A 115343-nucleotide genomic window follows, 5' to 3' on the forward strand; every position below is an offset into this window, starting at 1 on the left:
AGCCGAGCAGACGCGGCCCATGGCGTCCAGGTCGTTCGTACAGTGGCGCGCTCCACCTGGACGCCATGAACCACGCCCGCTCCACGGTGTGTGGGCCGACGGCAGACGGGATGGGAGCTGGGGGGTGGTTGAGGAAGAACCGCAGGTGCGGGCGCAATCAGATGCCCGGTATCGCTTGACAATGCCATTTGAGATCCTCAAAACCTGTGAGGACCTGCTAGGACCTGCTAGGACCTGCGGGCTATAGTCTGGGTTATAGACCCGTGAGGTGTACTTTTCACTTCGACTTCGACAGTAGAAACGTCGAAGGGCGGGTCGCGAGCAGGCTCTACGCACAGGAGCCCGGCCCTGGGGCCTAGACCAGGACCGGGCTTGTGCATGGAGTTGTTGGAGCGGGTCCGGCCGAGTAAGCGACGGTCGGACCCGCTGCTTGTGCAGCCTGTCTGCCCATCGTCCGGCACACCACTTCAACTCACGGCGCTAGCGCGCCAGCTGCTCCACGCAGCCTGCGACAGCCGCAACAGCCGTCAGAACGGCGATCAAAATCCTCGCCCATCGCGGGTCGGGACCATGACCGGGATGCTCCTTCTGCTGTTCAGGCTCCCGCTTCTCCATCCCTACTCCTTACCTGAGTGGTTCCCCCCGGCGAGCCGGGTACCTCGACCGCACGTTCGGTGAGGCGCTGGATCGGTAAAGAGCAAGGCGGCCACAGCATACCCGCCGCGTCTGGCATTTGACGGTGTGCCAGTTGCAGCAATGGTGGGCGAGCCCACTGGCAATTCATTATTTCGTTCCGAGGTTTCCCTTCGTCGGAGCTCTAACATCCGAATCGGATGCCGTTTTTTGGTATCCGATTCGGACATCGTGTGGTCAGAGTACACTACGATCAGCCGTGGAACCGTGCCGAGGAGGAGAGCGAAACGTGACGGAGGTGGGCTCCGGGGCCCCTCAGGTCTTTGAGTGGGACCTTCAGCCTGGTCAGGTCATCGAGCGCAAGCTGCTTCACGCCAAGTACGGAGGGCGGACTCAGGGCGGCATCGGGCCATCGGCCAGGACGCCGAACGTGATGATCTTCACGGACCCGATCGCCGGGGAGAAGCACGGCTACTACGACGGTTGGATGCCTGACGGCCTTTTCCACTACAGCGGGGAGGGCCAGTACGGCGACCAACGGATGTTGTCGGGGAACGCCAGCATCCTTAACCACAAGGCCGAAGGGCGAGCGCTGCGGGTGTTTCAGGGCGCCCGCGGCAAGGTCACCTACCTCGGCGAGTTCGAGGCGGACGGCTGGTACGAAGCTGACGCCCCCGAGACAGGCGATGGTCCGCTGCGGAAAGTCATCGTCTTCAAGCTTCGTCCCGTTGATGCGCCGGCCCAGGAGCCAGGCACCAGGTTGGGGAGACTCCTGGCAAGCCAGGTTGGAACGGTCACGCAGGTTGACATTGAGCAGCACGAGACCGAGAAGTCGTTCGTGGATCCGAACCGCGAGCCGTATGAAGCGGAGCGGCGTGAGGGGAAGCTGGTCCTGCAGTTCAGCGACTTTCTACGGGCCAGGGGCTACCAGGTGAGTCGGCATCGCATCTTGCCCCCCGGTGAGAGCCGTCCCCTTCTAACTGACCTCTATGTCCCAGGACTGGGTCTCCTCATCGAGGCCAAAGGCAGTGTCACCAGGGAGAACGTGCGAATGGCCATCGGGCAGCTTGCTGACTACAGCCGCTTCTTGAACGTGGAGCACCGAGCGATCTTGGTGCCGAGCGAACCGAGGAAGGACCTAGTTGAGCTTGTCACCAGCCTAGGAGAGGCCTTCATCTGGCCGCAGGGTAAGAGCTTCCACTGCACCGAGCCGGAGCTGCTGCCATGATGCCGGCAATGGATCCGGCTGATCCCGTCCTGCTCTTTGACGAGGACGGCCGCATGTTCGTCGTGTACGACCCCGCCCTGGCCAACGATCTGATCGGATCAGTGGACGAGTTTTTCGAAGGCTACGACGGCCACGGTCGGCCGGTTCGGGCCTACGGCGAGCCCGGGCGAGTGGTGCTTGCTCTGGCCGACTCGGAGGCTAGGGAGCGTGATGTTCGTCGACGTGTCCAGCGCTACTACACGGTGTTCGCGGCACGGCACCCTACGCGCATTCCTCCCCAGGAGGCCGACCTCGTTGAGTTCATCCGTGCCGTGGCCGACGACTTGATCGAAGAGTAAGAGCGAGCTCATGCGTCCCCGCCGGCTGTCGAGGCTGACATCCACAGCTGACATCAACGTCGGCGGACAGGGGCAGACAGTGACGGCCCCCTGCGACTATGGTCACTGGCCGGTGAGCCTGGTCACCTGCGCAACCTTCACTGTTATGAGAATGGGATGATGTCGTTTATGAAGGGACGAGTCCTTGTCGTCGACGACGACACCGCACTGGCCGAGATGCTCGGCATTGTGTTGCGTGGTGAAGGTTTTGAGCCGTCTTTCGTAGCCGACGGCGACAAGGCGCTGGCCGCTTTCCGGGAGAGCAAGCCCGATCTGGTGCTGCTGGATCTGATGCTGCCCGGCCGGGACGGCATCGAGGTGTGCCGCCTGATCAGGGCGGAGTCCGGGGTGCCGATCGTGATGCTCACGGCGAAGAGCGACACCGTCGATGTGGTCGTGGGCCTGGAGTCGGGCGCGGACGACTACATCGTGAAGCCGTTCAAGCCGAAGGAGCTGGTCGCCCGGATCCGGGCCCGGCTGCGCAGGTCGGAGGAGCCGGCGCCGGAGCAGCTCGCCATAGGTGACCTGGTCATCGACGTGGCCGGGCACTCGGTGAAGCGGGACGGGCAGTCGATCGCGCTGACCCCGCTGGAGTTCGACCTGCTGGTCGCGCTCGCCCGTAAGCCGTGGCAGGTGTTCACGCGTGAGGTGCTCCTGGAGCAGGTCTGGGGCTACCGGCACGCGGCGGACACCCGTCTCGTCAACGTTCACGTCCAGCGGCTGCGCTCCAAGGTCGAGAAGGACCCGGAGCGGCCGGAGATCGTGGTGACCGTCCGTGGTGTCGGATACAAGGCCGGGCCGAGCTGACATGTCCGGGGACAGTGCCGCTTCGGCCCCCGGCCGGTCCGGGGACCGTCCGGGGCGGTCTGTCGGCGGCAAGAGGCCCGGTTCGCGCTGGGCGCAGCTCTTCGAGGGCGGGCTGCTGCAGGGCGGGGTCCAGGGCAGCCCGGTGCTGCGGCTGTTCATGCGCTGGGTGCGCAGGCCGCTGCTGCCGGTCATGCGGCTGTGGCGGCGCAACATCCAGCTCAAGGTCGTCGCCACGACCCTGCTGATGTCGCTGGGCGTCGTTCTGCTGCTCGGATTCGTCGTCATCGGGCAGGTGCGCAACGGCTTGCTCGACGCCAAGGTGAAGGCCTCGCAGAGCCAGGCCACCGGCGGTTTCGCGGTGGCCAAGCAGAAGGCCGACGAGGCCGCGACCGGCACCGGTGACACCGCCGCGTCGGCGGGCGGACGGCAGTCGCAGAACGTCATCCAGTGGATGAGCGACCTCGTCGAGTCCCTCTCCAGCGGCGGCCAGGGAGCCTTCGATGTGGTGACGCTGCCTGCGGGCGACAACAGCGGCGGCGGGCGCAGCCCGCGCGGCTCCGGCCATGTGGACCCGACGGCGAGCGTGCCGGAGGAGCTGCGCACGCGGATCAACGGCGGCGCGGTGGCCGCTCAGAGCTACACCCGCATCATCTACTGGGACAGCGACAAGCAGTCGCAGCCCGCCCTGGTCATCGGCAAGCAGGTCAACGACCCGAACGGCGACCCGTACCAGCTGTACTTCCTCTTCCCGCTCACCCAGGAAGAGAAGTCCCTCAGCCTGGTCAAGGGCACGCTGGCGACCGCAGGGCTCTTCGTGGTCGTACTCCTCGGAGCCATCGCCTGGCTCGTCGTGCGGCAGGTCGTCACGCCGGTGCGGATGGCGGCCGGGATCGCCGAGCGGTTGTCGGCGGGACGGCTGCAGGAGCGGATGAAGGTCACCGGCGAGGACGACATCGCGCGTCTTGGCGAGGCCTTCAACAAGATGGCGCAGAACCTCCAGCTGAAGATCCAGCAGCTGGAGGACCTGTCGCGGATGCAGCGCCGGTTCGTGTCCGATGTCTCGCACGAACTGCGGACGCCGCTGACGACCGTACGGATGGCCGCGGACGTCATCCACGAGGCCCGTGAGGACTTCGATCCGGTGACCGCACGGTCGGCGGAACTGCTTGCCGACCAGCTGGACCGGTTCGAGTCGCTGCTCGCCGACCTGCTGGAGATCAGCCGCTTCGACGCGGGCGCCGCTGCGCTGGAGGCCGAGCCGATAGACCTCAGGCAGGTCGTACGGCGGGTGGTCAGCGGGGCCGAGCCGCTCGCGGAGCGCAAGGGGACGCACATACGTGTGGTCGGCGACCAGCAGCCCGTGGTGGCCGAGGCGGACGCCCGGCGCGTGGAGCGGGTGCTGCGCAACCTCGTCGTCAACGCCGTGGAGCACGGTGAGGGCAAGGACGTCGTCGTGAAGCTGGCCGCGGCCGGCGGTGCGGTCGCGGTCGCGGTGCGCGACTACGGCGTCGGGCTCAAGCCCGGTGAGGCGACCCGGGTCTTCAGCCGCTTCTGGCGGGCGGACCCGGCACGCGCGCGTACCACCGGTGGTACGGGTCTGGGGCTGTCGATCGCCCTGGAGGACGCGCGGCTGCACGGCGGATGGCTGCAGGCGTGGGGCGAGCCGGGCGGCGGCTCGCAGTTCCGGCTGACGTTGCCGAGGACCGCCGACGAGCCACTGCGAGGCTCGCCGATACCGCTGGAGCCCAAGGATTCCCGGCGCAACCGGGGTCTCAGTGACGCCGCTCTGCCGCGCGGCGATGCGGACAAGCGGGCGACCGTCCCGGTGCAGCACGGCGGCGGTCAGACGTCGCCGCTCGCTCCGATAGCGCAGCGGCCGGCCACCGTGACCGCCACCGCCGACCCGACCGCGCTGCCCGGCAACGGCGCGCGCGTGGTGCCCCGGCCGACCGGCGGCGCACGGCACCTGGAGGGCACGCCCGAGACCGGCTTGGCGGGCGACGGGAGCGCCGCCACACCGGACGAGTCGAACAAGTCAGGGGAGGCATTTCGTGGGCGCTGACCGCGAGCGGAGCGCCCGGCGCACGTCGGTGCGCGCGGTGGTGTACGCCATCTGCGGAGCTGTAGTGCTGGGGGGCTGCGCCTCCATGCCGGACAGCGGCGACCTGCGGGATGTCGAGTCCACGCCGCGGCAGGACACACAGGTGCGGGTCTTCGCCATGCCGCCGCAGCAGGACGCCTCGGCCACCGCGATAGTCCAGGGCTTCCTGGAGGCTCTGACCAGCGACGATCCGCACTACGACACGGCCCGGAAGTACCTGACCACGGGCGCGGCGAAGACCTGGCAGCCGGACGCGCAGGCCATGGTGCTGGCGAACGGGCCGAGCATCCAGACCGACTCGCGGTCGGCCGGCCGGGAGGACCCGGACAGCATCACGTACATGCTCGGGGGCGGCGAGGTCGCCACCGTCGACGCGGAGCAGTCGTACACGCCCGCCGAGGGGCCGTACAGCCAGAAGGTGCATCTGACGAAGGACGCGAAGACCGGTCAGTGGCGGATCGACTCACTGCCGCAGGGTGTCGTGATAGGTAAGTCCGACTTCCAGCGCCGCTACACGTCCGTCGACAAGTACTACTTCGCGTCGGACACCTCGGACGAGACGAGCGGGCAGCCGGTGGCGGTCGCCGACCCCGTCTACGTACGCAGCCAGGTGGATGCCGTGACCCAGGTCGTGCGTTCGCTGCTCAACGGGCCCACCACCTGGCTCAGTCCGGTGGTCCGGTCGAGTTTCCCGACCGGTACGAAACTGAGGAAGGGCGTGTCCGGGCTGACGCCCGACGACCGGAACCGGCTCACCGTGCCGCTGAACATCAAGGCGTCCAAGGTCGGCTCGGGCAGGTGCACCGAGATGGCGACGCAGTTGATGTTCACGCTGCGGAATCTGACGACCACCGTGGACTCGGTAGCACTGGAGGGTGCCGGCGGCTCCCCGATGTGCGAGGTCAACGAGCAGCAGGCAGATACGACCGCTTGGCGCGCAACCACCAAGCGGCCCGGCTACCTGTACTACCTCGACGCCAAGCACCGGCTGGTGCGGATGCCGACCGGCAGCACCGGCACCACGGTCGTCGCGGTGTCCGGTGCGTTCGGTACGGGCACCAAGCCGCTTCGGTCGGTGGCGGTCGCCCGCGACGAGAGCACCGCGGCCGGCGTGAGCAGCGACGGCAAGGCGCTGTACGTCACCTCGATCGTGTCGGACAGTGAGCTCGGCGCCCCGGTGGTGTCCAGCCAGGGGGCGACCGCGGACGACCGGCTGACGAAGCCGAGCTGGGATGCCCGGGGCGACCTGTGGGTGGCCGACCGGAACCCCGACCGTCCGCAGCTGTATGTGCTGACGCATGGCTCGGGCCGGCCGCTGGCCGTGCAGATTCCCGAGCTGGACGGCCGTATCAAGGACGTGCGGGTCGCCGCCGACGGGGTGCGGATCGCGCTCGTCGTGGAGAAGGGCGGCAAGCAATCCCTGTTCATCGGGCGGATCGAGCGCACCAGGTCCGACGATCAGCAGGAGGTCTCGGTCCACGAACTGCGCGACGCCACCCCCGGCTCCGAGGAGGTCACCGCCATCTCCTGGGCGGGGGCCAGCCAGCTTGTGGTGGTCGGGCGTCAGAAGGGCGGAGTGCAGCAGACGCGGTACGTCCAGGTCGACGGCTCCACGCTGGACGAACAGGCGCCGGCGGCCCTCACGGGCGTTCTGGCGATCGCCGCGTCCGAGAACGACCGGGCGCCGCTGGTGGCCGACTCGCAGGACGACGGGATCATCCGGCTGCCGTCCGGGGCGGAGTGGCAGAAGGTGGTCAAGGACGGGTCGGCGCCGGTCTATCCGGGGTAGCGCTGGGGAGGCAATGCCGAAGCGGCCCGCCGGACGAACCGACGGACCGCTTCGGCACCGAGCCCGCTGTGGGGACCGGTTACTTCGCCCACCCGTAGGCTTCCCAGGAGGTGCACCCCTCGTAGCCGATGTCGTTGCTGAAGTCGCGTGTGCAGACCTTGATGAAGAAGTAGGCGCCACCGAGGTAGACGTGACACCCCACGTAGCCGTTGTTGGCGCCGTTGGAGTCCACGCAGTCGTCCTTGTCGAGGACGGTGCCGCTACTGGTCCGTGCCTGCCAGCGCGTCACCGCGCTCTGGCCGTCGGCCTTGATGTCACGGACGCCGGCGTTCATGGTGTCCTTGTCGATCGTGCCCTGAGCGGCATCGGTCGGGTTGGTGACCCACACCGGGGAGGCCTGGGCCTGAGTGGGCATGAGCATGACAATCGCACCGGCTGTGCCTGCGAGTGTCGCGGCGATGCGTCCCTTCATCGGGATTCCCCCTGATCTGCCTGTCGGCATCGTGTCTGTTGGCGTCATGTATTGGTCGTGTACATGTTCAAGCTTTCTGTAAATTACCGACGCGGTCGGTCCTGTCGCAAGCGATTTTGTCGATCTTCCCCCGAGGGTGCGCCGCGGCGGCGGGAACGCATCGGCGCCGGTTATCCACAGGGGTGGCCGACCGGCTGAGCCGTTGGCACAGTGGTGGTCATGCGGGGGTGGTGGCAGGAACTGACCGACCTGGTGCTACCGGCCGAGTGCGGAGGCTGTGGAATGCCTCGCACGGTCCTCTGTGCCGAGTGCCGTGCCGCCCTGACCGGGGCCGTGCCGCGCCGGGTGCGACCGGTGCCGGAGCCGCCCGGGCTGCCGGCGGTGCATGCGGCGGCGCCCTACGCGGACGAGGTGCGGGCGGCTCTCCTCGCCCACAAGGAACGGGGCGCACTGGCGCTCGCCGGGGCCCTGGGCGCGGCTCTGGCGGGAGCGGTGCGGATCGGGCTCCGGGAGGACCCGACCGCGCGGATCGTCGCCCCGCGGGGCGATACGCCGGGTGGTGCCCGTGCGACCGGGCCGGTGCTTCTGGTCCCGGTGCCCTCCGCGCCGTGGGCCGTGCGGGCGCGCGGACACGATCCGGTGCGCCGGATCGCTCTCGCGGCGGCCACGGAGCTGCGGCGCACCGGGGCTCCGGCCCGGGTGGCCCCGGTACTGCGGCAGCGGCGGGTCGTGGCCGACCAGTCGGGGCTCAACTCGCGGCAGCGGCTGGCGAACATCGACGGTGCGCTGGCGGTGACGGCGGGCGGTGCCCGGCTGCTCGCGGGCGGCCCCGTCGTCCTCGTCGACGACCTCGTCACGACCGGCGCCACCCTCGCGGAGGCGGCGCGTGCGGTACGGGAGGCGACGGCGCCCACGGGGGCAGGAGAGGAGACAACGGCCGTGTATCGGCGCGCGGCTTGGGAAGGTAGGGAGGAACGGATCGCCGGACCGAGGGAAGAGCGGGCGAAGTGGACACGGGACGCACCGGGAATGGCCGAGGGGAACGCCCCCACGTGGCCGATCCGCGCGGCTGTGGTCGCGGCCGCACCGGATTCTTTCGAAATGAACCGGAACTGACTGTGAGCGCTCATCGTTGCAGGTAGTGACCGGGCCAATTCACCTGAATGGAGGTACGCATCAGTAGAGGGTGACGACATCCGTCCGGGCGAGATATGTTCGGTTGTGAGGGAGAAAGCCGCAGGCCATGCCTCCCGTATCCGAATGCCGTGCCGCGGGTTTTCCGTAATCATCGCGGTGCTGGGGTGCACATCTTGCCCATGGGGGAGGAGGAGGTGAAGTCGCCGAGTCCGAGGCTCCGGGGTTCACCGGAGTCGGGTGCAAAAAGGGAGATGCTCCGCCAGTGGAGCGGAGCGCTCCGGGAACGGAGTTCTGCGTGGACATCGTCGTCAAGGGCCGCAAGACCGAGGTGCCCGAGCGGTTCCGCAAGCACGTGGCCGAGAAGCTGAAGCTGGAGAAGATCCAGAAGCTCGACGGCAAGGTGATCAGCCTCGACGTCGAGGTGTCCAAGGAGCCCAACCCCCGACAGGCCGACCGTTGCGACCGAGTGGAGATCACGCTCCGCTCCCGCGGTCCGGTGATCCGGGCGGAGGCAGCGGCCAGCGACCCGTACGCGGCACTCGACCTGGCGGCGGAGAAGCTGGACGCGCGGCTGCGCAAGCAGCACGACAAGCGGTTCTCGCGCCGCGGCGCACAGCGGATCTCGGCCGCCGAGGTCCCCGACCACGTCCCGGACGCGGCGACGCTCAACGGGAACGGCAGCCCCGTCCATGAGGAAGAGCCCGACGGTGTGCCCACCAAGAAGATGGGCTCCCTGGAGGTGAAGGGCGAAGGCCCCCTCGTCGTCCGCGAGAAGACCCACGTCGCCTCCCCGATGAGCCTCGACCAGGCCCTCTACGAGATGGAACTGGTCGGACACGACTTCTACCTGTTCGTCGACTCCGAGACCAAGGAGCCGAGCGTCGTCTACCGGCGGCACGCGTACGACTACGGCGTCATCCACCTCAGCACGGACCCGATGGTGGCCCAGGCGCAACCCCCGGCGGCGGGAGGCACACTGGGCGGCTGAGCCGCCCGCCCGGCAGCAGGACCTGTGCCCCTGGAAGCGTGTGTGCGCCCCCGGGGGCACCGGTGCGCGACCACTTCGCGCCCCGCTCCGGCACCGCGTTGTCACCCGGGCATGGAATCATGGCCGCAACGGCCCAACCGATGGGCCGCTGCCTTGGGTTGGCGATGGCACAGCACCACAGGCCACAGCCTTCAGGGGGAGGAACGATGGCGGACAGCTTCGGACCGATGCAGGACGACGCCGACGGCGGCGTCGTCGGCCTGGGCCCGGACGTGGGAGACACCTCGCGCAAGGAACCGATCAGAGTCCTTGTCGTGGACGACCACGCCCTTTTCCGCCGCGGCCTGGAGATCGTGCTCGCCGCCGAGGAGGACATCCAGGTCGTAGGGGAGGCGGGCGACGGCGCCGAGGCCGTCGACAAGGCCGCCGACCTGCTGCCGGACATCGTGCTGATGGATGTCCGGATGCCCAAACGCGGCGGTATCGAGGCCTGCACCTCCATCAAGGAGGTCGCACCCAGCGCGAAGATCATCATGCTGACGATCAGCGACGAAGAGGCCGATCTCTACGACGCGATCAAGGCGGGCGCGACCGGATATCTCCTCAAGGAGATCTCGACCGACGAGGTGGCCACCGCCATTCGCGCGGTGGCCGACGGGCAGTCGCAGATCAGCCCGTCCATGGCGTCGAAACTCCTCACCGAGTTCAAGTCGATGATCCAGCGCACCGACGAGCGCCGGCTGGTGCCGGCGCCACGGCTCACCGACCGTGAACTCGAAGTGCTCAAACTCGTCGCCACGGGCATGAACAACCGCGATATCGCGAAAGAGTTGTTCATCTCCGAGAACACCGTGAAGAACCATGTGCGCAACATCCTGGAGAAGCTGCAGCTGCACTCCAGGATGGAGGCGGTGGTCTACGCGATGCGGGAGAAGATCCTGGAGATCCGCTGAGGCCGCAGACGCCGGTCAGCGCAGCGCGGTCGCCAGCGCGCGGGTGACTTCCCGGACGAGCGGCTCGCGCAGTTCCGGGGCGTCCACCCGCTCCACCCGTACCGTCGTGCAGTTCACCCAGCTCGCCGCCTCGACGAGCGCCTCCGCCACCGCCGGAACCGCCTTCGGGCCGTCCAGCGAGACCTGGCGGGCCACCAGGACGTCGCCCCGCTCACGCGCCGGGTCCACCCGGCCCACCAGGCGGCCGCCGGCCAGCACCGGCATCGCGTAGTAGCCGTACACCCGCTTCGGCTTCGGGACGTACGCCTCCAGGCGGTGGGTGAAGCCGAAGATCCGCTCGGTGCGCGCCCGGTCCCAGATCAGGGAGTCGAAGGGGGAGAGCAGGGTCGTACGGTGCCGGCCGCGCGGAGGTGTGGCCAGGGCCGCCGGGTCCGCCCAGGCGGGCTTGGACCAGCCCTCCACCTCCACCGGGACCAGGCCCGAGTCGGCGATCACCGCGTCGACCTGTTCGCCCTTGAGCCGGTGGTAGTCGGCGATGTCCGCGCGCGTGCCGACGCCCAGCGACTGACCGGCCAGCCGGACCAGGCGGCGCAGGCACTCGGTGTCGTCCAGATCGTCGTGCAGCAGCGTGTCCGGGACCGCGCGCTCGGCGAGGTCGTACACCCGCTTCCAGCCGCGCCGCTGGACGCACACCACCTCGCCGTACATCAGCGCGCGCTCCACGGCGACCTTGGTGCCGGACCAGTCCCACCACTCGCTGGTCTTCTTCGCGCCGCCCAACTCCGTGGCGGTCAGCGGACCTTCGGTGCGCAGCTGCTTGATGACCTGGTCGTAGGCGCCGTCGGGGAGTTCGTGGCTCCAGTGCGGGCGGTCGCGGTAGGCGCGGCGGCGGAAGGCGAAGTGCGGCCACTCCTCGATGGGCAGGATGCAGGCCGCGTGCGACCAGTACTCGAACGCGTGCGTGTCCGTCCAGTAGGCGGTCTCGACCGTCTTGCGGCCGACGGCGCCCAGGCGGGCGTACGGGATGAGTTCGTGGGAGCGGGCGAGGACCGAGATGGTGTCGAGCTGGACCGCGCCGAGGTGGCGGAGCACGCCCCGGACGCCCGAGCGGCGGTCGGGGGCGCCGAGGAAACCCTGTGCCCTCAGGGCGATACGACGGGCTTCGTCCGCCGAGAGGGCGGCGGTGGGGCGCGGGAAGGTCGTCATGGCCCGGACGATAGAGGGTGGCACTGACAGTCGGTTGCGACCTGGGCATTCACCCCTGCGACGGGGTCGGCAGATAGGGCGCGGCCGAGGGCAGGCCCAGGTCCGACGGGAGCAGGGAGCCCACCCAGCAGTCGCGTCGCACGCCCTTGTTGTTGAGCGCGGAGCGGAGGGTGCCCTCGACGGTGAAACCGGCGCGTTCCGCGACCGCGCGGGAGCCCTGGTTGCCGACCTCGGCACGCCACTCGACCCGGTCGATCGCCAGCCGCGTGAACCCCCAGCGGGCGGCCGTGAGGGTGGCCTCGGTGGTGTAGCCGCGGCCGCGGTGCTCCTTGGCGGTCCAGAAACCCACCTCGGCCACGCCGAGGGAGCGCATGGTCAGGGCGAGCATCCCGGCCAGCTCCCCCGTGGGCACGAAGACGCCGAAGGTGAACATCGAACCCTCGGACCAGCCGTCGGGGACCATCTGCTCCGTGAAGCTCCGGGCGTGTTCCGGGAGGTAGGGCGAGGGAATCGTCGTCCAGCGCTGGATGTCGGGGTCCTGGACGGCCGTGTACACCGCTTCGGTGTCCTGCGGGCCGACCGTGCGCAGGAGCAGACGGGGCGTGGTGAGCGTGACGGGTTCCATCGGCCGATTCTGCGCGGCCCGGCGCCCGGGACGCCATCCCTTTCGCGTTCCGTGACCGGGTGATCACGTTTCGCGCAATTCCTCGCCGGGACGCGGCACTATCCGCGTGCCCGGGCCGTTGTCCTTTATGAAACGGCAAAACCTGGCGACACCACCCGGCACAACCGAATACCCACCCGGAAGAGTCACACGAAGGGGGCTCGCGGAGCCCTCGGGAAAGCGGCGGACGGCCGTCGGGCCGCCAGGCCTCCCGGCGCGGCCGGGTCCTCGCATACGATGGCCGTTGCTCAGTACGTCCAATGGAAACCGACCGTCCCAGGCCCGACCGGCAAGGAGACAAACCCCCGTGTCCGTCCTCTCGAAGATCATGCGTGCAGGCGAAGGCAAGATCCTGCGCAAGCTGCACCGCATCGCGGACCAGGTCAACTCCATCGAAGAGGACTTCGTCGACCTCTCCGACGCCGAGCTGCGTGCCCTCACCGATGAGTACAAGCAGCGCTACGCCGACGGAGAGAGCCTCGACGACCTGCTCCCCGAGGCGTTCGCCACCGTCCGCGAGGCCGCCAAGCGCGCCCTCGGCCAGCGTCACTACGACGTGCAGATCATGGGTGGCGCGGCCCTGCACCTCGGCTATGTGGCCGAGATGAAGACCGGTGAGGGCAAGACCCTCGTCGGCACCCTGCCCGCGTACCTCAACGCACTGTCGGGCAAGGGCGTCCACCTCATCACGGTCAACGACTACCTGGCCGAGCGCGACTCCGAGATGATGGGCCGCGTCCACAAGTTCCTGGGCCTGAGCGTCGGCTGCATCCTCGCCAACATGTCGCCGGCCCAGCGCCGCGAGCAGTACGCGGCGGACATCACGTACGGCACGAACAACGAGTTCGGCTTCGACTACCTGCGCGACAACATGGCGTGGGCGCAGGACGAGCTGGTCCAGCGCGGCCACAACTTCGCGATCGTCGACGAGGTCGACTCCATCCTGGTCGACGAGGCCCGTACGCCGCTGATCATCTCCGGCCCGGCCGACCAGGCCACCAAGTGGTACGGCGACTTCGCCAAGCTGGTCCTGCGCCTGAAGAGGGGCGAGGCCGGCAACCCGCTCAAGGGCGTCGAGGAGACCGGCGACTACGAGGTCGACGAGAAGAAGCGCACGGTCGCGATCCACGAGTCCGGTGTCTCCAAGGTCGAGGACTGGCTGGGCATCGACAACCTCTACGAGTCGGTGAACACGCCTCTGGTGGGCTACCTGAACAACGCCATCAAGGCGAAGGAGCTCTTCAAGAAGGACAAGGACTACGTCGTCATGGACGGCGAGGTCATGATCGTCGACGAGCACACCGGCCGTATCCTCGCCGGCCGCCGCTACAACGAGGGCATGCACCAGGCGATCGAGGCGAAGGAAGGGGTGGACATCAAGGACGAGAACCAGACCCTCGCCACGATCACCCTGCAGAACTTCTTCCGCCTCTACAAGCGCCACGACCACAGCGACAAGGAACAGCCCGGCCTGTCCGGCATGACCGGTACGGCCATGACCGAGGCCGCCGAGTTCCACCAGATCTACAAGCTCGGCGTGGTCCCGATCCCGACGAACCGGCCGATGGTCCGCAAGGACCAGTCCGACCTGATCTACCGCACCGAGGTCGCCAAGTTCGAGGCGGTCGTCGACGACATCGCGGAGAAGCACGAGAAGGGCCAGCCGATCCTCGTCGGCACGACCTCCGTCGAGAAGTCGGAGTACCTCTCGCAGCAGCTCTCCAAGCGCGGCATCCAGCACGAGGTGCTCAACGCCAAGCACCACGAGCGGGAGGCGTCGATCGTCGCGCAGGCCGGCCGCAAGGGTGCCGTGACGGTGGCCACCAACATGGCCGGCCGTGGTACGGACATCAAGCTCGGCGGCAACCCGGACGACCTCGCCGAGGCGGAGCTGCGCCAGCGCGGCCTCGACCCCGAGGAGCACATCGAGGAGTGGGCGCAGGCCCTGCCCTCCGCCCTGGAGAAGGCCGAGCGGGCGGTGAAGGCCGAGTTCGAAGAGGTCAAGGATCTCGGCGGCCTCTACGTCCTCGGCACCGAGCGGCACGAGTCGCGCCGGATCGACAACCAGCTGCGCGGTCGTTCCGGCCGTCAGGGCGACCCGGGTGAGTCCCGCTTCTACCTCTCCCTCGGCGACGACCTGATGCGCCTGTTCAAGGCCCAGATGGTCGAGCGCGTGATGTCGATGGCCAACGTGCCGGACGACGTGCCGATCGAGAACAAGATGGTCACCCGCGCGATCGCGTCCGCGCAGTCGCAGGTCGAGCAGCAGAACTTCGAAACGCGTAAGAACGTTCTGAAGTACGACGAGGTGCTCAACCGCCAGCGTGAGGTCATCTACGGCGAGCGCCGGCGCGTCCTGGAGGGCGAGGACCTGCAGGAGCAGATCCAGCACTTCATGGACGACACGATCGACGCGTACATCGGCGCCGAGACCGCCGAGGGCTTCCCCGAGGACTGGGACCTCGACCGCCTGTGGGGCGCCTTCAAGCAGCTCTACCCGGTCAAGGTGACCATCGACGAGCTGGAGGAGGCGGCCGGCGACCGGGCCGGTCTGACCGCCGAGTACATCTCCGAGTCCATCAAGGACGACATCCACGAGCAGTACGCGTCGCGGGAGACGCAGCTCGGCTCCGAGATCATGCGTGAGCTGGAGCGCCGGGTCGTGCTCTCGGTCCTCGACCGCAAGTGGCGCGAGCACCTCTACGAGATGGACTACCTCCAGGAGGGCATCGGCCTGCGCGCGATGGCCCAGAAGGACCCGCTGGTCGAGTACCAGCGCGAGGGCTTCGACATGTTCACCGCGATGATGGACGGCATCAAGGAGGAGTCCGTCGGCTACCTGTTCAACCTGGAGGTCCAGGTCGAGCAGCAGGTCGAGGAGGTCCCGGTCGAGGACGCCGAGGCGGTCGCGGAGGGCGTCCAGGACTCGGTGCCGGCCCAGGCGGGCTCGCGTCCCGAGATCCGGGCGAAGGGCCTGGAGGCGCCGCAGCGGCGGGGCATGCACTTCTCGGCGGCCACCGTGGACGGCGAGGGCGGCATCGTCGAGGGCGAGTTCGACTACGACGACGAGGAGCCGGCCCGCTCCGAGGCGGACGGCCTCACCCGCGCGGAGCGCCGCAAGCAGGCGAAGGGCAGCCGCCGCCGCCGGAAGTAACGGCACCGACAGCGCCCACCAGGGCCGGCCACCCCGAGAGGGGGGCCGGCCCTTCGGTTTGTGGCCGGGGTTCGGTGGGCCTTGGGTTTGTGACCGGGGTTCGGTGGGTCTTCTGCTTGAGGCCGGGGTGTGGGCCTGCGGCTCGTAGCCGGGGGCGGTGGGCTTCGCCGTGACCGGGGTTTGGCGGGCCTTCGGCTTGGGGGGGGCGAGGTTCGGTGGCTTTCGGTTGATGCCCGGGTGTTCGGCGGCCTTTGGCTCGTGGCGGGGGTGCGGTGAGCTTTCGGTTTGTGCCTGGGGGCCTGAGGCGTTGGCTGCCCCTGCGTGGGCCCGGTCTCACGCCCTGGGACGCTGGCTGCCCCTGTCGTGGGCTCAGCCCTACCGCCTGGGGTGTTCGCCCCCGTCGTGGCCCAGCCCTCGGGGAAGGGGCCTCGCAGCCCCGGCTTGCCCGCCAGTACGTCGGTTCTCCGGGGCGCGGTTCTCGGGTTAGTCGCCGTGCGGTGTGCGGGGGCCGCCCAGTTCCACTGCTGTGCAGCGCCAGCGCAGGTCGGGGCCCTGTTCCAGGCGGAAGGCCATGGCGCGCAGCCGGTCGCCCGCGGCGATGCGGGCGAAGACCTCCAGGGCGCCGGTGCGGGGGACGTAGTAGCCGATGTCGCGGACGACGGGATCGGTGCCGCGGGTGCGCAGGGGGCCGCGTTCGGCGAGGCGGGCCAGGTCGTCGTAGGCGGGTCCCGCCGTGTGCCGGAGCATCCAGTGGACGGGGCGGCGGCCGCTGAGGACGGCCAGCAGACGCTCCGCGAAGAGATCGGTGGGGCGCGGGCTCGGCGGGGCCGCCGGAGGCGTCAGCGGCCTGCGGGAGGAGGGCACGCCGGGACGGCGGGAGTCGCGGCGGCCGGGCGGGCGGGTGCCCGGGCGGAGCTGGGCGGTCCTGGTCATGACCTTGTTCATGGGGATCCCCGTTCGGCGGGCCCGGCGGGTACCGGGCGGTAACTTGCGGTTGGGGATCTTGTACGGGGGCCGGGACGGCGGCAGCAAGGCGGTGGCGGCCCGTGTCGGGAGCCCGGGAGGGTTCACCTATCCGAGTGATCGGGGGTGCGGGAAACCCTCTGGGCGGGCGGCGGCACCGGGTGAATCACCGGGCGCCGGGTGGACGCCCCCGGCGTCACCGCCCGGGACTCGAAAGGGGACGCCCGCACGTATCCTGAAGGCCCTCCGGGAGGCGCTACGGCCTTCGGGAGACGCAGAGTCGAAGAGTCCGGAAGAGAGCGGCCACCCATGCGCGTCTACGTCCCCCTGACCCTCCCCGGGCTCGCCGAGGCGCACAAGACGGGCGAGCTGGGGACCGGTCCGTTCGCCGCCTACGCCGTCACGCCCGCGCTGCGCGAGTGGTACCTCTCCGACGACATCGAGGAACTGGAGTACGCCGCGCTGAACCGGGCCGCGCTCGCCTCGCTGCGGCTGCTGGCCGCCGACCCGGGCGCGATGCGTCGCCGGGTCGTGGTCGCCGTGGACGTCCCCGACGGCACGGCGGCGGCCGACCCGGACCGCGGGCTCGACCCGGCGGCGCTGGGCGAGGTGCGGGTGGCCGGGACGGTGGCGCTGGCCAAGGCGGCCGCGGTGCACGTCGACTCCGACGACGCGGAGGCGGACGTGGCCGCGGCGGCCGGAGCGCTTGTGGCGGCGGACGGCGGGGACGACGACGCGCAGTTCGTCGTGGACGGGGCCGAGGACCACGAGCTGCTCTGGTACGCGACGCAGGAGATCCCGAACCTGGTGGGACTGGGCGGCTGAGCGGGGTCCACGGGGCCCAGCCGGACGCCTGTGACCTGCGGTGATGTGTCAGCGGTCTTGATTGTCAGTGGCGGCGGGTAGCGTTTTTGGCATGGGGAAGCACGAAAGCGCACACATCGTCTGGGACTGGAACGGGACGCTGTTCCACGACAACGACGCGATCATCGGGGCGACGAACGCGGCCTCGGCCGAGCTGGGCCTGGAGCCGATCACGCTGGAGCAGTACCGGGCGCTGTACTGCGTGCCGGTGCCGAAGTTCTACGAGCGGCTGATGGGGCGGCTGCCGACCGACGCCGAGTGGGAGGTCATGGACGTGATCTTCCACAGGTACTACGCCGAGCACCGGGGGCTGTGCGGGCTGACCGACGGAGCCGCCGAACTGCTGACGGAGTGGATCGCGGCGGGGCGCAGCCAGTCGCTGCTGAGCATGTACACGCATGACGAACTCGTACCGCTGGTGCGGGGATTCGGCATCGAGCCGCACTTCATACGGGTCGAGGGGCGGGTCGGGCCGTCCGGGGGCAGCAAGGCCGAGCACATGGTGCGGCATCTGCGGTCACTCGAGGACGTGCGGCCCGGGCGGACCGTGGTGATCGGGGACGCGGCGGACGACGCGGTGGCTGCGCAGGCTGTGGGGGCGAAGGCGGTGCTGTACACCGGGGGGTCGCACGGCAGGGCGAGCCTGGAAGAGGTCGGAGTGCCGGTCGTGGACTCACTGGCGGAGGCGGTCGAGGAGGCGGAGCGGCTGGTGGCGTGAGTGGTGGAGGGGCGGGGGGTGGCGGGCGAGCGCCGCGTCGCTGTGCAGAACGTCAAAGTTCCACCCCCTGTTTTGTACACATACGGCTCATGACGGCTCCCGGGTGAGGAGCGATAGCCTTGGTGGCGTGATCAGCGCGATAGTTCGCGGGGGCCTCGGTGCCCCTGCCCTGCGCCCGGTGAGCACGGAACACCTCCGTGACCGGGCGGCGGTCGCTGGTCTTCGCGGGCGGAGGGCACCCAGGACTGCCCTGGTAGCGGCGTCGCCGAGAGCGACGTCACACCCTCGGGGCATGTCGAGAATGGCCGAATACCCCCCGCTCGTCTCACCCTGCGGCATAGCGTCGGAGAAGACCGGAGACCCCGGCCGTGGCGTCGAGCCGCAGGGGGAAGAGCCCGTACTTCCTTCTACGTCACGCAATGGCGCGCGACAGGAGCCAGAGGACAATGCAGACCAAGCTGGACGAAGCCAAGGCCGAGCTGCTCGAACGGGCCGCCCGGGTAGCTGAGAACAGCCCGGCAGGGGGGCACCTACCGACTGGGACGACGGGGACGGCGGACCAGGAGTCCGTGTTCACGTTCCTTCAGCGCTACTACCTGCACACCGCGCCAGAGGACCTCGCCGACCGCGATCCGGTCGACGTCTTCGGCGCAGCCGTCTCGCACTTCCGTCTCGCCGAGACCCGCCCGCAGGGCACCGCGAACGTCCGCGTTCACACCCCGACGGTCGAGGAGAACGGGTGGACCTGCAGCCACACCGTGGTCGAGGTCGTCACCGACGACATGCCCTTCCTCGTCGACTCGGTCACCAATGAGCTGACCCGGCAGGGACGCGGCATCCACGTCGTCATCCACCCCCAGTTCGTCGTCCGCCGCGACCTCACCGGCAAGCTCATCGAGATGCTGCCCGCCCCTGCGGCCGGCGAGGAACTGCCGCACGACGCGCACATCGAGTCCTGGATCCACGTCGAGACCGACCGCGAGACCGACCGCGCCGACCTCAAGCAGATCACCGTCGACCTGCTGCGGGTGCTGTCCGACGTCCGCGAGGCCGTCGAGGACTGGGAGAAGATGCGGGAGGCGGCGGTCCGTATCGCCGAGGACCTCGGCGTCGAGCCGGTCCCCGGCGACCTGCCCCGCCCCGAGGTCGAGGAGGCCCGGGAGCTGCTGCGCTGGCTGGCCGCCGACCACTTCACCTTCCTCGGCTTCCGCGAGTACCAGCTGCGCGAGGACGACTCGCTGGGCGCCGTGCCCGGCACCGGCCTCGGCATCCTGCGTTCCGACCCGCCGCACGCAGGCGAGGAGGGCCACCCGGTCAGCCCCTCCTTCGAGCGGCTCCCGGCCGACGCGCGCGCCAAGGCCCGTGAGCACAAGCTCCTCGTCCTGACCAAGGCGAACAGCCGGGCGACCGTGCACCGGCCGTCGTACCTGGACTACATCGGGGTCAAGAAGTTCGACGCGGACGGCAACGTCGTCGGTGAGCGCCGCTTCCTGGGCCTGTTCTCGTCCGCCGCGTACACCGAGTCGGTGCGCCGGGTGCCCGTCATCCGCCGCAAGGTCGACGCGGTGCTCGACCGGGCCGGCTTCTCGCCCAACAGCCACGACGGCCGCGACCTGCTCCAGATCATGGAGACCTTCCCGCGCGACGAGCTGTTCCAGACCCCGGTCCCGGAGCTGGAGTCGATCGTCACGAGCGTCCTCTACCTCCAGGAACGCCGACGGCTCCGCCTCTACCTGCGCCAGGACGAGTACGGCCGCTACTACTCGGCCCTCGTCTACCTCCCCCGCGACCGCTACACCACCGGTGTCCGGCTGCGGATCATCGACATCCTGAAGGAGGAACTCGGCGGCACCAACGTCGACTTCACGGCCTGGAACACCGAGTCGATCCTCTCCCGGCTGCACTTCGTCGTCCGGGTCCCGCAGGGCACCGAGCTGCCCGAGCTGTCCGACGCCGACAAGGACCGCATCGAGGCCCGCCTGGTCGAGGCGGCCCGCTCCTGGGCCGACAGCTTCGTCGAGGCGCTCAACGCCGAGTGCGGTGAGGAGCGCGCGGCCGAGCTGCAGCGCCGCTACACCAACTCCTTCCCCGAGGGCTACAAGGCCGACCACACCCCGCGTGCGGCGGTCGCCGACCTGGTCCACCTGGAGCGGCTCACCGAGGAGCCGGGCAACGACTTCGCGCTCAGCCTCTACGAGCCGGTGGGCGCCGCCCCCGACGAGCGCCGCTTCAAGATCTACCGCAAGGGCGCGGCGATCTCCCTGTCGGCGGTGCTGCCGGTCCTCAACCGGCTGGGCGTCGAGGTGATCGACGAGCGGCCGTACGAGCTGCGCTGCTCGGACCGGACGACCGCGTGGATCTACGACTTCGGTATGCGGATGCCGAAGACGGCGGGCGGCGGCAACGGCGACTACCTGGGCGACGACGGCCGTGAGCGGTTCCAGGACGCCTTCGCCGCGACCTGGACCGGCCTCGCGGAGAACGACGGCTTCAACGCGCTGGTGCTGAGCGCCGGGCTGAGCTGGCGGCAGGCGATGGTGCTGCGGGCGTACGCCAAGTACCTGCGGCAGGCCGGCTCCACGTTCAGCCAGGACTACATGGAGACCACTCTCCGCCACAACGTCCACACCACCCGGCTGCTCGTCTCCCTCTTCGAGGCGCGGATGTCGCCGGACCGGCAGAAGGCCGGCCTGGAGATCACCGACGCCCTCCACGAGGAGCTGGACGCGGCGCTCGACCAGGTGGCGAGTCTCGACGAGGACCGCATCCTGCGCTCCTTCCTGACCGTCATCAAGGCGACGCTGCGGACCAACTTCTTCCAGGAGACGGTCGAGGGCACCCCGCACACGTACGTCTCCATGAAGTTCGACCCGCAGGCCATCCCGGACCTCCCGGCGCCCCGTCCGGCGTTCGAGATCTGGGTGTACTCGCCGCGGGTCGAGGGTGTGCACCTGCGCTTCGGCAAGGTCGCGCGCGGCGGTCTGCGCTGGTCCGACCGGCGTGAGGACTTCCGGACCGAGATCCTCGGCCTGGTCAAGGCGCAGATGGTCAAGAACACCGTCATCGTGCCGGTCGGCGCCAAGGGCGGGTTCGTCGCCAAGCAGCTGCCGGACCCGTCGAAGGACCGGGACGCGTGGCTGGCCGAGGGCATCGCCAGCTACAAGACGTTCATCTCGGCGCTGCTCGACATCACCGACAACATGGTGGCCGGCGAGGTCGTGCCCCCGCAGGACGTGGTCCGGCACGACGAGGACGACACCTACCTGGTGGTCGCGGCCGACAAGGGCACGGCGACGTTCTCCGACATCGCCAACGGGGTCGCGGAGTCGTACAACTTCTGGCTCGGCGACGCCTTCGCCTCCGGCGGCTCCGCGGGCTACGACCACAAGGGCATGGGCATCACCGCGCGCGGCGCCTGGGAGTCCGTGAAGCGGCACTTCCGGGAGCTGGGCACCGACACCCAGACCGAGGACTTCACGGTCGTCGGCATCGGTGACATGTCCGGTGACGTGTTCGGCAACGGCATGCTGCTCAGCGAGCACATCCGCCTGGTCGCCGCCTTCGATCACCGGCACATCTTCATCGACCCCACCCCGGACGCGGCCACCGGCTACGCCGAGCGCCGCCGCCTGTTCGACCTGCCCCGCTCCAGCTGGGGCGACTACAACACCGACCTGCTCTCGGCGGGCGGCGGGATCTTCCCGCGCAGCGCCAAGGCCATCCCGGTCAACGGACACATCCGCGAGGCCCTCGGCATCGAGGAGAAGGTCGCCAAGCTGACGCCGGCCGAGCTGATGAAGGCGATCCTCAAGGCGCAGGTCGACCTGTTGTGGAACGGCGGCATCGGCACCTACGTCAAGGCGTCGACCGAGTCGAACGCGGACGTCGGCGACAAGGCCAACGACGCCATCCGCGTCGACGGCGCCGACCTGCGCGTCAAGGTCGTCGGCGAGGGCGGCAACCTGGGCCTGACCCAGCTCGGCCGGATCGAGTTCGCCCGCCAGGGCGGCAAGATCAACACCGATGCCATCGACAACAGCGCCGGCGTGGACACCTCCGACCACGAGGTGAACATCAAGATCCTGCTCAACGGCGTGGTCGCGGACGGCGACATGACCGTCAAGCAGCGCAACAAGCTGCTCGCCGAGATGACCGACGAGGTCGGCTCGCTGGTGCTGCGCAACAACTACGCGCAGAACGTGGCGATCGCCAACGCGCTGGCCCAGTCCAAGGACATGCTCCACGCCCAGCAGCGGTTCATCCGCCACCTGGTCAGGGAGGGCCACCTCGACCGGGCGCTGGAGTTCCTGCCCACCGACCGGCAGATCCGCGAGCGCCTCGGCTCCGGCCAGGGCCTGACCGGGCCGGAGACGGCCGTCTTGATGGCGTACACGAAGATCACGGTCGCCGACGAGCTGCTGGCGACCTCGCTGCCGGACGACCCGTATCTGAGCAGCCTGCTGCACGCCTACTTCCCGACGGCCCTGCGCGAGCGGTTCGCCGCCGCGCTCGCCACCCACCCGCTGCGCCGCGAGATCACCACCACGGTTTTGGTCAACGACACGGTCAACACCGGTGGCACGACGTATCTGCACCGGCTGCGCGAGGAGACCGGGGCCTCCCTGGAGGAGATCGTCCGGGCGCAGACCGCGGCGCGTGCGATCTTCCGCTCCGCCCCGGTGTGGGACGCGGTCGAGGAGCTGGACAACAAGGTCGACGCGGCCGTCCAGACCCGGATCCGGCTGCACTCCCGCCGTCTGGTGGAGCGCGGCACCCGCTGGCTGCTCAACAACCGGCCGCAGCCGCTGGAGCTGCTCGACACCGTCGACTTCTTCTCCGAGCGGGTCGAACAGGTCTGGCAGCAGCTGCCCAAGCTGCTGCGCGGCGCGGACCTGGAGTGGTACCAGCACGTGTACGACGAGCTGTCCGCGGCCGGTGTCCCGGACGAGGCGGCGGCCCGGGTGGCCGGCTTCTCCTCGGCGTTCCCGGCGCTGGACATCGTCTCGGTGGCCGACCGCACGGGCAAGGAGCCGCTGGATGTCGCCGAGGTCTACTACGACCTGGCCGACCGCCTCGGCGTGACCCAGCTGATGGACCGCATCATCGAACTCCCGCGCGCCGACCGCTGGCAGTCGATGGCCCGCGCCTCCATCCGCGAGGACCTGTACGCGGCCCACGCGATGCTCACCGCGGACGTGCTCGCCGCGGGCAACGGCACCTCGACGCCGGAGCAGCGCTACCAGGCCTGGGAGCAGAAGAACGCCGCCATCCTGGGCCGGGCCCGGTCCACGCTGGAGGAGATCCGCAGCTCGGACTCCTTCGACCTGGCCAACCTGTCGGTGGCCATGCGGACGATGCGGACGCTGCTGCGCACGCACTCGTAGCCGTCGTTGTAGTCGTAGTCGTAGTCGTACGACACGAAAGGCGCCCCGGGCCGGTGACGGCTCGGGGCGCCTTTCGTTCTCGGCTTCGTTCTCGGCGGTGATGGTCCGCGCCGACGTGGGTGTGCCGGACGGACACGAGCCGCGCCGTGTGGGGACGGCGCGGCTCGGGGTCGGGCATGCTTCAGGAGGGCTGGGCGACCTTCGAGGCATCGGAGGCATCCGCCTGCTTCGGCGGCGCGGCCTTCGGCTTGGGCTTGGGCTTCGGTTTGGGCTTCGCCTTGTCGCCGGTGAAGGCCTCGTACTCCTGGAGGACCTCCTCGGTCGGCCCGTCCATGCGCAGCTCGCCGCGCTCCAGCCACAGCACCCGCTCGCAGGTGTCGCGGATGGACTTGTTGCTGTGGCTGACCAGGAACACCGTGCCCGCGTGCTGGCGCAGCTCGCGGATGCGCTCCTCGGACCGGATCCGGAACTTCGCGTCACCGGTGGCCAGCGCCTCGTCGATGAGCAGGACGTCGTGGTCCTTGGCGGCGGCGATGGAGAACCGCAACCGGGCGCCCATGCCGGAGGAGTAGGTGCGCATCGGGAGGGTGATGAAGTCGCCCTTCTCGTTGATGCCGGAGAAGTCGACGATGTCCTGGTAGCGCTCCTTGATCTCCTCGCGGGACATGCCCATGGCGAGCCCGCCGAGGTAGACGTTCTTCTCGCCGGTCAGGTCGCCCATGAGGGCCGCGTTGACGCCGAGGAGGGAGGGCTGGCCGTCGGTGTAGATGGCGCCGCTCTCCACGGGCAGCAGACCGGCGACCGCCTTGAGGAGGGTGGACTTGCCGGAGCCGTTGGTGCCGATGAGACCGATCGCCTCGCCCTTGTAGGCGACGAAGGAGACGCTCTTGACGGCGTGCACCTTGCGGACGCCGGCCGCCTTCTCGACCTTCTTGCCGCGCAGCATGCGGTTGAGGGCGGCGGTGGCGGAGCCGCGGCCGGCGCCGGTGCCGTTGACCCGGTAGACGATGTCGACGCGGTCGGCGACGACGGTGGGGATGCGGGTGTCGCTCACGAGGGGGGTGTCGCTCCCGATGTGGGTGTCGCTCACGTTCTCAGCCACGGCCGTACGTCTCCTCAGCCTTCCAGAAGTAGATGAAGCCGCCGACGCCGACGACCAGGGCCCAGCCGGTCGCGATGATCCACACATGCGCCGGCAGCTGGCTGGCGTGGAAGCTGTCGATCAGGGAGAAGCGCATCAGGTCGATGTAGACGGCGGACGGGTTGGCCTTGAGCACCGGGGCCACCCAGCTGGGCAGGTCCTTGTGCTGGCCGGTCAGCTTGTCGATGCTCCACATGACGCCGGAGATGTACATCCAGGTGCGCAGCACGAACGGCATCAGCTGGGCGATGTCGGGGGTCTTGGCGCCCCAGCGGGCCATGATCAGCGACATGCCGGTGTTGAAGGTGAACTGCAGGATCAGCGCCGGGATGGCCAGCAGCCAGGACGCGGCCACCGGAACGCCGAAGCAGAGCAGGATCACGACCAGGGCGGCCATCGAGAACAGCAGCTGCTGGAGCTGCTGGAGGCAGAAGGAGATCGGGAGTGCGGCGCGCGGGAAGTGCAGGGCGCGGACGAGACCGAGGTTGCCGGCGATCGCGCGGGTGCCGGTCATGATCGAGCTGGACGTGAACGTCCAGATGAACACGCCCGTGACCAGGAACGGGATGTAGTCCGGCACGTTCCGCTTGGTGTCGAGCAGGACACCGAAGATGAAGTAGTACACCGTGGCGTTCAGCAGCGGGGTCATCACCTGCCAGACCTGGCCGAGCTTCGCCTGCGCGTACTGCGCGGTGAGCTTGGCGGTGGCGAACGCGGTGATGAAGTGCCGCCGCGCCCACAGCTGCCGGACGTACGCCGGCAGGGAGGGACGGGCGCCGCTGACCGAGAGTCCGTGCCGGGCGGCGAGCGCCGCGAGGTCGTCCTCGGCCGTGACCGGGGTCGGGGGCGGTGTGTGGAGAACCTGGGTCACATCCGCTGCTTTCACTCGGGGGGTGGGGGTGCGGCGTCCGGCTGGGCACCGGTCCCGACATCCGATGTTTCCTTACGCTTCTCTTCGCGTTTTCTTACGTCGGGACGGGACCGTATCGTCGCAACGGGAGCGTAGGCCGAGTTGGCGTCGGAACGCAACCGTTTCGTCGTCACGGACTGGTGTGCGCCGTAACACTTCCGAGGTCGGGGTGCGACCGATTCGTTGTGGAGGACGAGTCGGGCTCGTGTTCGGTACGGCGGTGAGCTGGGAGTCGTTCAGTGTGGCTCTGTTGCGACGATCGGGTGGTGGGCCTCGTCGGGACGCAACCGTTTCGTCGTTACGCCCCTATGCTGGGAGGCATGACGACGAACGCCGAGGAGTCCCAGACGCGTCCGCGCCGACGAGCCCCCGCCGGGGCGGCCGTCCTCCGCGAGGACGTGACCGAGGCCATCCGGGCCGCCGTCTTCGAGGAACTCGCGGCGGTCGGGTACGCCCGTATGTCCATCGAGGGCATCGCGCGCCGCGCGGGCGTCGGCAAGACCGCCGTCTACCGCCGCTGGCGCTCCAAGCTGCACCTCGTCCTCGACGTCGTCTCGGCCCTCGCGGTGCTGGGCCTGCCGGTGCCCGACACCGGCTCCCTGGAGGGCGACCTGCGGCTCCTGTACGAGGTCACGTCCCGTGCGCTGCGCCACCCGGTCGCCTCGCAGATCATCCCGGACCTCCAGGCCGAGGCGGCCCGCAACCCGGAGATCGCCGAGGCCATGCAGAAGACCCTGCGCGAGGGTCAGGACGGCGTCGCCAGCAAGATCATCGAGGCGGCCCAGCGGCGCGGTGAACTCGCCGCGAACCTCGACGACGACCTGGCCATGGACCTGATCTCCGGCCCGCTCTACTGGCGTTCGGTGGTGATCCGCACCCCGAAGCTGCCGAAGGGGTACCTGGCGGCCCTGGCCCGCGGCACCACGGAGGCGCTCAAGGCGCTGTGAACCACTCCGCCGGGGATGTCACAGGCAGGGCCGCCGTCTCGTCGTAGAGGGCGCAGGCATCCTCGACCAAGGAGTGGACGATGAACCTCGCCCTGTGGATCGCCGCCGGACTGCTCGCCGCGGTGGCCCTGACCGGTGGGATCAGCAAGACGTTCGTACCCCGGGAGAAGCTGGCCGCGGCCCACGGCGGGGGCTGGACCGGAGACGCGGGCGACGGCTTCGTCAAGACGCTCGGCGTGCTGGAGCTCCTGGCCGCGGCGGGCCTGGTCCTGCCCGCGGTCGTCGGTGTCGCACCGGTACTGGTGCCCGTGACGGCCGCCGCCTGGGTCCTGCTGATGACCGGTGCGATGATCACCCACGGCCGGCGCGGCGAGAGCGCGTTCGTGGCGCTGAACCTCGTCTACCTCCTGCTCGCGCTGGTCGTCGCGGCGGGCCGGTTCGGCCCCGCGTCCTTCTGACCGGCCGGTTCGTGCATGCCGAAGGGCAACAAGGGAGAGAAGGGGGACAAGGGGGAGTGGACGTGAACAGGACCGAGGAGTTCCAGGAGCTGCGGCCGCTGCTGTTCTCGATCGCGTACCGGATCCTGGGCAGCGTCAGCGAGGCGGAGGACGCGGTCCAGGAGAGCTGGCTGCGGTTCGAGGGCTCGCCGACGGAGGTCAGGTCGCCGAAGGCGTTCCTGTCGGCCACGGTCACCCGGATCTCGATCGACGTACTGCGCTCGGCCCGCGTCCGGCGCGAGGAGTACGTCGGCCCGTGGTTCCCCGAGCCGCTGCTCGCCGACCCCTACGAGGACCCGGCGCGGTCGGCGGAGTTGGCCGACTCGGTGTCGATGGCGGCCCTGCTGCTCCTGGAGCGGCTCAGCCCGCTGGAGCGGGCCGTCTTCGTGCTGCGCGAGGTGTTCGACTTCGGCTTCCTGGAGGTCGCGTCGGCGGTGGGCCGCTCGGAGTCCGCGTGCCGCCAGCTCGCGGTACGGGCCCGGCGCCACATGACCGAGGGCCGCCCCCGCTTCGAGGCGGACCGGAGGGAACGCGACGAACTGGCGTCACGCTTCTTCGAGGCCCTCCACGAGGGCGACCTGGCCGGCCTCCAGGACCTGCTCGCCGCCGACGTGTCCCTGGTCGGCGACGGCGGTGGCAAGACACCGCAGCTGGCCCGGACGGTCGCCGGCGCCCAGAACGTGGCCCGCCTCCTCGCGGCCGTCTTCCCGGTGCTGGACCGGCTCGAGGTGAGCTGCGAGCAGCACGAGGTCAACGGCCAGCCGGGCGCGATCTTCCGCGACCGCGACGGCAAGGTCCTCCAGACCTTCTCCCTGGACGTCCTCGACGGCCGGATCCAGGCGATCCGCCTGGTCCTCAACCCCGACAAACTCGCCCACGTGGGCCCGGTGGCGGACGCCTGGGCCATCTCGGAGGAGCTCAGACGAGCCCGCCGGCCCGTGGACTGACCACCCCTCGCCCGCACCGCCCGGACCGCGGAGCCGGGGTACGGCCGCACGGCGCCGTTGAACCCGGCCGCGGGGCCGGGGCGCCCGGCCGGGGGTGCGTCCACCTCTGGGCGGGGGCGGCCGGGTCGTGGGTCAGGTCCGGGTCGCCTCCGGGTGCAGGCGTACCCAGCCCTCCCAGGCCGAGCTGATCATGTCCTGGACGTCGTGTTTGGCCTTCCAGCCCAGCTCCGTGGCGATGCGGTCGGCGGAGGCGACCACGCGGGCCGGGTCGCCGGGGCGGCGCGGGGTGACGGCCGGGGGGCGGGCGTAGCCGGTGACCGCGTTGATGCGGTCGATCATCTCGCGGACGGAGACGCCCTCCCCGCGCCCGATGTTGAGGGTCAGTTCGCGGCCCGGCTCGGCCTGGAGGGCGCGGGCCGCCGCCACATGGGCCTCGGCCAGGTCCACCACGTGGATGTAGTCACGGACACAGGTGCCGTCGGGCGTCGGGTAGTCGTCGCCGAAGACGCGTGGCGGCGCGTCCTCCGTGAGCTTCTCGAAGACCATGGGGACGAGGTTGAAGACGCCCACGTCGGCGAGGTCGGGGCGGGCCGCGCCGGCCACGTTGAAGTAGCGCAGACAGGCCGTGGAGAGACCGGTCGCCCGGCCCGTCGCCCGGACCAGCCACTCACCCGCCAGCTTCGTCTCGCCGTATGGCGACATCGGCACGCACGGCGTCTCCTCCGTCACCAGTTCGACGTCCGGCATGCCGTAGACCGCCGCGGAGGAGGAGAACACGAAGGACGCCACCCCCGCCTCCGTCACCGCCTGGAGCAGGACGCGCAGGCCTTCCACGTTCTCCCGGTAGTAGTGCAGGGGGCGGTCCACCGACTCGCCCACCTGCTTCTTCGCCGCCAGGTGGACGACCCCGGTCACCTCGTGCTCGGCCAGGGCGCGCGCGACCTTCTCGCCGTCCAGCGTGGAGCCCACCACCAGCGGGACCTCCTCCGGCACGCGCTCGGCGACGCCGGTGGACAGGTCGTCGTACACCACTGTCCGCTCGCCCGCCTCGGTCATCGCGCGTACGACATGCGCCCCGATGTAACCGGCGCCGCCGGTGATGAGCCAGGTCATGTGTGCCCGTCCCCTCCGTCAGTTGGCCCGTGGTGTTCGTCAGCCGCGGTCGACCTTCAGTGAAGCAGGTGCCGCCGACATCAGCGGACGGCCGAGGTGACTTCTCGCACCCGAGGAGGCGCGGACGGTGTCCGCCGGGCGGCGCGTGGCGCGCCACAGGCGGGTCAGGGAGAGGACGGCGGCGGTGGCCAGCAGGCCGTTGCGGGCGAGCATCAGCAGACAGCCGGTCCAGGTGCCGTGCACGACCTCGGCGTAGAACGTGGGGTAGGCGACGGCGCTGAGCGCGGTCGCCGTCACGATCAGCGCGGCGACCGGGCGCTGGGTGGTGTGCCGCGAGGTCAGGCAGACGGCGGCCAGGCCGAGCAGCCAGATCATGTACTGAGGGCTGATCACCCGGCTGGTGACGGTGAACAGGAGCACCGCGCTCAGCGCCGCGTCGTACGGGGTGGCCTCGGTCCAGTGCCGGGCCCGTACCCGCCACAGCAGCAGGAGCGCGAAGGCGACGACGGTGAGCGCGAGGGAGACCGTCGCGACCGCGTGCACATGCGGGCCGACCAGCTCCATCGCGCCGTACTGGTAGCGGGCCGTGCCCTGCCAGCCGGCGTGCCGGGCGAGGCTGAGCGCGGTGCCGCCGAGGGACTCGACCTGCACACCGCGGCCGCCCTGCTGACGGAGGAAGGCGAGCGGGTTGCGGAAGGAGAGCAGGAACGCGGCGAGGGTCGCGGCTCCGGTCACGGCCGCCCAGGTCCACGCCGTGCGCGTCGGACGGCCGCGCTCGACGCCCAGCAGCACCAGCGCCGGCCACACCTTCACCAGCGCGCCGAGCGCCGCGAGCGCCCCGCACGCGCGCGTGGCGCGCCCCAGCGCCAGCAGGGAGAGCACGGCGAAGGCGGTGACCTCCACGTCGTAGCGGGCGAGCGGGAGGTGCAGCAGGAGGGGGAGGGCGCCGGTCCACAGAGCCGCGCCCAGCAGCGTGCGCCCGGGGCGCGTGCCCGCGCGCATGAGCGCCGCCGTGATCAGCGCGTCGGTCGCCAGGGTGAGCGCCACGAACGCCTGGAAGTAGCTCGGCCCGGGCACCAGCCCCGGCGCGAGCAACACCGCGCCGGCGCCCGGCGGGTACTGCCACAACGTGTCGTGCGCCGGGAACGCGCCCTGCGACAGGACGCCGTACCAGTGGAAGTAGAGCCGCCACACTTCGCGCGCGACCGCTCCGTGCCCCAGGAGTCGCTCGTTGTTGTGGGCGAGGAGCCACAGCATCGACGCGCGTGTGGCGAGCCAGACACCGGCGAGGCAGAGGGGGCGCATGAGGCGCGGCGAGCGCGGGGGGCGTGCGGTGCGCGCGGGGCGCCGCAGGCGCGGGAGTCGAACAGGTGGGGCGAACGGGGCGCGTGGGAGCGGGAAGTACGAGCGGCGATTCATCAACCGCGAGCGTAAGCCGCGCGGATGGTGTATCCATGCCGATACGCCGTCAATACCCGGCAAAGGTTGGCTAATCGCAAAAGATCGGGCCGTGGTGAGTATCGGGCCTCTCGTAAAAGCGCATCCGCGGACGACGCGAACGACGACAACCGGCCGGCCGACTCCGTCGAGTCGGCCGAAGCTGTTGCGGGGACCGTCCGCCGGGCCGCCGGGCCGCGCGCGGCGTGCCGTCGTCGTGGCCGTCCCGGCCGCGGTGATGCTCGCGGTCGGCCTCTGGGGGCTGCACCGCGGCGGGATGTGGCGCGACGAGGCCGTCACCTACCAGGTCGCCCGGCGCACGGTGCCGCAGATCTGGCGGCTGCTGCACGGCGTGGACGCGGTGCACGGCCTGTACTACCTGCTGATGCACGTCGTCCTCGGCGTCGCGCCGGGCCGGCCGGGCGAGGTCGACCTCCGGCTGCCCTCGGTGTGCGCGGCGGCCGCCACCGCGGGCCTGGTGGCCGCCCTCGGCACCCGCCTGGCCCGGCCGCGCGTCGGCCTGTGGGCCGGACTGATGTACGCGGTCACCCCGCTGGTCGGCCACTACGCGCAGGAGGGCCGCTCCTACGCCCTGGTCGCCGCCGGCGCGACCGGCGCGACCCTGCTGTTCGTACGGGCGGCGGACGAAAGGGAGACCGAAGGCGAGACCGGCGGGGAGGCCGGGGACGGGACCGGGGACGAGACCGGAGGCGGGACCGGAGGGGGGTGGCGGGCCTGGTGGTGGTACGGCGCCGTCCTCGGAGTCACCTGCTGGCTGCACGAGTTCGCGGTCCTGCTGCTGCTCGCGCACGTGGGAACTCTGGCGCTGGCCCGGTCGTCGGGAAGGGTGTGGCGGGGGTGGGGCTGCGCGGCCGGGGGCGTGGTGCTGACACTGCTGCCGATGGTCGTCGTCTCGCACGCGCAGTCGGCCCAGCTGGCGTGGCTGCGGGAGCCGGACCTGGAGACCGCGCAGGAGTTGCTGCGCCAGTACCTCGGACCGACCGACGGGGTGTACTGGGTATGCCTGGCGCTCGGTCTGCTGGGGCTGACCCGGCTGGTGGGCCGGCGCGGCGAGGTGACCCTCGCGGCGGTCGCGCTGCCGCTCGCGGTGCTGCCACCGGTGGCGTTGATGCTGGCCTCGCAGCTCACACCGCTGTACGTCGACCGGTATGTGCTGTACGCGCTCACCGGGGCGCCCCTGCTGGTGGCGCTCGGCGCGGACCGGGCCGCCGGGGTGCTCGGCCGGCTCTGGTCGCACAGTACGGCGCCCGCGCCCAGGTCGCCCGCGCTCACCCTGGCCGGGGTCCTGGCGCTCGTCCTCGCCTTCACCCACCAGGTGCCGCTGCTGCGGCAGGACCGAGTGCCGGCCACCCGGCCCGACGACCTCGGCGCGGTCGCGGAGGCGGCGGCGCGGACGTTGCGGCCCGGTGACCCCGTGCTGTACCTGCCGGCCCATGCGCGGGGGACGGAGCTGGCCTATCCCGCCGATTTCAAGGGCACGCGGGACGTCGCACTGGCCGAACCGGCCTCGGTGTCCGGGACGTTGTACGGGAGCGAGGTCGGGGCGGGGACGCTGCGGCGGCGGCTCGCGGGGGTGGACGAGGTGTGGGCGGTGATGGAGAAGTACGCGCTGGTGAGCGGGTACCGGCCGCGGCTCGCCACGGAGCGCGCCAAACTCGCCGTGCTGAACCAGCAGTTCGTGCTGCGGCAGGAGATGGTGATCGACCGGATCGCGCTGCGGTTGTACGTGCGGCCGATCCGGGGTGGGCTGGACTGAGTGGGGCTGGACTGAGTGGAGGGGGCGCTCAGCGTGCCCCTTCCCCTGACGGGGGGGCTCAGCGCGCCCCTTCCCCTGACGGGGGGCTCAGCGCGCCCCGTCCTCCGAAGCCGCCGTGTCCAACGCCCCCGTCAGCTGGTCCAGGCGTGTCTTCAGGTCCCGTATCTCGTCCACGTCGAAGCCGGTCGCGGACATGATCCTGCGCGGTACCTCGAACGCCCGCTCCCGCAGTTCGGCGCCCTGTTCCGTCAGCCGTACCTCCACCGACCGTTCGTCGCGGGCGCTGCGCTCCCGGTGGACCAGGCCCGCCGCCTCCAGGCGCTTGAGCAGGGGTGACAGCGTGCCGGAGTCCAGGCGCAGGTGTTCGCCGAGCTTCTTGACCGGCAGGTCGCCCTGTTCCCACAGCACCAGCATCACCAGGTACTGCGGGTAGGTGAGCCCGAGGTCCTTGAGGATCACGCGGTAGACGCTGTTGAAGGCGCGGGACGCGGCGTGCAGGGAGAAGCAGATCTGGCGGTCCAGGCGCAGCCACTCTGCCTCGGGGGCGGGGGTAGGGGTCGTCGCGGTCATGGCTCGATCGTACCTCTTGCGAGTCATTTAGTTGTGCGCAATTGAATTGTGTGCTCTACTTGTCGTCGTGAGGGCGACCGGAACGGAGCCGCCTGAACACCGAACTTCGAGAGGGATGGTCTTCCATGGACGCGCTCTACACCGCAGCCGCCACCGCCACCGGCCGGGAGGGACGGGCGGTCAGCTCGGACGGGCAGCTGGACCTCGCGCTGGCGTTCCCGCCGGCTCTCGGCGGCAACGGCCAGGGCACCAACCCCGAGCAGCTCTTCGCCGCCGGTTACGCCGCCTGTTTCGCCAGTGCCCTCGGCGCCATCGGCCGCCAGGCCAAGGTGGACACCGGCGAGATCTCCGTCACCGCCGAGGTCGGCATCGGCAAGGACGAGTCCGACGGCGGCTTCGCGCTCAAGGTCACCCTGCGCGTCGAACTGCCCGAGGAGCTCTCCAACGAGACCGGCGAGAAGCTCGTCCACCAGGCCCACGAGTACTGCCCCTACTCCAAGGCCACCCGGGGCAACATCCCGGTCGAGCTCATCGTCGAGTAGTCAGCCGGGATGTCGGCCGGGCGGCCACCGGTACGTCCCTCGTCCCGGTGAGCCGCGCGAGCACCTCCCCGGTCCGCCGGCTCCAGTCCACGACCACCGCATCTCCGGGCAGTCGCTCGCGCCGCGTCAGCAGCAGCCAGCGCACCCGGGGGCGGTGGTCGTGTGCGTCGGCCAGTTCGATGCCGTATCCGGGGAGCAGACGTACGGCGTAGTAGGCGTCGGTGACCACCGGTTCCCCGGGGCCGATGTGCCGGGCCGCCCAGTCGTACGACGGCCAGCGCGGCGGCTGGACGAAGCCGACCGGGTCCAGTGAGCGCGGTACGACCGCCCCGGCCTGCACGGTCAGGAAGCCCAGGCAGGCCCCGCCGGCCGCGGCCCAGCCCAGTGTCCGCCGCGGGCCCGGCCAGGGCCGCTCCGCCGCCAGCTCCACCGCGAGCGCGCACTGCGGCGCCAGAAGGGCAGGGCCGAGCAGTTCGCCGAAGCCGTGGCGGACGCCGTACCCCGCCAGCAGGACCTCCAGGACGAACAGCAGTACGAGCGGATCACGCCAAGCCGCGGCCCGTCCCGCGGTCTGCCCCGGGGCGCGTCCCACGGCCCACCCCGTGACCAGCCACCCCTGCCGATCCGCCTGCCGGTCCGCCTGCCGGTCCGCCTGTCGATCCGTCAGCCGGTCCGCCTGCCCGGCCGTCCGTCGAGGCACCCGCCCGGCCGCGCGCCGCGCCCGCATCCACAGCGCCGGCACCCCGAGCAGCGCCAGCCAGCACTGCCCGACCACCTCGCCGAAGCCCCCGAAGCTCCCGAAGCTCCCCAAGGCCTCGTACGCCCCGTACCCCTGTGGCAGCACGCGCGCATGCGTCCCGAAGGCGATCACCCCGGCCGCCACCGCGCCCGTCAGCCCCCACCGGCCCCACACCGCGCCCCGCCATCCCCGCTGCCAGCCCGCCACGAACGCCACCGCCCCGGCCGCCGCCGCCACGCCGAGCACCGGGTCGACCAGGGCCACCACCCCGTACAGCACCCCGAGCGCCGCGTATCCGGAGAGGCTGCGCAGGCCGCTCGGGCCGACATAGCGCACCCGGCGCAGGTCGCGGGCCCGGGCGCCGGTCAGGGCCCAGGCCCAGAGGGTGAGGCCGAGGACGAACGCGGACGGGTAGCCGAGGCTGCCGGTCAGCGGCAGCAGGGCCAGCGAGCCGCCGCCCCACCCCGGCCGGGTGCCCCACAGCACGGACATGAAGGCCAGCGCCAGCACCGGCGCCCAGGGCCGCGGGGAGAGCACCCGGACCAGCCGGCCGAGGCCGGTCAGCAGCACCAGCAGGTTCAGCGGGCCGCACACCCGCAGCAGCTGCCAGCCGCTGAGCCCGGTCAGCCGTGCCAGCGCGTTCTGGGCCAGCACGTACGGGGACGCGGCGGCGTCCGCCAGGCCCGCCCGCAGCAGCCGCTCCACCGCCGCCGCGTGCTGTCCGGCCTCGCAGCAGGGCGGCACCCTCCAGTACGCCAGGGTCATCACCAGCCAGAACAGCAGGCCGGACAGCTGGTACGGGGTGAGTCTCCGGGCGCGGCCGCCGCGCAGAGCGGTGGAGCCGCGCGCGGCGCGCCGGACCAGGGCGCCGGTGCTCACCGGAGAGAACGGACAGGGCGGACCATTTGCCGAGTGTTCCCGCGGGTCCCGGTGCCGTCCCGGCGGCTTCGCCGTCCGTCACCTCATCGAGTGAGCCTCCGGCAGGCCCTCGCTGCTCACCTCATCGAGTGAGCCTCCGACAGGCCCCCGCCGCTCACCTCATCGAGTGACCCCTGCGTGGGAACCGGAATCACCCGGTCCATCAGCGGCTCGAGGAGCAGCGGCACCCCCACCACCGGCAGCAGCCAGGCCAGCACGATCAGCCGGTCGCCCCAGATGGTGATGTCCGGATGCCCGGCCTGGGTCAGGAACCCGGTGCCCGCGGCCGCCAGCAGGAAGGCCCCGAAGGCCGGCCGCCGCCGCGCTCCCCATGCCCCGGCCGCCAGCGCCGCCGGGAACAGCGGCGCCAGCAGCTGCCGGCGCAGCCACTCCACCCAGAAGTCCCACTCCAGATGGAGGAACTCCGGCCAGGGCCGGACCCGGTCCGGGTGGGTGTAGTGGACGGTCAGCAGGTCCTGCATGCTCTCCGCCTCGGAGGGATAGCGCAGCAGCCGGGCCAGCAGCAGGGTGCCGGCGGCCGCCACGCAGCCCGCCGCGGCGATCGCCACCACCCCGCGCCCGGCCGCCCGGCCCCGCCGTCGCCGCCCGAGGGCGACCGCCGCTCCCGCCCCGGCCAGGCACACCCCGAGGAACAGCGCCTGTGCGTGCTTCACGGTGAACAGGGCGAGCAGCGCCCCCGCCACCAGCGTCGTTCCCGCCCGCGCCCGCCCGGTGAGGGCCAGCGCGCAGCCCCACACCGCCGTCAGGCTCAGCGCCAGCATCAGGCCCTCGGTCATCGGCCGCATCGCGGTCGTACCCACCGGCAGGACGTAGTACAGGGCCTGCCCGGTCAGCGCGAGCGGCACCGGTACCGACAGCGTCCGCAGGACCAGGAAGGCCAGCGCCCCGCCCGCGACCGTGACCAGCACACTCGCCAGCCACACCCCCCAGGTCACCCCGAACACGGTGACGAACGGCAGCAGGAACACCGGATAGCCGGGCCGCACCTCGAAGATCGCCCGCAGTCGGGGACCCACGAAGGGCGCGATGTGCCCGTCCGTCTGCCCGGCCGCCAACCGGCGCTCCACGAGCCGTAGTCGACCCTCCCGGCACTCCGTGAAGACCCGCCCGGCCGGGCTCGGCGCATGGAAGTGCAGCACGTTCACGCTCTGCGCGCGGGCCGCCCTCGACGCCTGGCCGGCGCACGCCCAGTCGGCCGTCCGGGCCGCCGCCTCCCGCTGGTCCGCCCCGCCCAGGGTCAGCGCGTAGGACACGTAGTTCTCGGAGTCGGGGGTGTCCCGGCCGGTGAGGTTGGCGAGTTGCAGCACCGCGAACACGGCGGCCAGGACCAGCACCCAGGTGCGCGGTCTCACGTCGACGCCAGCAGATCGTGACCCGGGGCCGGTTCCGGCACCCGGGCACCGGCGGCCGGCATCGACTCGCCGAGCAGCAGCGTCCGTACGACCCGCTCGGCGGCCCTTCCGTCGTCGAACTCGCAGAAACGGGACCGGAAGTCGGCCCGCAGCCGTGCCGATTCCTCGTCCCGCCAGCCACCCGAGGCGAACAGCCACGCCAGCTCCCGGTAGGAGTGCGACACATGGCCCGGTGCCTCGGCGGTGATGTCGAGATAGGCGCCCCGGCTCGCGGTGCAGGCGGCCCAGTCGTCGGCGTGCACGACGATCGGCCGGTCCAGGTTGGCGTAGTCGAACATGACGGAGGAGTAGTCGGTGACCAGGGCGTCCGCCGCCAGCAGCACCTGCTCCCCGTGCGGTTCACCGGTCGCGTCGACCACGATCCCGCGCCGGTGCAGCTCGGCCAGGCCCATCCCGCGCGCCGGACCGGTCGCCAGCGACGGATGCAGCCGGACCACCAGGGTGTGGCCCTCGCCGAGGTCGGCGGCGAACCGGGCCACGTCGATCCGCTCGGCATGACCGCCCCGGACGTGGTCCCGGCGGGTCGGGGCGTAGAGCACGACCGTGTGGTCGGCCGGAATGCCGTACCGGGCACGGAAGTCCGAGGGACCGCCCTCGACCAGCACGTCGTTGCGCGGGCTGCCCGTGCGGGCCGAGGCGAAGTGGCAGGGGTAGGCCCGCTCCCACACCAGCTCGGAGTGGCGGTTGGCGACCAGGCTGTGGTCCCAGCGGTCGGCCCGGCGCAGCATCTGCGGCACGTCGAGACCGAGCCGGGCGCCGGGCTTGCCCAGCAGATCGGCGCCCAGGTACTTGAGCGGGGTGCCCCGGTGGGTGTGGATGTGCACGCTGCCTGGCCGCTTGACCAGGGCGCCGGGCCAGTTGACGTCGTTCACGAAGAACTTCGCGCGGGCGGCGAGCCGCCGGTACTCCGGGGAGTCCAGCAGGACGTGCTCCACGTCGGCGGGCAGCCCCGCCGCCACCTCCGCGTCCTTCACCACCCAGACGCCCCGCAGCCCCGGCGCGATCTCCCGGGCCGTGCGGTAGACGGCCGCCGGGTCGCCCAGCAGGCCCCGGTGCGAGGACGCCGAGTACAGGACCAGCCGCTCGTCCAGCGCGCGGTGACCGCTCAGCCCGGTCAGCGCGTGCCGGGCCCGGGCTCCTGCCGCCCGCCGCACCCGCAGTGCCTGCCGTGCGCTCTCCCGGCCGATCCGCCCGGCCTGCTCGCGGAGCCGGTACGACGCGTACGAGCCGCCCAGTACCCCGAGTTCGGCGCCCTCCGGCCGGTACGCCCGGTACAGCTCCGCGGTACGCCGGAAGAACTCGCCCTTGGCCGCGGGCGGCAGCCGGTCCGGTTTGGCGAGGATGTCCAGGCAGTGCTCGCCCATCTTCCGGTGCAGATACGGCCGCCAACCCGCCAGCTCCGGGCGCGAGTCGACGTACTCGAACACCCTGCGGTACTGGTCGTGGACGTCGAAGTGCTTGCGGCTGGTGGTGGAGAGGATGTTGCCCTGGCGGCGCTGGCGGTAGTTCAGGCAGATCCGGTCGAGGGTGGCGATCCGGCCGGCGCCGAGCAGGACCGGGAAGGTCCAGGGGGTGTCCTCGTAGTAGCCCGGCGGGAACCGGAAGCCGTTCTCCTCGACGAAGTCACGCCGGTAGACCTTGTTCCACACGACCATCAACAGGTCGAGGATCTCCGGGTGTTCGGCCGCGGTGAAGACGCCGTCGGTCGAACTCAGCACAGTTGCGAGGGCGTTGCGCCGGGTGCCGCCCCACCAGTAGGTGCGGGCGTAGTCGAAGACCAGCACGTCCGGGTCGGCGGTCTCCGTGAGCCGGTCGGCGATCGCGCGCAGCGCGCCCGGGGTGAGGGTGTCGTCGCTGTCCAGGAAGAGCAGGAAGTCACCGGTGGCGTGCGGGAGTCCGGCGTTGCGGGCGGGGCCGAGGCCGACGTTCTCGGGCAGGTGCAGGACCCGCACGCGCGGGTCGCGGGCCGCGTACTCGTCGAGGATCGCGCCGCTGCCGTCCGGGGAGCGGTCGTCGACGGCGATCACCTCGATGTCGTGGAAGGACTGCTCCAGGACCGAGTCGAGGCACTCGCGCAGAAAGCCCTGCACCTTGAAACAGGGCACGATCAGACTGAATCGGGGCACGGTCAGCTCCTCGCGAAGGCGGTGGCGGCCGGGGCGGGCAGGCGTTCCGCGAGCGGGATCAGCGGCGGGAGCGACTCCGGCGGCTGGCCGAGGAACACCCGGCGTACGACGCGTTCGGCGGCCAGACCGTCGTCGAACTGGCAGAAACGGGCCCGGAACCGGGCCCGCAGCCGTTTCGACTCCGGGCCCCGGTAGGTCCCCTCGCGGAAGATCCGGGCCAGTTCCTCCGGGGTGTGGGCGACCGGGCCCGGCGGCTCGGCCATCAGGTCGAAGCAGACGCCCCGGGTCTGCCGGTAGACCTCCCAGTCGTCGGCGTAGACGACGATCGGCCGGTCCAGGTTGGCGTAGTCGAACATGATGGAGGAGTAGTCGGTGATCAGCGCGTCCGCCGCGAGACACACGTCCTCGGCGGAGCGGTGCGCGGTGACGTCGATGACCCGGCCGGTGCCCGCGAAGGCTCCCCGGTCGTAGAAGTAGTGCGCGCGCAGGAGGACGACGACGTTCTCGCCGGCCGCCTCGCAGAACGCCTCCAGGTCGAGGCCGGGCTCGAAGCCGGTGTGGTGGTCGCGGTGGGTGGGGGCGTACAGCACGGCCGTCCTGCCGTCCGGGACGCCGAGACTGCGGCGGACCCGGACCACGTCGTGGGCGGACGCCGTGTAGTAGACGTCGTTGCGCGGATAGCCGTACTCCAGCGCCTCGTACGAGCCGGGGAAGGCGCGCTCCCAGGTCTGGGTGGAGTGCCGGTTCGCGGAGAGGTTGAAGTCCCAGCGGTCCACGCGGCCGAGCAGCTTGGTGAAGCTGCCGGTCTGCGCGGCGACCACCGGGTACGTCGACTGGTCGACGCCCATCTTCTTCAGCGGGGTGCCGTGCTGCGTCTGCAGATGCACGCTGCCGGGCCGCTTGACGACGCCCTCGGCGAAGTTGGCGTTGTTGACCAGGTACTTGGCGCGGGCCAGCACCTGCCAGTAGCGGCGGCTGCCGATCACCGCGTACTCGACGTCCTCGGGCACGGTGTGTTCCTGGCCGGCCTCGACCAGGAACACCGAGCGCAGCCGCGGGACGAGCTGGCGGGCCGTGGCGTGGATCGCGGCCGGGTTGCAGGCGTAACCGCGTCCCCAGTAGGCGCAGTACACGGCGAGGCTCTCGTCGAGCGGGCGGCGCAGGTCGAGGGCGTAACGCAGCCGGGTGAGCGGCAGCCGCGGCCGGGGCAGCCGCCCGGCCGCCAGGACCGCCGCCCGGTTGGCCCCGCGCAGCGCCCGGAACGCGGTGTACGCGCCGGCCGCGAGGAGCCGGTGCTGCACCCCGAGACTCCCGCCCGGCATCCGGAACCCGGCCGGCCGGTACGTGCGGTGCAGCCATCCCGCCCGCCGGAAGAACGCCCGGTGCCCGGACGGCAGCCGCTGCGGGCGGGCGGCCGTCCTCAGCACGGCCTCGAAGAGCTGCTCGAACAGCGGCCGCGCCCGCTCGCCCGGGAGTCCCGCCGCGAACGCCCGCGCCAGCACCAGCTCCACCTGGTCGAGGAGTTGGTGCTGATGCGCACCCGGCAGGTTCAGCCGGCTGCCCTGCCGGCGCAGCCGGTGCCGTACGACCACCGCACGCAGCACCGCGACACGGTCGGCGGCGATACCGGTCAGGCCGCCCCAGCCGACGTCCGTGAAGTGGCCGTCGGGGAAGCGCAGCCGACGGTCCGTGAGAAAGGCGCGGCGCCAGGCCGCGCTCCACGCCGGCAGTGTCACGCCGGTCAGCGCGGGTGCCTCGGCCGGGGCGAAGGTGTCCCGCGGGGTGCCCGCCAGCAGCGGCGCCGCCGGGTTGGCCGGCTCGCCCTCCCACCAGGGCGCCCGCTCGTGCTCGAAGTACAGCCCGTCCACGTCACCGGTCTCGGCCAGCCGTGCCGCCAACCGCGCCAGCGCGCCCGGGACCAGGACGTCGTCGCCGTCGAGGAACAGCAGATACGTGCCCTGCGCCGCCCGCATCCCGGTGTTGCGGGCCCCGCTCAGCCCCGCGGACGGCGGTGAGTGCACCGGGGCCACCCGGGAGTCCCGCTCGGCGTATCCGGCGGCGACCGCGGCGGCCGGGGCGTCCGGCGCGTCGCAGACCGGGATCAGCTCCAGGTCGCCGAAGGACTGGGCGAGGACCGAGTCCAGCGCCTGGGACAGCCGGCCGGCGACCCCGTGGGACGGGACGATGATGCTGAAGCGGGGCATGCTGCTCTTTCTCAGGTGTCCATGCGGCCCGGCCTCCCCGTGGGTCGCCAGGTGGACGGCCGCGACGGAGCGGGCCGCGAGGTGTTCGGGGGCATGAAGGAACTCCCTGGAAGGCAAACGGCGGTCAGCGGCTCTCGGTGACGGGCAGGTGACCAGAAGGTTGCGGAACAGTGGCGAGCGGGGAGTGGGCGAGCCCCGAGGCCGCCGACGGCACGGGGTGCCGCTCATCCAGCGGGATGAACTCCGGCAGCCCGGCCGGCTCGCCGAGCACCACATGCCGTACGACCCGCTCGGCGGCGCGTCCGTCGTCGTACCGGCAGAACCGCTCGCGGAACGCGGCGCGCAGCTGCGCGGAGCGGGAGCCGCGCCAGTGGCCGCTGGCGAAGATGTCGATCAGCTCGTCCTCGGTGCGGGCGACCGCGCCGGGCGGGCTGGAGCGCAGGTCGAAGTAGGTGCCGCGGGCCGCGTGGTAGGCGTCCCAGTCCTCGGTGTGCACGACGATCGGGCGGTCCAGGTTGGCGTAGTCGAACATGATCGACGAGTAGTCGGTGACCAGCGCGTCCGAGGCCAGGCAGAGGGACTCCACGCTCGGGTGGTCGCTGACGTCGATCACCCGTCCCCCGGCCGCGAGCGGGCCGCCGTGCCAGTAGTGGGCGCGGGCCAGGATCACGAAGCGCGGGCCGAGCCGGCGCACGATCCGGTCCAGGTCGAGCGCGGGGCGCTGGGTGCGCCGGTAGTCGCGGTGGGTGGGCGCGTACAGCAGCGCGACCGTGCCCTCGGGGACGCCGAGCGACTCGCGGATCCGGGTCACCTCGGCGGAGGTGGCCTGCTGGAAGACGTCGTTGCGGGGATAGCCGTACTCGAGGGTGGTGTAGCCGCCGGGGTAGACGCGCTCCCAGGTCAGGGTGGTGTGGCGGTTGGCGGACAGGAGGTAGTCCCACTTGTCGACGCCCCGCAGGAGCTCCTCGAAGTCCATGTCGGCGGCGGCCGCCGGATGTTCCTGGAGGTCGAGGCCCATGTGCTTGAGCGGGGTGCCGTGCTGGGTCTGCACGAACACCTGGCCGGGGCGCTTCTTCAGCCGCCGGTCGAAGTTGACGTTGTTGACCAGGTACTTGGAGCGGGCCAGCGCGGTCCAGTAGCCGAAGGTGCCCGGACGCAGCCGGCGCGGGCCCGGCGGGACGGTGTGCTGGTGCTCGGGGCGGGCGATCCAGGAGGTGCGGATGTGCGGGGCGTGACTGCGGAACGCCGCCTCCAGCGCGCCCGGGTTGCAGCTGTGGCCGCGGTTCCAGTAGGCGGCGAAGACCGCGCGGTCGGCGCGCAGCGGCAGGCGCAGCTGGACGCGGTAGTGCAGCTGGAGGAGGGCCGAGCGCAGGCCCCGGACGGACTTGACGCCGGCCTTGACCGTGCGGCGGCCCCCGGACCGCGCCAGCTGGAGGGTGCGGTAGGTGCGGTGCAGGCCGTAGTGGACGAGGCCGTGGCGGAGCCGGGTGCGGAGCGGGACCGGGGTGCCCTCGGCCCGGTAACGGCGGTAGTGGGCGCGGGCCCTGCGCAGGAACTCGGCGCGGGTGCCGCGGGGCAGCCGCTCCCGCCGGGTGAACACCGTCGAGAAGTGGTCGATCATCCGCCGGAACAGCACCGGCCGCCAGCGGGCCAGTTCGGGCCGCTCCTCGATGAACGCGAAGACCCGGTCGTACTGTTCGAAGATGTCGAAGTGGCTGCGGCTCGCGGTGCCGAGAATGCTGCCCTGCCGCCGTTGCCGGTAGTGCATGCAGACCCGGTCCAGCGTCGCGATCGTCCCGGCGGTCATCAGGACCGGGTAGGTCCAGGGGGTGTCCTCGTAGTAGCCGGGCGGGAAGACGAAGTCGTGCTCCTCCACGAACTCCCGCCGGTACGCCTTGTTCCAGGCGACCATCAGGACGCGGAGAAGGCCCGGCCGGTCCTCCAGACGGAAGGGTGCCGGGCCCTGTTCGGTCAGCTGGAACGCGACCTTGTTGCGCTCCGCCCGGCCCGTCCAGAAGGTCCGCGCGTAGTCGTACACCAGCACGTCCGGCTCGCCGGTCTCCTTGATCCGGTCGGCGATCGCCCGCAGCGCGTCGGGGGTGAGGGTGTCGTCGCCGTCCAGGAAGAGCAGGTAGTCGCCGCGTGCCTGCTCCATCCCGGCGTTGCGGGCACCGCCCAGGCCCTGGTTCTCCGGCAGGTGGACGGGCCGTACGCGCGCGTCGCGGGCCGCGTACTCGTCGATGATCGTGCCGCAGGCGTCCGGCGAACGGTCGTCGACGGCGATCAGTTCGAGATCGGGATACGACTGCGAGAGCACCGAGTCCAGGCACTCGGGCAGATACGCCTGGACCTTGTACGCGGGGACAATGACACTGAACCTGGGCAAGGGACATCCATGGGTCGGTCGGCGCGGGCGTTCTGCCCGGGAACGGCCAATGGAGTGATGTGGTTACGGTTCGTTAGGTCATGTGGGTTACGTTCCGTGAACGGCGAAGGACGAGCCGGTGACCGACTCGCCCTTCTTTTATATGTCTCGTGCGGTTATTTGACCGCGCCGGCCATCACCCCGGACACGAACTGCCGCTGGAACGCGAAGAACACCGCCAGCGGGATCACCATCGAGATGAAGGCGCCGGGGGCCAGGACGTCGACGTTGTTGCCGAACTGACGGACCTGGGTCTGGAGCGCCACCGTGATCGGCTGGGTGCCCGACTTGGTGAACACCAGCGCGACCAGCATGTCGTTCCACACCCACAGGAACTGGAAGATGCCCAGACTCGCGATCGCCGGCCCGCCGAGCGGCATCACCACCCGGGTGAACAGGCGCAGTTCACCGGCGCCGTCGAGGCGGGCCGCCTCCAGCAGTTCCCGGGGGATCTCCGCGAAGAAGTTCCGCAGCAGGAACACCGCGAACGGCAGACCGAAGCCGACATGGAAGAGGACCACCCCGAGGATCGTCCCGAACAGGCCTATCTTGCCGAAGAGTTCGGCGATCGGGATCAGCGCGACCTGGACGGGGACCACCAGCAGGCTGACCACGATCAGGAACCACCAGTCCCGGCCGGGGAACTCCATCCACGCGAACGCGTAACCGGCCAGCGCCCCGATGATCACGACCAGGACCGTCGCCGGGACGGTGATCAGGACGGTGTTCCACAGCGAGCTGGTGATGTCGCTGTTCTCCAGAAGGTTCTGGTAGCTGTCGAAGGTGAGCTGGGACGGCTTGGCGAACACGTTCCACCAGCCGCTCGCGCTCATGTCCTCCGGGGAACGCAGGGAGGAGGCGAGCAGCCCGATCGTCGGCACCAGCCAGAACAGGCCGACGACGATCAGGAAGACACGGACCAGACCGCCGTTGATCTTCTCCAGCAGCCAGCTCATCGCCGTTCCTCCCGTCGCAGCCTGCGCACGTTGAACCACATCACCGGGATGACGAGGAGCAGCAGGAACACCGCGATCGCGCTCGCGATGCCCGGCTGGTCCTCCGCGAAGCCCTTGCGGTACAGCTCCAGGGCGAGCACGTTCGCGTCGTCCTGCGAGGAGCCCGGCGCGATGATGTACACGAGGTCGAAGACCTTCAGCACGTTGATCATCAGGGTGACGGTGACCACCGCCAGGACCGGCGCGAGCAGCGGCACGGTGACTTTGCGGAGCACCTGCCACTCGGTCGCCCCGTCGACGCGGGCCGCCTCAAGGAGCTCCCGGGGGACACCTGCCAGTCCGGCCGCGATCAGCACCATCGCGAAGCCCGCCCACATCCAGATGTACGACCCGATGATGGCCGGCGTGACCAGGGACGGGCCGAGCCAGTCGATGCCGTTGTAGGGCTGCTTGAAGTTGCTCGCCGGGAGCCTGAGCTGCGCTCCGTCGGCAGTGGCGGGGAGGGTGAAGGTGCCGTCGGCGGCGGCTTTGGCCGAGGCCACCACCTTGCCGTCCTTCACCGCCTCGATGCGCATCCCGTCGTAGCCGACCTCGGACGGGTCGGGGGCGCCGAGCTTGCCGACGCCCTTGCCGCGGGTGAAGTCCTGCCAGGCGGTGCCGGTGATCTTCCCGGGGTCGGGCCGCGCCGCCACGGCCTTCTTCGCGCCGTCGGGCATCTGGTCCGGGGCGACGCCGACCAGGGGGAGGGCGACGGTCTGGCCGGTGCGGACGGTGGCCGTGGTGACGAAGCCGCCCTGGTCCGGCTTCAGGGGCGACTCCCGGCCCGGGTGCGCGTTCGGGAACGCGGAGGACTGGGCGAAGGTGTCGTGGATGCCGACCCAGACCGCGTTGGCGACGCCCTTGTCCGGGTCCTGGTCGTAGACGAGACGGAAGATGATCCCGGCGGCCAGCATCGAGATCGCCATCGGCATGAAGACGACCAGCTTGAACGCCGTTCCCCAGCGGATCCGTTCGGTCAGCACCGCGAAGATCAGACCGAGGGCGGTGGAGACCGTCGGTGCGAACACCACCCAGATGATGTTGTTCTTCAGGGCGGTGCGGATGCCGTCGTCCGTGAAGATCGCCTTGTAGTTGTCGAAGCCGGCGAAACCGTCGCCGTTCGCGTTGTAGAAGCTGCGGATCAGCGAGTACCCGATCGGGTAGACCACGAGCGCGCCGAGCAGCACCAGGGCGGGGAGGAGAAAGAGGAACGCCACCGTCCTGCGGGTGCCGGTCACGCTCTTGCGGCGGCCCGGTGGAGCGGGGGCCGTCGTCGCGGGTGCGGCCATCGCCGGGTCAGCTTCCGCTGCCGTAGGCGGCCGCCGCGTCCTTCTCCAGCTTCGCCTGGGTGCCCGCGACGTCCTTCGGGTTCTTCAGGAAGTCCTGGAGGTCCTTCCACTCGCCCTTGCCCGGGGTGCCGCCGAACGCCTGCGGGGCCTGGTCGGACATGTCGAAGCGGAAGTCGTCACCGGACGCGATCAGGGAGTTGGCGATGGTGCGCTGCACCTCGTTCGGATACGCCGAGTTCGGCACGCTCTTGTTCGGCGAGAGATAGCCGCCGAGCTTCGCCTGGATCGTCGCCGCGTCCGGGGAGGCCAGGAAGGTCGCGAGGGCCTGCGCCCCCTTGGAGTCCTTGAAGATGACGGCCGCGTCACCGCCGGAGACCACGGGCGCGGCGGAGCCGACCGCCGGGAACGGGAACACCTTGGCGTCCGTGCCCACCTTCGCCTTGGTCTGACCGATGTTGACCTGCACGAAGTCGCCCTCGTAGACCATCGCCGACTTCGGCTGGTCGCCGCCCGTGAAGGTCTGGGTGACCGAGGTGGTGAACTCCGTCTGCAGCGCGCCGTTCTGGCCGCCCGCCAGATAGTTCTTGTCGCCCCAGATCTCGGCGAGCGTGGTCAGCGCCTGCTTCACCGACGGATCGGTCCACTTGATCTTGTGCTGGGCCAGCTGGTCGTACTTCTCCGGGCCCGCCTGGGAGAGATACACGTTCTCGAACCAGTCGGTCAGCGGCCAGCCGTCCGCGCCGGCCACCGAGAACGGGGTGACGCCCGAGTCGTACACCGCCTGCGAGGTGGTCAGCAGGTCCTTCCAGGTCTTCGGCTCACTGGCCCCCGCGTTCGCGAAGACCTTCGCGTTGTACCAGATCAGCGACTTGTTGGCGGCCTTGTAGTAGACGCCGTACTGCTTGCCGCCGACCTTGCCGATGTCCTGCCAGCCCTGCGAGTAGTTCTTCTGCACTTCCTTCACCGCGTCGGCGCCGAGCGGCTTCGCCCAGCCCTTCTGCACGGCCTGCTTGATCGCGCCGGGCTGCGGCAGCAGCGCGATGTCCGGCGGCTGACCGCCCGCGATCTTCGAGCCGAGGAAGTTGATGATCGGATCCTGGGCGGGCACGAAGGTGACCTTCGCACCGGTGCGCTTCTCGAACTCCGCGAGCACCTGCTTGAAGTTCTTCTGCTCCTGCCCGGTCCAGACGGCGGCCACCTCGAGTGTGGTGCCGTCCAGCTTCGGGAGGGTGAGGGTGGAACCGGACGTACTGGCGCTGCTCTCCGAGCCGTTGTCGTCCTTCTTGTCGTCGCTGCCTCCGCACGCGGTGAGCGCGAGGGCTCCCGCGAGCAGTGCGGCGAGCGTGGTGACGGCCCTGCCTGTCCGGATGGTGTTGCTCATGGCGCGCATCACTTCCCCGTTCGTCGTTCCTCGTTGAACGTCAGAACTCTGTCCCGTGCGCTCCGGTGTACGCGGGGGCCGCTTGTGCGGCAAGGGTGCGTACAGGTGAGGACCGGGGATCGTGATCGCCTCGTGATCAGTGACCCGGGGTCGCCCTCGCTCACAGAAGCGAAGGAACCTCCGCCGCCGAGACCTCCTTGGCCGCTCTCTCCACCGCGCTCGCCAGCAGGGCCAGGTCCGTCGGGCCGTTGCCCAGCTCCCGCACCGGGCGGCGGGTCGGGGGGTCGCCCATGCGCGGCCAGTCGAGGGGCACGACCGTGGGGCGCTGGGTCGCCGTGCGGGGGATACGGCCGGTGACGCGGCCCGCCTGGAACGCCGTGACGTGGCCGTCCGGTGTGGTCAGGCGGCCGCGGCCCGGGGCCGGTTCGTCGGGTCCTGCGGCCGGTGGGTCCAGGGTGACGCGCAGGGTGGCCCGCCGGGCCGGTTCCGTCTCCGCCGTACGGCCGCCCGCACCGGCCGCCGCGATCAGGTGGACGCCGAGCCGGTCGCCCTCCTTGGCCACCGCCTCCAGCGCCCGCATCACGGAACCGGCGGCCGGCCGGCCCGGCGAACCGAGGGCGGGCGAGACCAGGGCGTCCAGATCGTCGACCACGACGACCAGGCGCGGCAACGGCGGTGGTGTCTCGGTGCGTTGACGGGCGGCGGCCCCGGCCGACGGGCGCAGCCGGATCGTGGAGCTCGGCGGCGCCTCCATGTCGGCGGCGCCCGCGGCGGCGGGACGGCCGCGCTGGGCGACGATCCGGCCCGAGATCTCCCGCTGGGCGTGCCAGTCGCTGAAGTCCGAGCGGCCCAGCAGTTCGGCCCGCCTTTTCAGCTCAGCGCTCAGCGACTGCGCCAGCTCCCGCATCCGGACCGGGTCGTTGACGGAGAGGTGGGTCGTCACATGCGGTATGTCGGTGCACACCCGCAGGCCCTCGCCGAGTCCCGCGCCGGCACCGGTGCCGACGCCGTCGCGGCCGTCGATCAGGACGATCCCGAGCCGGTCGGGGCGCTCGGCGGCGGCCAGCGAGGCGACCATCGCCCGCAGCAGCTCCGTACGCCCGCTGCCGGGCGGGCCCTCGATCAGCAGGTGCGGTCCCTCGGTCACCAGGTCGGCGCCGAGCGGGCCGCGCGGACCGGCACCGAGCACCGCCCGGGCCCGGCCGCCCAGCGACTCGGTGTCGTCGGCCGCGTCCGCCCAACGGGCCATCAGCGACGCCGGGGTGGCCCGCGCCAGCCCCAACTCGTCCAGCAGGCGGGCGGACTGGGGGAGCGGGGTGGTCACGCGCGCGTGCCGGTCGCCGGCCGGGCCGTCGGGGCGCAGCGGGGCCAGCGCCCTCGCGAACCGCTCGGCCCAGGCGGGGGAGACCGCGTCCACCGCGGCCAGGGTGCCGGGGCCGAGGGGACCCGCCGTGTCGGTGCGGGCCACCCGCAGCAGATGCAGTGCCGTCGCCACGTCCCCGCTGAGCAGGGCCACGGCCCCGCACTCCCGGAACGTCGGCGTCACCGCGCACGCCGCCTCGTAGGTCTGGGTGACCGGCGAGGTGGGCGAGGTGGGCGCCGTCTCCGCCAGGCAGATCACATGCACTCCGGCCCGCGGCCCGGCGACGGTCAGCCGTGCCACCGCGTCCCGCAGCGCCGAGCCGCCGGGATCGCCGTCCACGACGACGACCGTGTACGGCCCCGGGAAACCGCCGTCGCCGTCGTCGGCGCCGAGGTCGTCGCGGGCCCAGGAGGGGCGGTGGGCGGTCTCGGCGGGCGGGGCGTCCGCGGTCGTACCCGCCAGGTTCGGGCGGTCGGAGGCGGTGGCCGGCCGGCGGGGCGCGGACAGGTCCTCCACCCTGCGCAGCAGTTCCTCCACGCGGGCCGCGGCCTGTTCGCGGTCGTAGGCCAGCAGGAGCCGGCAGTCCTGGCCGTGCCCGGGGCGGACGTGCGGAAGCCAGCCGAGCCAGGACCACTCGGCCGTGCGCTCCTCCAGGGGGCGGGCCCGGTCCGCGCTGATCAGCACGATCTCCAGCAGGTCGGGGGAGTGCAGCGCGGCGAGCTGGGCCAGTACGGCGCGGGCGAGGCCGGCGAGGCGGGTGCGCGGGCCTGCGAGGCCGAGGGCGCCGGCCTCGCGCAGGTCGGCGGTGACCGGCACGGCGGGGAGCAGCCCCTGGCCCTCGGGCGCCGGGCGGTCCGCGGTGCCGAGCCGGACCGTGAGCGTCTCCGGGTGGCCGGGGCCGCGCTCCCAGAGACGGGGGCCGGGGCCGAGCGCGGTCAGCAGCAGGGCGGCGGGATCCGGCCAGGTCTCGGGCTGGGCGGGGACACCGGCCGATGCCGTGCCGTCGTCCTCGGCCGCGGGTTCGCCGTCGGCGGCCGACAGCACCTCAGCACGTCCGCCGGCCAGCCGCCGCGCCCAGGCTCCGAGCCCGCCACGCCTGCGGGCGCCGGGCAGGGCGGGGGCGTCGGTGCCGCGGAGGGGGGTGCCTTTGCGCTTCGCGGAGGGGGCGGGGCCGTCGGAGGGGTCGTCGGCAGGTGAGGCGCCGTCCGGGGAGGGGCGGTGGTGCGCTGCCGCCGGACGATCGGAGGCCGCGGGCCCGGCGGTGCCGCCGCTTCGGGCGCCGGGGCCGGACGCGGGCCCGTGGGAGCCGCTTGGGCCGCCGAGCACTCCGGAGCGCCCGGCGTGGGTGTCGCCGGAGCGTTGCGTGGGGGCGGACCGGCCCGTGGCGGTGCGGCGGTCCGTGGTGGTGGGGCGGCCCGTGACGGCGGAGTTCTCCGCGGCGGCGGGGCGTTGCGCGGGGGCGGAGCCACCGCGTGGGCCGGGCAGTCCGCCGCGGCCTCCGGCCGCCGCGGGGTCGTAGCCGCGTCCGCTCGGCGAGGACTCGTACCCGCGCCCGGCGGACAAGGGCGGCTCGTGCCCGGGTGCGGTCGCCGGTGCTCCGTCCCAGCGTCCGGACGGGGACGGTTCGTGCCCGGATCCGGTCGGCTGCGGTCCGTCTTTGCGTCCGGCCGACGGGGGCTCGTGCCTGGGCCCGGCCGCCGGTGATCCGTCTCCGCGCGCGGCCGTCTGCGGTGCCTCCCCGCGCCCGGCGCCCGCAGGGAGCCCGCCGCCCTGGCCGGCCCCGGCCGGGAGCCCGCTTCCCCACTCGGCCTGCGGCGACCCGCCGCCCTGTCCGGCCGTCGGCAGCCCGCCCCGGCTCTCGATCCTCGGTGCTTCCCCCTGCGCGGGTACGACCGGTGACTCCACCGGCCCGTGCTCCTGGCCCCCCGCCGCGCCGCCCGAGGCTCCCCAGGCCGCCGTGCCGTAGGCGTGATGGGTGCGGCCCGCGGGGCCGGTCGAGCCGTCGGCCGCGGCCGTCCCGCGCGCGGGGCTCGCGAAACCGCCGGCCCCCGAGCCGTCGCCGCCGCCCCGGTCGGCCGCGTCGCCCTCCTCCGCGCCCTCACCGCCGAGCAGCACCCGTACGCATCCGTCCCCGTCCGGTGCCGTGCCCACCCGGGCTCCCGGTCCCCCGGACGGCGTAAGCCGCAGGGCCGATTCCCCGATGCGCAGGAGCGCTCCCGGGGCGAGGCGGACCGGGCGGTCGGTGACACGGGTGCCGTCCAGGGCCGTGCCGTTCGTGGAGTGCAGGTCGGCCACCGAGACGCGGCCGTCGGCGGCGACCGTGACCGCGCAGTGCAGCCGGGAGACGTCCGGGTCGTCGAGCGGGACGTCGGCGTCGGCGGAGCGGCCGATGGTGATCTGGCCGCCGTGCAGGAGGTGGACCCCGCCCGCGTCCGGGCCGGCGATCACATGCAGCTGCGCCGGGGCGTCGTCCAGCTCGGGATGCGGTTCGGGGGCGGCGGGCGCGCCCAGGGACAGCACGGCGCCGTCGACCAGCGGGGGCTCGCCCAGGATGCGGTGGCGGGCGTCCAGCCGCTCCGCCCCGGCGTACAGCACGACGGGGGCGCCGCTCGTCTCCCGGCCGCCCGGCCCGCCGTCACCGGTGACCGCCGAGGCCAGCGCGGAGGCCACCGCGGCCAGATCCGTACCCGCGGGCGCCGTCACCAGCACGTCCCGGCTCACGGCCCGGCCCCGCTGCGCGGCAGGGCCCAGCGGGTCTACGACGGTCAGCCGGATCTGCATCGCCGTCAGCGGTCCCTTCTGCGCGGGCGCGGAATTCCCCCCACCGCCACGAGCACGTCGGCCAGTTCTGCTGTCGCACGCATCCTCGCACCTGCCACTGACAACGCGCCCACGACCCGATGGTAAGTGATCTTGATTGGTCAGCTCTGCCCCCAAAAGTGCCTGACCAATACCGCGCGGGCGATCACTTGAGATCGGTCACGTCCGGACCCGGCAACCACCGGACCGAAGCGAGCGTCTTTCCATCGAACAACTGCGGGAACGCCTACGTATGGGGATACGTCCGGAACACTTGTCGGCCGCCTGCGGTGCGGGGGAAAGCACAGCCGGACGACAGCCCGGTGCCAGGGACCACGGCACTACAGTGGGTCGGACACAAGAACCGGACACACCAGCAAGCGACAGGGAGCGGATGACGTGCGGCCGGTAGGCAGCAAGTACCTCCTGGAGGAGCCGCTCGGACGCGGCGCCACCGGTACCGTCTGGCGTGCCCGCCAGCGGGAGACCGCGGGCGCCGAGGCGGCCGTGGCCGGCCAGCCCGGGGAGACCGTCGCGATCAAGGTCCTCAAGGAAGAGCTCGCGAACGACCCCGACATCGTGATGCGGTTCCTGCGGGAGCGCTCCGTGCTGCTCCGGCTGACCCACCCGAACATCGTCCGGGTCCGGGACCTCGTTGTGGAGGGCGATCTCCTTGCCCTGGTCATGGACCTCGTCGAGGGCCCCGACCTGCACCGCTACCTGCGGGAGAACGGCCCCTTCTCGCCGGTCGCCGCCGCGCTGCTGACCGCCCAGATCGCCGACGCGCTCGCCGCCAGCCACGCCGACGGCGTCGTGCACCGCGACCTGAAGCCCGCCAACGTGCTGCTCCAGCAGTACAACGGCCAGATGCACCCGCTGCTGACCGACTTCGGCATCGCCCGCCTCGCCGACTCCCCGGGCCTGACCCGCACCCACGAGTTCGTCGGCACGCCCGCGTACATAGCGCCGGAGTCCGCGGAGGGCCGCCCGCAGACCTCCGCCGTCGACATCTACGGCGCCGGCATCCTGCTGTACGAGCTGGTCACCGGCCACCCGCCGTTCTCCGGCGGCAGCGCCCTCGAAGTCCTCCACCAGCACCTCAGCGCCGAGCCGCGCCGCCCGTCCACCGTCCCCGACCCGCTGTGGACGGTCATAGAGCGCTGCCTGCGCAAGAACCCCGACGACCGGCCCAGCGCCGAGAACCTCGCCCGCGGCCTGCGGGTCGTCGCCGAGGGCGTCGGCGTGCACGCGAACTCCGCGCAGATCGCCGCCGCCGAGGGGGTGGGCGCGCTGCTGGCCCCCGACCCGGCGCCGGCGGCCGTACCGGGGTCGGCCGATCCCACGCAGGTGCTGCCGAACACCGGCGCGCCCGCCGGATCGTACGACCCGAACGCGGTGACCAGCTTCCTCCCGCACACCGGCGGCCCGACCGGCGCCGCCGACCCGACCGCCGTGCTGCCGAACACCGGCGCCGCCGACCCGACGGCCGTCATGCCGCCGATGCCCCAGGGGCAGCCGGGCCAGCAGCAGCCGGAGCAGCCGCATCCCTGGCAGACCCAGCTCCGCGCGGCCCGCGACCGCAACGAGCAGACGCAGGTCCAGTACCTCGACCCGAACGAGGACCCGCTGCGCCGCCGCCCCCAGCGCCAGGTGGCCCGGCCACAGCAGCAGCCGCCGCGCCAGGCCCCGCAGCAGCAGCCGGTACGCCGGCCGCAGCCGCGCGGACAGCAGGGCGGGCCGCAGGGCGGCGGATACGGGCAGCAGGGCGGATACGGCCAGCAGCAGCCCGCCGGGTACGGCCAGCAGCCGCAGCAGTACGCCCCGCCGCCGCAGCAGCCCCAGCGGCCGCAGCAGCGCTACGCGCCCCCGGCCGCCCCCGCCGAGCCGCAGCGGGCCCCGCGCGAGCCTCGGCAGCGCAGCGCCAACCCGATGAAGATCCCCGGGCTCGGCTGCCTCAAGGGCTGCCTCTTCATGGTCGTCATCCTGTTCGTCGCGGGCTGGCTGATCTGGGACCTGACCCCGCTGCACACCTGGGTGGGGGAGGGCAGGGGTTACTGGAGCCAGCTGAAGGACTGGACGAAGTCGGTCGGTGACTTCTTCGACAGCGTGGGCGGCGGCAGCGGCTCCGGCAACGACAACTGACCGCGAGTCTGGGGATTTGTCGACACCTGGCGGGTGATTTCCGCCTCCGTGGTGAAGGTTGGCTCGTCGGACGCGTACTTTTGTCGGCAACACGCGTCTGTAGGAGCAGCCTTGGCACGGAAGATCGGCAGCCGGTACACCGCCAACCAGGTCCTGGGGCGGGGCAGCGCCGGCACGGTGTGGCTGGGCGAGGGGCCGGAAGGGCCCGTCGCCATCAAGCTGCTGCGCGAGGATCTCGCGTCCGACGAGGAGCTGGTGGGCCGCTTCGTACAGGAGCGCACGGCCCTGCTGGGCCTTGAGCACCCCAACGTGGTGTCCGTCCGCGACCTCGTCGTCGACGGCAACGACCTCGCCCTCGTCATGGACCTGGTCCGCGGTACCGATCTGCGCACCCGCCTGGAGCGGGAGCGGCGCCTCGCGCCCGAGGCGGCCGTCGCGATCGTCGCGGACGTCGCGGACGGGCTGGCGGCGGCGCACGCGGCGGGCGTGGTCCACCGGGACGTGAAGCCGGAGAACGTCCTGCTCGACATGCAGGGCCCCCTCGGCCCCGGCGGCGCCCACCCCGCCCTGCTGACCGACTTCGGCGTGGCGAAGCTGATCGACTCCCCGAAGCGGACCCGCGCCACGAAGATCATCGGTACGCCGGACTACCTGGCCCCGGAGATCGTGGAGGGCCTGCCGCCCCGGGCGTCGGTGGACATCTACGCCCTGGCGACCGTTCTGTACGAGCTCCTCGCGGGCTTCACCCCGTTCGGCGGCGGCCACCCCGGGGCGGTCCTGCGCCGGCACGTCACGGAGACCGTCGTCCCCCTGCCGGGCATCCCCGAGGAGCTGTGGCAGCTGCTCGTGCAGTGCCTGGCGAAGGCGCCGGCCTCCCGGCTGCGGGCGTCCGAGCTGGCCGCGCGGCTGCGGGAGCAGCTGCCGATGCTGGCGGGGATGCCGCCGCTGGACGTCGACGAGCCGGAGACGGAGGCGTCGCAGGAGGCGGCCGAGGAGACGGCCGCCGCTCCGGCCGCGGAGGAGCAGCGGGTACGGCGCCGGGGGGCCGTCTCCCTGGTGCCGGGCGCGAAGCCGGACTCCAACCGGGACACGCACACGTCGATGAGGGTGCCGGGTCCCGACGAGCTGGCGGGCGGTGCGCGGGGCACGGCCAGGGCGCCGAGGGCGTCCGGGGCGCCCCGACCGGGCTCGGCCCGGCACAAGGCGGCGGCGCGGCGGCGCAGGGTGACGCTGGGCGTGGCCGGGGTCGTGCTGGCGGCCGCGGTGGGCGTCGGCGCCTGGCTGGCCACCTCCGGCGACGACTCCCCGCCCCAGGACACCCACAGCACGTCGACCCCGTGACCCCGCACCCGCCCGCCTGACCCGGCGACCGCGGTCCCCGGACACCCCGCCCCACCTGGCGGGCGGCCCGGGCGTCGGTGGCCGGGCGCTGTGCGGTTGGCGGAGCCGTTACGCTGGGAGGCGTGGCAGTCGTCGATGTATCCGAAGAGCTCAAGTCCCTCTCCTCGACCATGGAGTCGATCGAGGCCGTTCTGGACCTCGACAAGCTGAGGGCAGACATCGCCGTGCTCGAGGAGCAGGCGGCCGCGCCGTCCCTGTGGGACAACCCGGACGAGGCGCAGAAGATCACCAGCAAGCTCTCCCACCTCCAGGCCGAGGTCAGGAAGGCGGAGACGCTGCGCGGGCGGATCGACGATCTTGTCGTGCTGTTCGAGATGGCCGAGGAGGAGGACGACCCGGACACCCGCGCCGAGGCCGACTCCGAGCTCGCCGTCGTCAAGAAGGCGCTGGACGAGATGGAAGTGCGGACGCTGCTCAGCGGGGAGTACGACTCCCGCGAGGCGCTCGTGAACATCCGCGCCGAGGCCGGTGGCGTCGACGCCGCCGACTTCGCCGAGAAGCTGCAGCGGATGTACCTGCGCTGGGCGGAGCAGAAGGGCTACAAGACCGAGGTCTACGAGACGTCGTACGCGGAAGAGGCCGGCATCAAGTCGACCACCTTCGCCGTGCAGGTGCCGTACGCCTACGGGACGCTCTCGGTCGAGCAGGGCACCCACCGGCTGGTGCGGATCTCGCCGTACGACAACCAGGGGCGGCGCCAGACCTCCTTCGCGGGTGTCGAGATCCTCCCCGTGGTCGAGCAGACCGACCACATCGAGATCGACGAGTCCGAGTTGCGGGTGGACGTCTACCGGTCCTCCGGCCCCGGCGGCCAGGGCGTGAACACGACCGACTCCGCGGTGCGCCTCACCCACCTCCCCACCGGCATCGTCGTCTCCTGCCAGAACGAGCGGTCGCAGATCCAGAACAAGGCATCCGCGATGAACGTTCTCCAGGCGAAGCTGCTCGACCGGCGCCGGCAGGAGGAGCAGGCCAAGATGGACGCCCTCAAGGGCGACGGCGGCAACTCCTGGGGCAACCAGATGCGTTCGTACGTCCTGCACCCGTACCAGATGGTCAAGGACCTGCGCACGGACTACGAGGTCGGCAACCCCGAGGCCGTCTTCAACGGCGAGATCGACGGCTTCCTGGAGGCCGGAATTCGCTGGCGCAAGCAGCAGGAGAAGTAACTTTGTCGACTTGCCCATGGCGAGTCGGCCGATCCGGAACTGCCGCCCCCGTGGCGGCAGTTCTCGTATTTCCGGGCCTCGCCAGGGTTATGTCTGGGTTTTACGTCACACTCACAGGCTTCAACTCCCCGCATTCGGCGCGCAACTGGACATCGCGCCCGCAACGGCCTTGACGTTGCTTTGAAAAATGGGAAGGGTGAAGCGTGGCGTGCGTATCTTTGGGGCGCATGAGAACCGGGGGGCTTGCGCATCCGTAGCTATCTCCGTAGAGCACAGCCCCAGCGCCGCCAACCTGACATTCAGCTACTGGGGGTAGCAACCAGATGACCAAGAAGACACGGATCCGGGTCGCGCGGATAGCCGCCTGCGCCGTGATCGCCGCCGGTGCCTCGCTGACCGCCGCCGGCGCGGCCTCCGCCCTCTCCATCGGCGTCGAAGCCAACGAGGACGGCCTGACCGCCACCGTCAGCACCGACGACGATCCGACCTCTATCCCGACCGGCCCGGCCACCAGCGAGCCGCCGAGCAGCGAGCCGACGGACGTGCCCACCGAGCCCACGGGTGAGCCGACCGACGTGCCCACCGAGCCCACGGACGAGCCCACCGAGCCGACCGATGAGCCCACCGAGCCGACGGACGAGCCCACCGAGCCGACGGACGAGCCGACCAGCGACAACCCGACCGACGGCAGCGGCACGGGCAGTGACGGCGGCAACAACACCGGCACCGACGGCAACTCGGGCACCTCCGCGCAGGAGGAGGGCTCCTCCGCCCTCACCGACACCGGGTCGGACTCCTCGAACACCCAGGCCCAGGGTGGCGGCGACCAGCTCGCCGAGACCGGTGCCGCGCAGACGACCTTCCTGGTCGTCGGTGCCGCCACGATGATCGCCGGCGGTATCGGCTTCCGCATCCTGCCGCGCCTCATGAGCGGCCGCGGCGGCGCTGTCGCCTGACGGTAGTCGTTCGCTCACCGAGCGAATGCGTCACATACGGCGAAGGGCCCGGAGCGGTTGCTCCGGGCCCTTCGTTCGCTTTTCGCGGGCTTCGCCGTGCGCTCTTCCGTGACGTTCGCTACGCGGTCCGAGACCTTCGCTACGCGGTCTGATGCGCCAGCAGTGCCACCGCGGCGATCAGCACCGCCAGCAGCCCGATCAGCGCCATCGGGTTCAGACCGCCGAGGAAGTTCTCCTGCTGAAGACGCTCGCGGTTGGCGCGGCACACGGGGCACCGGCCTTCGCTCACGGGCGCCGCGCAGTTCGCGCACACCAACCGGTCGTACGTCATGCGCTCGCCCTCCTTGCACCGGCCATTACCTACACAACGCTCAGCGGAACGAGAACGTTCCCCCTCCACTGTGCCAGGTTCCCCCGGAAAGGGCGCGGCCGTCCGCAGACCTCGCCCCGGCGTTCCGGAAAGACTGCCCCGGAACAAAACCGCACAAGCCTTACCCAACCGTGACCGGCGCCTGCGCTTCCTCACCCGACTCGCGTATGGTCACGCTCATCTACCCCCGGCGACCCGTGGTGCATCCGTGATCCGATTCGACAATGTCTCCAAGGTCTACCCCAAGCAGACCCACCCCGCACTCAGGGATGTGTCCCTGGAAGTGGAGAAGGGCGAGTTCGTCTTCCTCGTGGGATCCTCCGGCTCCGGAAAGTCCACCTTCCTGCGGCTGATCCTCCGCGAGGAGCGGTGCAGTCACGGCCAGGTGCACGTCCTGGGCAAGGACCTCGCCCGTCTCTCCAACTGGAAGGTGCCGCAGATGCGCCGCCAGCTCGGGACGGTCTTCCAGGACTTCCGCCTGCTGCCCAACAAGACGGTCGCCGAGAACGTGGCCTTCGCCCAGGAGGTCATCGGCAAGTCCAAGGGCGAGATCCGCAAGTCGGTGCCGCAGGTGCTCGACCTCGTCGGGCTCGGCGGCAAGGAGGACCGCAGACCGGGCGAACTCTCCGGTGGTGAGCAGCAGCGCGTGGCCATCGCGCGGGCCTTCGTCAACCGGCCCAAGCTGCTGATCGCCGACGAGCCGACCGGCAACCTCGACCCGCAGACCTCCGTCGGCATCATGAAGCTGCTCGACCGGATCAACCGGACGGGCACCACCGTGGTGATGGCGACGCACGACCAGAACATCGTGGACCAGATGCGCAAGCGCGTCATCGAGCTGGAGAAGGGCCGACTCGTCCGCGACCAGACCCGCGGCGTCTACGGCTACCAGCACTGAATCCGATGCACACGTTCCCGACGCTTCACGCGCTCCACGACGGAAAGGCATAACCCGACGCCATGCGCGCCCAGTTCGTACTGTCGGAGATCGGAGTCGGTCTCCGCCGCAATCTGACGATGACCTTCGCGGTCGTCGTCTCGGTCGCCCTGTCCCTGGCGCTCTTCGGTGGCTCGCTCCTGATGAGCGACCAGGTCACCACCATGAAGGGCTACTGGTACGACAAGGTCAACGTCTCGATCTTCCTCTGCAACAAGAGCGACGCCGAGTCCGACCCCAACTGTGCCAAGGGCGCGGTCACCGACGACCAGAAGAAGCAGATCCAGGCGGACCTCGGCAAGATGACCTCGATCGTCGAGAAGGTCACCTACGAGTCGCAGGACGACGCCTACAAGCACTACAAGGAGCAGTTCGGCGACTCGCCCTTGGCCGACTCCCTCACGCCGGACCAGATGCAGGAGTCGTACCGGATCAAGCTGAAGGACCCGCAGAAGTACCAGGTGGTCGCGACGGCGTTCGACGGCCGCGCCGGTGTCCAGTCCGTTCAGGACCAGAAGGGCATTCTGGACAACCTCTTCGGGCTGCTGAACGGCATGAACTGGGCGGCACGCGCGGTCATGGCGATGATGCTGGTCGTCGCCCTGATGCTGATCGTCAACACGGTGCGCGTCTCCGCGTTCAGCCGTCGGCGCGAGACCGGCATCATGCGCCTGGTCGGCGCCTCCGGCTTCTACATCCAGGCCCCGTTCATCGCGGAGGCCGCCGTCGCCGGCCTGATCGGCGGCACGGTCGCCTGCGGATTCCTGGTGATCGCCCGGTACTTCATCATCGACCACGGCCTGGCCCTCTCCCAGAAGCTGAACTTGATCAACTTCATCGGCTGGGACGCGGTGTTGACCAAGCTCCCGCTCATCCTCGCAACGAGCCTCCTGATGCCCGCGCTTGCCGCGTTCTTCGCGCTGCGCAAGTACCTGAAGGTGTGACGCATGCCAAGAGGGTCGTACGGGCAACCGCCCGTGCGGCCCTCTTGCGTTGTCCTAGACTCACCGGCATGTCAGGCCGAGAGCTGTTCTGTCAGCCCCGCCGGGTTCGCCGGGGGGCGGCTCTGACGTTGGTGTTCGCAGGGCTGTTGGTGACCGGGGCGGCCACCGGGGCGTTTCCCGACCCGGGGCAGTCCGACCGGAAGACACCCACCGGAGCGGCCCGTGCGGCCGACCGGCACGACGACGTCGCCAAGGCCGCCGCCGACGCGATGGCCGACGGCAAGTCCCCCATGGAGGCCGCCGAACGGGCCGTGAGCCGCAGCGGGGACCGGTGGGCCGCGGTCTACTCCGAGGGCGAGTACCAGGAGTTCGAGGAAGCGCTCGACGGCCAGTACACCGGTGTCGGGCTGTGGGCCCGGCGGGAGCGGGACGGCCGGATCGAGGTGACCAAGGTGCAGGCCGGGTCGCCCGCGGCCACCGCCGGCATCAGGAAGGGCGACCGGCTGCGCAGCGTCGACGGGGCGGACGTCGACGGGCGGCCCGTCACCGACGTCGTCTCGTTACTGCGCGGTGACGCCACCGACGCCCGCGCCGGTACGACCGTCACCCTCGGTCTCGAACGCGGCACGCGCGCGTGGACCGAGACCCTGCGCCGGGCGCTGCTGTCCACCGACTCGGTGACCGTCCGCAAGCTGTCCGCCGGTATCACCGTCATCAAGATCTCCGCCTTCACCAAGGGCTCGGGGGAGCTCGTCCGCGACGCCGTACGGCAGGCCCCCGCCGACGCCGGGATCGTGCTCGACCTGCGGGGCAACTCCGGCGGTCTGGTCAGCGAGGCCGTCACCGCCGCCTCCGCCTTCCTCGACGGCGGCCTGGTCGCCACCTATGACGTCGACGGCGCCCAGCGCGCCCTGCACGCCGACGCCGGCGGCGACACCGCGAGACCCCTGGTCGCGCTCGTCGACGGCGGCACCATGAGCGCGGCCGAGATGCTCACCGGAGCCCTCCAGGACCGCGGCCGTGCGGTCGTCCTCGGCTCCCGCACCTTCGGCAAGGGTTCCATCCAGATGCCCACCCGGCTCCCCGACGGCTCGGTCGCCGAGCTCACCGTCGGCCACTACCGCACCCCCTCGGGCCACACCGTCGACGGCCGGGGCATCACCCCCGACCTGGAGGTGGGCAGCGGGGCGCTGGAGCGGGCCGAGACGGTCCTCAGCGGCCTCGGCGACCCGTCGTAGTAATCCGCTTCCCTCGCACCCCCTCCGTAGTGCGAAAATGGAGGGCACTATGGCCAAGGGAATGTACGTACCGAAAGAGTCCCAGCAGAAGCAGCAGGGGACGGCCGTCAAAGCCAGGGACGGCGAGAAGGGCGGCAAGCGCAAGATCGTCGCGCAGAACAAGAAGGCGCGGCACGACTACGCGATCGTCGACACCTACGAGGCCGGCATCGTGCTGTCGGGCACGGAGGTGAAGTCACTGCGCGAGGGCCGCACCTCGCTGACCGACGGCTTCGTGCAGATCGACGGGAACGAGGCGTGGCTGCACAACGCCCACATCCCCGAGTACAACCAGGGCACGTGGACCAACCACTCGGTGCGCCGCAAGCGCAAGCTGCTGCTGCACCGGGCGGAGATCGACCAGCTGGAGGCCAAGTCCCAGGAGACGGGCCACACGATCGTGCCCCTCGCGATCTACTTCAAGGACGGCCGCGCGAAGGCGGAGATCGCCCTGGCACGAGGCAAGAAGGAGTACGACAAGCGGCAGACCCTGCGCGAGCAGCAGGACCGGCGGGAGTCGGACCGGGCGATCGCGGCGGCCAAGCGCAAGCAGCGGGGCCAGTAGGGCGAAGCCGCCGGGAATACGGTGGCATCGGCGTGCGCTGGTCACGTACGATGGGACCAACACCAGGGGAAGCCCGGGTGTGCGCATTGAAAAATCAACATGGGGATGATCGGTTTCGACAGCGGATGTTGAAACAGGGGAAGCGTGTCGAGGAAGCGGCAATGATCTCGTTAACCATATGTCGCAACCAATAATCGCCAATTCCAAGAGCGATTCCCGCGCCTTCGCCCTCGCTGCCTAATAAGCAGTGAGTGAAGGCCCTTAACGGGTGTCAGCCCGGGGATGTTCCCGACCCGGACCCTGGCATAATCTAGGGGACTAAACCATTGAGCCCGGTCACGGGGTTCGATGGGAAATCAAACAGTGACTGGGCCCGTCGGCGACTTGTTCGCGAGATTACCGGGGCCGAGAAAATCACAGCGAACTGCACACGGAGAAGCCCTGTTTTTGCACCGTTGGACGCGGGTTCGATTCCCGCCATCTCCACAGTCTCCATGTTGCGAGGGCCCGGTGGTCGTTGACCACCGGGCCCTCGTCGTGTTCGCAGGGCACGGCTGATGTGAAGGTTGATCTCGTTCGGTCAAAAACTCTTCACAGATGGTGCACAGGCTTACTAAAGTGCGATGCGCGTAGGGCCGAGCTGACCACTCGGCCGCCGCGCACGTCCATCAGCGACCGGGGGAACACCGTCGCCACGGGGGAGAGGCGCATCGTCATGCAGTCATTGCTGACGTATCCGCAGAGACACACGCATCCGCGCCGTACGCGGGCTTGACCGCCGCCACGGCACCTCACCCTTCGAGTCGGGCCCCCGTCTGCCCTCTTCACGAAGAACGGATGTTCTTTTGCGTTCCAGACCGGGGACTGTGACTCCCCTTGCGCGAAAATCCCGCACTCTCAGCCGACTTGTCCCCGCCGTGCTCGCGCTCGCCGTGCTCGCCACGGTCGCCGGCCGGCCGGACCTGCCCCACGACCGGGCCGCCGACTTCAGCCCGGTGGCCGACAGTTACGACGGCTTCGACGCCAAGGCCGCCGAGCAGCTCCGCCAGGACCAGTGCCTGATGGCCGAGGTGCTGCGCACGGGCGGCTCCGCCATGTACGGCACCGCCCAGGACGGGCTCGACCAGACCCCGGACAAGCTGCACACCGCGGCGAACCGCGAGTACTGGAACACCACTCCGCTGTCGACGGCGTACGATAAGGACAAGGACGCCGCCGACAAGGCGGGCGACGCCCTCAACGCGTACGTCGATGTGTGGAAGAAGCCGCTCGACGGCCTGAGCACCCCGGGCGGATTCACCGAGACCGGATTCCACTGGCCGCCCGGGACCACCGGCACGGGCCCGAGCTTCTTCGACCAGACCGGCCTGAGCCAGTGGATCGCGGCCCAGTTCTGGAAGTCGGAGGACGACTTCTACGAGGATCCGACCCCGAAGGCCGACGACGCCACGCTGAAGGCGGTCAAGGACCTCGGCACCCCCCTCTACGGCAGTGACCCGGACCCCTCGCTCCCCACCCCGCAGTGGCAGCAGGCGTTTGCCGAACACCAGGCGTGGGACAGCCTGGTGAACTGGTCCATGCAGCCGACGAGCGCGGACAACGCGCGTGTCTTCCTCTCCTCCGGCGGTTTCCCGCGCACCGCGCCCGAGCCGGGCAGCGTCGAGTACCGCGTCGCCGTGGAGGACCTGAAGACCCGGTTCGCCTCCTGCGACTGGCGCACCCCCGTCGACCCGGACAGGGTCCTCGGCAAGGAGGTCGCGGACGCGTCCGCCGAGTGGCAGCGGGAGATCGCCGCCCAGACCACCCAGCGCGACCAGATCCTCAACGCGAACCGCGACGCCACCAAGGCCCTCGCCACCGGCTCCAAGGCGCTGGGCGAGCTGCTGGGCCAGTCGTGGATCGCCGACCGCCTCGCCCGCTGGCAGGACTACTGGTCCGCCGGCGGCCCCGGCTGGATCGGCGACAGCCCGATGATCGTGCACGCGCACGGCGCCGCCGACAAGTGCCTCGAAGTGGGCGGCGGCAAGAAGGACAACGGCACGCCGGTGCAGATCTACACCTGCAACGGCTCGGTCGGGCAGAAGTGGGCGATCAGCGGCGACGCGCTGGTCAACGTCAACTCCGGCAAGTGCCTGGAGGTGAAGGGCGGCGGCACCGCGAACGGGACCGTGGTGCAGATCTCGACCTGCAACGCCAAGAGCACGGCCCAGAAGTGGGAGTACGACACCCACGCGACCAGCCGCCTGTACAACCCGGGCACCGGCAACTGCCTGGACCTCGCGACCTACGACAACGGCCGTGACACCCGGACGTGGGACTGCAAGGGCACCGACCCGCAGAAGTTCGACATCGCCCCGTCCGGCCACAACGGCACCGACAAGCTGGACTATCCGACCAAGGCCCAGTTCGACAAGGCGAAGAAGGGCGTCACCGACGCCCAGGCCGCGGCCAAGACCCAGCTCGACCTGCTCAAGGCCCAGGCGACCGCGGTGAAGAAGTCCGCCACCGACACGGACACCGCCACCCAGGCCGCCTACGCCGTCGCCGACAAGGCGGGCGCCCCGCGCGGCCGAGGTCTGCTCGTCGGCCGGCAGAAGGCCCAGGTCACCAAGGCGTCGGCCGCCGCGCTCGACGCCCTGTCCAAGGCCGGTGACACCGCCTACGCGGCGACCAAGGCGTCCGCCGGCGACAGCGCGACCATCGCCGCCCGTGCGGTGACGCAGGCGGCGCAGTCGAAGGCCGCGTTCCGTACGGCCGCCGCACAGGAGGCCAACGCGCAGTCGAAGGCCGCCGCCGACGCGGCCGCCGTACAGGCGGGGACCGCCAAGGCCGCGCGCGACACGGCGAAGGCGAAGCTCGGCGAGACCCAGCGGGCGGAGGCGGACGCGAAGGCGGCCGCCGCCACCGCGCACGCCAAGCGGCTCTCGGCCGAGGCCGAGGAGGCGACGGCCAAGGCGGAGAAGGCGACCGCCGCGCAGAAGCAGGCCGAGGCCGCGCAGCACAAGACGAACGCCGAGGGGTACGCGAAGACCGCCGCCGAGGCCAAGGGCCGGGCGGAGACCGCCGAATCCACCGCCCGCACCAAGCGCCAGGACGCGGAGGCCGCGCGGGATCTGGCCAAGGGCAAGTCGGACGACGCGTGGGACGCGAAGAACAAGGCGAACGCGGCGGACGCGAAGGCCGACGCCAAGGACGCCTACGCCGAGGCGCACGACTCGGACGCCGACGCGAAGGACTCACGGGCGGCGGCCGACGAGGCGGACCAGGCGGCCGACGACGCGGAGGCGGCGGCGGGTTCGGCCCGTACCGAGGCCGACGCGGCGAGCCAGGCCGCGGCCGACGCCGACGCCGCGGCGACGCGTGCCGAGGCGGCGGCGAAGCGGGCCCGTTCCGACGCGGACGACGCCCAGGCGGCCAAGCTGAAGGCGGACGCGGCGGTGCGCACCGCCACCAGCGCGGCGGCGGACGCCATCAAGGCCTCCCAGGCCTCGGCCGCCGCGGCCCGTACCGCGGTCAAGCTGGCCGACGAGGCGGAGCAGCACGCGGCCGACTCCAAGAAGCAGGCCGACGCGGCCAAGGCCGAGGCCGCCAAGGCGGTCGCGGGCGCGGCCGACGCGGCCGGTCACGCGTACACGACCGCGCAGGCGGCCGAGGACGCCGGAGCCTCCGCGCAGCAGGTCGCCGCGCCGGCCAACGACGCGATCCAGCTCGGTTCGCCCTACGTGGACACCGACTCCGCGGCGGGTCTCGTCGTTCTGACCGGCCAGGCGTCGAAGACGATCGCCGAGCAGCAGCAGGCCGTCGCCGAGGCGCACGCCGCCAACGCGCAGAAGAACGCCGAGCAGGCGCAGAGCCTCGCGAACGCCGCGACCGGGGACGCGAAGGCCGCGTACACGATCGCCGCCGAGGCGGCCGGTCACGCGGCGGACGCCCGCAGGTCGTCGAAGGAGGCGCTGGGGTACGCCGCCGAGGCGGCGCAGTACGCGGCGGACGCGCAGAAGTCACTGGCGCGCACCATCGAGTACGACCAGCAGGCCACCGCGGACGCGGCAGCCGCCGACCAGGCGGCCGGCAATGCCGAGGGCTACGCCAAGGACGCCCGGGACTCCGCCGACCAGGCGGCCCTGGACGCGGACGCGGCCCGTACGGCGGCCGCCGAGGCCGAGCAGTCTGCGAAGGACGCCCGCGCCGCGGCCGACCGCGCCGACGCCGAGGCCACCGCGGCCGAGGAGGCGGCGAAGGACGCCCAGAAGTACGCCGAGTCGGCGCAGCAGGCGGCCGACCAGGCGGCAGCCGCCGACGCGAACAAGCAGGTGCAGACCGGCGCCGGGACCGGAACCGGGATCGGCGGGGTGTTCTCCGTCATCGACGACATCAAACAGCAGGGGGACCCGCAGCGCCTTCCGGACGACTGCTCCCGCCTGCCCTGCGACCTGGTGTTCGAAGTGCACTTCGACGCGGTCGTCAGCTACTACTACTGCGAGAACCCCGACGTCCCGGCCACCGAGTCCGGCTGTCCTGCCGAGGACACGTACTTCCTCACCACCAAGACGTTCAAGAACCTGAAGAAGACGGTCAAGATCTCCTCCTGGGAGGCGACCAAGGACCTGTGGAAGGGCCTCTACCACTCGATCATCGACGACTTCACCGGCTGCTACCACAAGGCCACCGGCACCGGTGACGGGAGCTACGGCGACTGCGCCTGGGCCGCCACCTGGCTCCCGCTCGGCGGACCGATCGGGAGGATCACCGAGGCGATCCGCGCCGTGGACGCCGCCATGCGCACCGGCATCGGGGTCGCCGACGCCCTGAAGGCACTGCGGACACTGGACGTGGACGCCCGCACGCTCGCCGAGATCGAGCGCAGCGCGCGGGTCTACGAGGAACTGCGCACGGCGTGCCCGTTGAACAGCTTCCCCGGCGGCACCGAGGTGGTCCTCGCCGACGGCAGCCGCAAGGCCATCCGCGACGTACGGTACGGCGACCGGCTGCTGGCCACCGACCCCGACACCGGGCGCACCCTGGGCGAGCCGGTCACCGACACGTTCTCGCATTCCGCCCGGGTGCTGCTGGACATCACCCTGGCGGACGGCGGGAGTCTCACGAGCACACCGGGGCACAATTTCTACGTCGACGGCCGTGGCTGGACCCTGGCGTCCGACCTGCGTGCCGACGACAGCCTGCGCGCCCCCGACGGCACCCTCCGCACGGTCGCCGCGGTGCTCGACCGGAACGACGCGGCGCCCCTGACCGTGTACGACCTGACGGTGTCCGGCCTGCACACGTTCTACGTCGTGGCCGGCAGCGCCCCGGTCCTCGTCCACAACTGCAAGAACCTCGTCGCCGACGCACAGGAGTTCAGCGGGCTGGCGCACGCCCTCGACGAACACACGGCCGGCACGGCCGTCGGGTTCGTCACCTCAGAGGAGATGGCGAAGGATCTGGCCGTCAGCAAGGGCAGCTCCAACGGCGTGTTCAAGGACCTCGCGACGGCCCAGGCGGTCGTGAACGACGCGCTGGCGAGCAAGGCGGCGGAGATCCAGAAGTGGCTCAGCCGCCGCGACGGCCCGCGGGAGAAGGCGTTGACCGGCACCTTCGGGCCGGACTCCCTCGGTTATGTGGCCAAGACGGACCGCAGTATCAAGGTCGCTGGGAACGGGTACAGGATCGTGCTCAAGAAAGCGAAGGGACACAAGGGCGGCTTCTATGTGTTCACGGCGTTCCCGATCTAGTTCCCCATCCGGATTCCGATCCGGTTTCCGATCCAGGAGGTGACGACAAGTGCACCGGACAGACGAGTTCGACTTCGGCGTGACATGGCTGATGAGCCAGTTCCACGAGGACTGGTCGCACAACGGCCCCACGGCCGTCGCGGCGGCCGAGTACCACCTGTGGGACGAGCTGGCCCCGGATGCCGTTCTCGCGGTCCGGCACGACGCGCGACTGCTGCTGCGTCTTCCCTCGGCGACGATCGAGGCGCTGTGGCAGGCCGGGACGGCGACGGGACCGGCCTTCTTCTCCGGAGGGCCGACCGGTCTCACGTCGGGGGCGCAGTGGATGGAGACGCTCGTCGCGCTGTGCGACGCCTGGCTGGCCAGGAACGCGGTGGACGGCGTTCACCCGTCCACCGCCGCCGGCGCGGGCGACGGCGAGGAACTGGCGGACGCGGTCCTCGCCGAGATCGCGGAGGCCCGGTTCGTGCCGGACACGGTCCGGCGCGACCTGGCGGAGTGTGCCCGTCAGTGCACCCCTGACCTCGCCTTCCGGCTGTTGCTGCGGGCGATGGTACAAGCCGGCACCGGATCCGGTGCAGAGCTCTCGCCGGAGCGCTATGCGCGGCTGGAGCGACTGGGGTCGGCGCTGCACTACGGCGAGTTCGTCGTGTCCGAGGTACGCCACCTGGTGACCGGCGGCTAGCCGAGCACCTCAGCGGGTCGGGGACCGGAAACGGGGCGGCACACGCCACCGTGCCGGTCCCCGGCCCTTCGTACGCACTCGCCCGGCGCCCGCACGGCGACCGTCACGCCAGCCGGGGTGCCGTGCTCGCCCGTTCCGTCAGCCGGGGCGCCAGCAGTGTCGCCTCCGGCACCTCCCTGTCCCCGCCCAGCTTGCGCATCAGCAACTCTGCCGCCCGCTCCCCGAGTTCCGCGGCGGGCAGCGCGACCGAGGTCACTGGCACCCGCAGCCCCGCCGCCAGTTCGTCCGGGCAGATCGCGGTGATCGACAGGTCGGTGGGGACACGGAGGCCGAGCTGTTCGAAGGCGTCGACGAGGGGTTCCAGGATCGCCTCGTTGTGGACGACGACCCCCGTCAGCGCCGGCTGTTCGCGCAGCAACCGCTCGGCGGCCCGGCGGGCCGCCGCCGGTGTGGCCTCGCAGGGGTGGACGCAGGACGTCATCGCGTTGCGGTCGGCGGCGGCCGTGAAGCCCTGGACCACCCGCTGGGCGAACGCCGTCTCCCGGACGTACACCTCGGGCGGCGAGCCGACCAGCGCCACCACCCGGTGGCCGAGCCCCGCCAGCCGTTCCACGCACAGCTCACCGGCCGCCCGGAAGTCCAGGTCGACGCAGGTCAGGCCCTCGGGGGAGGCCGGGAAGCCGATCAGTACCGACGGCCGTTCCAGCGCCCGCAGCAGCGGCAGCCGGGGGTCGTGGAGCTGGACGTCCATCACGATCAGAGCGTCCACCAGCGCCGTGTCGGCGACCCGCTGCAGCCCCTCCTCGCCCTCCTCCTGCGTCAGGAGCAGCACGTCGTGGTCGTAGCGGCGGGCCGTCGTCACCACCGACACCGCGAACTGCATGACGACCGGGACGTGGATGCCGGTGCGCAGCGGGATCACCAGGGCCAGCACGTTGGAGCGGCTGCTGGCCAGGGCGCGGGCGCCGGCGTGCGGGCGGTAGCCCAGCTCGCGGATGGACGCCTCGATCCGGAGCCGGGTCCCCTCCGAGATCGGGCGCTTGCCGCTGAGCGCGTAGGACACCGTGCTGGGGGAGACCCCGGCGTGCCGGGCCACGTCGGTGATCTTCACCATCGGCCCAGCTCCAGGGAGAGGAACCCGGTGCCGGCCGCCGCCCGCGCCGTACGCTCCCCGGCCGCCAGGTGCCACGCCGCCGCCGGGTCGCCGCACGAGGCCCGCAAGGTGTCCCCTTCGCGTACGACGGTGAAGGTGACGTCCCCGACCGGGACCGTGACCTGCGCGCCGCGCTCCAGGCCGTACGCCCGCAGCGTCACCCCGTCCGCGTGGTCGTAGTCCGGGCGGTCCGCCACCGCGCCGACCGGGATCACCGCGCCCGGCCGCACCAGCAGCGGCACGCTCAGGAAGCCGTGCCGCTCACGCACCCAGCGCGGCCCGGTCACCCTCGCACCGCTCACGAAATGCGTCCACGTCCCCTCGGGCACGTAGTACGAGACCTCGCCCTCGTCGCTGAAGACGGGCGCCACGAGCAGATCCGGGCCGAGCATGTACTGCCGTTCCAGGTGCGCGCACCCGGGATCGTCCGGGAACTCCAGGACCATCGCCCGCATCATCGGCACCCCCTCCGCGGCGGCGGTGCGCGCGGCCTCGTACAGGTACGGCATCAGGCTCAGCTTCAGCCGGGTGAAGTGCCGCAGCACGTCCACGGATTCGTCGTCGAAGAGCCAGGGGACGCGGTACGACGAGCTGCCGTGCAGCCGGCTGTGGGAGGAGAGCAGCCCGAAGGCCAGCCAGCGCTTGAACAGGGCGGGTGTGGGCGTGCCCTCGAAGCCGCCGATGTCATGGCTCCAGTAGCCGAAGCCGGACAGGCCGAGCGAGAGCCCGCCGCGCAGCGACTCGGCCATCGACTCGTACGTCGCCTCGCAGTCGCCGCCCCAGTGCACGGGGAACTTCTGGCTCCCGGCCGTCGCCGACCGCGCGAAGACCACCGCCTCGCCCTCGCCCCGGTGCTTGCGCAGCACCTCGAAGACGGTCCGGTTGTACAGGTGGGTGTAGTAGTTGTGCATCCGCTCGGGGTCCGAGCCGTCGGACCAGGCCACGTCCACCGGTACCCGCTCCCCGAAGTCGGTCTTGAAGCAGTCGACTCCCTGCGCCAGCAGGGCCTCCAGCTTGCCCGCGTACCAGTCGCGGGCCGCCGCCGACGTGAAGTCCACCAGCGCCATCCCCGGCTGCCACAGATCCCACTGCCACACGCTCCCGTCCGGTCGCCGCAGCAGGTGTCCCAGCTCCCTCCCCTCGGCGAACAGCGGCGACCGCTGCGCGATGTACGGATTGATCCACACGCACACCCGCAGTCCGCGCTCGTGCAGCCGCCCCAGCATCCCCTCGGGATCCGGAAACACCCGGGGATCCCACCGGAAGTCGCACCAGTTGAACTCCCGCATCCAGAAGCAGTCGAAGTGGAAGACGGAGAGCGGGAGTTCGCGCTCCCGCATGCCCTCGATGAAGGACGTGACCGTCTTCTCGTCGTACGACGTCGTGAAGGAGGTGGAGAGCCACAGGCCGAAGGACCAGGCGGGCGGGAGCGCCGGGCGGCCGGTCAGGGCCGTGTACGTGCGCAGGATGTCCTTCGGGGTCGGGCCGTGGATGACGTAGTACGTCAACTGCTGTGACTCCACGCTGAACTGAACCCGGGACACGGCCTCCGAACCGACCTCGAACGACACCTTTCCCGGGTGGTCGACGAAGACGCCGTAGCCCGCGTCGGTCAGATAGAAAGGGGTGTTCTTGTAGGCCTGCTCGGTGGCCGTGCCGCCGTCGGCGTTCCAGACGTCGACGGCCTGGCCGTTCTTGACCAGCGGGCCGAAGCGTTCGCCGAGGCCGTAGACCGAGGTGCCGACCCCGAGGCCCAGCTGCTCCCGCAGATAGTGGGCGCCGGTGGCCGTGTCCCGCATGATGCCCATGCCCTTGGGGCCGCTGGAGGTGAGGGTGCGGCCGCCCGCGAGGAAGTCGAGCCGCCAGGGCGCGGTCCGGCTCAGTCGCAGGGTCAGCGACCCGGAGGTCAGGGTCGCGTACTCGTCGTCGTACGACACCTGCGCGGCGAAGTCCGCCCGCTGCAGCTCGAACCGGGGGCCGCGCGGGCGCTCGCCCTCGAAGTGGGTGAAGGTGACGCCGATGACGCCGGGCATCGGGGTGTGCGCGCTGATCGTCACGACCGGTCCTTTCAGCAGGTCGCCGCGGTGCCGGATGGGCTGCGTCGGCGCGTGGATCTCCAGACCGGAGTCCGCGGCGGTGACGTCGAGGACCTCGACCGGGTGGGCCGCGGTGACGCCCTCGCGCAGCAGCCAGTAGCCGTCGGTGAACTTCACGCACGAACCTCCTACTTGACGGCGCCCACGGCGATGCCCCGGGTGAGCGTGCGCTGGAAGACGAGGAAGAAGACGATGGCCGGGAGCACGCCGAGCAGGGCGGCCGCGTTGGTCATCGTGGCGTCCATCAGGCGCTGGCCCTGGAGGACGCCGAGGGCGACGGACACCGTCTGGTTGTCGTTGGAGATCAGCATGACCAGCGGGAGCAGGAACTCGTTCCAGGTCCAGACGAAGAAGAAGACCAGGAGCACGCCCAGGGTCGGGCGGCTGACCGGGACGACGATCCGGACCAGGATCTGCCACTTGTTCGCGCCGTCGATCCGGGCCGCCTCGACGATCTCGCGCGGGAACCGGCCGAGGACGGCCGAGAGGAGATACGTCCCGAACGCCGACTGGATCACCGTGAACACGATGATCACGCTGAGCCTGGTGTCGTACAGACCCGCCTGCTTGCTCAGGTAGTAGAGCGGATAGACCAGCGCCTCCTGCGGCAGCATGGTGGCGAGGACGAAGAAGGCCAGGACCCAGGTGCGGCCCCTGATCCGGCCGATGCCGATCGCGTACGCGTTCAGGACGGAGAGGGCGGTGGCGAGCACGGCGACCGAGCCGCTGATGACGACCGAGTTGACCAGCTTCCGGCTGTAGTCGACCCGCTGCCAGAAGTCCTTGAGGCCGTCCAGGTAGAGCCCGTGAGGGAGGCTCAGCGGGCCGTTCCGCGAGTACTCCGCCGGGGACTTGACCGCGTTCGTCGTCACGATCAGGAACGGGACGATCATGAAGAGGGCGGCGAGACACAGGGCGATCAGGACGGGGTAACGGCGTAGAGCGGTCATTCAGAGATCTCCGTCCTCCGCGCGGTTCTGCAGCTTCAGGCCGGTCAGGGACAGGGCCAGGATGAGCACGGTGAGGACCGTGGAGATCGCCGAGCCGTAGCCGGCCTGGGTCTTCTCGAAGAACGTGGTGAAGGAGAAGTAGGAGGGGACGTCGGTGGCGCCGCCCGGGCCGCCCTTCGTCAGGACGTACACCGCGCCGAAGACCTTCAGCGCGGCGATCGTGCACCAGGTCAGGACGACGTACACCTCGGGCCGGAGCTGTGGCAGCGTGATGTGCCAAAAGCGCCGCCACCAGCCGGCGCCGTCCAGCTCGGCCGCCTCGTACAGCTGCGGGTCGACGCGCCCGAGCCCGGCCATGAAGACGACCAGCGGAAAGCCGATCTGCACCCAGACCAGCACGCCCATCACGGTGTAGAGGGCGAGGTCCGGGTCGCCGAGCCAGTCCTGCTGCCAGGAGCCGAGCCCGACCGCCTTCAGCAGGGCGTTGAGGGTGCCGTCGTCCGGGGCCAGGATCCAGCTCCAGACGATGCCGGCCACCGCCACCGGCAGCACCTGGGGGAGATAGAAGCAGGCGCGCAGGACGGCGGCGATCCGGGTGCCGAAGTGCTTGCCGACGTAGTCGAACAGGGCGGCGGCCAGGACCAGTCCGAGTGCCGTCGGGAGCACGGCCATCGCGACGACCATGAAGAGGCTGTGCCGGAAGGACGCCCAGAACTCGGCATCGTCCAGCAGCTCACGGTAGTTGGCGAGCCCGGACCACTTCGGACTGCCCACGCCCTGCCAGTCGGTGAAGCTCACGCCCGTGTTCATCAGGAACGGGACGACGACGACCGCGAGGAAGGCGAGGGCGCCGGGGAGGAGGAAGAGGGCGTAGGAGTCGCGGGGGCGGCGCGGGTGGGCCGTGGGGCGGGGGGGGGGGCCCGGGCCCGGGGCGCGCGCGCCCCCCCAGGGGGAGCGCACTTCGAGCCCTTGTCGTACGCCGTCTGGAGATTGCTCAGGTAGGCGTCCGGTTTCTCGCTCCCGGTGATCAGTTTCTGGGTCTCGGAGACGAGGGTGTCGTAGAAGCCGGCGATCGGCCAGTCGGGGTAGAAGGCGAGGCCGTCGCGGGCGGACAGGGTGTTGAAGTCGGCGATGAGCTGCTGGGACTTGGGGTCGGTGATCGCGCTCGCGTCGGCCGCGACCGGGACTCCGCCCTTGTTGCCGAGCAGGTTCTGGATCTTCTTCGACAGGGTGATGTCGATGAAGTCGTAGGCGAGATCCTTGTTCTCGGAGTTCTTCGGTACGACCCAGAGGTTGCCGCCGGAACCGAGGGTGAGGTCCGAGCCGGGCCACAGGAAGCTGCCCCAGTCGAACGCGGCCTCCGACTGGAAGCGGCCGTACCACCAGCTGCCCGAGAACAGGATCGGCGCCTTGCCCTGGATGAAGGAGACCCCGGCCTGCTCGGCGGTCGTGCCGGACGACGTCTTCGCGATGTAGCCCTTCTTCACCCAGTCCGCGAAGGTGGTCGCCGCGTACGTCCAGGCGGTGTCGTGGAAGTCGACCTTGCCCTGGTACAGCTCATAACTGTCCACCCAGGAGCGGTCGGCTTTCGTCAGTGCCAGCTGGTAGAGGTACTGCTGGGCCATGTACTCGGAGCCCGCGTTCGCCAGCGGGGTGACCTTGTTCTCGACGAACTCGTCCATCGCCGCCGTCAGGTCGTCGAACGTCTTCGGCTCGGCGATCCCGTACTTCTTGAACAGGGCTTTGTTGTAGTAGACCATCGTGTACTCGGCGTAGTCGGGCACCCCGTACCACTTGCCGGAGCCCATCACGCCGTCGGCGTCGTACCGGCTGGTGGTGCGTACGCCCGCGCTGAGCTTCTTGTCCCAGCCGCGCTCGGTCGCCTCGGCGGTCAGATCGGTGAGGAGTCCCTGTTTGGAGAGGAGTCCCGCCGTCGCGTTGCCCTTGTTGTACTCCATGATGTCGGGGGCGTCGGAGGAGTTCAGGACCATCTGGGCGGTCTTCTGGATCTGCTCGAAGCTCTTCTCCTCGTACTTCACCTTCACACCGGGGTGGGAGGCCTCGAACTCCTTGATGGCCTCGTTCCAGGCGACGCCCATCGCGCTGGTCGGACCCTCGTAGTGCCACAGCCGCAGCGTCTTCCCGTCGGACGTGCTGCCGCCCGAGCCGCCGCAGGAGGCCAGCAGCAGCGATCCGGAGAGGATCACCGCCGCGGCCGCCGTCCGCCTTCGTGCCGTCGACATCCAGTGCCTCCAGGGGAGTCGGATGGATGGTGCTCGTCCCGCGTCGAATCGGTTCGATGCGGCACGTCGAAGCGCTTCGACGCAGGAAGGTAGGTGCGGGCTGTGTGGCCGTCAATGGGTGCGGCGGGAATCAGAGGAAGCGATGGGAAGCGATTCGACTGACGGTGTTGAGCAGAAGGGCCGTGACGGCCGCGGCGACGGGCGCGGTGAAGCCGGCCGTCGGCGAGACGTGCTCCGCCGCCCAGCCGCCCAGTGCGGAGCCCGCGGCGACGCCGGTCAGGAGGGCGGTCACGACCAGACTCATCCCCTCGTTGAGGCGGTCCGCGGGGGTGCGGTCCTGGACCAGGGTCATCGCGGTCACCATCGTCGGCGCGGTCGCCATGCCGGCCGCGAGCAGGGCGGGCGCCAGGGCCCAGAGGCTGTCGGCCGTGCGGGCCGCGAGGAGGGGGAGGAACATCAGGACCGCCATCGCCGACAGGCAGACGGGGAACCGTCGTTCGGCCGGTCCCCGCGGCTTGAGCGCCCCGTACACCAGCCCCGCCGCGCAGGAGCCGGCCGCCTGGAGGGCGAGGACGGCGCCGGCCGCCGAACGGTGGCCCTGGGCGTCGGCGTAGGCGATGGTGACGACCTCCATCGAGCCGAACACCGCGCCGGTCGCGACGAAGCACGCCAGGAGGGAGGGGATGCGCAGCGGGGTTCTCGCGGTGCCCGTTCCGGCCCGGGGCGGTGGTTCGGTGGTCCGCTGGGCGGTGAACAGCAGCATGCCGGTCAGCAGCAGGACCGCGCCGGCGAGTGTGCCGGCCTCCGGGAAGAACGTGCCGGTCAGGAAGGACGCCAGCACCGGGCCGAGCATGAAGCAGAGCTCGTCGGCGGCCTGTTCGAAGGAGTTCGCGGTGTGCAGGGCGTCCGGGTCGGCACGCAGCAGGTGGGCCCAGCGGGCGCGGGACATGCCGCCGAGGTTGGGGGTGGTGGCGGTGGCCGTGTAGGCGGCGAACAGGGTCCAGTCCGGGGCGCCGAAGCGGACGCAGAGCAGCAGGGCGAGGCTGCCGAGTACGGCGGTGACGGTGGCGGGTACGGCGACCCGCGCCTGGCCGTACCGGTCGACCAGCCGTGCCACCCAGGGCCCGGCCACCCCGGTCGCCGCGAGGCCGGTCGCGGTGACGGCACCGGCGAGGGCGTACGAGCCGCGGGCGCCGGCGATCATCACGACCGCGCTGACGCTGAACATGCCCATGGGCAGCCGGGCCAGCAGATTCCCGGCGGTGAAGGCACGGGTGCCGGGGAGGGCGAAGAGACGGCGGTAGGGGCCGGACGGGCGGCGGCGGAAGCGGGGAGTGAGGTCCCGGGGGGTGAAGTCGACGGCGACGAGGGAGTCGGCGGTGACGGTGTACAGGGGCTGCCGGGGAGCCGGCTCGGTCGGTTGCGGCATGGACACCACCGTCGCCCGGAGCCGATCGGGGGGTCCAACACCTGCTCGGCACCGATTCACGCACGGCTGTTGTGAGTCCGGCGAGATCCGGGCCGTAGGGGGTGCCCGGGCTACTTCGGGCTGAAGGCGATCATCTGGGTGTAGTCGGATCCGGCGTTGAACTCGACCCGTTGGGTGCCGGTCGGTGAGCCGATCCCGCTCAGGGGCAGGGTCCAGGTCTGTCTCGAGCCGTTGACCGTCCGCTTCGGGTGGGCCGCTGTCTCGGTCCAGTTCCAGTCGGCCGACCGGCTCCGGTAGAGGCCGCCGTTCTCGATCATGTAGTCGGCGCCGAGGACCGAGGGCGACGGATAGGGGAGCCGGTAACCGGTCGCGGTGTTGCCGTCGGTGTTGAAGAAGACGTGGTAGTAGGACTGCGAGGTGTGGAAGGTGACCTGGAAGGTGACCTTCCCGGACGACACGCAGACCGAGTAGTCGGTGATGGCGCCGGAGCCCGCGGCCGAGGTGCAGGAGGAGGCGTCGTCGCTGCCGCCCGACCCGGCCCGGGTCGGGCCGGCGCCCGCCGCTGCGGTGGCGGCGACGGGCGCCGCGGTCGGCGCGTGGGTGGAGGTGCCGCCGCCTTCGGCGGCTTTCGTGGCCGGCGGCCGCGACGGTGTGCGGGTGGCGTCCGCCGACGGTGACGCGGACGGCGAGGCGGACCGCGATATGGACGGTGGGGGCGGGCCGAGCAGGCTCGGCGTGCTGTCGTACGAGCCGCCGTCCCCCGCGGTGCCCGGCATGGCGCCGGACGCCGAGTCCGGCGACCGGGTGCCGCCGTCACCGGCTCTGCCGATGAGGAAGGCGCCGCCGATCAGCGCGGCCACGACCACGAACGCCCCGGTCAGGAGCACCGCCCGGGGCAGTCGGCGCCTGGCGGTGCCGTCGGCCGGGGGGCGCGGAGCGGATTCGGTCCCCGGTCCGGCGGTGGCTTCGGTCCCCGCTCCGGCGGTGGCTTCGGCCGCGCGATCGCCCCTGCGGTCGCCCCTGCGGTCGCCCCTGCGGACCGGCGGCGTGCCGCCGGCCGCCCTCCGGCTCCGCCCGCTCTCGCTCCTGCTGCGCTCGCCGCCGACGCGCGGCGGATCGGCCGTGTTGGCCGTGTGCTGAGGGGTGACCCCGCTCTCCGCCGCGAACGCGGCCGCCGCCGCGGACATGGGCGGCGCGGCGGGGTCGGGTTGCTGCTGGGGGGCGGAGTCGTCCTCGGGGCCGGGGGCCGGCGCGGTGCGGGAGGTGGACGCCGCGGCGATGGCCGACGGCCCCTTCGGCCGCCGGGGCAGTGGAGACTGCACTGTTGTCGCGTCCTTCCAGGAGAGCAGTGGCGAACCCGTCCGGCGGCGCCGGGGCGCCGATGGTACTGGTGCCGGACCCGGATCCAGGGCGCGTCGCGCTGCCTCGTTGTAGTCAACTCGCTTGGGGATCGGTCCAGTTGCCGTTTCCTGCCGCGTTGCCGGTGACTGTGCCTGATGGTGCAGCGGTGATGTCCCCGCCGGCGCACCGGTGATGTCCCTGTCGGCGCACCGGCGACTGCCCGACGGGGCATCGGCCAGGTGCCCGGTGCGGTACCGGTAAGTTCGCCCGATGGCCGCTTCTCCCGCCCACATCGACCCCCGGCTCCTGCGTGTCTTCGTCGTCGTCGCCGAGGAACTGCACTTCACCCGCGCCGCCGCCCGGCTCTACGTCGCCCAGCAGGCCCTGAGCCGTGATGTACGGCGGCTGGAGCGGGAGTTGGGCGCCGAGCTGTTCCTCCGGACCACCCGGCAGGTCGCCCTGACCGCCGACGGTGCCCGGCTGCTGCCGTACGCGCGCCGGGTGCTGGCCGCCCAGGACGCGCTGCTCGCCGCGTTCGGGCAGGCCCGGCCGCTGCTGGTGGACCTCAACTCCCCGGGCCTGGAGACCGGCCGCCGGGTGCTGCACCGCGCCCGCGAACTCGCCCCCGACTGCGAGCTGATGGCCCGCTACGAGAGCGGGCTCACCGGAGCGGCGGCCGAACTCCTCGCGGGGCGGCTCGACGCGTCGTTCGGACGGTTCGCGGGACTGGATCCGGCGCTGCGCTCCGGGCTCGAACAACAGCCCGTACGGTTCGAACGCATGGCCGTAATCATTCCCTCCGATCACCGGCTGGCGGGCCTGGAGGAGGTGCCGCTGGCCGCGCTGGCGGGCGAGGCGGTGTACGCCGGCGCCGGGAACGAGCGCACCCTGGAATGGACTGACCTGGCCTTCTGTCTCTTCGAAGGACGGGATATCGCGGTCGCGCCGCCTCTGCCGCTGGCCGTCGGGGAGGAGGAGTTCGAGCGCATCATGACCAAGAACCGGAATCCGATCCTCGGGGTAGTGGGATTTCCGGCCATACCTGGGACGGTCTGGCGGCCCCTGGTCGATCCCGTCCCGTTGTCGCCCGTGTCGCTCGTGTGGCGAAAGGGGCTGGTCCATCCGGGAGTGGACGCGTTGCGGCGGGCGGCCGCCGAGATCGGGCGGGCGGAGGGCTGGCTTCAGCGGCCGGCCGATGGATGGATTCCAGCCAGTGATCAAGATGTGATGGACGACCACAAATGACACATCGAGAACGCGGCATCCCCCGGTGCGCTAGCTTCATGGCCCCGAGCGCGGAGAGCTAGAAGGGGGCGTTCGGAACCGGGTGGGGGCCCGGATCCGATGGCGTGAGCTCGGGTTCGTCAGCGCGCCCGGAACAGTCCCGTGGGGGGATGTACGCGCGTGAAAAATTGGCGAGAAGAAACCCAACCGGAATTGCCCCAGGTGGCCCTGGATGCCCGGGATGTGCCACTGGCGGGAGGAGACGAGCCGGGGGAGGCCGCCCAGGGCGCCGACGACTCGGCGACGACCGGGGGGACCGAGGAGACCGGCGGGACCGGGGCGACCGGAGCGATCGGCGGGACCGGGGCGACCGGTGCGACCGGCGGGACCGGGGCGACCGGCGTGACCGAGGTGCTGCGGGTCGGGGCGCTGCGGGATCCGTGGGGCGTGGTCCCTGGCGATGCGGCGCGCACGGTCCCGGCCGACGCGGAGGACCCGTTCTCCGTCCGGGACCCGGACCGGGTGCCCGCCCCGGACGACGTCGGTGCGGTCCGGATACGGCCGACCGGCGCGGCGGAGGTCTCCGACGCACCGGTCTTCGTCGACGCGTCGGGGCGCCGCAGCCGCCGCTTCCGCCGGATCGGGATGGCCGTCGGCCTCGCCTGCGCGGTCTACGCGGTGGTCATCGTCGTCACGCTGCTGTCCGGCAGTTCCGACGCGCCCTGGCTGCCGGTGCCCGGGCAGAACCACGACCGGCCGGCCGGCAGGGTCGACGACTCGCCGCAGCCCGCACGGTCCGCCCGGTCCTCGGACGACGGCGCCTCGGTGGCCGGTCCGGCCGTGAGCGGCGACGGTACGACCCCGTCGGCCCGCGCCTCTTCCCGGACGCCCGGGGCGGGCCCGAAGGGGGCCGGCCGGCCGAGCGCGTCGGCGTCCGCGGGGCCGACGTCGTCCGCCGGGACGACCGGCTCCTCGCCGAAGCCCGGGTCGTCGTCCGTGTCGCCCTCGCCGTCCTCGCCGGCGCCCACGTCGGACGCCCCGAGCCCGCCCGCGTCGTCGCCGCCGCCCTCGCCCAGCGATTCGGCCGCCCCGACCGGCGGGCCGGTCGCGGAGGGCGCGGCCCCCCGGACCGGGACCGGCACCTCTCCCGCCCCCGTCCTCTGATGGCGCCCCGCACCCGCGGCCGTACCCGTACCGGCACCGATACCGGCACCCGCAACGGCGCCCGTACCCGTCGTCGTGGGACCACCCCCGCACCGCCCGCCGGCAGTCCCCGGCGCCGCCGCCTGTCGATGCGCCTGACGCTGCCCGTGCTGGTGCTCGGCGCCGTGATGGCGATGCTGATGCTGCGCGGCTACGTCCACAGCGAGATCCTCGCCGACCACCGCGTCCGCCCCGAGGCCTCCTCCGACCGGGTCCCCGGGAAGATCCTGGACGGCGGCCCGGTCATCGACACCCGGGGCGGCCGTGCGACGTCCCTGCGCATCCCCGACCACCACCTGGTCCTCACCTTCGACGACGGCCCCGACCCGGCCTGGACCCCCAAGGTCCTGGACATCCTGAAGAAGCACCACGCGCACGCCGTCTTCTTCGTCACCGGCACCATGACCTCCCGCTATCCGCAGCTGGTCCGGCGCATGGTGGCCGAGGGCCACGAGGTCGGCGTGCACACCTTCAGCCACCCCGACCTGTCGTACCAGTCGAAGAAGCGCATCGACTGGGAGCTGTCCCAGACCCAGCTGGCGATCACCGGCGCGGCCGGTATCCGGACGTCCCTGTTCCGGCCGCCGTACTCTTCCTTCGCCGACGCGATGGACAACCGTTCCTGGCCGGTGACGCGGTACATCGGCAGCCGTGGCTACATCACGGTCGTCAACAACACGGACAGCGAGGACTGGCGCAAACCGGGCGTCGCCGCCATCGTCCGCAACGCGACCCCGCACCACGGCAAGGGCGCGATCGTCCTGATGCACGACTCGGGCGGCGACCGCCGCCAGACGGTCCAGGCCCTGGACCGCTTCATTCCGCAACTCCAGCACCGCGGCTACACGTTCGGCAACCTCACCGAGGCCCTGAACGCGCCGAGCGCCCACACCCCGGTCACCGGCCCCGACCTCTGGCAGGGCAGGGCATGGATCTCCCTGGTCCAGGCGGCGGACGGCGTCACGAACGTGCTGGTGGCCGGACTCGCGGTGGTCGGCGCGGCGGTGCTGGCCCGGTTCGCCCTGATGCTCTGGCTCTCCTTCGTGCACACCCGCAGGGTCCGTCGCAAGGGCTTCAGCTGGGGCCGGCCGGTGACGGAGCCGGTCTCCGTCCTGGTCCCCGCCTACAACGAGGCCAAGTGCATCGAGAACACGGTCCGTTCACTGACCGCGAGCGAGCACCCGATCGAGATCCTCGTCGTCGACGACGGTTCGACGGACGGCACGGCCCAGATCGTGGCGGACCTGGACCTGCCGGACGTCCGGGTGATCCGCCAGGTGAACGCGGGCAAGCCCGCCGCCCTCAACCGGGGCCTCGCCCACGCCCGTCACGACATCGTCGTGATGATGGACGGCGACACGGTCTTCGAACCGGCCACGGTACGGGAGCTGGTCCAGCCCTTCGGCGATCCCCGGGTCGGCGCCGTCGCCGGCAACGCGAAGGTCGGCAACCGGGACTCACTGATCGGCGCCTGGCAGCACATCGAGTACGTGATGGGCTTCAACCTGGACCGCCGGATGTACGACGTGCTGCGCTGCATGCCGACCATCCCGGGCGCGGTGGGCGCGTTCCGCCGTACCGCCCTGGAACGGGTCGGCGGCATGAGCGACGACACCCTCGCCGAGGACACCGACATCACGATGGCCATGCACCGGGACGGCTGGCGGGTGGTGTACGCGGAGCGGGCCCGGGCCTGGACGGAGGCCCCGGAGTCCGTCTCCCAGCTCTGGTCCCAGCGCTACCGCTGGTCGTACGGCACCATGCAGGCGATCTGGAAACACCGCGGGGCGCTCCTCGACCGCGGCCCGTCGGGCCGCTTCGGCCGCGTGGGCCTGCCCCTGGTCTCGCTCTTCATGGTGGTGGCCCCGCTCCTCGCCCCCCTGATCGACGCGTTCCTCCTCTACGGCATCGTCTTCGGCCCCACGCAGAAGACGATCGGCGCCTGGCTGGGCGTGCTGGCCGTGCAGGCGTTCTGCGCGGCCTACGCCTTCCACCTGGACCGCGAACGCATGACCCACCTCGTCTCGCTCCCCCTGCAACAGATCCTCTACCGCCAGCTGATGTACGTCGTACTCCTCCAGTCCTGGATCACCGCCCTCACCGGCGGCCGGCTGCGCTGGCAGAAGCTGCGGCGCACGGGGGTGGTGGAGGCGCCGGGCGGCGGCGTCGACCAGGCGAAGGGGAAGGCGGACGCGAAGGGGAGGCAGGCGGTATGACACAGGCCGAGACGGCTCCGGCCGAGACGCGGAAGGGCGGCACCGGCCGGGACCGCTACCTGGACCTGCTCCGCTCCCTGGCCCTGCTCCGGGTGGTGGTCTACCACCTGTTCGGCTGGCCCTGGCTGACCATCCTCTTCCCCTCCATGGGCGTGATGTTCGCGCTGGCGGGCTCGCTGATGGCCCGCAGCCTGGACCGTCCCGCGGCGCACGTGATCCAGGGCAGGCTCCGTCGGCTCCTCCCGCCGCTGTGGCTGTTCAGCGCGGTCCTGCTCGCCATGATGCTGATGGCCGGCTGGCACCCGCTGAAGGACCCGGACGTGGGGAGCGGTTGGGCCGGCTGGGGCAGGCTGATCGACTACGTCCTCCCGTTCGGCGCCCCGCCCTACCCCGAACACCTCGGCTCGGCCTCGGGTCTGCTGGACGACACGTGGGCGGAACAGGCGGCGGGCCCGCTGTGGTACCTGCGCGCCTACCTCTGGTTCGTGCTCCTGTCCCCGCTCCTGCTGCGGGCGTTCCGCAGGGCGCCGCTGCCGACGGTGCTGGCGCCGCTGGCGCTGACGGCGGTGGTCGGCACGGGAGTGGTGACCGTCCCCGGCGAGACGGGCAACGCCGTGACGGACTTCGCGGTGTACGGCGGCTGCTGGATCCTGGGCTTCGCCCACCACGAGGGCGCCCTGGCCCGGGTCCCGCGCTATGCGGCGGTCTCGCTGTCCTGCCTGGTGATGGCGGTGGGCCTGTGGTGGGCGTCGGGCCACCCGGGCCCCGAGGGCTGGGACCTGAACGACATTCCCCTGGCACAGGCGTGCTGGTCGTTCGGGGCCGTGGTGCTGTTGCTGCAGTACTCCCCGTCCTGGCGGGAGCTGCCGGGCCGCCTGCGCCGCTGGGACAGACCGATCACCCTCGCCAACAACCGCGCGGTGACCATCTACCTCTGGCACAACATGCTGATCATGGCAACGTTCCCGGTCATCGACGCGGCCTACGACCTGCCGTTCATGGAGTCCGACCGCGCGGCGTCCCTGCTGGACTCGACGTACGGCTTCTGGACGTTCGTGGTGGTCTGGCCCCTGCTCGCGGCGGCGGTGCTGGCGTTCGGGTGGGTGGAGGACGTGGCGGCGGGGAGAAGGGTGCGGGTGTGGCCGGACGGGACGCGCCGGGGACGGGCGCGCCGGCGGGCGACCTGAGAAGCGGCGGCCTCAGGGCTCTCTCAATGCCATTCCTCGGGATTGAGCGCGGCCCCCACGAATCCGTCCCCCGTGGTGACGGTCAGGTCGGGTTGCCCGACGCGGGCCGCGATCTCCGCGGGGTCGAAGTCACGGAATTCGAGGACGAAGTGTTCGACGAGGGCGGGTCGGTCCAGAGGGTCGCCGTCGAGGTCCACGGCCGAGTTCGCCCGGTCGGCGCCTTGGCAGAGAACCGATACGAACAGCGGGAAGTGTTCGGTCTGCAACAGGAGATCCGCGCCGTGCACGACGCCCGCGATCCCCACTCCTCCTCCCGTGACCTCACCGCACAGGTCGCCCAGGCAGTCGACCAGGGCATCGCAGTTCCGGCCGAAGTAGCCGGGGAAGCGGAGGGTTTCCGCGAAGGTGCGGAAGACTCCCTGTGCGGTCGTCAGATCGCGGGCGTCGAAGTGGTGGACTCGCCCACCCTTTGCTGTCAGCTCCGACAACTGCCGCCGGAGCTCGGCGGACTCCTCCGGAACAAGGAGCACCCAGGGGTCGGGGGTACTGCTGATACTCACCGGCGTTCCCCTCGACGTAGCTGTGCCACGAAGTCCCCGAACTCGTTCAGGGACTTCTCCAGATCCTCTCGCCCCGCGTCGTCCTCGGGCAGGAGGGGGAGCCGGGGCGCGGCGAAGCGCTCGGCCCCCGTGTGCACGGCGCTCGCGAGGTCCCCGGCGGACGAGCGGTCGATGACCGTACCGTCGTGGAGGGTCTCGATCGAGCCGTCCTCTCCGTGTCGCGCCGACGCACCTGGTCCATCTGGTTCATCTGGAGAAGCCGGGTGCCGTCGCCGGTCAGCGCCCCCGCGAAGTTCAGTACCGGGTTCAGCCGCCACGTCCAGGCACGGTCGAGGCCGTCGATCGGCGTGGCCCGCGGGAACGCGGTGACGGTGGCCTGGAGATCCATGGTCCCTTGCTTGCAGTTGCCTCCCGTGTGCGCCTTGAGGAAGGGCGGTCAGGTCCCGAGCGTCCAGTAGGGCGAGTCCGTCGGAGGCGCGGGGCGGACGCGCAGGGCGGACATGTCGAAGCCCTCGTCGTCGTCCTCGTCACCGGTCGGCAGGCGTCCGGACTCGTTCGGGTAGTAGTACAGGCCGTACGACCAGAACTCCGGGAACTCGTGGCACATGAGATCGGGGTACGCAGAGATCTCCGAGTCGTGATACCGCTCGTTGATCCTGGCCACCGCTTCCGCCCGAGAAATACCGAACCGCGAGATCATCTCGTTCGCGATGTCGCGGAAGTACTCGGCCATTCCCTCGTCGAGATCCATCAAGAATTCCGTTGTCATGGTGTCGGAGGTCCTACTCGTCGGAAAATGGAGCCAGTGAAGAGCTCGGCGGCCCTGTCACCGAAGATCGCGATCTGGTGCCCGTTCAGGACGGGGGGCTTCCCTTCCCTCAGGAATCCCTTGAGGTTACGCAGCATCGGCCCCTCGACCAGCTCGTAGTTGTGCATGGCGCCACCGTTGCGGTTATGCCGGATGAACTCGGCCACGTCGTCCCCCGGCCCGCTGAAGATCTTGCTCCGCAACCCCTCCAGCTGGGCCTTGGGTACCTTGAAGTGGATGACGGCCGGCACCCCGCCCCCGTCCGCCAGCTTCTTCGCCCAGTCCAGGGCCTGCCGGGCATCGTTCGTGACGTAGAAGCCGCCCTTCCCGAAGTCCATCTTGCGGGCCGAGGCCGTCATGTCGATCCCGTTCGCCATGATGCTGTCCGCGTGCTGGCCGACCGTCCCATGGTAGAGATCGACGAGACACGGAGCCTTGAGCCCCAGCGGGTCCTTCCACTGGAGCGGGTTCTTCACATAGGCGTGAGGGTTCGGGGCCGGGGTCCGCCCCAGCGGGTCAGGGCTGAGGTAACGGGCGGTGCCGGGCTCGTAGTAGCGGTGGTGGTTGTAGTGGAGCCCCGTCTCCGCGTCGACGTACTGCCCGGGAAAGCGCAGCGGGCAGTCGACCTGCGGGGCTGCCGTCGAGACGACGGGGACCCCCCAGAGCGTGGACGACTGCGTCCATACGACACCGCCCTCGGTGTCCACCATTTCCGTCGGGGTGCCCAGAAGATCCGTGACGATGGCGTAGAAGCGCTCGTCGATCTTCTCCTGGGACGTCCCAGGGCCGAGCGGACGGGCCTCACGCACGCGCTGCCCCACCGGCGCCGGGCCACCGGCCCAGTCCCAGACCGTACTGACGGTCCCGGCGGCCTGCTCGGCGAGATCGTCCTCGTCCCAGTAGAACCGAGTCTCGTCGAGGACGGTCCCATCGGCGGCGAGCATCTGTTTCGCCACCCGCCTGCCGACGGGGTCGTAGACGTAGTGCCAGCGACGGCCGTCCGGTGTCAGTACGTCCGTGAGCTGGTCCTCGGCGTTCCACGCGTAGTGCCACTCGCGCCTGCCCCCGGAGATGAGCCCGGTGACTCTGCGGACGACCCGGCCCTGATCGTCATGGTGATAGCGGGTTCGGCCGGCACGCTCGATGAGGGTGCCCGAGTAGCTGCGATCGCCGGGCCCCGTCTCCTCGTCCCGGACGGCTGCCGACGTGGTGAAGGCGGTGAGGTTGCCGACCGCGTCGTATCGGTAGGTCTCCTCCCGGCCGACGCCGGCGTGCACCGCTGTCACCCTTCCGGAGCGGTCGAAGGTGAAGGTCCGCGGGCCATGGAGGGAGTCGTGGATCTCGGTGAGCGCGCCGTCGGCACGGTGCTGGAAGATCCGCTGCCGGGTGTCACCGGCTGCGGTCAGTATTCGCTGGGTGGTGCGCAGCCCCTCGCTGTCCCAGTCCTGGGTCAAGCGGGCGGCCTCCCCCATCACCCGCTCGATCTCACGCCCCGCGACGTCGTACCGGAAGGTGAGATCGTGTTCCCCGATCCGCTGGACGACCTCTCGCCTCCCGAGCTGGTAGGCCCATCGGGTGACCGCGCCGCTCGGCGTCCTGCGCAGTACCCGGCGGCCCGCGGCGTCGTACTCGGAGCGGACCTCCCGGCCGTTCCACGACTCGGCGAGCAGACGGCCCGCCGCGTCGAGTTCCCGGCGCAGCTCGACCTCGGTGTTCCTGGCCCCGACGAGTCTGCCGCGCAGGTCGTACTCGTACGTGGTGGTGGCGCCGCCGGCGTCCATGGCGACGACGTTTCCGAGGACGTCGTGGCGCAGACGCGTGATCTCACCCGCTCCATTGGTCCGTTGGACGAGCCGCCCCGCCGCGTCGTAGCCGTAGGTGAGGTTACGGCCGTTGAAGTCCGTCTCGGCGACCAGCCGGCCGACCCCGTCGTACTCGTAACTCCAGGTCATCCCCGCGCCGTTGGTCACGCTGCGGAGTCTGAGCTCGCTGTCGTACGCGAAGCGTTCGACGCTCCCGTCCTCGTCCTCCCGCAAGGTGCAGAGATCGAAGTGGGTGTTCTCGTACCTGGTGTGCCTGCCGTTCGAGGAGCGGTACTCCAGGGGGTTGCCCTCGGCGTCGTACGTCCACTGCTCGGTGCTCCCATTGGGGAGGTGGCGCCACGCGAGCTGCCCTTCCAGGGTCCAGCCCACTCGCGTGACCGCGCCGAAGCCGTCAGTGAGTTCGGTGATACGGCCGAAGGCGTCCCGAGCGAGTCTCTCGGTCGCCCCCAGGACGTCGGTGACGCCGACGACCAGGCCCGCGGCATCGTTGACGAGCGTCTGCTGGCGCTCGCCGAGTGCGTCGACGATGCCGGTGAGGCCGCCTCGTTCGTCGAAGGTGAAGGCCGTCGTGGCGCCCAGGGGGTCGGTGACCGCCACACGGTTGCCCCACTCGTCGTAGACCGACTCCCACACGCTGCCGTCGGGCTGCGTCACCTTGGTGACGTGGCCGAAGTCGTCGTACTCCAACGACACCACGGCGCCGTCCGGGCGCACGGTCCGGGTCAGGTTCCCAGCAGCGTCGTAACCGTGGCGTGTGGTGTGACCGAGCGGATCGGTCTGTGCCACGAGCCGACCGAGATCGTCCCAGTCGCGCAGGGTGCTGTGCCCCAGCGGGTCGGTCTCGCGCAGGGGACGGTGGTTCTCGTCGAACACGTAGGTGATCGAGTGGCCCAGGGAGTCCGTGGCCGTCGTGGTGCGGGTGTCGGTGTCGTAGTGGTAGCGGTAGCTGAGTACGCCGTCGTCACCGCCCGTGCGGACGCAGCGGTCGTCGTCGTCGTATGCGTAGCGGTACCAGTCGCCTGTTCTGCTCTGCCAGCCCGTGACGCGCAGCCGCTCGTCGTAGCTGTAGCGCTGAGGTACGGAAGAGGAGTCGACGACGTCCGTGAGACGGCCGTCCGCGTCGTATCCGTATCTCAGGAGTGTGGGCTCGCCGGGCGCGCTGAGGAGAGCCAGGGCCGTCACCCGGCCGCCCGCCGTGCTGATGCCGACGCGGTACCCCCCGTGATGGATCAGTTCCGACGGGGAGCCGTCCTCGGCGTGGTGCAGGGTGAGTGTGTTGCCGTGGCGGTCCTGCACACCGACCAGGGGGAGTTCATTCGCCGGGCCGCCCGGTACGCGGCGGAACCGCAGCGTCGTGTCCGTCTCCGGCTGCCGCAGTGCGAAGCTCGCGTCGGGCGAACCGCCCTGCGTGAGCGGCCAGTGGGGGCCGAGTACCGGACCCGTCGTTTCCCCCGGCTCCGGAATCGCGTAGTACAGGACAGTGCCATCGGACGCGACGAACCGGATGCCGTCATCGTCGAAGATCAGCCGTTGATCAAGCGTCGAAGTCCAATTCGGTCCGAACCAGCCGCCGGCCTGAACTCCGGTGCGGTGGCTGCGCTCCACGACGACCGGCAGGACACCGGGCAGGGACAGGTCCGCGATCGACATGACCATCTGCCCGGTGGCCATGTCGATGGGGTCGCCGCAGGTGAAGAGACTCTTCATCTCCCGGCCCAGGCCCTTGAGCCTTGGCCCCATCCCCTTCAGGGCCAGCTCCATACCCTTCAACCCGCCCTTGAGGTTCTTCAGCCCCTTCATTCCCTTGGCGAGTTTGCCGAGGCTGGTGATGCCCTTGCCGCCGGGTATGCAGTCCAGGGCGGCAAAGGCGACATCCCATAGGGACGCTTGCCCTTTGGAGTATTTGTAGAGCGTGTCCGCGAGCACGACGAGCGCGGCGACGAGGACGATCGCACCGAGGATCGGCCCGCCGATGATCAGCGCGATGATGCCGACGACCGCGACGACGACCTTGCAGACGGTGACGATGGTGTCCCAGTTGTCCTCGAACCAGTGACCGACGTCCTGCCACCAGTGCCGGTTCGGGATCCCCGCGTCGGAGGCCTCGTCGATCTTCCGCTTCGCCTCACCCGCCGCGTCGTCCCGCATCTTCCGGGCGTCCTCGGCCATCTTCTTCGCGGCATCGAGGGCGTTCTGGGCGGTGGTGACGTCCGACTGGGCTGTGGTGTGGGCGGACTTGGCGCTCTGCACGTCGCGGGTGGCGGCCCGCACCTTCGCCTCGTCCGGCTTGTCACCGTCCGACTTGCTGCCGGTGGGATCGTCCTTGTACTTGTCCGCTTCTTTGCCGGCGCGGGTCACCCACGAATCGGCCGAGGACAGCCGGGACTTGGCGGAGGAGAGATCGGACTGGGCTTCCTTCGCCTTGGCGAGCGCCTTGTCCGCCAAGGCCTGCGCACGCTCCAGCTTCGGCCAGTAGTCCGTCAGCGCGTCGCCGCACATCTCGTACGACTTCTTCAGCTTCTTCAGGTTCTTCGGAACGTCCTTGAACTGCTCCTTGAAGACGTCCGCGGACTTGCCCGCCCACTGGAGCAGGGTGTCCTCGCCGGCCATGCCCTTGACCAGGCGCAGGGCGTCGGAGACGTCGTCGGCGAAATCGTGGAGCTGTGTGGCGAGGGAACGGACGCGTTGCGGGTCGCCCGGGGTCGGGTCCCTGTCGAGGTCGAGTGGATGCCAGTCCGCCGGTCGGTACCCCGCCATAACCCCGCAACCCCCGTCGCGTCCGCCCCATCAACAAACCTGTGCACACGTGAAGTTACAGGCCAGGCCGGTTTGAGGTGAAGGGTGGTCCGTGATCGGCACGCGGGAGCCGACGCCGCCTCCGGGCTGCCTGACCCGGTCAACAGTCCTTTGCGTGGGTCAACTGAGGGGCGTCGCGATGTCACGGGACGGCACCAAAGCTGTGGTGAGGGCGTTGAGTTGCCCGACTATGATCTGCTATACGGGTTTCGTGCGGGCGGGTCGCAGTAAATCGCTCTGGTGCGTTCCGGATGGGCCCCGATACCGTATTCGCTGCTTCGCAGACCCCAACCGCCCCACCAGGAGCCCACCGTGACCCGCCGTTCCCGCCGCCTGCTCACGACAGTCACCGCCGGTGTGACGGCCGCGCTCCTGCTTGCCGGCTGCGGCGGAGGAGACGGAGACAAGTCCGACTCGAACGACAAGATCGCGGGCGCGGACACGGGGGCTTCGGCTTCGGCGTCGCCGAGTGCTTCGGCGTCCGAGGTCGCGGGTCGTCCGAAGATCACGTTCCCTTCCGAGTCCAAGAACGTCTTCGAAGACGCGAAGACGGGAGATGTCGCGAAGGATGCGGTCCTCGCTGACAGCGCTCTCGGTACCAACTCCGTGGACGAGGCGATTTTCAAGGGGAGCACCGCTACTGAGGCACTGGGGTTCTACAACACCGGAAAGGCCTTGGAGTCGTCGATCACATACGTGCAGGGTTACATCGATGACGGCGACACATGGATCGGGGAAGTCCGTTTCTTCGACCGTAAGGTGACCCTTTCCGGCGCGAACCAGGCTTATGTCACCTACTGCTCCGACGAGAGCAAGGCCTTCATCAAGAACAAGAAGACCAAGAAGGTCGACAAGTCGCCGGCGACCTCAAGGTCCTACGTGCTTTACCACACCAAATTGGTCAAGAACGCTGAAGGTGTCTGGCAGACCACCGACATCGTTTCCAACAGGGGGGACAAGGCGTGCCAGCCGTAGGGAAGTTGGCGAAGGTCACAATAGTTCTGACGCTTGTCGGCGCTCCCGTTTTCGCGTCACAGACGGCTTATGCCGACCTTGACGATCACGGGAGCAACGGTCAAACACAGGAGCACGGAAACTCGTCCCCGGACGGCAAGCTCTCCTCGACCGTCGGTGTGATCCAGTACGACCGTTCCAAGAACGGCTCGGGTAGTTCCGTCGGCCCCGTCACTCCCATCACGTCTTGGACCCCGCCGGCGTGCTGGTACGCCCCGAAGTACTCCCCGGCGGATCTGCAGGCGTACCTGGAGCCGATCTGGGAGGCCGGTTCGACCGGTGACGCGTGGGACGCGACTCAGCGGGACCGGTACGTCAACGGCCACCCCTACAAGGACTTCAACAAGGACGAGACCGGCAAGGGCTACTGGTGGGACTCGTACGTCAACAAGTCCTTCCCGCCCGGCTGGGACAAATGCGATGAGCCCTACTTCTGGGTGGCTACCGGCGACGACCCGCCGGCCAACATCGCGAACACCGTCACACCTGAGATTCTTGCCAAACTGGCGTACAACGAAATCCGCGTGCCCACCAAGGACGTGAGTCTGGCGCCCGCGAACACGACAAAGGTCAACCTCCCCACGTGGGCGTGGCTGGACGGGGCGACGTTCAAGCCGGTGTCGGTCACCGCGCGTATCGACGCCCTGGGCATGTGGGCGACGACGACCGCCAGACCCGTCGCCCTCAAGATCGACCCGGGTACGTCCGACGCGGTCACCTACCCGGCGTCGGGTGTCTGCGAGATCGACAACGGCACGGTGGGGGAGAAGTACAGCACGGGTGACGCCGACAGGACGCCACCCTGTGGAGTGAAGTACCTCCACTCGTCCGGCGACGGCTCGTACCAGCTGAAGGCCACGGTCACCTGGCAGATCAGCTGGACCGGCAGCGACGGCGGCGGCGACAAACTGCCCGACGGCACCTTCGGCCGGTCTCAGGATGTCGTCGTGCAGGAGATCCAGTCCGTCAACAGGTGAGTGGTGGCCGGCCGGAGCCCTCCGGCCGTAGGGGGCGTCGTGGGTGACAGGACCAGGATCGACGATCTCGACGTGCTCAAGAGCGTGGCCACGGGCATCGAGAAGATCGTCGAGGAGCTGCAGAGCCTCGACGACAAGGACACGTACGGCTGGAGCCGAGAAGTCGTCGGCCATGAGGAACTCACGGACCGGCTCGACGACTTCGCCGACAACTGGGACTACAAGCGGGGGAAACTCGAAGGGGAGTTGTCCAAGCTCGCGGGAATCACGAAGGCCGCGGCCCAGGCCTACGAGCAGATAGACACCGACCTCGCCAATGCTGTCCGCAAACAGGAGAAGCAGCCCTAGCGGCAAGCAAGGGGGATGATGTCCCGACCGAAGGACTGGACACCGGTCGAGCTGGACTCCGACCCGGTGTCCGGTGACCCCGATGCCGTGGCGAAGCTGGGCCGGCGATTCCGCTCGGTGGCCGATGCCATCAGAAGGCAGACGGGCAACATCGAAGCCCTGTGCGGTGTGGACGGCTGGCAGAGCGATGCCGCGGACGAGTTCCGCAAGACGGCCGAGGGAACTGTCGGACGGCTGAAGCAGGTCCTGGACCGTTTCGAGACGGCTGCCGACCTCCTGGGCGAGCAGACGGACCAGCCGGACGAGAAGTACGCCTCCGTCCTGGCCTCCTCCCAGCAGGCCGCGGACAAGGCCCGCAACGACGCCGAGCGGGACCGTGAGGAGCGGGACCGTCTCGACAAGTCGCTCGACGCCCTGGACAAGTCCGCGGGCGACTACGAGCAGCAGAAGCACGACCTGACCACGAAGCGGGACGAGGTCGACGGTCGTATCAACGACGCCGTCAAGCGGGTGCACGCCGCCAAGAACGCCCGCAACCGGGCGGGGGAGAAGGCGGCCCGCGCTCTTGAGGCGCTCATCGACCACGACAAACTGAAGGACTCCACCTGGGAGAACATCAAGGGAGCGCTCAAGAGCATCGCGGACATCGCCGGCTGGGTGGCGACGGCCTGCGCCCTCGCCTCACTTTTGGTGGGCTGGATCCCGGTGATCGGCTGGGCGCTGGCAGGTGTACTGGACGCGATCGCCCTGCTCGCGACCGTGGTGTCCCTCGCCTGCCACCTGGTGCTCGTCTTCTCGGGAGACGCGAGCATCGCCGACCTGGTCCTGGACGGCGTGGCGCTGCTCACGCTCGGTTTGGGGCGGGCCGCGCTGAGCGCGGGCAAGGCGGCTGCGGCGGGCGTGCGGGGTGTGCAGACGGCGAGCCGCTCCGCGCGCGCGGACTTCCTCGCCGCCAACTCGCTGACCGGCAGATCGGCGAAGGCCGCCAACACGCTGAAGGGCAAGGCCACCAAGCTCGCCAACCAGGCCGCCGAAGATGCGTCACGCAGACTCGCGGGCGACTTGCCGGGAGGCTTCGGAAAGCTCGGGGAGTTCAAGCACGTCCTGAATCCCAAGGCGATCTATCAGGACACGGCAGACGCCGTGAAGGGCCTCAGGGACTTCAAGGACGTCGGGAAACTCTTCGGAAGGGATGCTTGGCGGGGAGCCCGGCCGTTCGGCAATCCGGAATGGGTCGAGTCCGGCAAGGCACTCAAAGAGGTGCCGATTCTCGGTAAGTTCGAAAGCATGGGCGGTGTGAAGTTCACCGACTATGTACGATCCGCCGGGCAGAGGTGGCTCGGTTACACTGCCGCGGCGACCGCTATCGACGGCAATGACAAGCTTCACGGCCTCACGGAGTGGGACAACCCGTACAACAAGTGGAAGACCGCTTGGACGGTGGGCTCGTGACGGTCAGAAGGATTACCACGTGAGTGACGACGTGCTGTGGCAGTGCCTGATCTCCGAGCCGGAGGGCAGTATCAGACTCCCCGTGGGAGAGAACGCGGAGTTCGAGAAGTGGGCCAAGCAGGCTGCCCGGGAGTATCTGGGCACGGATGCTCCCCGGGGTGAAATCCGCGAACTGGCCTCGGTACTGGCCCGGGTGGCGGCCACGGCTGATCTGGGTGACCCCACCTTCGCCTATGCCTATGTGATCGATGCGGCCAAGGCGTTGACCGCCGTCTACGAGGTGCACGACTTCGACGGGGACGGATACCGTTCCACGGACCGTCTTCCGGATCTCCTGGAAGCAGTGCTGCCCACGTCCCCCGAGCGCCGCAGCGTGACCGAGGTGAACCTGCCGGCCGGCCCAGGTGTACGCGTTCAGGAACTCCTCTCGGTCGAGACCGGTTCGCTCTTCAAGAAGAAGACGATGATGGAGACGGTCACCTATGCGGTGCTTCCGTCGCAGGTCGACAACATCCTTGTCTTCCGTATGACATGGACGAATCTCGTCTTCAGCGAAGCGCTCCTGGAGTTGGCACAGACACTGGCCGAGTCCCTGGAACTCGCCGAGATCAAGGAAGGCTGAGGAATGCCGGACGCCGTCGCCGACGGCCGCACCGACGGTGAGATTCACCCTCCGGGTGACTACGGCCTGCTCGTTCCGGACGGCTGGTTCAGGATTCCACTCGAACCCGACGGCTGGAAAGCGCCCATTCGCGCCCTGGCCGATCGGGTATTCGATGGTCAGGACGACGCCGTGCTCCTCAAGCGGGAATTCACCAAGGCCGTAGGTGCGCGCGCGGAAGAAGGTTACGAGAACGGCGGCGTCGAACTCTACATCTCGACGACCTCCATCGGACCGGTGCCCCTCTCCTCCTCGCTCCTCGTCACAGTGGTCCCGGCCGGGGAGGGCGTCCGCCTCGAAGCGAAGGGCCGGTCCCAGCAGGTCACCGAGGTCGTTCTCCCCTTCGCCGGACCCGCGACGATGCGGCGTACCCGCAAGGTTCCGGACGCCGAAGACCCGACCGGCAACCAACTGCCCGTGACCGTGGTGGACTACGCGGTCAGGGTGCCGAACACCCGGGCCGTCCTGCTGCTCACCTTCTCGACCTCCCTGGACATGTTCGCCGATGCCATGGTCGATCTGTTCGAGGCGGTCGCCAAGTCGCTGCACTGGAAGTGACCCCGCCGACCCGGCTGCCGCGGAACGGAAGGCAGCAATGCCCGCTGAAGGCAGACCGACTGATGTTCCCATGCCCTGCTTGTGCATCCTTTGGCAAGCAGATGCGGCCAATTGCGCTGGTGCCCCTGGTCCCGGCTACCGTTTCCGCTGCCTTCTTCGACATCGCCTGCCACACCAGGAGCCCACTGTGATCTACCGCCTTCGCCCGCTGACGACTGCCACGGCTGGTGTGACGGCCGCGCTGCTGCTGGCTGGGTGCGGGGGAGGGGACGGCGCGGAGTCGAACGACAAGGGGGCGAGCACGGGGACGTCGGCGTCGGTCTCTGCCGGCGCTTCGGCTTCGATTTCGGCTTCGCCGACCGAGTCGGGACGGCCGAAGATCGAGTTGCCCGCCGAGGACACGCTCACCTTCGCTCCCGAACGGGACTCCGACCCGGTCAAGGACGCGATCCTCAAGGACAACGCGGAGTTCGTCCGGGCCCTCGACATGGCCATCGTTGCCCGGAATCCCCGCCTCCCCGCTCTGGAGTACTACACGGAGGGAGAGGGCGCCGCGGCGGCTCAGCAGTGGGTGCAGTCCTTCGTGGACGGGGGACTGACGGTCACCGGAACCGTCCGCTACTACGACCGACAGGTCACCGTCGAGTCCAGGACCAAGGCGTCGCTGACCTATTGCGGCGACGAGAGCAAGGGCTTCAACAAGGTCGTCAAGACCGGTGAGGTCCAAAAAACGAAGCCCAACAAGGACAGTTATGTCGCGTACGGCGTCCAGGTCGAGAAGAACGGCACGGGAGTCTGGGAACTCATGAAGATCGTGTCTACTCGTGGTGCCGACAAGTGCCAGCCGTAACCCGGCGGCGGGGAGACCGGGGGAGGCCTCGCCGAGGGCCGGCCAAGGCCGTGTCTCCTTGATGAATGGACCAGCTGGGGGCTGTCCACTGTGCGGGGCGATTTGAGTGAGTCTTGATGCAGCTCATCCAGTTTGTGGCCGGGCTGTTCTCGGCCGCGGGACAAGGTCACAATGATCACGTGGACGGACGGGACTCGGTTCAGCGGGCGGAAATCGACCGGATCATCGATCCGCTGAAGACGAACATGCCCAAGGCTGGAGACCTTGGCTTCGAGGCGATCCAGCAGCTGGGGAACCCGGTGCCGCTACTGGTGCAGAACGACGGCAAGGAGCATTTGCAGCTGTGGCTCGAGCCGTTCGGGCAGGACTACTGGCTGAAGCCCGGGGAGGCTGTGTACATCACCTCCTATGGGACGTGGAATGACCACCCGTTCGAGACGATCCACGAGACTGGCTGTCTCACCGTCTGGGCCACGTCCTGGTTCGCGACGGTCTCTGACTGCGACGGCAACGAATTCCCCCCAGGCCGCAGGGAGCGCGCCTGAGTTGTCAGCGTCGGGTCCAGACGAGGATCGCGGCAAGGTGGAGTGCGGCCTGGTAGGCGATGGCGAGTCTGTCGGTCCGCATGGCCAGGCCGCGCCACTGCTTCAGGCGGTTGATGCATTGATCCCGGTGTCGTATTCGTCCCCTCAACTGCCGTATCCGGGAGCAAGGCAGCCTGTTCCAGGGACGGACAGGCCGCTCGTTGCCCGGCCGACAATCCTTTGCGGTAGCCAACCGTGCCCCGCTATCGTGTCTGCGGTTTTCTTAGACCTCATCCGCCCCACCAGGAGCCTCTCGTGACCCGCCGTTCCCGCCTGCTCACGACAACTGCCGCCGGGGTGATGGCCGCGCTGCTGTTGGCCGGCTGTGGCGGAGGCGGCGGAGTGGGCAGCGATTCGAAGTCGCACGACAAGGGCGCGGACGCGGTGGCATCGGCGTCCGTTTCGTCGAGCGCGTCGGCGTCCTCTTCGTCCGGCCGTCCGCAGGTCACGCTTCCGTCGGACGTGACGGACAGGTACGTCGGCTGGAAGACCGGCGATGCCGCGAAGGACGCCGTCCTCACCGACACCGCCGCACGCATCGATGCGACGAACGACGCCATCCTGCGCGGCGACACGGGCGCACCGGGCCTGTCCTTCTACTACCGGGACAAGGCGTTGAGCGGCGCCGTCGCCTGGATCCGGGAGTACCTGGACGCCAACCTCTCCTTCACCGGCACCACCCGCTACTACGCGCCCAAGGTCACCCTGCCGTCCGGAGGGACGACGGCGACGGTTCTCTACTGCTCGGACGAGAGCAAGGGCTTCAACAGGAACCGCAAGACCGGAAAGGTCGACCGGACACCGTCGGACCAGAGTCCGTACGTGCTGTACAACACGCGTCTGGTGAAGAGCGGTTCGGGCGTGTGGCAGACCGCAGCCCTCACCTCCCACCGCAGTGACAAGGCCTGCACCGGTTAGCCGATGAGCCGAGCGCGAGCGATACCTCATGACACATCCCAGCCGCCCGACCAGGAGCCTCTCGTGAACCGTCGTTCCCGTCTGCCCACGACAGCCGCAGTCGGCCTGACAGCCGTACTCCTCCTTGCCGGGTGTGGTGGGAACGGCGGTGGCGGAGCGGAAGCCGCGGACGAGGCCTCGCCGTCGGCCACAAGGACCGGGGCGTCGGTCTCGCCCAGCGTTTCGGTGTCGGAGATCACGACCGGCCGTCCGAAGTTCGAACTGCCCGCTGATCTCACCCTGACCTTCGAGGATTCCCGGACGGGTGATCCCGTGAAGGACGCGGTGCTCGCGGACAGTGCCGAGGGGGTGCGAGCCACCGACGCCGCGATCGCCGGGACAGATCCCAAGGGCGAGGGAATCGCGTACTACAACACGGGTAAGGCCCTTGAGGCCACGTTGTCCTGGGTCGCCCAGTGGAAGAAGGCCGACGCCACGATCACCGGCGTGGCCCGGTACTACGACCGCAAGGTGACGCTCACGAGCAAGACGTCAGCGATCCTCACCTTCTGCGGTGACGAGAGCAAGGGCTTCAGCAGGGACAAGAAGACCAAAAAGATCGATAAGACGCCTGTCACCAAGAACAGCTACGTCTCGTACAACACCAGGCTCGACAAGAACGCCGACGGTGTCTGGCAGACGTCGCAGATCATTTCCGTCAGGGGGGCGGCTCGGTGCCAGCCGTAACGAGGGCTGTCGGTGTCGGTCTGGCGGGTGTGCTTCTGCTCGCCGGATGCGGCGGCGGTGGGTCGAAGGCGGACGACAAGCCGACAACGGCAGGAGCGACGGAGGCCACTCCGAAGACCTCGGCCTCGACCGGCGCGACGGTGGTGACCGCGGCCGAACGGCCGGAGATCAAGCTGCCGTCCGACCTGTCGTACACCTTCGACTGGCCGAAGACGGGTGACGGGAAGAAGGACGCGGTTCTCGGCGACACCGAGCAGTTCATCAAGGCGGTGGACCTGGCGATCGCCGACCAGGATCCGCTCGACAAGGCCTACCGGTTCTACTCGGAGGGCGAAGCGGCCGCGGGGAGCCAGAAGTTCATCCAGGAGTTCGTGGACTACCAGGACCGGATCACCGGGACGAAGCGCTTCTTCGACGCCAAGGTCGAGATCAACGCGGACGGGACCGCAGGTCTCGTCTACTGCGAGGACCAGACCAAGGCCTTCAACAAGAGCCTGAAGACCGGAAAAACCGACGTGAACACACCGTCGAACGACAGCTACGTCCTCTACCGCAGCCTGCTTCGGGCCGGCAGGCAGGGCGTCTGGATCACCGAGAAGCTGACGTCGCAGAGGGGGAGTGCCGAGTGCCGGCCCTGAGGTCATCTGTCCCGCGCAAGTCCGGTACGGCCGCTGTCGGTGCCGTGGCGGTTGTACTCCTGCTGGCCGGATGCGGTGGTGGCGAGGAAGACGCGAAGGCAAGCGACAGCAGCGGCGCCGGTACGACGGACTCGGCCTCCGCGTCCCCGACTTCTGCGTCCCCGACTTCCGCGCCGTCGACCGGCGACGGGCGCCCGGAGATCACCTTTCCCGCCACCGCCAAGAACGTCTTCGAGGACACGAAGTCCGGTGATGCGACCAAGGACGCGGTTCTCGCGGACAGTGCCCTGAGCGTCAACTCCATTGACGAGGCGATCTTCAATCAGAGCACGGGTACGAAGGCCCTCGGGTACTACAACACCGGGAAAGCGCTGGGCGCGTCGATCACGTACGTCAATGGTTACCTGAAGAAAAAGGACACCTGGATCGGCGAGACCCGCTTCTTCGACCGGAAGGTGACACTGTCCGGCGCCAAGGACGCATCCGTCACCTATTGCTCCGACGAGAGCAAGTCGTTCATCAAGAACAGGACGACCGGAAAGGTCAACGAAACGCCGACCACCGCGAACTCCTACGTGCTCTACCACACCAGACTCGTCAAGAACGCCGACGGCGTCTGGCAGACCACCGACATCGTCTCGAACAGGGGTGACAAGGCGTGCCAGCCGTAACGAGGGCGGTAGGCGTCGGTCTGGCAGGCGTGCTGTTGCTCGCTCTTGCCGGATGCGGTGGGGAGTCGGAAACGGACGGGGAGGGGGCAGGCGCCGGCGGTTCGGGGACGACCAACCCCTCCGCTTCCGCCTCCGATGCCTCCGGCACCGCTGCTTCGGCAGGCTCGGACGGGCGGCCGGTGATCGACATGCCGGCCGATCTGTCGTACCGCTTCGACTGGCCCGCGACCGGCGATGCCGACAAGGACGCGGTGCTGGCGGACAGCGAGCGGTCCATCAAGGCGGTGGATCTCGCGATCGTCCGCCAGGACGCGCTCGACGAGGCGTACCGCTATTTCTACGACGGTGAAGCCGCCGCGGGGACGCGGAAGTTCATCCAGAACTACGTGGACCACAAGGCCGGCCTCACGGGTGCGTACCGCTTCTACGACCCCGTTGTCGCGGTCGCGAAGGACGGCACCGCCTCCTTCAGCTACTGCGAGGACCAGGGCAAGGCCTACGTCAAGTACCTCACGTCCGACAAGGTCCGGAAGACCGAGGTCACCGCGAAGAGTTACGTCGGCTATCGGACCGGTCTCAAGAAGAACGCGAAGGGCGTCTGGGTGATCGGCAGCATCACGTCGGAGGTCGGCAGCGCCGAGTGTCAGCCGTGACGAAGGCCGGGCAGGAGGCCGGGTAGAAGGGGCGTCACTCGTCGAACCACGCCACCAGCCGTACGTTCTCCTCGCCGTGCACTCCGGCCAGCGTCTCCATGACCGTCGATACCGGGGCCCATGGCCCATCCGCCGGGACCGCGTCACGGCGGCGGGAGCGTTCGGCTCGGTAGAGCGTGGTGGCCGTCGTCCATTCCGTGCCTTCAGGCCAGAGGTCCGCCAGGTCGGTCGGTGATGTCGTCAGTGTGTTGATTCCGCTTGCTCGGGCGAAGGCCCGGCTCCATTCGTGGGTGTGGAGCAGACGGAGGGTGCCGTCCTCGACGCGGTGGTAGCGGGCGACGTGAGTGACGCGGGGGAGTGCCGGTTCCGTCCAGTCGATCGACGTCACCTCCGGCCAGGACAGCCAGGTCTCCGCGAAGGCCGAACCGGACCAGGTGGCGTGATCCTCCCGCACCTCGGGGGACGTGTCCGGTGGGAGGCCTCGGTTCGCTGCCACCGGGCGCCACGTGCCGTGGAAGTCGCGTACGCCGAAGAGGCAGGCGAAGGCGTCGTAGTCCCTCGGCATGCCCAGCATCGACAAGCTGATCGCCGGCGACCAAGCCGTCTCGGCGGGGTTCAGGCCTTCCCGCCAGGCGCGGCACTCGATCCAGCCGTGGATGTCCGTTCCCATGGCTTCACCAGGCCGGTGACGTAACGCGAACCGGCAGCATCAGGGCTTCGGGCGTACTACGCAGGAGACGAAGTGGGCCCAGGTGGAGGGGGCGACGGTGAGCTGAGGGCCCGCGGAGGCCTTGGAGTCGCGGATGTGGATCGTGGTGGGGGTGGTGGCTATTTCGACGCAGTTCGAGGCGTCGCCGCTGTAGGTGGATTTCTGCCAGACGAGTTCAGGCATGGTGGGGTTCCTCAGAGGTCTTGTGCGATGTGGTGGATGAGGTCTCGGGACGCTTCGGGGCTGAGTGCGCTCGCCTCCATGTGGTCCACCACTGCACGGTACTTGTTCAACTGCGCCTCGCCATCGAGGAATTCACAGCCATGGTGGGTGTCCAGCTGCACTGTGTCGAGCTGGGGTACCGCTCCAGCGACGTAGTCGATTCCCTGGCCGGTGCCGTGGAAGCTCGCCTTGCCGAAGGGGATGACCCGAATGGCGATGTGAGGGAGTTCGCTCATGCCGACAAGGTGCTTGAGCTGAGCGGCGGCTACGTCCCGGCCGCCGAACCCCATTCTGAGTGCGGCCTCGTGAATGGTCGCGGTGTAGGGGGTGGGATTCTCTCGGTGGAGAACGCCCTGCCGCTTGATGCGGTGGGTGAGACGGTGCTCGACTTCGTACTGCTGGAGGGGCGGGAAAACCGCGCGGAAGAGTGCACGGGCGTGGTCGGTGGTCTGAAGCAGGGCGGGGATGTGGATGACGAGGGCCACCCGCACCTCGGCTGCGTAGTGCTCCAGTTCAGCCAGATCGATCAGCCCGGCGGGCAGGTGATCCCGGTAATCGTCCCACCAGCCGCGCTTGCGTCCGCCGGTCATCGCAGCGAGGGCCTCGACCAGTGCGGTGTCCGCGCAGCTGTATGTGCGCGCAAAGGTGCGTACGCGGTCGGCACTGACGGCGTAACGGCCTGACTCGATGTTGCTGACCTGTGCCTGCTTGAGGCCCAGCAGTCCCGCAGCGGCAGTGGACGTGAGTCCCGAGTGCTCCCTGATCTTGCGCAGCTCGGCGCCAAGGCGCTGCTGGCGCAGGGTGGGAGTGGTGCTGGGCGGCACTGAAGCCTCTCTCGTCATCGCGTTGCCCATGGGTCACCCACAGGAGGGAATTGTTAACCCTTTCCCTTGGTCGATGTTAATTATGACATCGCCACGCCCTATGGTGGGTTCTGCCTCGCTCAACTCCCCCCGCCCATAAGCCGGAAGCGCACCACCCACGGCAGAGCCACCGCCCGGCGCGGTCGTTGAGCCCGATCCGCCTCCCCCTCTCTCGCTGGAGGTCACCATGGGAACCGTATCCCTGCCCGACACCTGGGCGTACGCCCTTCGCCTGCCCCATGATCCGCGCGCGGCACGCGTCGCACGTATGACCGTACGGGCGGCACTCGGCGGCCATGGCAGGCACGAAATCCTCGACGTGGTCGAGCTGTTGACGTCCGAACTGGTCACCAACGCCTACCGGCACACGAACGGCCCCGCCTCCCTCCGGCTGACCGCCCTGCCCGACGGCCGGTTGCGGGTCGGTGTCTGGGACAGTCATCCGCGCGTCCCGGCCCCCTTCGGTGCACCGCCGTCGGACCGTGTCACGCTCGCCCCGGCGGATGCCGAAGAGGGGCGCGGGCTGCACCTCGTGCAGGAGTACGCCGACTCGTGGGGCGGCTGGCCCATCAGGGACGGCGGTCCACTGGACCGTGGCGCCGGGAAGCTGTTGTGGTTCGAGGTGGACAGGTCAAGCTCCGGTCAATCCGCTCGGTAGCGGTCCCCTCGTGGCCTGCCGCATGGAAAACTTTCCCGGTTGCGGAAGTGAAAAGAGTGGCTCAGTCAACGGGGAGTGGATGCTGTGAGCACGCGGCAGGTGCGGAAGATGTTCCAGTTGATGGCCGGCGGCGAGCCCGTCGAGCTCACCAACCCCTGGTCCTCCGTGAAGAAGCTCGCCCGGCTGGCCTTCATCGCCCAGCAGTTCGGCTACGAGTACGCCGACGCCCGCCACGCCGGCTCCCGCAACAACGTCCTCAAGTTGCTGATCGTGCCCGACCACAGCCCGCAGGGCCGGGCCCGCGCCGCGCAGAACTGGGCGCAGTATCCGAACGCCGCCGACGGTGTCTCCCTGCCGCCCCTCGTTCCCGACGCCGTCGAACTCCTCAAGGCCCGCATCCAGTTCGACCTCACCGGCAAGAACGCCGAGAAGCGGATGCTGTTCGGGGCCGGCGGTATCACCCTCGGGCTGGTGCTGGCCGCGGCGCGGGCCGGCGGGAGTGCGGGGGCCTTCGTCGTCGCCGGTGTCGTGTGGGTCATCCTCATGGCGGTCATGGGACTCGGGTTCTTCGTCACGCGCGGGCGCAACGCCAAGTTCGCGCAGCGCCTCCAGGCCGCCGGGTTCGTGCCGGTGAGGGAGGAGAGCGGCCGGGTGCGGTATCTGCCGCCGGGCACGCCGATGCCGATGCCGGTGCAAATGCCGATGCAGCCGGCCCCGGTCCAGCAGCCCCAGCAACCGTGGCAGCAACCCCAGTACCAGCAGCCATGGCCGCAGCAGCCCGGTCCCTACGGCCCGTACGGCGCGCAGCCCCCGTACGGCCAGCAGCCGCCCGCCCCGCCCGCCCCTGGCCCCTACGCCCCGCCCCCGCAGCAGCCCCCCGGCCCCTACGGGCCCTACACCCCGCCCCAGCAGCCTCCCTACCCCTCGTCCCGCTGAGTCCTCCTCCCCGGCGCCTCCGCCCTCCGCCCCCGACCTCTCACCCGTCCTCCCGCCAGGGTGAGAGCAACGTTCCCTTCCGGTCACCCGTGGCCACAGTGCGGAAACTCCGTCTCCCTACCTTCGGGCTCAGTCACTCATCCGGAGTCGGAAGACCGAGCACGCGGAGCACCGTGGAGGCGTCATGACAGCCCCAGCCCCTACCTCACGCAGTCGCTGGATCCAGGAGTGGGATCCGGAGGACGAGGCGTTCTGGAACGCGACCGGCGAGAAGGTCGCACGGCGGAACCTGATCTTCTCGGTCCTGTCCGAGCACATCGGGTTCTCGATCTGGACCATGTGGTCCGTGCTGGTGCTGTTCATGGGCCCCGAGTACGGCCTGACCCCGGCCGACAAGTTCCTGCTGACCTCCATGGTCACCCTGGTCGGCGCCGTCGTCCGGGTGCCGTACACCTTCGCCGTCGCGCTCTTCGGCGGCCGGAACTGGACGATCGTCTCCGCCGCGCTGCTGCTCGTCCCGACCGTCGCCGCCTTCGCGGTGATGAAGCCGGGGACGTCCTTCGACACCTTCCTCCTCGTCGGCCTGCTGGCCGGCATCGGCGGCGGGAACTTCGCCTCCTCCATGACCAACATCAACGCCTTCTTCCCGTTGAAGAAGAAGGGGTGGGCGCTCGGGCTCAACGCGGGCGGCGGCAACATCGGTGTGCCCGTCATCCAGCTGGTCGCGCTCGCGGTCATCGGGGCCGGCGGCGGGCCGCGCGTGCTGCTCGGCATCTACATCCCGCTGATCCTCCTGGCCGCCGTCCTCGCCGCGGTCTTCATGGACAACCTCGCCACCGTGAAGAACGACACCGGCGCGGCGATCGACGCCGCGAAGGACGCCCACACCTGGATCATGTCCTTCCTCTACGTCGGGACGTTCGGGTCGTTCATCGGGTACGCGTTCGCCTTCGGGCAGGTGCTCCAGGTCCAGTTCGGCCGTACGCCGCTCCAGGCCGCGTACCTCACCTTCATCGGTCCGCTGCTCGGCTCCCTCATCCGGCCCGTCGGCGGATGGCTCGCCGACAAGTACGGCGGGGCGCGGATCACGCTCTGGAACTACGTCGGCATGGCCACCGCCACCGCCCTCCTCGTCGTCGCCGGCCTGCAGAAGTCGCTGCCGCTGTTCGTCACGTTCTTCGTCGTGCTGTTCGTGCTCAGCGGCCTCGGCAACGGGTCGACGTACAAGATGATCCCCGGCATCTTCCAGGCCAAGGCCCTCGCCAAGGGGCTCGCCGGTGAGGAGGCCGTGGCCTACGGGCGGCGGCTGTCCGGGGCCTCCATGGGACTCATCGGGGCGGTCGGCGCGCTCGGCGGCGTCGGTATCAACCTCGCCTTCCGGCAGTCCTACCTCTCCTCCGGCTCCGGCACCGGCGCCTTCGTCGCCTTCCTGGTCTTCTACGGTCTCTGCTTCGCCGTCACCTGGGCCGTATACCTTCGCCGCCCGGCCGCGCAGGCCCGGGCCACGGCCGCCGCAGAGACGAAGCCGCAGCTCAGCTACGTCGAGGTGTGACGTAACACCGGTGACATCAACCCGAACCGAGCCTGTCACGCGCCGTTGACAGGCTCGTTCGTCATGCGGGTCAGCTAGGAGAGCAGCCATGGACGAGGAACAGCAGCGGCCGGACGCCGGCCGGCCCGGCCCTCTCGCGGGGTTCACCGTGGGGGTCACGGCCGCGCGCCGGGCCGACGAACTCGGGGCGCTGCTCCAGCGGCGCGGCGCCGCCGTGCTGCACGCGCCCGCCCTGCGCATCGTGCCGCTCGCCGACGACGGGGAACTCCTCGCCGCCACGAAGGAGATCATCGACCAGGCGCCGGACGTGGCCGTGGCGACCACCGCGATCGGGTTCCGCGGGTGGGTCGAGGCCGCGGACGGCTGGGGCTTCGGCGAGCAGCTGCTGGACCGGCTGCGCCATGTCGAGCTGCTGGCCCGCGGTCCCAAGGTCAAGGGGGCGGTCCGGGCCGCCGGGCTCACCGAGCAGTGGTCGCCGTCCTCCGAGTCCATGGCCGAGGTGCTCGACCGGCTCCTCGAGGAGGGCGTCGAGGGCCGCCGGATCGCCGTACAGCTGCACGGGGAGCCGTTGCCGGGGTTCGTGGAGTCGCTGCGGGCCGCGGGAGCGGAGGTGCTGCCGGTGCCGGTGTACCGGTGGATGCCGCCGGAGGACCTCGCGCCGGTGGACCGGCTCCTGGACGCCGTCGTCTCCCGCTCGGTCGACGCGGTCACCTTCACCAGCGCGCCCGCCGCGGCCTCCCTGCTCTCCCGCGCCGGGAAACGGGGGCTCCAGGCCGACCTGCTCGCCGCCCTCCACCACGACGTCGTCCCGGCCTGCGTCGGCCCGGTCACCGCGCTCCCGCTCCAGGCCCTGGGCCTCGACACCATCCGGCCCGAACGCTTCCGGCTCGGACCCCTCGTACAGCTGCTCTGCCAGGAACTCCCCTCGCGTGCACGGGCGTTGCCCGTCGCCGGGCACCGGGTGGAGATCCGGGGGCACGCGGTCCTCGTCGACGGCGCGCTGAGGCCGGTACCGCCGGCCGGGATGTCCCTGCTGCGGGCGCTCTCGCGGCGGCCGGGCTGGGTGGTCGCCCGCGCCGAACTCCTCCGGGCCCTGCCGGGCGCGGGGCGCGACGAACACGCGGTGGAGACGGCGATGGCCCGCCTGCGTACCGCCCTGGGCGCGCCGAAGCTGATCCAGACGGTGGTCAAGCGGGGCTACCGGCTCGCCCTGGACCCGGCTGCGGACGCCAAGTACGCAGACGTGTGAGACTCCGGCCATGGCGGCCATGGAGTGGTACGGCGTTCGGTGCGTCTTCCGGCATCGTTCGCTCGGGGTGTACGAGGAGCGGGTCACGCTGTGGACCGCCCGGTCGCCGGACGAGGCGATCGACCGTGCGGAGAGCGAGGCGCGTGAGTACTGCGACGTGCTGGAAGACGTCGACTACGCCGATTTCGCCGAGGCGTTCCGGATGGACGGCGTGCCGGGCGAAGGGGCCGAGGTCTTCTCCCTCATGCGGGAGAGCGCGCTGCCTTCGGGGGAGTACGTACGGCGGTTCTTCGCCACCGGGGATGAGCGGTCCGGCTGACCGTCGTACGACGTTCTGGGGACCGTCTCCCGGCAACCGGCCGTAACCGGCGGCTCCCGGGCCGTCACTCGGGCCGTCACTCGGGTCCGTTCCTCCCCGTCCGCGCCGGGCCGTCCCGCGCGGACGCGCACGCGGGACCGCGTGTGCCCCGGTCCGCGGGCGTGCGCTCTGCCGGATCCCGCCGGGCGGGCGGCACGCTGACGCCGGACCGAGGCACACGGGGGGAACAGGACATGACACGCTGGCAGCCGTTGCCGGCCACACTGCCGGGAGAGGCCCGGCAGCTGGTCGAGCAACTACGGGTCCTCAAGGGCCGTACCGGGCTCAGCCTGGCCGATCTGGCCCGGCGCACCGCGTACAGCAAGTCGTCGTGGCAGCGCTATCTGAGCGGGGACAGACTGCCGCCGAGGAGCGCCGCCCAGGTGCTGTGCCGGCTGGGCGGCGGGGACCAGACGCGGCTGCTGGCACTGTGGGAGCTGGCCGAACAGGCGTGGCCGCAGGGCGCGTCGGAGCCACCGGAGGAACCGATACCGGTACCGGTACCGGCACGGATACCGGTACCGGAAGCACCTCCCGTACCGGAGCCGCTCCCGGGACCGGAACCGGAAACGCGGCGGTGGCGGACTGTCGCCCTCGCCGCGTTCGGTGTCATCGTGCTGCTGACCGCGGGGCTGCTGTGGGCGCTGCCCCGCGGGGTGCTCAGCCGAGTTTGTCGTAGTACGCGATCTTGTACGAGCCGGTGCCCTTGATCCGCACCCGGTACTTGCTGCTGATCCGCTTGAGCGGGGCGTTGTGCGCGGTGCCGTGGAACGTGACGGTCTGGAGCGAGGTCGGGCCGGTGAGCCGCTGCTGGGCGAACGTCCACGTCTGGTCGGTGACGACGCCGTCGTTGTCCGAAAGGCCGAAGTGCTCCTGCCACCACTGGGTGGCCGACTCGGTCTCGGGGCCGAACGAGCCGTCGATCTGGCTCTTGGTGAAGGGGTGCCAGTCGCCGTCGTCGTCCTGCCACTGGGCGCCGTCCGCCCACAGGACGGTCTCCCACAGGGCGGTGGCGTTGCTCGTGGCGTAGTCGTCGACGCCGAGGTTCTCCTCGTCCTGCCAGTCGTCGGTGACGGCACCGCCGCCGTCGATGCCGTGGTAGGGCGCGGCGGCACTCGCCGCGGGTGCCAGGGCCAGGCCGCCGGCGCCCAGCAGTACGGCCGTCGCCATCGCGACGACCCGGATGCGCATGCTCATGAACGTGTCCTCTCTGAACCGCCGTCCCCCGTGGTCCCCCCTGGGGCGGCTCGCCGTGCGTTCGCAGGACAAAGGGTTACGGCCGCGGGCCGCCGCGGCGAGGCCTGCCGGGGTATCCGGACCGAACGGGGACGGCCCGCGCCGCACGCACCGGCGTCCCCGCCGGGTGCGGGTCGGACGGGAACCTCGCGGAACACGGGTGCGAGGGGTTCCGGCCGCCCGCCGGGCCGGGCACTGTGAGAGGACACGGTTCCCTGTCCTAGGCGGTGACAGGCACATGGCACTGGGTACGGCGACGGCCCCGTACGAACTGCGCTTCGACGCGGGGCGGATCTGTCTGGATCTGCTGGCGACCACGCATCCCGGCGAACGGCTCGACACGCTCGAACCGTTGCGGGCCTGGATCGCCGGTTCCGGACTCGTCCCGCCGGACACCCCGCTGACGCACGCCGACATCGGTTGGCTGGTCGCATTCCGTGAACTAAGAGGATATGTGGGGCAGTTGATACGCGAGCGGGACAACGGCCGGAACCGCGGCCAGAACGGCGTCCGGATCGACCTCCGCCCCCGGTCGTACGACCTCGCGCTCGCCGGCGTCAACGACCTCGCGCGCGCCGCCGCACCGCCGGCCCCGCGTGCCGTACCCGGCGCGGACGGGGTCCTGGTCCGGGAGCTGGCCGGCCCGCCGGAGTGCGCCGCGCTGCTCGCGGCCGTCGCCCGGGACACCGTGGAGCTGCTCACCGACCCCGTGGCGCGGGCGGCCGTCCGGGAGTGCGAGGGCGACAACTGCCCCATCGTCTACCTGGACACCTCCCGCGGACGCAGACGCCGCTGGTGCTCCAGTGAGACCTGCGGCAACCGCGAACGGGTGGCCCGCCACCGTCGCCGCGCAGCCCTCGCCCGAGCATGACCCCGAGCCCCCCTCGCCGACGCGGATCCCGTCCGGCTGCCTCGGTGAGCGGCCCTTGCCTACGTGGGTCCCGTCCGGCTGCCCCTCGGCGAGCGGCCCTCGCCCGCGTGGGGCCTGTCCGGCTGCCCCTCGGTGAGCGGCCCTCGCCCGCGCGAGTCCCGTCCACCTGCCTCGGCTGGCGGCCCTCGCCCGCGTAACGAGCGACGCCCGGCCGGCCCCCGGCCGTGCGGCCCCCGGCCGTGCGGTTCCCGACCGACCGTGATGCCTGCCCGTCTCCCCGGCGGGGGTTCCCGCCGGACCGTGCCTGCCCGCCCTCCCCGGCGGAAGCTCTCGTTCAACCGTGACGCCCGCCTGCCCCCCCCCCGCGAAGGCTCTCGCCCGAGCGAAGTAGCCCTCCGTGCCGCCCGGCAGGCCGCGTTCGCTCGACCCGCCCCCTTCAACCCCCGTCCCTTTTGCGGCATCTGCCGGATCTTCATCGAAGCTCCCCGGAAGTGATTTCGACAACATTCAGTTTGTCGGCGGCAACCCCCGGGCAACGCTCGGGCGTTCGGCGTTGTGTCGGAAATGTAAAGATCACGCGGTGGGAATGTGGGGTCATGTCCCGCTCGTCATGTCACCTCGCAGAAAAATGTGAGGTCTTGTTGAACACACCGCGAGTCACTTCCGTACCGGTGGGGGAGCGACCGACTGGGGGAACCCCCGGACACCGGAGGTGGGCGTGCGCAAGGATGCGGCCGTGGCCAATGAACGTGGATCGAGGGCCCGACATCGCATGTCCCAGCCCTCGGAGCCCGATGAGGAGCTGATGCGTGCTCTGTATCGAGAGCACGCCGGACCTCTCCTTGCGTATGTCCTTCGGCTGGTCGCCGGTGATCGGCAACGCGCCGAGGACGTCGTGCAAGAGACACTCATCCGTGCCTGGAAGAACGCCGGCCAGCTCAATCGAGCGACCGGATCGGTACGCCCCTGGCTGGTGACGGTCGCTCGCCGCATCGTCATCGACGGTCACCGCAGCCGGCAGGCCCGGCCGCAGGAGGTCGATCCGTCGCCGCTGGAGGTCATCCCCGCGGAGGACGAGATCGACAAGGCGCTGTGGCTGATGACGCTGTCTGACGCGCTCGACGACCTGACCCCGGCCCACCGGGAGGTGCTCGTCGAGACGTACTTCAAGGGGCGTACCGTCAACGAGGCGGCCGAAACGCTGGGTATACCCAGCGGCACCGTGCGCTCACGGGTTTTCTATGCCCTGCGGTCCATGAAGCTGGCACTGGAGGAGCGGGGGGTGACGGCGTGATGAGTGTGTACGGGGGACACGGCGGGTTCGGCACAGGTGGTTCGGGTATGTCTGGTGCTATGCAGGAATCTCCGGTTCCCAATGAGCACGAGACCGTCGGCGCGTACGCGCTGGGGATTCTCGACGACGCCGAGGCAACCGCTTTCGAGGCCCATCTGGCCGGGTGCGAATGGTGCGCCCAGCAGCTCGACGAGCTGGCCGGAATGGAGCCCATGCTAGCGGCCCTGGCCGATCTGCCGGGTTCCGGATCCACGCCGTCCATCGGCGAGTCGCTGTCCGCCAAACCCAGCCCCCGGATGGTCGAGAAGCTGGTCGTGGAGGTCGCCGACAAGCGGAAGGTCCGCACCCGGCGCAGCCTCTTCGGCCTGGCGGCCTCGGTCGTGCTGATCGCGGGCGGCACGGCGGCCGGTGTGGCGCTGACCGGCTCGGACAGCGGCGGCGCCGGCACGGACATGGCCATGGGACCGGCTCAGACGGCCTTCCAGACGATGTCCGACAAGAAGTCGGCCACGGACCCGACGACCCACGTCTCCGCGACCGTCGCCGTCGAGAAGAAGGACTGGGGCACCCACGCGGTCCTCCAGCTCAAGAACGTCACCGGCCCGAAGAAGTGCTCGCTGATCGCCGTCGGCAAGAACGGCGAGCGCGAGACGGTGACCTCCTGGTCCGTCCCGACCTGGGGATACGGCATCACGGACGCCAAGTCGGAGAAGGCCAAGGAGCCTCTCTACGTGCACGGCGGCGCGGCCTTCACCCCCAACCAGATCGACCACTTCGAAGTCATGACGTTCGACGGCAAGAAGCTGGTCTCGGTCAGCGCGTAGCTTCAGCGGGCCCCCTTCGCGTACGGTTGACGGCTGCCCAGCACGTCAGAAGGGGGCCCGGTGGCCGCTCAGGCACAACAATCCGCGGTCGGCCCTCACGGCTCGGAACAGGACTCCAGTCAGGACTCCGTTCGGGACCGTGAGATCAGCGTCGAACAGGAACACCTCGACCGGGTGTACCAGCGCCTCGAGGAGAAGATCCACGAGGCGGAATTCCTCATGAACGACGCGGCCAAGCGCGGTCAGGTGGGCACCCCCGGTGCCCTCGCCGAGCGGGACGCGCAGGTGTTCCGGGCGGGGGTCCACCTCAACCGGCTCAACAACGAGTTCGAGGACTTCCTCTTCGGCCGGATCGACCTGCTCCTCGGCAAGGACGGCAAGAAGGGCCCGGACGGCGCCTACACCGCCGTGGAGCCCGCCGAGGGCGCGGTCCGCGCGGACCAGACCGCCGACATCGCCGAGACCCTGCACATCGGCCGGATCGGCGTCCTCGACCAGGACTACGCCCCGCTGGTCATCGACTGGCGGGCACCGGCCGCCGCGCCGTTCTACAGGTCCACTCCGGTGGATCCCGGGCGTGTCGTACGACGCCGGGTGATCCGCTCCAAGGGCCGCCGGGTCCTCGGTGTCGAGGACGACCTGATGCGCCCGGAGCTGACCGCCTTCCTCGACGGCGACACCCTGCCCGTCATCGGCGACGGCGCCCTGATGGCCGCCCTCGGCCAGGCCCGCACCCACTCCATGCGGGACATCGTCGCCTCCATCCAGGCCGAGCAGGACCTGGTCATCCGCGCCCCCGCCGCCTCCGTCACCTACGTCGAGGGCGGCCCGGGGACCGGCAAGACGGCCGTGGCGCTGCACCGCGCCGCCTACCTGCTCTACCAGGACCGGCGCCGGTACGCGGGCGGCATCCTGATCGTCTCCCCGACCCCGCTGCTGGTCGCGTACACCGAGGGCGTCCTCCCGTCCCTCGGCGAGGAGGGCCAAGTCGCCATCCGCGCCATCGGCTCCCTCGTGGACGGCGCCGAGGCGACCCTGTACGACACGCCGGCCACCGCCCGCGCCAAGGGTTCCTCCCGGATGCTCCGGGTGCTGCGCAGGGCCGCCCGCGGGGCCCTGGAGTCCAACGATGCACCGGCCCGGCTCAGAGTCGTCGCCTTCGGCCGCCGGCTGGAGCTGGAGGCCGAGGAACTCGACCGCATCAGACACAACGCGCTCGGCGGCACGGCCCCCGTCAACCTGCTGCGGCCCCGTGCCCGCAAGCTCCTCCTGGACGCCCTGTGGACCCGCTCCGGCGCGGCCGGCCGGCACAGCGACCCGGAGCTGGCCGCCGAACTGCGCTCCTCCTTCGACGAGGACATCCTCACGGAGGACTCCTTCATCGGGTTCCTCGACGCCTGGTGGCCCGAGCTGACCCCGCGGGCCGTCCTCACCGCGATGGCCGACGAGCGCCGCCTCGGCCGCTGGGCCCGCCGCATCCTCAACCCCGGCGAGATCCGCAGGGTCGCCCGCTCCCTGCGCCGGGACGGCCACACCGTGCACGACATCGCCATGCTCGACGAACTCCAGTCCATCCTCGGCGCCCCGGTCCGCCCCCGGAAGAAGCGCGAACTGGACCCGCTGGACCAGCTCACCGGCCTGGAGGAGCTGATGCCGACGCGCGAGGAGTCCCAGCGCGAGCGCGCCGAACGGCTCGCCCAGGAGCGCGTCGAATACGCCCACGTCATCGTCGACGAGGCGCAGGACCTCACCCCCATGCAGTGGCGGATGGTCGGCCGCCGCGGCCGGCACGCCACCTGGACGGTGGTCGGCGACCCCGCCCAGTCCTCCTGGTCCGACCCGGACGAGGCGGCCGAGGCGCGGGACGAGGCCCTCGGCAGCCGCCCGCGCCGCCGCTTCGAGCTCACCGTGAACTACCGCAACCCGGCGGAGATCGCCGAGCTCGCGGCCAGGGTGCTGGCCCTCGCCATGCCCGGCTCCAAGTCCCCCTCGGCGGTCCGCTCCACCGGGATCGAACCCCGCTTCACCGTTGTCCGCGACTCGCCGGAGAAGACCGTGCGGGCGGAGGCCGAGCGGCTTCTCGACCTGGTCGACGGCACGGTCGGCGTGGTCGTCGCGATGGACCGGCGCGCCGAGGCCGCCCGCTGGCTCGCCGGGCTCGGCGACCGGGTGGTGGCCCTGGGCAGCCTGGAGGCCAAGGGCCTGGAGTACGACGCGACGGTCGTCGTGTCGCCCGCGGAGATCGCCGACGAGTCCCCGGCCGGGCTGCGCGTGCTGTACGTGGCCCTCACCCGGGCGACCCAGCAGCTGACGGTGGTCTCCGGGGAGCGGGACGAACCGGACGCGGCCGGGGTACCGGACCTTCTGAGGGAGTGAGCGCGGGGCCGTTCGGCTGGAGGTTTCCTGTGAAGTCCCCGGACGGGAATGGCCTTGCGGGATCCGTTTGTTAGCCTTGTCGTGACACCGGCTCGATCCAAGCCCCCGGGCCCAACCTTCGTCGCTACGAGCGACCACTTGCCGCGAGGCGAGCATGGCGGGTCGGTGTCATAAACGTCGAAGAGGCCCACATCACGGTGTGATGTGGGCCTCTTTTTCGCGCGAACAATAGGCACGAAACCTGGCCCCGCTAACGCCTACCCGGCGGTAGGTGCGACGATCGGACGGCAGAAATCGCTACACGGTGAAACGAAGGAAGTCGGCCATGGCAACGGCGCCCAGCGTCTCCTACTCGATGACCATCCGGCTGGAGGTGCCCGCGAGCGGAACCGCCGTCTCGCAGCTCACCACCGCCGTGGAGTCCTCCGGAGGCTCGGTGACCGGCCTCGACGTCACCGCGTCGGGTCACGAGAAGCTCCGCATCGACGTCACCATCGCGGCCAGCTCGACCGCCCACGCCGACCAGATCGTCGGGCAGCTCCGTGAGATCGAGGGCGTCACCCTCGGCAAGGTCTCGGACCGTACGTTCCTCATGCACCTCGGCGGCAAGATCGAGATGCAGTCCAAGCACCCCATCCGCAACCGTGACGACCTCTCCATGATCTACACCCCGGGCGTGGCCCGCGTGTGCATGGCGATCGCGGAGAACCCCGAGGACGCGCGCCGCCTCACCATCAAGCGCAACTCCGTTGCGGTCGTGACGGACGGCTCCGCCGTGCTCGGCCTCGGCAACATCGGCCCGATGGCCGCGCTGCCCGTCATGGAGGGCAAGGCGGCCCTCTTCAAGCGGTTCGCCGGCATCGACGCCTGGCCGCTCTGCCTGGACACCCAGGACACCGACGCGATCGTCGAGATCGTCAAGGCGATCGCCCCCGGGTTCGCCGGCATCAACCTCGAAGACATCTCCGCCCCGCGCTGCTTCGAGATCGAGGCGCGCCTGCGCGAGGCCCTCGACATCCCCGTCTTCCACGACGACCAGCACGGCACCGCGATCGTCGTCCTCGCCGCCCTCACGAACGCACTTCGCTGCACGGGCAAGGCGATTGAGAACATCCGGGTCGTCATGTCCGGCGCCGGCGCGGCCGGTACGGCCATCCTCAAACTGCTGCTCGCGGCCGGCCTGAAGAACGCCGTCGTCGCCGACATCCGCGGGGTCGTGCACGCCGCCCGCGAGGACCTGGTCGACGCCCAGGCCGACTCGCCGCTGCGCTGGATCGCCGACAACACCAACCACGAGGGCCTCACCGGCACGCTGAAGGAGGCCGTGCGCGGCGCGGACGTCTTCATCGGCGTCTCGGCCCCGAACGTCCTCGACGGCGACGACGTGGCCGCTATGGCCGACGACGCGATCGTGTTCGCACTCGCGAACCCGGACCCCGAGGTGGACCCGGCGATCGCCCGCCAGACGGCCGCCGTGGTGGCCACCGGCCGCTCCGACTTCCCCAACCAGATCAACAACGTGCTGGTCTTCCCGGGCGTCTTCCGCGGCCTCCTGGACGCCCAGTCCCGCACGGTGAACACGGACATGATGCTCGCGGCCGCGAAGGCGCTCGCCGACGTCGTCACCCAGGACGAGCTGAACCCGAACTACATCATCCCGAGCGTCTTCAACGAGAAGGTCGCGGGAGCGGTGGCGGGCGCGGTGCGGGAAGCCGCGAAGGGCGCGTAAGCGCCCCTTCGGGGGCGCGGGGAACTGCGCGACAAGCCCCCACCGGGCCGGCACCCGAAACGCGACGCGCCCGCATGATTGCAGGGGTCTGGGGGCAGCAGCCCCCAGTAAACGTCTGTGAAACTTGCCACGCCATCCAATCGGCGCGTCGTGAAACCCCCCCTTCGGCCCCCCCGTAGGGTATGTGCGGCAACGGATTGGCGTTCCCGCCGCAGGTGGGGGCAGGATGCGTCCCGGCCCAACATGCGGCTCCGCCGCGTGGCACGCCTCCATGGCAAGAAGAACACGGGAGTAACAACATGAACCGCAGTGAGCTGGTGGCCGCGCTGGCCGACCGTGCCGAGGTGACTCGCAAGGACGCCGACGCCGTGCTGGCCGCGTTCGCCGACGTCGTCGGCGACATCGTCTCCAAGGGCGACGAGAAGGTCACCATCCCCGGCTTCCTGACCTTCGAGCGCACCCACCGTGCCGCCCGCACCGCGCGCAACCCGCAGACCGGCGAGCCGATCAACATCCCCGCCGGCTTCAGCGTGAAGGTCTCCGCGGGCTCGAAGCTGAAGGAATCCGCGAAGGGCAAGTGACCTTGCCGTCCGTAGGCCACGGGACGGCGTACGGCGCGTAACACGACGACGGGGCGGCCCCTCCACCAGGGGCCGCCCCATCGTCATACCGTCTGCCCGGGCGTCAGCCGAGTGCCTTGCCCGGCAGTTCGACCTTCGCACCCAGTTCCACGAGCTTCTCCATGAAGTTCTCGTAGCCGCGGTTGATGAGGTCGATGCCGTGGACCCGGGACGTGCCCTGGGCCGCCAGGGCCGCGATCAGGTACGAGAAGCCGCCGCGCAGGTCGGGGATGACCAGGTCGGCGCCCTGGAGCTTGGTCGGCCCGGAGACGACCGCGGAGTGCAGGAAGTTGCGCTGCCCGAAGCGGCAGGCCGCGCCGCCCAGGCACTCGCGGTAGAGCTGGATGTGCGCACCCATCTGGTTCAGCGCGGAGGTGAAGCCGAGCCGCGACTCGTACACCGTCTCGTGGACGATGGAGAGACCCGTGGCCTGGGTCAGGGCGACCACCAGCGGCTGCTGCCAGTCGGTCTGGAAGCCGGGGTGCACGTCCGTCTCCAGGGCGATCGACTTCAGCTGGCCGCCCGGGTGCCAGAAGCGGATGCCCTCGTCGTCGATCTCGAAGGCACCGCCCACCTTGCGGTAGGTGTTCAGGAACGTCATCATCGAGCGCTGCTGGGCGCCCCGGACGTAGATGTTGCCCTCGGTCGCCAGCGCCGCCGACGCCCAGGAGGCGGCCTCCAGACGGTCCGACAGGGCGCGGTGGGTGTAGCCGCCGAGCTTGTCCACACCGGTGATGCGGATGGTCCGGTCGGTGTCCATCGCGATGATCGCGCCCATCTTCTGCAGCACGCAGATGAGGTCCTCGATCTCCGGCTCGACGGCCGCGTTGGACAACTCCGTGACGCCCTCGGCGAGTACGGCCGTCAGCAGCACCTGCTCGGTCGCGCCGACGGACGGGTACGGCAGCCGGATCTTGGTGCCGCGCAGGCCCTTCGGCGCCTCCAGGTACTGGCCGTCGGCCCGCTTCTCGATGGTCGCGCCGAACTGCCGCAGCACGTCGAAGTGGAAGTCGATGGGGCGACCGCCGATGTCACAGCCGCCCAGGCCCGGGATGAACGCGTGCCCCAGGCGGTGCAGCAGCGGGCCGCAGAACAGGATCGGGATCCGGCTGGACCCCGCGTGGGCATCGATGTCAGCGACGTTCGCGCTCTCCACGTACGTCGGATCCAGCACCAGCTCCCCGGGCTCCTCACCCGGACGGACCGTCACCCCGTGCAGCTGGAGCAGGCCGCGTACGACACGCACGTCACGGATGTCCGGAACGTTGCGCAGCCGACTCGGCGCACTGCCCAGCAGGGCGGCGACCATGGCCTTCGGTACGAGGTTCTTCGCACCGCGGACACGGATCTCGCCCTCCAGCGGGGTGCCGCCATGGACAAGCAGGACATCGTCGTTGACGGTCATGAATCTCGCGTTCCGTGGAGTGGGGCAGGGCCGGAGAGACAGAGTAATCGCCCATCGGCCCCCTGCCGTAAGCCCAAGGACCGCCCAGCTACGTCATAGCTGTGTCACAACACGAACGGTTCCTAATCGGGCACATGGGGTCACCGCCCGTCGCCGTGCGCCGGGAGTGCTTCCTTCCTCCCTGAGCTGCATT

General features: G+C 70.4%; 90 protein-coding genes, 1 other RNA gene and 1 pseudogene. 57 read left to right on the forward strand and 35 right to left on the reverse strand.

The window, feature by feature from the left end; translation table 11 throughout:
• Positions 1-922 precede the first annotated feature (922 nt).
• The 5 genes from ACFWXC_RS28660 (at position 923) to ACFWXC_RS28680 (ending at position 6935) form a co-directional block, all read left to right on the forward strand.
• Positions 923-1861, forward strand: a complete 939-nt coding sequence (locus tag ACFWXC_RS28660) for a restriction endonuclease (RefSeq protein WP_384483177.1) — start codon at positions 923-925, stop codon at positions 1859-1861.
• Between the two features lie 8 nt (positions 1862-1869).
• A complete protein-coding gene (locus tag ACFWXC_RS28665) occupies positions 1870-2199 on the forward strand; it encodes a hypothetical protein (RefSeq protein ID WP_384483178.1) in 330 nt (109 codons plus the stop codon).
• Between the two features lie 156 nt (positions 2200-2355).
• The gene (mtrA, locus tag ACFWXC_RS28670; protein WP_187284748.1) at positions 2356-3045 is read left to right on the forward strand and encodes a two-component system response regulator MtrA; all 690 of its coding nucleotides are present in this window, start codon (positions 2356-2358) and stop codon (positions 3043-3045) included.
• A gap of 1 nt (position 3046) precedes the next feature.
• Entirely contained in the window at positions 3047-5107 is a 2061-nt protein-coding gene (mtrB, locus tag ACFWXC_RS28675) for an MtrAB system histidine kinase MtrB (protein ID WP_384483179.1), read from the forward strand.
• Positions 5097-6935, forward strand: a complete 1839-nt coding sequence (locus ACFWXC_RS28680) for an LpqB family beta-propeller domain-containing protein (RefSeq protein WP_384483180.1) — start codon at positions 5097-5099, stop codon at positions 6933-6935. Before mtrB ends, ACFWXC_RS28680 begins: the two co-directional genes overlap by 11 nt.
• A 79-nt stretch (positions 6936-7014) precedes the next feature.
• Here ACFWXC_RS28680 and ACFWXC_RS28685 read toward each other — a convergent pair whose 3' ends face one another.
• Complete coding sequence (locus tag ACFWXC_RS28685) at positions 7015-7350, reverse strand: hypothetical protein (RefSeq protein ID WP_384483181.1); 336 nt, start codon at positions 7348-7350, stop codon at positions 7015-7017.
• 276 nt (positions 7351-7626) lie between these two features.
• On the opposite strand from ACFWXC_RS28685, the gene ACFWXC_RS28690 reads away from it, so the two are divergent.
• The 3 genes from ACFWXC_RS28690 (at position 7627) to ACFWXC_RS28700 (ending at position 10485) form a co-directional block, all read left to right on the forward strand.
• Positions 7627-8523 carry a ComF family protein gene (locus tag ACFWXC_RS28690; RefSeq protein WP_384483182.1) on the forward strand — a complete coding sequence of 299 codons (897 nt, stop codon included), beginning with the start codon at positions 7627-7629 and terminating at the stop codon, positions 8521-8523.
• Between the two features lie 316 nt (positions 8524-8839).
• The gene (hpf, locus tag ACFWXC_RS28695) at positions 8840-9532 is read left to right on the forward strand and encodes a ribosome hibernation-promoting factor, HPF/YfiA family (protein ID WP_384483183.1); all 693 of its coding nucleotides are present in this window, start codon (positions 8840-8842) and stop codon (positions 9530-9532) included.
• A gap of 206 nt (positions 9533-9738) precedes the next feature.
• On the forward strand, positions 9739-10485 hold the full coding sequence (locus tag ACFWXC_RS28700; RefSeq protein ID WP_384483184.1) for a response regulator: 747 nt from the start codon (positions 9739-9741) through the stop codon (positions 10483-10485).
• Positions 10486-10500: 15 nt separating this feature from the next.
• On the opposite strand, the gene ACFWXC_RS28705 is transcribed toward ACFWXC_RS28700, so the two are convergent.
• Both ACFWXC_RS28705 and ACFWXC_RS28710 read right to left on the reverse strand, forming a co-directional pair.
• Positions 10501-11691, reverse strand: coding sequence for a winged helix-turn-helix domain-containing protein (locus tag ACFWXC_RS28705; protein ID WP_384483185.1), 1191 nt, complete (start codon positions 11689-11691; stop codon positions 10501-10503).
• 49 nt (positions 11692-11740) lie between these two features.
• Positions 11741-12316 carry a GNAT family N-acetyltransferase gene (locus tag ACFWXC_RS28710; RefSeq protein WP_384483186.1) on the reverse strand — a complete coding sequence of 192 codons (576 nt, stop codon included), beginning with the start codon at positions 12314-12316 and terminating at the stop codon, positions 11741-11743.
• 346 nt (positions 12317-12662) lie between these two features.
• Here ACFWXC_RS28710 and secA point away from each other — a divergent pair, with 346 nt between their 5' ends.
• On the forward strand, positions 12663-15509 hold the full coding sequence (gene secA / locus ACFWXC_RS28715) for a preprotein translocase subunit SecA (RefSeq protein WP_384483187.1): 2847 nt from the start codon (positions 12663-12665) through the stop codon (positions 15507-15509).
• A gap of 483 nt (positions 15510-15992) precedes the next feature.
• On the opposite strand, the gene ACFWXC_RS28720 is transcribed toward secA, so the two are convergent.
• Positions 15993-16454, reverse strand: coding sequence for an Rv3235 family protein (locus ACFWXC_RS28720; protein ID WP_384483188.1), 462 nt, complete (start codon positions 16452-16454; stop codon positions 15993-15995).
• Between the two features lie 327 nt (positions 16455-16781).
• On the opposite strand from ACFWXC_RS28720, the gene ACFWXC_RS28725 reads away from it, so the two are divergent.
• From ACFWXC_RS28725 to ACFWXC_RS28735, 3 genes are all read left to right on the forward strand, one after another.
• Positions 16782-17297 (forward strand): DUF6912 family protein, encoded by a 516-nt coding sequence (locus tag ACFWXC_RS28725; protein WP_384483189.1) that lies wholly within the window; start codon positions 16782-16784, stop codon positions 17295-17297.
• Positions 17298-17388: 91 nt separating this feature from the next.
• Positions 17389-18054, forward strand: a complete 666-nt coding sequence (locus tag ACFWXC_RS28730) for an HAD family hydrolase (RefSeq protein WP_384483190.1) — start codon at positions 17389-17391, stop codon at positions 18052-18054.
• Positions 18055-18500: 446 nt separating this feature from the next.
• On the forward strand, positions 18501-23438 hold the full coding sequence (locus ACFWXC_RS28735) for an NAD-glutamate dehydrogenase (RefSeq protein ID WP_384483191.1): 4938 nt from the start codon (positions 18501-18503) through the stop codon (positions 23436-23438).
• Positions 23439-23619: 181 nt separating this feature from the next.
• Here the strand turns inward: ACFWXC_RS28735 and ACFWXC_RS28740 are convergent, their stop codons facing one another.
• Both ACFWXC_RS28740 and ACFWXC_RS28745 read right to left on the reverse strand, forming a co-directional pair.
• Entirely contained in the window at positions 23620-24540 is a 921-nt protein-coding gene (locus ACFWXC_RS28740; RefSeq protein ID WP_384483192.1) for an ABC transporter ATP-binding protein, read from the reverse strand.
• Positions 24533-25450, reverse strand: coding sequence for an ABC transporter permease (locus ACFWXC_RS28745; protein WP_384483193.1), 918 nt, complete (start codon positions 25448-25450; stop codon positions 24533-24535). Before ACFWXC_RS28745 ends, ACFWXC_RS28740 begins: the two co-directional genes overlap by 8 nt.
• 359 nt (positions 25451-25809) lie before the next feature.
• Here ACFWXC_RS28745 and ACFWXC_RS28750 point away from each other — a divergent pair, with 359 nt between their 5' ends.
• From ACFWXC_RS28750 to ACFWXC_RS28760, 3 genes are all read left to right on the forward strand, one after another.
• Entirely contained in the window at positions 25810-26436 is a 627-nt protein-coding gene (locus ACFWXC_RS28750; protein WP_351701481.1) for a TetR/AcrR family transcriptional regulator, read from the forward strand.
• 80 nt (positions 26437-26516) lie between these two features.
• Complete coding sequence (locus tag ACFWXC_RS28755; RefSeq protein WP_384483194.1) at positions 26517-26894, forward strand: DoxX family protein; 378 nt, start codon at positions 26517-26519, stop codon at positions 26892-26894.
• Positions 26895-26956: 62 nt separating this feature from the next.
• Positions 26957-27880, forward strand: coding sequence for an RNA polymerase sigma-70 factor (locus ACFWXC_RS28760; protein ID WP_384483195.1), 924 nt, complete (start codon positions 26957-26959; stop codon positions 27878-27880).
• 132 nt (positions 27881-28012) lie between these two features.
• On the opposite strand, the gene galE is transcribed toward ACFWXC_RS28760, so the two are convergent.
• Both galE and ACFWXC_RS28770 read right to left on the reverse strand, forming a co-directional pair.
• A complete protein-coding gene (gene galE / locus ACFWXC_RS28765; protein ID WP_384483196.1) occupies positions 28013-28993 on the reverse strand; it encodes a UDP-glucose 4-epimerase GalE in 981 nt (326 codons plus the stop codon).
• A 39-nt stretch (positions 28994-29032) separates the two neighbouring features.
• A complete protein-coding gene (locus ACFWXC_RS28770; RefSeq protein WP_384483197.1) occupies positions 29033-30298 on the reverse strand; it encodes a glycosyltransferase 87 family protein in 1266 nt (421 codons plus the stop codon).
• 349 nt (positions 30299-30647) lie between these two features.
• Here ACFWXC_RS28770 and ACFWXC_RS28775 point away from each other — a divergent pair, with 349 nt between their 5' ends.
• The gene (locus ACFWXC_RS28775) at positions 30648-32207 is read left to right on the forward strand and encodes a hypothetical protein (protein WP_384483198.1); all 1560 of its coding nucleotides are present in this window, start codon (positions 30648-30650) and stop codon (positions 32205-32207) included.
• Positions 32208-32294: 87 nt separating this feature from the next.
• On the opposite strand, the gene ACFWXC_RS28780 is transcribed toward ACFWXC_RS28775, so the two are convergent.
• Positions 32295-32777, reverse strand: coding sequence for a MarR family winged helix-turn-helix transcriptional regulator (locus ACFWXC_RS28780; RefSeq protein WP_384483199.1), 483 nt, complete (start codon positions 32775-32777; stop codon positions 32295-32297).
• 125 nt (positions 32778-32902) lie between these two features.
• Here ACFWXC_RS28780 and ACFWXC_RS28785 point away from each other — a divergent pair, with 125 nt between their 5' ends.
• The gene (locus ACFWXC_RS28785; RefSeq protein WP_351701464.1) at positions 32903-33319 is read left to right on the forward strand and encodes an organic hydroperoxide resistance protein; all 417 of its coding nucleotides are present in this window, start codon (positions 32903-32905) and stop codon (positions 33317-33319) included.
• On the opposite strand, the gene ACFWXC_RS28790 is transcribed toward ACFWXC_RS28785, so the two are convergent.
• The 9 genes from ACFWXC_RS28790 to ACFWXC_RS28830 form a co-directional block, all read right to left on the reverse strand.
• Entirely contained in the window at positions 33306-34937 is a 1632-nt protein-coding gene (locus ACFWXC_RS28790; RefSeq protein WP_384483200.1) for a hypothetical protein, read from the reverse strand. The genes ACFWXC_RS28785 and ACFWXC_RS28790 overlap by 14 nt on opposite strands.
• 116 nt (positions 34938-35053) lie before the next feature.
• Entirely contained in the window at positions 35054-36349 is a 1296-nt protein-coding gene (locus tag ACFWXC_RS28795) for a hypothetical protein (RefSeq protein ID WP_384483201.1), read from the reverse strand.
• On the reverse strand, positions 36346-38535 hold the full coding sequence (locus ACFWXC_RS28800) for a CDP-glycerol glycerophosphotransferase family protein (protein WP_384483202.1): 2190 nt from the start codon (positions 38533-38535) through the stop codon (positions 36346-36348). Before ACFWXC_RS28800 ends, ACFWXC_RS28795 begins: the two co-directional genes overlap by 4 nt.
• A gap of 2 nt (positions 38536-38537) precedes the next feature.
• The gene (locus ACFWXC_RS28805; RefSeq protein ID WP_384483203.1) at positions 38538-40739 is read right to left on the reverse strand and encodes a bifunctional glycosyltransferase family 2 protein/CDP-glycerol:glycerophosphate glycerophosphotransferase; all 2202 of its coding nucleotides are present in this window, start codon (positions 40737-40739) and stop codon (positions 38538-38540) included.
• Between the two features lie 124 nt (positions 40740-40863).
• On the reverse strand, positions 40864-43125 hold the full coding sequence (locus tag ACFWXC_RS28810; protein WP_384483204.1) for a CDP-glycerol glycerophosphotransferase family protein: 2262 nt from the start codon (positions 43123-43125) through the stop codon (positions 40864-40866).
• Positions 43126-43280: 155 nt separating this feature from the next.
• The gene (locus tag ACFWXC_RS28815) at positions 43281-44120 is read right to left on the reverse strand and encodes a carbohydrate ABC transporter permease (protein ID WP_384483205.1); all 840 of its coding nucleotides are present in this window, start codon (positions 44118-44120) and stop codon (positions 43281-43283) included.
• The gene (locus tag ACFWXC_RS28820) at positions 44117-45448 is read right to left on the reverse strand and encodes a carbohydrate ABC transporter permease (protein WP_384483206.1); all 1332 of its coding nucleotides are present in this window, start codon (positions 45446-45448) and stop codon (positions 44117-44119) included. The genes ACFWXC_RS28815 and ACFWXC_RS28820 overlap by 4 nt, the downstream gene beginning before the upstream one ends.
• 7 nt (positions 45449-45455) lie before the next feature.
• Positions 45456-46838: an ABC transporter substrate-binding protein gene (locus tag ACFWXC_RS28825; RefSeq protein ID WP_384483207.1), complete on the reverse strand. Its 1383-nt coding sequence runs from the start codon at positions 46836-46838 to the stop codon at positions 45456-45458.
• 151 nt (positions 46839-46989) lie between these two features.
• Positions 46990-50973, reverse strand: a complete 3984-nt coding sequence (locus tag ACFWXC_RS28830; RefSeq protein WP_384483208.1) for an FHA domain-containing protein — start codon at positions 50971-50973, stop codon at positions 46990-46992.
• A gap of 417 nt (positions 50974-51390) precedes the next feature.
• On the opposite strand from ACFWXC_RS28830, the gene ACFWXC_RS28835 reads away from it, so the two are divergent.
• The 4 genes from ACFWXC_RS28835 (at position 51391) to ACFWXC_RS28850 (ending at position 56659) form a co-directional block, all read left to right on the forward strand.
• Complete coding sequence (locus tag ACFWXC_RS28835) at positions 51391-53133, forward strand: serine/threonine-protein kinase (RefSeq protein WP_384483209.1); 1743 nt, start codon at positions 51391-51393, stop codon at positions 53131-53133.
• Positions 53134-53244: 111 nt separating this feature from the next.
• Complete coding sequence (locus tag ACFWXC_RS28840; RefSeq protein ID WP_384483210.1) at positions 53245-54474, forward strand: serine/threonine-protein kinase; 1230 nt, start codon at positions 53245-53247, stop codon at positions 54472-54474.
• 122 nt (positions 54475-54596) lie between these two features.
• On the forward strand, positions 54597-55703 hold the full coding sequence (gene prfB / locus ACFWXC_RS28845) for a peptide chain release factor 2 (RefSeq protein ID WP_384483211.1): 1107 nt from the start codon (positions 54597-54599) through the stop codon (positions 55701-55703).
• A 323-nt stretch (positions 55704-56026) separates the two neighbouring features.
• Positions 56027-56659: a hypothetical protein gene (locus tag ACFWXC_RS28850; protein WP_384483212.1), complete on the forward strand. Its 633-nt coding sequence runs from the start codon at positions 56027-56029 to the stop codon at positions 56657-56659.
• Between the two features lie 139 nt (positions 56660-56798).
• On the opposite strand, the gene ACFWXC_RS28855 is transcribed toward ACFWXC_RS28850, so the two are convergent.
• On the reverse strand, positions 56799-56990 hold the full coding sequence (locus ACFWXC_RS28855; protein ID WP_351701422.1) for a hypothetical protein: 192 nt from the start codon (positions 56988-56990) through the stop codon (positions 56799-56801).
• A gap of 247 nt (positions 56991-57237) precedes the next feature.
• On the opposite strand from ACFWXC_RS28855, the gene ftsE reads away from it, so the two are divergent.
• The 7 genes from ftsE (at position 57238) to ACFWXC_RS28890 (ending at position 67169) form a co-directional block, all read left to right on the forward strand.
• Positions 57238-57927: a cell division ATP-binding protein FtsE gene (gene ftsE, locus ACFWXC_RS28860; protein WP_360489516.1), complete on the forward strand. Its 690-nt coding sequence runs from the start codon at positions 57238-57240 to the stop codon at positions 57925-57927.
• A 62-nt stretch (positions 57928-57989) separates the two neighbouring features.
• Positions 57990-58910: a permease-like cell division protein FtsX gene (ftsX, locus tag ACFWXC_RS28865; protein ID WP_384483213.1), complete on the forward strand. Its 921-nt coding sequence runs from the start codon at positions 57990-57992 to the stop codon at positions 58908-58910.
• Positions 58911-58978: 68 nt separating this feature from the next.
• Complete coding sequence (locus ACFWXC_RS28870; RefSeq protein WP_384483214.1) at positions 58979-60148, forward strand: S41 family peptidase; 1170 nt, start codon at positions 58979-58981, stop codon at positions 60146-60148.
• A gap of 61 nt (positions 60149-60209) precedes the next feature.
• Complete coding sequence (gene smpB, locus ACFWXC_RS28875) at positions 60210-60752, forward strand: SsrA-binding protein SmpB (protein ID WP_384483282.1); 543 nt, start codon at positions 60210-60212, stop codon at positions 60750-60752.
• 101 nt (positions 60753-60853) lie between these two features.
• Positions 60854-61241, forward strand: a transfer-messenger RNA (tmRNA) gene (ssrA, locus tag ACFWXC_RS28880).
• 428 nt (positions 61242-61669) lie between these two features.
• Positions 61670-66484 carry a ricin-type beta-trefoil lectin domain protein gene (locus tag ACFWXC_RS28885; RefSeq protein ID WP_384483215.1) on the forward strand — a complete coding sequence of 1605 codons (4815 nt, stop codon included), beginning with the start codon at positions 61670-61672 and terminating at the stop codon, positions 66482-66484.
• 49 nt (positions 66485-66533) lie between these two features.
• Positions 66534-67169, forward strand: a complete 636-nt coding sequence (locus ACFWXC_RS28890; protein ID WP_384483216.1) for a hypothetical protein — start codon at positions 66534-66536, stop codon at positions 67167-67169.
• Between the two features lie 103 nt (positions 67170-67272).
• Here the strand turns inward: ACFWXC_RS28890 and ACFWXC_RS28895 are convergent, their stop codons facing one another.
• The 7 genes from ACFWXC_RS28895 to ACFWXC_RS28925 form a co-directional block, all read right to left on the reverse strand.
• Positions 67273-68283, reverse strand: a complete 1011-nt coding sequence (locus ACFWXC_RS28895) for a LacI family DNA-binding transcriptional regulator (RefSeq protein WP_384483217.1) — start codon at positions 68281-68283, stop codon at positions 67273-67275.
• Entirely contained in the window at positions 68277-70535 is a 2259-nt protein-coding gene (gene yicI, locus ACFWXC_RS28900; RefSeq protein WP_384483218.1) for an alpha-xylosidase, read from the reverse strand. The genes ACFWXC_RS28895 and yicI overlap by 7 nt, the downstream gene beginning before the upstream one ends.
• An 11-nt stretch (positions 70536-70546) precedes the next feature.
• Complete coding sequence (locus ACFWXC_RS28905) at positions 70547-71368, reverse strand: carbohydrate ABC transporter permease (protein ID WP_384483219.1); 822 nt, start codon at positions 71366-71368, stop codon at positions 70547-70549.
• Entirely contained in the window at positions 71369-72166 is a 798-nt protein-coding gene (locus tag ACFWXC_RS28910; RefSeq protein WP_384483220.1) for a carbohydrate ABC transporter permease, read from the reverse strand.
• An 11-nt stretch (positions 72167-72177) separates the two neighbouring features.
• Positions 72178-73611: an ABC transporter substrate-binding protein gene (locus tag ACFWXC_RS28915; RefSeq protein ID WP_384483221.1), complete on the reverse strand. Its 1434-nt coding sequence runs from the start codon at positions 73609-73611 to the stop codon at positions 72178-72180.
• A gap of 130 nt (positions 73612-73741) precedes the next feature.
• Positions 73742-75040 (reverse strand): MFS transporter, encoded by a 1299-nt coding sequence (locus ACFWXC_RS28920; RefSeq protein ID WP_384483222.1) that lies wholly within the window; start codon positions 75038-75040, stop codon positions 73742-73744.
• 110 nt (positions 75041-75150) lie between these two features.
• The gene (locus ACFWXC_RS28925) at positions 75151-76362 is read right to left on the reverse strand and encodes a hypothetical protein (protein WP_384483223.1); all 1212 of its coding nucleotides are present in this window, start codon (positions 76360-76362) and stop codon (positions 75151-75153) included.
• 289 nt (positions 76363-76651) lie between these two features.
• On the opposite strand from ACFWXC_RS28925, the gene ACFWXC_RS28930 reads away from it, so the two are divergent.
• The 4 genes from ACFWXC_RS28930 (at position 76652) to ACFWXC_RS28945 (ending at position 82211) form a co-directional block, all read left to right on the forward strand.
• On the forward strand, positions 76652-77626 hold the full coding sequence (locus ACFWXC_RS28930; protein ID WP_384483224.1) for a LysR family transcriptional regulator: 975 nt from the start codon (positions 76652-76654) through the stop codon (positions 77624-77626).
• 192 nt (positions 77627-77818) lie between these two features.
• Positions 77819-78769, forward strand: coding sequence for a hypothetical protein (locus ACFWXC_RS28935; protein WP_384483225.1), 951 nt, complete (start codon positions 77819-77821; stop codon positions 78767-78769).
• Entirely contained in the window at positions 78769-81024 is a 2256-nt protein-coding gene (locus ACFWXC_RS28940) for a glycosyltransferase (RefSeq protein WP_384483226.1), read from the forward strand. The genes ACFWXC_RS28935 and ACFWXC_RS28940 overlap by 1 nt, the downstream gene beginning before the upstream one ends.
• Positions 81021-82211, forward strand: a complete 1191-nt coding sequence (locus tag ACFWXC_RS28945; protein ID WP_384483227.1) for an acyltransferase — start codon at positions 81021-81023, stop codon at positions 82209-82211. The genes ACFWXC_RS28940 and ACFWXC_RS28945 overlap by 4 nt, the downstream gene beginning before the upstream one ends.
• A 23-nt stretch (positions 82212-82234) precedes the next feature.
• Here the strand turns inward: ACFWXC_RS28945 and ACFWXC_RS28950 are convergent, their stop codons facing one another.
• The 3 genes from ACFWXC_RS28950 to ACFWXC_RS28960 all read right to left on the reverse strand — a co-directional run bounded on the left by ACFWXC_RS28950 (position 82235) and on the right by ACFWXC_RS28960 (position 88159).
• Entirely contained in the window at positions 82235-82771 is a 537-nt protein-coding gene (locus ACFWXC_RS28950; protein ID WP_384483228.1) for a barstar family protein, read from the reverse strand.
• A 436-nt stretch (positions 82772-83207) separates the two neighbouring features.
• The gene (locus ACFWXC_RS28955) at positions 83208-83540 is read right to left on the reverse strand and encodes a hypothetical protein (RefSeq protein ID WP_384483229.1); all 333 of its coding nucleotides are present in this window, start codon (positions 83538-83540) and stop codon (positions 83208-83210) included.
• Positions 83537-88159 carry a DUF6531 domain-containing protein gene (locus ACFWXC_RS28960; protein WP_384483230.1) on the reverse strand — a complete coding sequence of 1541 codons (4623 nt, stop codon included), beginning with the start codon at positions 88157-88159 and terminating at the stop codon, positions 83537-83539. Before ACFWXC_RS28960 ends, ACFWXC_RS28955 begins: the two co-directional genes overlap by 4 nt.
• A 351-nt stretch (positions 88160-88510) precedes the next feature.
• Between ACFWXC_RS28960 and ACFWXC_RS28965 the strand changes: the two genes are divergently transcribed.
• The 8 genes from ACFWXC_RS28965 to ACFWXC_RS29000 all read left to right on the forward strand — a co-directional run bounded on the left by ACFWXC_RS28965 (position 88511) and on the right by ACFWXC_RS29000 (position 94603).
• Entirely contained in the window at positions 88511-89173 is a 663-nt protein-coding gene (locus ACFWXC_RS28965; RefSeq protein ID WP_384483231.1) for a hypothetical protein, read from the forward strand.
• Complete coding sequence (locus tag ACFWXC_RS28970; protein WP_384483232.1) at positions 89161-90189, forward strand: hypothetical protein; 1029 nt, start codon at positions 89161-89163, stop codon at positions 90187-90189. The genes ACFWXC_RS28965 and ACFWXC_RS28970 overlap by 13 nt, the downstream gene beginning before the upstream one ends.
• Positions 90190-90228: 39 nt before the next feature.
• Positions 90229-90537, forward strand: coding sequence for a hypothetical protein (locus ACFWXC_RS28975; RefSeq protein ID WP_384483233.1), 309 nt, complete (start codon positions 90229-90231; stop codon positions 90535-90537).
• Positions 90538-90552: 15 nt separating this feature from the next.
• A complete protein-coding gene (locus ACFWXC_RS28980; protein ID WP_384483234.1) occupies positions 90553-91989 on the forward strand; it encodes a putative T7SS-secreted protein in 1437 nt (478 codons plus the stop codon).
• Positions 91990-92008: 19 nt separating this feature from the next.
• Complete coding sequence (locus ACFWXC_RS28985) at positions 92009-92611, forward strand: hypothetical protein (RefSeq protein ID WP_384483235.1); 603 nt, start codon at positions 92009-92011, stop codon at positions 92609-92611.
• 3 nt (positions 92612-92614) lie between these two features.
• On the forward strand, positions 92615-93208 hold the full coding sequence (locus ACFWXC_RS28990) for a hypothetical protein (protein ID WP_384483236.1): 594 nt from the start codon (positions 92615-92617) through the stop codon (positions 93206-93208).
• 187 nt (positions 93209-93395) lie between these two features.
• On the forward strand, positions 93396-94058 hold the full coding sequence (locus ACFWXC_RS28995) for a hypothetical protein (RefSeq protein ID WP_384483237.1): 663 nt from the start codon (positions 93396-93398) through the stop codon (positions 94056-94058).
• A 116-nt stretch (positions 94059-94174) separates the two neighbouring features.
• The gene (locus tag ACFWXC_RS29000) at positions 94175-94603 is read left to right on the forward strand and encodes a hypothetical protein (protein WP_384483238.1); all 429 of its coding nucleotides are present in this window, start codon (positions 94175-94177) and stop codon (positions 94601-94603) included.
• Between the two features lie 4 nt (positions 94604-94607).
• Here the strand turns inward: ACFWXC_RS29000 and ACFWXC_RS29005 are convergent.
• Positions 94608-94727: pseudogene (locus ACFWXC_RS29005) on the reverse strand (IS5/IS1182 family transposase); the annotation flags it as partial.
• A 170-nt stretch (positions 94728-94897) separates the two neighbouring features.
• On the opposite strand from ACFWXC_RS29005, the gene ACFWXC_RS29010 reads away from it, so the two are divergent.
• From ACFWXC_RS29010 to ACFWXC_RS29030, 5 genes are all read left to right on the forward strand, one after another.
• Positions 94898-95560, forward strand: a complete 663-nt coding sequence (locus ACFWXC_RS29010; protein ID WP_384483239.1) for a hypothetical protein — start codon at positions 94898-94900, stop codon at positions 95558-95560.
• Positions 95561-95785: 225 nt separating this feature from the next.
• The gene (locus ACFWXC_RS29015; protein WP_384483240.1) at positions 95786-96286 is read left to right on the forward strand and encodes a hypothetical protein; all 501 of its coding nucleotides are present in this window, start codon (positions 95786-95788) and stop codon (positions 96284-96286) included.
• On the forward strand, positions 96274-96924 hold the full coding sequence (locus ACFWXC_RS29020; RefSeq protein WP_384483241.1) for a hypothetical protein: 651 nt from the start codon (positions 96274-96276) through the stop codon (positions 96922-96924). Before ACFWXC_RS29015 ends, ACFWXC_RS29020 begins: the two co-directional genes overlap by 13 nt.
• 44 nt (positions 96925-96968) lie before the next feature.
• Positions 96969-97595 carry a hypothetical protein gene (locus tag ACFWXC_RS29025; RefSeq protein ID WP_384483242.1) on the forward strand — a complete coding sequence of 209 codons (627 nt, stop codon included), beginning with the start codon at positions 96969-96971 and terminating at the stop codon, positions 97593-97595.
• Between the two features lie 188 nt (positions 97596-97783).
• On the forward strand, positions 97784-98248 hold the full coding sequence (locus tag ACFWXC_RS29030; RefSeq protein ID WP_384483283.1) for a hypothetical protein: 465 nt from the start codon (positions 97784-97786) through the stop codon (positions 98246-98248).
• A 34-nt stretch (positions 98249-98282) separates the two neighbouring features.
• On the opposite strand, the gene ACFWXC_RS29035 is transcribed toward ACFWXC_RS29030, so the two are convergent.
• Genes ACFWXC_RS29035 through ACFWXC_RS29045 form a run of 3 tightly spaced genes read right to left on the reverse strand, consistent with a single transcriptional unit; the run spans position 98283 to position 100033 of the window.
• Positions 98283-98918: a hypothetical protein gene (locus ACFWXC_RS29035; protein WP_384483243.1), complete on the reverse strand. Its 636-nt coding sequence runs from the start codon at positions 98916-98918 to the stop codon at positions 98283-98285.
• 39 nt (positions 98919-98957) lie between these two features.
• Complete coding sequence (locus ACFWXC_RS29040; RefSeq protein ID WP_384483244.1) at positions 98958-99140, reverse strand: DUF397 domain-containing protein; 183 nt, start codon at positions 99138-99140, stop codon at positions 98958-98960.
• An 11-nt stretch (positions 99141-99151) separates the two neighbouring features.
• A complete protein-coding gene (locus tag ACFWXC_RS29045) occupies positions 99152-100033 on the reverse strand; it encodes a helix-turn-helix domain-containing protein (protein ID WP_384483245.1) in 882 nt (293 codons plus the stop codon).
• Between the two features lie 196 nt (positions 100034-100229).
• Here ACFWXC_RS29045 and ACFWXC_RS29050 point away from each other — a divergent pair, with 196 nt between their 5' ends.
• From ACFWXC_RS29050 to ACFWXC_RS29075, 6 genes are all read left to right on the forward strand, one after another.
• Entirely contained in the window at positions 100230-100700 is a 471-nt protein-coding gene (locus ACFWXC_RS29050) for an ATP-binding protein (protein ID WP_384483246.1), read from the forward strand.
• A gap of 84 nt (positions 100701-100784) precedes the next feature.
• Complete coding sequence (locus ACFWXC_RS29055; RefSeq protein ID WP_384483247.1) at positions 100785-101636, forward strand: hypothetical protein; 852 nt, start codon at positions 100785-100787, stop codon at positions 101634-101636.
• A gap of 184 nt (positions 101637-101820) precedes the next feature.
• Positions 101821-103188, forward strand: a complete 1368-nt coding sequence (locus ACFWXC_RS29060) for a nitrate/nitrite transporter (protein WP_384483248.1) — start codon at positions 101821-101823, stop codon at positions 103186-103188.
• A gap of 88 nt (positions 103189-103276) precedes the next feature.
• Positions 103277-104437, forward strand: a complete 1161-nt coding sequence (locus tag ACFWXC_RS29065) for a uroporphyrinogen-III synthase (RefSeq protein ID WP_384483249.1) — start codon at positions 103277-103279, stop codon at positions 104435-104437.
• Positions 104438-104447: 10 nt separating this feature from the next.
• Positions 104448-104756 (forward strand): hypothetical protein, encoded by a 309-nt coding sequence (locus ACFWXC_RS29070; protein ID WP_384483250.1) that lies wholly within the window; start codon positions 104448-104450, stop codon positions 104754-104756.
• A 233-nt stretch (positions 104757-104989) separates the two neighbouring features.
• The gene (locus ACFWXC_RS29075) at positions 104990-105505 is read left to right on the forward strand and encodes a helix-turn-helix domain-containing protein (RefSeq protein ID WP_384483251.1); all 516 of its coding nucleotides are present in this window, start codon (positions 104990-104992) and stop codon (positions 105503-105505) included.
• On the opposite strand, the gene ACFWXC_RS29080 is transcribed toward ACFWXC_RS29075, so the two are convergent.
• Positions 105456-105992: a peptidoglycan-binding protein gene (locus ACFWXC_RS29080; RefSeq protein WP_384483252.1), complete on the reverse strand. Its 537-nt coding sequence runs from the start codon at positions 105990-105992 to the stop codon at positions 105456-105458. The genes ACFWXC_RS29075 and ACFWXC_RS29080 overlap by 50 nt on opposite strands.
• Before the next feature lie 277 nt (positions 105993-106269).
• Between ACFWXC_RS29080 and ACFWXC_RS29085 the strand changes: the two genes are divergently transcribed.
• The 6 genes from ACFWXC_RS29085 (at position 106270) to ACFWXC_RS29110 (ending at position 113706) form a co-directional block, all read left to right on the forward strand.
• Positions 106270-106902, forward strand: a complete 633-nt coding sequence (locus ACFWXC_RS29085) for a CGNR zinc finger domain-containing protein (RefSeq protein ID WP_384483253.1) — start codon at positions 106270-106272, stop codon at positions 106900-106902.
• A 772-nt stretch (positions 106903-107674) separates the two neighbouring features.
• Complete coding sequence (locus ACFWXC_RS29090) at positions 107675-108196, forward strand: sigma-70 family RNA polymerase sigma factor (RefSeq protein WP_010039908.1); 522 nt, start codon at positions 107675-107677, stop codon at positions 108194-108196.
• A 59-nt stretch (positions 108197-108255) separates the two neighbouring features.
• Complete coding sequence (locus ACFWXC_RS29095; protein WP_384483254.1) at positions 108256-109020, forward strand: anti-sigma factor family protein; 765 nt, start codon at positions 108256-108258, stop codon at positions 109018-109020.
• 60 nt (positions 109021-109080) lie between these two features.
• On the forward strand, positions 109081-111396 hold the full coding sequence (locus tag ACFWXC_RS29100) for a HelD family protein (RefSeq protein WP_384483255.1): 2316 nt from the start codon (positions 109081-109083) through the stop codon (positions 111394-111396).
• Positions 111397-111721: 325 nt separating this feature from the next.
• Positions 111722-113125, forward strand: a complete 1404-nt coding sequence (locus ACFWXC_RS29105; RefSeq protein WP_384483256.1) for an NAD-dependent malic enzyme — start codon at positions 111722-111724, stop codon at positions 113123-113125.
• 299 nt (positions 113126-113424) lie between these two features.
• Positions 113425-113706, forward strand: a complete 282-nt coding sequence (locus tag ACFWXC_RS29110; protein WP_189268239.1) for an HU family DNA-binding protein — start codon at positions 113425-113427, stop codon at positions 113704-113706.
• A 103-nt stretch (positions 113707-113809) separates the two neighbouring features.
• Here the strand turns inward: ACFWXC_RS29110 and murA are convergent, their stop codons facing one another.
• The gene (gene murA, locus ACFWXC_RS29115; RefSeq protein WP_351746826.1) at positions 113810-115150 is read right to left on the reverse strand and encodes a UDP-N-acetylglucosamine 1-carboxyvinyltransferase; all 1341 of its coding nucleotides are present in this window, start codon (positions 115148-115150) and stop codon (positions 113810-113812) included.
• Positions 115151-115343 lie beyond the last annotated feature (193 nt).

It is taken from the genome of Streptomyces sp. NPDC058683 (genome assembly GCF_042716195.1).
Taxonomy (GTDB): domain Bacteria; phylum Actinomycetota; class Actinomycetes; order Streptomycetales; family Streptomycetaceae; genus Streptomyces.

Excerpts from the sequence above, each read along its gene's own strand:
- ACFWXC_RS28665 (WP_384483178.1), top strand. The coding sequence starts at position 1,870 with ATGGATCCGGCTGATCCCGTCCTGCTCTTTGACGAGGACGGCCGCATG.
- mtrA (WP_187284748.1), top strand. The coding sequence starts at position 2,356 with ATGATGTCGTTTATGAAGGGACGAGTCCTTGTCGTCGACGACGACACC.
- mtrB (WP_384483179.1), top strand. The coding sequence starts at position 3,047 with ATGTCCGGGGACAGTGCCGCTTCGGCCCCCGGCCGGTCCGGGGACCGT.
- ACFWXC_RS28685 (WP_384483181.1), bottom strand. The coding sequence starts at position 7,350 with ATGCCCACTCAGGCCCAGGCCTCCCCGGTGTGGGTCACCAACCCGACC.
- ACFWXC_RS28690 (WP_384483182.1), top strand. The coding sequence starts at position 7,627 with ATGCGGGGGTGGTGGCAGGAACTGACCGACCTGGTGCTACCGGCCGAG.
- ACFWXC_RS28700 (WP_384483184.1), top strand. The coding sequence starts at position 9,739 with ATGGCGGACAGCTTCGGACCGATGCAGGACGACGCCGACGGCGGCGTC.
- ACFWXC_RS28705 (WP_384483185.1), bottom strand. The coding sequence starts at position 11,691 with ATGACGACCTTCCCGCGCCCCACCGCCGCCCTCTCGGCGGACGAAGCC.
- ACFWXC_RS28710 (WP_384483186.1), bottom strand. The coding sequence starts at position 12,316 with ATGGAACCCGTCACGCTCACCACGCCCCGTCTGCTCCTGCGCACGGTC.
- ACFWXC_RS28720 (WP_384483188.1), bottom strand. The coding sequence starts at position 16,454 with ATGAACAAGGTCATGACCAGGACCGCCCAGCTCCGCCCGGGCACCCGC.
- ACFWXC_RS28725 (WP_384483189.1), top strand. The coding sequence starts at position 16,782 with ATGCGCGTCTACGTCCCCCTGACCCTCCCCGGGCTCGCCGAGGCGCAC.
- ACFWXC_RS28730 (WP_384483190.1), top strand. The coding sequence starts at position 17,389 with ATGGGGAAGCACGAAAGCGCACACATCGTCTGGGACTGGAACGGGACG.
- ACFWXC_RS28735 (WP_384483191.1), top strand. The coding sequence starts at position 18,501 with ATGCAGACCAAGCTGGACGAAGCCAAGGCCGAGCTGCTCGAACGGGCC.
- ACFWXC_RS28750 (WP_351701481.1), top strand. The coding sequence starts at position 25,810 with ATGACGACGAACGCCGAGGAGTCCCAGACGCGTCCGCGCCGACGAGCC.
- ACFWXC_RS28755 (WP_384483194.1), top strand. The coding sequence starts at position 26,517 with ATGAACCTCGCCCTGTGGATCGCCGCCGGACTGCTCGCCGCGGTGGCC.
- galE (WP_384483196.1), bottom strand. The coding sequence starts at position 28,993 with ATGACCTGGCTCATCACCGGCGGCGCCGGTTACATCGGGGCGCATGTC.
- ACFWXC_RS28770 (WP_384483197.1), bottom strand. The coding sequence starts at position 30,298 with ATGCGCCCCCTCTGCCTCGCCGGTGTCTGGCTCGCCACACGCGCGTCG.
- ACFWXC_RS28780 (WP_384483199.1), bottom strand. The coding sequence starts at position 32,777 with ATGACCGCGACGACCCCTACCCCCGCCCCCGAGGCAGAGTGGCTGCGC.
- ACFWXC_RS28785 (WP_351701464.1), top strand. The coding sequence starts at position 32,903 with ATGGACGCGCTCTACACCGCAGCCGCCACCGCCACCGGCCGGGAGGGA.
- ACFWXC_RS28805 (WP_384483203.1), bottom strand. The coding sequence starts at position 40,739 with ATGCCCCGCTTCAGCATCATCGTCCCGTCCCACGGGGTCGCCGGCCGG.
- ACFWXC_RS28815 (WP_384483205.1), bottom strand. The coding sequence starts at position 44,120 with ATGAGCTGGCTGCTGGAGAAGATCAACGGCGGTCTGGTCCGTGTCTTC.
- ACFWXC_RS28820 (WP_384483206.1), bottom strand. The coding sequence starts at position 45,448 with ATGGCCGCACCCGCGACGACGGCCCCCGCTCCACCGGGCCGCCGCAAG.
- ACFWXC_RS28825 (WP_384483207.1), bottom strand. The coding sequence starts at position 46,838 with ATGCGCGCCATGAGCAACACCATCCGGACAGGCAGGGCCGTCACCACG.
- ACFWXC_RS28830 (WP_384483208.1), bottom strand. The coding sequence starts at position 50,973 with ATGCAGATCCGGCTGACCGTCGTAGACCCGCTGGGCCCTGCCGCGCAG.
- ACFWXC_RS28850 (WP_384483212.1), top strand. The coding sequence starts at position 56,027 with ATGACCAAGAAGACACGGATCCGGGTCGCGCGGATAGCCGCCTGCGCC.
- ACFWXC_RS28855 (WP_351701422.1), bottom strand. The coding sequence starts at position 56,990 with ATGACGTACGACCGGTTGGTGTGCGCGAACTGCGCGGCGCCCGTGAGC.
- ftsX (WP_384483213.1), top strand. The coding sequence starts at position 57,990 with ATGCGCGCCCAGTTCGTACTGTCGGAGATCGGAGTCGGTCTCCGCCGC.
- ACFWXC_RS28870 (WP_384483214.1), top strand. The coding sequence starts at position 58,979 with ATGTCAGGCCGAGAGCTGTTCTGTCAGCCCCGCCGGGTTCGCCGGGGG.
- smpB (WP_384483282.1), top strand. The coding sequence starts at position 60,210 with ATGTACGTACCGAAAGAGTCCCAGCAGAAGCAGCAGGGGACGGCCGTC.
- ACFWXC_RS28895 (WP_384483217.1), bottom strand. The coding sequence starts at position 68,283 with ATGGTGAAGATCACCGACGTGGCCCGGCACGCCGGGGTCTCCCCCAGC.
- ACFWXC_RS28905 (WP_384483219.1), bottom strand. The coding sequence starts at position 71,368 with ATGACCGCTCTACGCCGTTACCCCGTCCTGATCGCCCTGTGTCTCGCC.
- ACFWXC_RS28915 (WP_384483221.1), bottom strand. The coding sequence starts at position 73,611 with ATGTCGACGGCACGAAGGCGGACGGCGGCCGCGGCGGTGATCCTCTCC.
- ACFWXC_RS28920 (WP_384483222.1), bottom strand. The coding sequence starts at position 75,040 with ATGCCGCAACCGACCGAGCCGGCTCCCCGGCAGCCCCTGTACACCGTC.
- ACFWXC_RS28930 (WP_384483224.1), top strand. The coding sequence starts at position 76,652 with ATGGCCGCTTCTCCCGCCCACATCGACCCCCGGCTCCTGCGTGTCTTC.
- ACFWXC_RS28940 (WP_384483226.1), top strand. The coding sequence starts at position 78,769 with ATGGCGCCCCGCACCCGCGGCCGTACCCGTACCGGCACCGATACCGGC.
- ACFWXC_RS28945 (WP_384483227.1), top strand. The coding sequence starts at position 81,021 with ATGACACAGGCCGAGACGGCTCCGGCCGAGACGCGGAAGGGCGGCACC.
- ACFWXC_RS28955 (WP_384483229.1), bottom strand. The coding sequence starts at position 83,540 with ATGACAACGGAATTCTTGATGGATCTCGACGAGGGAATGGCCGAGTAC.
- ACFWXC_RS28960 (WP_384483230.1), bottom strand. The coding sequence starts at position 88,159 with ATGGCGGGGTACCGACCGGCGGACTGGCATCCACTCGACCTCGACAGG.
- ACFWXC_RS28980 (WP_384483234.1), top strand. The coding sequence starts at position 90,553 with ATGATGTCCCGACCGAAGGACTGGACACCGGTCGAGCTGGACTCCGAC.
- ACFWXC_RS28990 (WP_384483236.1), top strand. The coding sequence starts at position 92,615 with ATGCCGGACGCCGTCGCCGACGGCCGCACCGACGGTGAGATTCACCCT.
- ACFWXC_RS29000 (WP_384483238.1), top strand. The coding sequence starts at position 94,175 with ATGCAGCTCATCCAGTTTGTGGCCGGGCTGTTCTCGGCCGCGGGACAA.
- ACFWXC_RS29030 (WP_384483283.1), top strand. The coding sequence starts at position 97,784 with ATGCCGGCCGATCTGTCGTACCGCTTCGACTGGCCCGCGACCGGCGAT.
- ACFWXC_RS29035 (WP_384483243.1), bottom strand. The coding sequence starts at position 98,918 with ATGGGAACGGACATCCACGGCTGGATCGAGTGCCGCGCCTGGCGGGAA.
- ACFWXC_RS29040 (WP_384483244.1), bottom strand. The coding sequence starts at position 99,140 with ATGCCTGAACTCGTCTGGCAGAAATCCACCTACAGCGGCGACGCCTCG.
- ACFWXC_RS29045 (WP_384483245.1), bottom strand. The coding sequence starts at position 100,033 with ATGGGCAACGCGATGACGAGAGAGGCTTCAGTGCCGCCCAGCACCACT.
- ACFWXC_RS29050 (WP_384483246.1), top strand. The coding sequence starts at position 100,230 with ATGGGAACCGTATCCCTGCCCGACACCTGGGCGTACGCCCTTCGCCTG.
- ACFWXC_RS29060 (WP_384483248.1), top strand. The coding sequence starts at position 101,821 with ATGACAGCCCCAGCCCCTACCTCACGCAGTCGCTGGATCCAGGAGTGG.
- ACFWXC_RS29065 (WP_384483249.1), top strand. The coding sequence starts at position 103,277 with ATGGACGAGGAACAGCAGCGGCCGGACGCCGGCCGGCCCGGCCCTCTC.
- ACFWXC_RS29070 (WP_384483250.1), top strand. The coding sequence starts at position 104,448 with ATGGCGGCCATGGAGTGGTACGGCGTTCGGTGCGTCTTCCGGCATCGT.
- ACFWXC_RS29075 (WP_384483251.1), top strand. The coding sequence starts at position 104,990 with ATGACACGCTGGCAGCCGTTGCCGGCCACACTGCCGGGAGAGGCCCGG.
- ACFWXC_RS29080 (WP_384483252.1), bottom strand. The coding sequence starts at position 105,992 with ATGAGCATGCGCATCCGGGTCGTCGCGATGGCGACGGCCGTACTGCTG.
- ACFWXC_RS29085 (WP_384483253.1), top strand. The coding sequence starts at position 106,270 with ATGGCACTGGGTACGGCGACGGCCCCGTACGAACTGCGCTTCGACGCG.
- ACFWXC_RS29090 (WP_010039908.1), top strand. The coding sequence starts at position 107,675 with ATGTCCCAGCCCTCGGAGCCCGATGAGGAGCTGATGCGTGCTCTGTAT.
- ACFWXC_RS29095 (WP_384483254.1), top strand. The coding sequence starts at position 108,256 with ATGCAGGAATCTCCGGTTCCCAATGAGCACGAGACCGTCGGCGCGTAC.
- ACFWXC_RS29105 (WP_384483256.1), top strand. The coding sequence starts at position 111,722 with ATGGCAACGGCGCCCAGCGTCTCCTACTCGATGACCATCCGGCTGGAG.
- ACFWXC_RS29110 (WP_189268239.1), top strand. The coding sequence starts at position 113,425 with ATGAACCGCAGTGAGCTGGTGGCCGCGCTGGCCGACCGTGCCGAGGTG.
- murA (WP_351746826.1), bottom strand. The coding sequence starts at position 115,150 with ATGACCGTCAACGACGATGTCCTGCTTGTCCATGGCGGCACCCCGCTG.